This window comes from Janthinobacterium sp. BJB426, from assembly GCF_002735705.1.
GTDB lineage: Bacteria > Pseudomonadota > Gammaproteobacteria > Burkholderiales > Burkholderiaceae_D > Janthinobacterium.
This window is the reverse complement of sequence record NZ_PDZL01000014.1, coordinates 1-113,417: the sequence shown is the minus strand read 5'-3', so window position 1 is coordinate 113,417 and position 113,417 is coordinate 1. Positions and strand designations below refer to the sequence as shown.

Annotated in this window: 98 protein-coding genes, 2 tRNA genes and 1 pseudogene; 54 read left to right on the top strand and 47 right to left on the bottom strand. The window is 63.6% G+C overall.

All coding sequences use genetic code 11. The features are described 5' to 3' along the window. Positions 1-118: 118 nt before the first annotated feature. On the bottom strand, positions 119-1,771 hold the full coding sequence (locus tag CSQ93_RS20575; RefSeq protein WP_099379635.1) for a Na+/H+ antiporter: 1,653 nt from the start codon (positions 1,769-1,771) through the stop codon (positions 119-121). A 195-nt stretch (positions 1,772-1,966) separates the two neighbouring features. Here CSQ93_RS20575 and CSQ93_RS20570 point away from each other — a divergent pair, with 195 nt between their 5' ends. From CSQ93_RS20570 to CSQ93_RS20555, 4 genes are all read left to right on the top strand, one after another. Further along, on the top strand, positions 1,967-3,265 hold the full coding sequence (locus tag CSQ93_RS20570) for a cytochrome c (RefSeq protein ID WP_099379634.1): 1,299 nt from the start codon (positions 1,967-1,969) through the stop codon (positions 3,263-3,265). A gap of 29 nt (positions 3,266-3,294) precedes the next feature. Next, positions 3,295-3,762, top strand: coding sequence for a (2Fe-2S)-binding protein (locus CSQ93_RS20565; RefSeq protein ID WP_099379633.1), 468 nt, complete (start codon positions 3,295-3,297; stop codon positions 3,760-3,762). After that, entirely contained in the window at positions 3,755-6,073 is a 2,319-nt protein-coding gene (locus CSQ93_RS20560) for a xanthine dehydrogenase family protein molybdopterin-binding subunit (RefSeq protein ID WP_099379632.1), read from the top strand. Before CSQ93_RS20565 ends, CSQ93_RS20560 begins: the two co-directional genes overlap by 8 nt. A gap of 178 nt (positions 6,074-6,251) precedes the next feature. Then, complete coding sequence (locus CSQ93_RS20555; RefSeq protein WP_099379631.1) at positions 6,252-6,917, top strand: dienelactone hydrolase family protein; 666 nt, start codon at positions 6,252-6,254, stop codon at positions 6,915-6,917. Positions 6,918-6,926: 9 nt separating this feature from the next. On the opposite strand, the gene fghA is transcribed toward CSQ93_RS20555, so the two are convergent. The 6 genes from fghA to CSQ93_RS20525 form a co-directional block, all read right to left on the bottom strand. Then, positions 6,927-7,793 (bottom strand): S-formylglutathione hydrolase, encoded by an 867-nt coding sequence (gene fghA / locus CSQ93_RS20550; RefSeq protein ID WP_099379630.1) that lies wholly within the window; start codon positions 7,791-7,793, stop codon positions 6,927-6,929. A gap of 56 nt (positions 7,794-7,849) precedes the next feature. Continuing rightward, positions 7,850-8,713, bottom strand: coding sequence for an NAD-dependent protein deacetylase (locus tag CSQ93_RS20545; RefSeq protein ID WP_099379629.1), 864 nt, complete (start codon positions 8,711-8,713; stop codon positions 7,850-7,852). A 48-nt stretch (positions 8,714-8,761) separates the two neighbouring features. After that, positions 8,762-9,433: a signal peptidase I gene (gene lepB, locus CSQ93_RS20540; RefSeq protein WP_099379628.1), complete on the bottom strand. Its 672-nt coding sequence runs from the start codon at positions 9,431-9,433 to the stop codon at positions 8,762-8,764. A 159-nt stretch (positions 9,434-9,592) separates the two neighbouring features. Continuing rightward, on the bottom strand, positions 9,593-9,835 hold the full coding sequence (locus CSQ93_RS20535) for a hypothetical protein (protein WP_099379627.1): 243 nt from the start codon (positions 9,833-9,835) through the stop codon (positions 9,593-9,595). Further along, positions 9,832-10,083 carry a hypothetical protein gene (locus CSQ93_RS20530; protein ID WP_099379626.1) on the bottom strand — a complete coding sequence of 84 codons (252 nt, stop codon included), beginning with the start codon at positions 10,081-10,083 and terminating at the stop codon, positions 9,832-9,834. Before CSQ93_RS20530 ends, CSQ93_RS20535 begins: the two co-directional genes overlap by 4 nt. 131 nt (positions 10,084-10,214) lie before the next feature. Beyond that, positions 10,215-10,754, bottom strand: coding sequence for a GNAT family N-acetyltransferase (locus CSQ93_RS20525; RefSeq protein ID WP_099379625.1), 540 nt, complete (start codon positions 10,752-10,754; stop codon positions 10,215-10,217). Between the two features lie 83 nt (positions 10,755-10,837). Here CSQ93_RS20525 and CSQ93_RS20520 point away from each other — a divergent pair, with 83 nt between their 5' ends. After that, entirely contained in the window at positions 10,838-11,230 is a 393-nt protein-coding gene (locus CSQ93_RS20520; RefSeq protein ID WP_099379624.1) for a VOC family protein, read from the top strand. 1 nt (position 11,231) lies between these two features. On the opposite strand, the gene CSQ93_RS20515 is transcribed toward CSQ93_RS20520, so the two are convergent. Then, entirely contained in the window at positions 11,232-11,816 is a 585-nt protein-coding gene (locus tag CSQ93_RS20515; RefSeq protein ID WP_099379623.1) for a DinB family protein, read from the bottom strand. A 241-nt stretch (positions 11,817-12,057) separates the two neighbouring features. Between CSQ93_RS20515 and CSQ93_RS20510 the strand changes: the two genes are divergently transcribed. After that, on the top strand, positions 12,058-12,984 hold the full coding sequence (locus tag CSQ93_RS20510; protein WP_158301306.1) for an HDOD domain-containing protein: 927 nt from the start codon (positions 12,058-12,060) through the stop codon (positions 12,982-12,984). A 142-nt stretch (positions 12,985-13,126) separates the two neighbouring features. Further along, the gene (locus tag CSQ93_RS20505) at positions 13,127-14,542 is read left to right on the top strand and encodes an alpha/beta hydrolase (protein WP_158301305.1); all 1,416 of its coding nucleotides are present in this window, start codon (positions 13,127-13,129) and stop codon (positions 14,540-14,542) included. On the opposite strand, the gene CSQ93_RS20500 is transcribed toward CSQ93_RS20505, so the two are convergent. The 8 genes from CSQ93_RS20500 to CSQ93_RS20465 form a co-directional block, all read right to left on the bottom strand. Continuing rightward, positions 14,539-15,240: an ABC transporter ATP-binding protein gene (locus CSQ93_RS20500; RefSeq protein WP_099379620.1), complete on the bottom strand. Its 702-nt coding sequence runs from the start codon at positions 15,238-15,240 to the stop codon at positions 14,539-14,541. The genes CSQ93_RS20505 and CSQ93_RS20500 overlap by 4 nt on opposite strands. Further along, the gene (locus tag CSQ93_RS20495) at positions 15,233-15,946 is read right to left on the bottom strand and encodes an ABC transporter ATP-binding protein (protein ID WP_099379619.1); all 714 of its coding nucleotides are present in this window, start codon (positions 15,944-15,946) and stop codon (positions 15,233-15,235) included. The genes CSQ93_RS20500 and CSQ93_RS20495 overlap by 8 nt, the downstream gene beginning before the upstream one ends. Then, positions 15,939-16,901 carry a branched-chain amino acid ABC transporter permease gene (locus CSQ93_RS20490; RefSeq protein ID WP_099379618.1) on the bottom strand — a complete coding sequence of 321 codons (963 nt, stop codon included), beginning with the start codon at positions 16,899-16,901 and terminating at the stop codon, positions 15,939-15,941. Before CSQ93_RS20490 ends, CSQ93_RS20495 begins: the two co-directional genes overlap by 8 nt. Then, positions 16,898-17,770, bottom strand: a complete 873-nt coding sequence (locus tag CSQ93_RS20485; RefSeq protein WP_099379617.1) for a branched-chain amino acid ABC transporter permease — start codon at positions 17,768-17,770, stop codon at positions 16,898-16,900. Before CSQ93_RS20485 ends, CSQ93_RS20490 begins: the two co-directional genes overlap by 4 nt. Positions 17,771-17,876: 106 nt before the next feature. Beyond that, positions 17,877-19,043 (bottom strand): ABC transporter substrate-binding protein, encoded by a 1,167-nt coding sequence (locus CSQ93_RS20480; RefSeq protein WP_099379616.1) that lies wholly within the window; start codon positions 19,041-19,043, stop codon positions 17,877-17,879. A gap of 60 nt (positions 19,044-19,103) precedes the next feature. Continuing rightward, positions 19,104-20,642 (bottom strand): class I adenylate-forming enzyme family protein, encoded by a 1,539-nt coding sequence (locus tag CSQ93_RS20475; protein ID WP_099379615.1) that lies wholly within the window; start codon positions 20,640-20,642, stop codon positions 19,104-19,106. 11 nt (positions 20,643-20,653) lie between these two features. Then, positions 20,654-21,808, bottom strand: a complete 1,155-nt coding sequence (locus CSQ93_RS20470) for an acyl-CoA dehydrogenase family protein (RefSeq protein ID WP_099379614.1) — start codon at positions 21,806-21,808, stop codon at positions 20,654-20,656. Positions 21,809-21,859: 51 nt separating this feature from the next. Further along, positions 21,860-22,684 carry an IclR family transcriptional regulator gene (locus tag CSQ93_RS20465; RefSeq protein WP_099379613.1) on the bottom strand — a complete coding sequence of 275 codons (825 nt, stop codon included), beginning with the start codon at positions 22,682-22,684 and terminating at the stop codon, positions 21,860-21,862. Between the two features lie 288 nt (positions 22,685-22,972). Here CSQ93_RS20465 and CSQ93_RS20460 point away from each other — a divergent pair, with 288 nt between their 5' ends. Together CSQ93_RS20460 and CSQ93_RS20455 are read left to right on the top strand one after the other, a co-directional pair. Continuing rightward, on the top strand, positions 22,973-24,955 hold the full coding sequence (locus CSQ93_RS20460) for a TonB-dependent receptor plug domain-containing protein (protein WP_099379612.1): 1,983 nt from the start codon (positions 22,973-22,975) through the stop codon (positions 24,953-24,955). A gap of 30 nt (positions 24,956-24,985) precedes the next feature. Further along, positions 24,986-25,522 carry a molybdopterin-dependent oxidoreductase gene (locus CSQ93_RS20455; protein WP_099379611.1) on the top strand — a complete coding sequence of 179 codons (537 nt, stop codon included), beginning with the start codon at positions 24,986-24,988 and terminating at the stop codon, positions 25,520-25,522. A gap of 55 nt (positions 25,523-25,577) precedes the next feature. Here CSQ93_RS20455 and CSQ93_RS20450 read toward each other — a convergent pair whose 3' ends face one another. Genes CSQ93_RS20450 through CSQ93_RS20440 form a run of 3 tightly spaced genes read right to left on the bottom strand, consistent with a single transcriptional unit; the run spans position 25,578 to position 28,433 of the window. After that, on the bottom strand, positions 25,578-26,507 hold the full coding sequence (locus CSQ93_RS20450) for an alpha/beta hydrolase (RefSeq protein WP_233516275.1): 930 nt from the start codon (positions 26,505-26,507) through the stop codon (positions 25,578-25,580). Next, the gene (locus tag CSQ93_RS20445; RefSeq protein WP_099379609.1) at positions 26,504-27,358 is read right to left on the bottom strand and encodes an alpha/beta fold hydrolase; all 855 of its coding nucleotides are present in this window, start codon (positions 27,356-27,358) and stop codon (positions 26,504-26,506) included. The genes CSQ93_RS20450 and CSQ93_RS20445 overlap by 4 nt, the downstream gene beginning before the upstream one ends. Before the next feature lie 13 nt (positions 27,359-27,371). Continuing rightward, positions 27,372-28,433: a sugar phosphate isomerase/epimerase family protein gene (locus tag CSQ93_RS20440; RefSeq protein ID WP_099379608.1), complete on the bottom strand. Its 1,062-nt coding sequence runs from the start codon at positions 28,431-28,433 to the stop codon at positions 27,372-27,374. Between the two features lie 140 nt (positions 28,434-28,573). On the opposite strand from CSQ93_RS20440, the gene CSQ93_RS20435 reads away from it, so the two are divergent. Continuing rightward, complete coding sequence (locus CSQ93_RS20435; protein WP_099379607.1) at positions 28,574-29,173, top strand: TetR/AcrR family transcriptional regulator; 600 nt, start codon at positions 28,574-28,576, stop codon at positions 29,171-29,173. Between the two features lie 25 nt (positions 29,174-29,198). Here CSQ93_RS20435 and CSQ93_RS20430 read toward each other — a convergent pair whose 3' ends face one another. Next, on the bottom strand, positions 29,199-29,570 hold the full coding sequence (locus tag CSQ93_RS20430) for a flagellar basal body protein (protein WP_034757354.1): 372 nt from the start codon (positions 29,568-29,570) through the stop codon (positions 29,199-29,201). 219 nt (positions 29,571-29,789) lie between these two features. On the opposite strand from CSQ93_RS20430, the gene CSQ93_RS20425 reads away from it, so the two are divergent. The 5 genes from CSQ93_RS20425 to CSQ93_RS20405 all read left to right on the top strand — a co-directional run bounded on the left by CSQ93_RS20425 (position 29,790) and on the right by CSQ93_RS20405 (position 34,436). Next, complete coding sequence (locus CSQ93_RS20425; RefSeq protein ID WP_099379606.1) at positions 29,790-30,920, top strand: dienelactone hydrolase family protein; 1,131 nt, start codon at positions 29,790-29,792, stop codon at positions 30,918-30,920. Positions 30,921-31,031: 111 nt separating this feature from the next. Continuing rightward, positions 31,032-32,525 (top strand): NYN domain-containing protein, encoded by a 1,494-nt coding sequence (locus CSQ93_RS20420; RefSeq protein WP_099379605.1) that lies wholly within the window; start codon positions 31,032-31,034, stop codon positions 32,523-32,525. 85 nt (positions 32,526-32,610) lie between these two features. Continuing rightward, positions 32,611-33,228: a PAQR family membrane homeostasis protein TrhA gene (gene trhA, locus CSQ93_RS20415; RefSeq protein ID WP_099379604.1), complete on the top strand. Its 618-nt coding sequence runs from the start codon at positions 32,611-32,613 to the stop codon at positions 33,226-33,228. Positions 33,229-33,297: 69 nt separating this feature from the next. Next, positions 33,298-34,179, top strand: coding sequence for a LysR family transcriptional regulator (locus tag CSQ93_RS20410; RefSeq protein ID WP_099379603.1), 882 nt, complete (start codon positions 33,298-33,300; stop codon positions 34,177-34,179). Positions 34,180-34,187: 8 nt separating this feature from the next. Further along, positions 34,188-34,436, top strand: coding sequence for a hypothetical protein (locus CSQ93_RS20405; RefSeq protein ID WP_099379602.1), 249 nt, complete (start codon positions 34,188-34,190; stop codon positions 34,434-34,436). On the opposite strand, the gene CSQ93_RS20400 is transcribed toward CSQ93_RS20405, so the two are convergent. Continuing rightward, positions 34,426-37,305 (bottom strand): bifunctional diguanylate cyclase/phosphodiesterase, encoded by a 2,880-nt coding sequence (locus CSQ93_RS20400; protein WP_099379601.1) that lies wholly within the window; start codon positions 37,303-37,305, stop codon positions 34,426-34,428. The genes CSQ93_RS20405 and CSQ93_RS20400 overlap by 11 nt on opposite strands. Positions 37,306-37,459: 154 nt before the next feature. Further along, on the bottom strand, positions 37,460-38,230 hold the full coding sequence (locus CSQ93_RS20395; RefSeq protein ID WP_099379600.1) for a transferase spermidine synthase: 771 nt from the start codon (positions 38,228-38,230) through the stop codon (positions 37,460-37,462). 165 nt (positions 38,231-38,395) lie between these two features. Here CSQ93_RS20395 and CSQ93_RS20390 point away from each other — a divergent pair, with 165 nt between their 5' ends. After that, the gene (locus tag CSQ93_RS20390; RefSeq protein WP_099379688.1) at positions 38,396-38,671 is read left to right on the top strand and encodes a hypothetical protein; all 276 of its coding nucleotides are present in this window, start codon (positions 38,396-38,398) and stop codon (positions 38,669-38,671) included. A 37-nt stretch (positions 38,672-38,708) separates the two neighbouring features. Then, on the top strand, positions 38,709-39,860 hold the full coding sequence (locus CSQ93_RS20385) for a GGDEF domain-containing protein (RefSeq protein ID WP_099379599.1): 1,152 nt from the start codon (positions 38,709-38,711) through the stop codon (positions 39,858-39,860). Between the two features lie 6 nt (positions 39,861-39,866). Here the strand turns inward: CSQ93_RS20385 and CSQ93_RS20380 are convergent, their stop codons facing one another. Then, the gene (locus tag CSQ93_RS20380; protein WP_099379598.1) at positions 39,867-40,208 is read right to left on the bottom strand and encodes a hypothetical protein; all 342 of its coding nucleotides are present in this window, start codon (positions 40,206-40,208) and stop codon (positions 39,867-39,869) included. A gap of 283 nt (positions 40,209-40,491) precedes the next feature. Between CSQ93_RS20380 and CSQ93_RS20375 the strand changes: the two genes are divergently transcribed. The 4 genes from CSQ93_RS20375 to fdhD all read left to right on the top strand — a co-directional run bounded on the left by CSQ93_RS20375 (position 40,492) and on the right by fdhD (position 45,023). Continuing rightward, complete coding sequence (locus CSQ93_RS20375) at positions 40,492-41,574, top strand: calcium:proton antiporter (protein WP_099379597.1); 1,083 nt, start codon at positions 40,492-40,494, stop codon at positions 41,572-41,574. 303 nt (positions 41,575-41,877) lie between these two features. Next, a complete protein-coding gene (locus CSQ93_RS20370; RefSeq protein ID WP_099379596.1) occupies positions 41,878-43,335 on the top strand; it encodes a Ppx/GppA phosphatase family protein in 1,458 nt (485 codons plus the stop codon). A 101-nt stretch (positions 43,336-43,436) separates the two neighbouring features. Then, entirely contained in the window at positions 43,437-44,126 is a 690-nt protein-coding gene (locus CSQ93_RS20365) for a hypothetical protein (protein WP_099379595.1), read from the top strand. Between the two features lie 69 nt (positions 44,127-44,195). Continuing rightward, positions 44,196-45,023, top strand: coding sequence for a formate dehydrogenase accessory sulfurtransferase FdhD (gene fdhD, locus CSQ93_RS20360; RefSeq protein ID WP_099379594.1), 828 nt, complete (start codon positions 44,196-44,198; stop codon positions 45,021-45,023). On the opposite strand, the gene CSQ93_RS20355 is transcribed toward fdhD, so the two are convergent. After that, positions 45,013-47,322, bottom strand: a complete 2,310-nt coding sequence (locus tag CSQ93_RS20355; RefSeq protein ID WP_099379593.1) for an FdhF/YdeP family oxidoreductase — start codon at positions 47,320-47,322, stop codon at positions 45,013-45,015. The genes fdhD and CSQ93_RS20355 overlap by 11 nt on opposite strands. A 144-nt stretch (positions 47,323-47,466) precedes the next feature. Between CSQ93_RS20355 and CSQ93_RS20350 the strand changes: the two genes are divergently transcribed. After that, the gene (locus tag CSQ93_RS20350) at positions 47,467-48,228 is read left to right on the top strand and encodes a GNAT family N-acetyltransferase (protein ID WP_034786047.1); all 762 of its coding nucleotides are present in this window, start codon (positions 47,467-47,469) and stop codon (positions 48,226-48,228) included. Here CSQ93_RS20350 and CSQ93_RS20345 read toward each other — a convergent pair. From CSQ93_RS20345 to CSQ93_RS20335, 3 genes are all read right to left on the bottom strand, one after another. Further along, positions 48,161-53,623 carry a CHAT domain-containing protein gene (locus CSQ93_RS20345; protein ID WP_099379592.1) on the bottom strand — a complete coding sequence of 1,821 codons (5,463 nt, stop codon included), beginning with the start codon at positions 53,621-53,623 and terminating at the stop codon, positions 48,161-48,163. The genes CSQ93_RS20350 and CSQ93_RS20345 overlap by 68 nt on opposite strands. 269 nt (positions 53,624-53,892) lie before the next feature. After that, the gene (locus CSQ93_RS20340; protein WP_034786045.1) at positions 53,893-54,180 is read right to left on the bottom strand and encodes a hypothetical protein; all 288 of its coding nucleotides are present in this window, start codon (positions 54,178-54,180) and stop codon (positions 53,893-53,895) included. Between the two features lie 180 nt (positions 54,181-54,360). After that, a complete protein-coding gene (locus CSQ93_RS20335) occupies positions 54,361-55,053 on the bottom strand; it encodes an ABC transporter ATP-binding protein (protein WP_099379591.1) in 693 nt (230 codons plus the stop codon). A gap of 323 nt (positions 55,054-55,376) precedes the next feature. Here CSQ93_RS20335 and egtD point away from each other — a divergent pair, with 323 nt between their 5' ends. Both egtD and egtB read left to right on the top strand, forming a co-directional pair. Next, on the top strand, positions 55,377-56,369 hold the full coding sequence (gene egtD, locus CSQ93_RS20330) for an L-histidine N(alpha)-methyltransferase (RefSeq protein WP_099379590.1): 993 nt from the start codon (positions 55,377-55,379) through the stop codon (positions 56,367-56,369). Positions 56,370-56,376: 7 nt separating this feature from the next. Then, positions 56,377-57,609: an ergothioneine biosynthesis protein EgtB gene (egtB, locus tag CSQ93_RS20325; RefSeq protein ID WP_099379589.1), complete on the top strand. Its 1,233-nt coding sequence runs from the start codon at positions 56,377-56,379 to the stop codon at positions 57,607-57,609. A gap of 15 nt (positions 57,610-57,624) precedes the next feature. Here egtB and CSQ93_RS20320 read toward each other — a convergent pair whose 3' ends face one another. After that, positions 57,625-59,226, bottom strand: a complete 1,602-nt coding sequence (locus CSQ93_RS20320) for a methyl-accepting chemotaxis protein (RefSeq protein ID WP_199534465.1) — start codon at positions 59,224-59,226, stop codon at positions 57,625-57,627. Between the two features lie 167 nt (positions 59,227-59,393). Then, positions 59,394-61,100: a 2-isopropylmalate synthase gene (gene leuA, locus CSQ93_RS20315; protein WP_099379588.1), complete on the bottom strand. Its 1,707-nt coding sequence runs from the start codon at positions 61,098-61,100 to the stop codon at positions 59,394-59,396. 486 nt (positions 61,101-61,586) lie between these two features. Here leuA and tssF point away from each other — a divergent pair, with 486 nt between their 5' ends. The 6 genes from tssF (at position 61,587) to CSQ93_RS20285 (ending at position 72,274) form a co-directional block, all read left to right on the top strand. Further along, positions 61,587-63,428 carry a type VI secretion system baseplate subunit TssF gene (gene tssF / locus CSQ93_RS20310; protein WP_158301304.1) on the top strand — a complete coding sequence of 614 codons (1,842 nt, stop codon included), beginning with the start codon at positions 61,587-61,589 and terminating at the stop codon, positions 63,426-63,428. Continuing rightward, complete coding sequence (tssG, locus tag CSQ93_RS20305; protein ID WP_099379586.1) at positions 63,392-64,423, top strand: type VI secretion system baseplate subunit TssG; 1,032 nt, start codon at positions 63,392-63,394, stop codon at positions 64,421-64,423. Before tssF ends, tssG begins: the two co-directional genes overlap by 37 nt. Before the next feature lie 79 nt (positions 64,424-64,502). Then, on the top strand, positions 64,503-67,238 hold the full coding sequence (locus tag CSQ93_RS20300) for a type VI secretion system Vgr family protein (RefSeq protein WP_099379585.1): 2,736 nt from the start codon (positions 64,503-64,505) through the stop codon (positions 67,236-67,238). Positions 67,239-67,280: 42 nt separating this feature from the next. After that, complete coding sequence (locus CSQ93_RS20295) at positions 67,281-69,503, top strand: T6SS effector phospholipase Tle3 domain-containing protein (RefSeq protein WP_099379584.1); 2,223 nt, start codon at positions 67,281-67,283, stop codon at positions 69,501-69,503. A 2-nt stretch (positions 69,504-69,505) separates the two neighbouring features. Then, positions 69,506-70,873, top strand: coding sequence for a virulence factor (locus CSQ93_RS20290; protein WP_233516274.1), 1,368 nt, complete (start codon positions 69,506-69,508; stop codon positions 70,871-70,873). A 54-nt stretch (positions 70,874-70,927) separates the two neighbouring features. Continuing rightward, entirely contained in the window at positions 70,928-72,274 is a 1,347-nt protein-coding gene (locus tag CSQ93_RS20285) for a virulence factor (protein ID WP_233516273.1), read from the top strand. Positions 72,275-72,288: 14 nt separating this feature from the next. On the opposite strand, the gene CSQ93_RS20280 is transcribed toward CSQ93_RS20285, so the two are convergent. The 3 genes from CSQ93_RS20280 to CSQ93_RS20270 all read right to left on the bottom strand — a co-directional run bounded on the left by CSQ93_RS20280 (position 72,289) and on the right by CSQ93_RS20270 (position 73,775). Then, entirely contained in the window at positions 72,289-72,576 is a 288-nt protein-coding gene (locus CSQ93_RS20280) for a barstar family protein (RefSeq protein ID WP_099379583.1), read from the bottom strand. After that, positions 72,573-73,235, bottom strand: a complete 663-nt coding sequence (locus CSQ93_RS20275; RefSeq protein WP_099379582.1) for a hypothetical protein — start codon at positions 73,233-73,235, stop codon at positions 72,573-72,575. The genes CSQ93_RS20280 and CSQ93_RS20275 overlap by 4 nt, the downstream gene beginning before the upstream one ends. Positions 73,236-73,325: 90 nt before the next feature. Continuing rightward, on the bottom strand, positions 73,326-73,775 hold the full coding sequence (locus CSQ93_RS20270; protein WP_099379581.1) for a hypothetical protein: 450 nt from the start codon (positions 73,773-73,775) through the stop codon (positions 73,326-73,328). Between the two features lie 186 nt (positions 73,776-73,961). Between CSQ93_RS20270 and CSQ93_RS20265 the strand changes: the two genes are divergently transcribed. From CSQ93_RS20265 to CSQ93_RS20240, 6 genes are all read left to right on the top strand, one after another. Further along, positions 73,962-74,873, top strand: coding sequence for a patatin-like phospholipase family protein (locus tag CSQ93_RS20265; RefSeq protein ID WP_099379580.1), 912 nt, complete (start codon positions 73,962-73,964; stop codon positions 74,871-74,873). Positions 74,874-74,932: 59 nt separating this feature from the next. Then, on the top strand, positions 74,933-75,340 hold the full coding sequence (locus CSQ93_RS20260) for a GlcG/HbpS family heme-binding protein (protein WP_099379579.1): 408 nt from the start codon (positions 74,933-74,935) through the stop codon (positions 75,338-75,340). Between the two features lie 294 nt (positions 75,341-75,634). Next, entirely contained in the window at positions 75,635-76,813 is a 1,179-nt protein-coding gene (gene carA / locus CSQ93_RS20255; protein WP_099379578.1) for a glutamine-hydrolyzing carbamoyl-phosphate synthase small subunit, read from the top strand. Then, complete coding sequence (gene carB, locus CSQ93_RS20250) at positions 76,806-80,036, top strand: carbamoyl-phosphate synthase large subunit (RefSeq protein WP_099379577.1); 3,231 nt, start codon at positions 76,806-76,808, stop codon at positions 80,034-80,036. Before carA ends, carB begins: the two co-directional genes overlap by 8 nt. Before the next feature lie 163 nt (positions 80,037-80,199). Next, positions 80,200-80,676, top strand: coding sequence for a transcription elongation factor GreA (gene greA, locus CSQ93_RS20245; RefSeq protein ID WP_010397233.1), 477 nt, complete (start codon positions 80,200-80,202; stop codon positions 80,674-80,676). Continuing rightward, positions 80,676-81,119 (top strand): DUF4149 domain-containing protein, encoded by a 444-nt coding sequence (locus CSQ93_RS20240; protein ID WP_199534464.1) that lies wholly within the window; start codon positions 80,676-80,678, stop codon positions 81,117-81,119. Before greA ends, CSQ93_RS20240 begins: the two co-directional genes overlap by 1 nt. A gap of 106 nt (positions 81,120-81,225) precedes the next feature. Here the strand turns inward: CSQ93_RS20240 and CSQ93_RS20235 are convergent, their stop codons facing one another. Then, positions 81,226-81,696 (bottom strand): YhbY family RNA-binding protein, encoded by a 471-nt coding sequence (locus CSQ93_RS20235; RefSeq protein WP_010397237.1) that lies wholly within the window; start codon positions 81,694-81,696, stop codon positions 81,226-81,228. Positions 81,697-81,738: 42 nt separating this feature from the next. Between CSQ93_RS20235 and CSQ93_RS20230 the strand changes: the two genes are divergently transcribed. The 6 genes from CSQ93_RS20230 to CSQ93_RS20205 all read left to right on the top strand — a co-directional run bounded on the left by CSQ93_RS20230 (position 81,739) and on the right by CSQ93_RS20205 (position 87,151). Beyond that, positions 81,739-82,422 carry an RlmE family RNA methyltransferase gene (locus CSQ93_RS20230; protein WP_034757436.1) on the top strand — a complete coding sequence of 228 codons (684 nt, stop codon included), beginning with the start codon at positions 81,739-81,741 and terminating at the stop codon, positions 82,420-82,422. A gap of 203 nt (positions 82,423-82,625) precedes the next feature. Continuing rightward, positions 82,626-84,509, top strand: coding sequence for an ATP-dependent zinc metalloprotease FtsH (gene ftsH, locus CSQ93_RS20225; RefSeq protein WP_099379575.1), 1,884 nt, complete (start codon positions 82,626-82,628; stop codon positions 84,507-84,509). Positions 84,510-84,612: 103 nt separating this feature from the next. Further along, entirely contained in the window at positions 84,613-85,446 is an 834-nt protein-coding gene (folP, locus tag CSQ93_RS20220; RefSeq protein ID WP_099379574.1) for a dihydropteroate synthase, read from the top strand. 40 nt (positions 85,447-85,486) lie between these two features. Then, positions 85,487-86,824 carry a phosphoglucosamine mutase gene (glmM, locus tag CSQ93_RS20215; protein ID WP_099379573.1) on the top strand — a complete coding sequence of 446 codons (1,338 nt, stop codon included), beginning with the start codon at positions 85,487-85,489 and terminating at the stop codon, positions 86,822-86,824. 81 nt (positions 86,825-86,905) lie between these two features. After that, positions 86,906-86,982: transfer RNA gene (locus tag CSQ93_RS20210), tRNA-Pro, on the top strand. Between the two features lie 94 nt (positions 86,983-87,076). Next, positions 87,077-87,151 (top strand) — tRNA-Arg (locus CSQ93_RS20205). 70 nt (positions 87,152-87,221) lie between these two features. On the opposite strand, the gene CSQ93_RS20200 is transcribed toward CSQ93_RS20205, so the two are convergent. The 3 genes from CSQ93_RS20200 to CSQ93_RS20185 form a co-directional block, all read right to left on the bottom strand. Next, on the bottom strand, positions 87,222-87,401 hold the full coding sequence (locus CSQ93_RS20200) for a hypothetical protein (protein ID WP_099379572.1): 180 nt from the start codon (positions 87,399-87,401) through the stop codon (positions 87,222-87,224). A 145-nt stretch (positions 87,402-87,546) separates the two neighbouring features. After that, positions 87,547-88,047, bottom strand: coding sequence for an FxDxF family PEP-CTERM protein (locus tag CSQ93_RS29680; RefSeq protein ID WP_267891672.1), 501 nt, complete (start codon positions 88,045-88,047; stop codon positions 87,547-87,549). A 355-nt stretch (positions 88,048-88,402) separates the two neighbouring features. Then, positions 88,403-88,948 carry a GbsR/MarR family transcriptional regulator gene (locus CSQ93_RS20185; protein ID WP_199534463.1) on the bottom strand — a complete coding sequence of 182 codons (546 nt, stop codon included), beginning with the start codon at positions 88,946-88,948 and terminating at the stop codon, positions 88,403-88,405. 138 nt (positions 88,949-89,086) lie between these two features. Here CSQ93_RS20185 and cydD point away from each other — a divergent pair, with 138 nt between their 5' ends. The 5 genes from cydD (at position 89,087) to cydX (ending at position 95,473) form a co-directional block, all read left to right on the top strand. After that, the gene (gene cydD / locus CSQ93_RS20180) at positions 89,087-90,787 is read left to right on the top strand and encodes a thiol reductant ABC exporter subunit CydD (protein ID WP_099379570.1); all 1,701 of its coding nucleotides are present in this window, start codon (positions 89,087-89,089) and stop codon (positions 90,785-90,787) included. After that, entirely contained in the window at positions 90,784-92,466 is a 1,683-nt protein-coding gene (locus CSQ93_RS20175; RefSeq protein ID WP_099379569.1) for an amino acid ABC transporter ATP-binding/permease protein, read from the top strand. The genes cydD and CSQ93_RS20175 overlap by 4 nt, the downstream gene beginning before the upstream one ends. A 114-nt stretch (positions 92,467-92,580) precedes the next feature. Beyond that, positions 92,581-94,158 (top strand): cytochrome ubiquinol oxidase subunit I, encoded by a 1,578-nt coding sequence (locus CSQ93_RS20170; protein WP_099379568.1) that lies wholly within the window; start codon positions 92,581-92,583, stop codon positions 94,156-94,158. Positions 94,159-94,171: 13 nt separating this feature from the next. After that, entirely contained in the window at positions 94,172-95,326 is a 1,155-nt protein-coding gene (gene cydB, locus CSQ93_RS20165; RefSeq protein ID WP_099379567.1) for a cytochrome d ubiquinol oxidase subunit II, read from the top strand. A 21-nt stretch (positions 95,327-95,347) separates the two neighbouring features. After that, entirely contained in the window at positions 95,348-95,473 is a 126-nt protein-coding gene (gene cydX, locus CSQ93_RS20160; protein ID WP_099379566.1) for a cytochrome bd-I oxidase subunit CydX, read from the top strand. 63 nt (positions 95,474-95,536) lie between these two features. On the opposite strand, the gene CSQ93_RS20155 is transcribed toward cydX, so the two are convergent. Further along, positions 95,537-95,749, bottom strand: coding sequence for a hypothetical protein (locus CSQ93_RS20155; protein WP_035817803.1), 213 nt, complete (start codon positions 95,747-95,749; stop codon positions 95,537-95,539). Between the two features lie 125 nt (positions 95,750-95,874). Continuing rightward, entirely contained in the window at positions 95,875-96,054 is a 180-nt protein-coding gene (locus tag CSQ93_RS20150; protein WP_099379565.1) for a hypothetical protein, read from the bottom strand. A gap of 164 nt (positions 96,055-96,218) precedes the next feature. Between CSQ93_RS20150 and CSQ93_RS20145 the strand changes: the two genes are divergently transcribed. Further along, positions 96,219-96,938, top strand: coding sequence for a hypothetical protein (locus CSQ93_RS20145; protein ID WP_099379564.1), 720 nt, complete (start codon positions 96,219-96,221; stop codon positions 96,936-96,938). Positions 96,939-97,006: 68 nt separating this feature from the next. Here CSQ93_RS20145 and CSQ93_RS28970 read toward each other — a convergent pair whose 3' ends face one another. The 3 genes from CSQ93_RS28970 to CSQ93_RS20135 all read right to left on the bottom strand — a co-directional run bounded on the left by CSQ93_RS28970 (position 97,007) and on the right by CSQ93_RS20135 (position 98,521). Further along, positions 97,007-97,396, bottom strand: a complete 390-nt coding sequence (locus CSQ93_RS28970; RefSeq protein ID WP_158301303.1) for a hypothetical protein — start codon at positions 97,394-97,396, stop codon at positions 97,007-97,009. 124 nt (positions 97,397-97,520) lie between these two features. Further along, positions 97,521-97,895, bottom strand: a complete 375-nt coding sequence (locus tag CSQ93_RS20140) for a DUF1294 domain-containing protein (protein WP_099379563.1) — start codon at positions 97,893-97,895, stop codon at positions 97,521-97,523. Between the two features lie 59 nt (positions 97,896-97,954). Next, positions 97,955-98,521, bottom strand: a complete 567-nt coding sequence (locus CSQ93_RS20135) for a methylated-DNA--[protein]-cysteine S-methyltransferase (protein ID WP_099379562.1) — start codon at positions 98,519-98,521, stop codon at positions 97,955-97,957. Positions 98,522-98,621: 100 nt separating this feature from the next. Here CSQ93_RS20135 and CSQ93_RS20130 point away from each other — a divergent pair, with 100 nt between their 5' ends. Then, on the top strand, positions 98,622-99,365 hold the full coding sequence (locus CSQ93_RS20130) for a nucleotidyltransferase domain-containing protein (RefSeq protein WP_099379561.1): 744 nt from the start codon (positions 98,622-98,624) through the stop codon (positions 99,363-99,365). On the opposite strand, the gene CSQ93_RS20125 is transcribed toward CSQ93_RS20130, so the two are convergent. Continuing rightward, positions 99,362-101,596: a TonB-dependent siderophore receptor gene (locus CSQ93_RS20125; RefSeq protein ID WP_099379560.1), complete on the bottom strand. Its 2,235-nt coding sequence runs from the start codon at positions 101,594-101,596 to the stop codon at positions 99,362-99,364. The two genes, CSQ93_RS20130 and CSQ93_RS20125, sit on opposite strands and share 4 nt — an antisense overlap. A 509-nt stretch (positions 101,597-102,105) precedes the next feature. On the opposite strand from CSQ93_RS20125, the gene CSQ93_RS28610 reads away from it, so the two are divergent. Continuing rightward, positions 102,106-102,765 carry a hypothetical protein gene (locus CSQ93_RS28610; protein ID WP_158301301.1) on the top strand — a complete coding sequence of 220 codons (660 nt, stop codon included), beginning with the start codon at positions 102,106-102,108 and terminating at the stop codon, positions 102,763-102,765. Positions 102,766-102,768: 3 nt separating this feature from the next. On the opposite strand, the gene CSQ93_RS20115 is transcribed toward CSQ93_RS28610, so the two are convergent. From CSQ93_RS20115 to CSQ93_RS20100, 4 genes are all read right to left on the bottom strand, one after another. After that, complete coding sequence (locus CSQ93_RS20115) at positions 102,769-103,167, bottom strand: bacteriohemerythrin (RefSeq protein ID WP_158301300.1); 399 nt, start codon at positions 103,165-103,167, stop codon at positions 102,769-102,771. A 202-nt stretch (positions 103,168-103,369) separates the two neighbouring features. Beyond that, complete coding sequence (locus CSQ93_RS20110; RefSeq protein ID WP_158301299.1) at positions 103,370-103,525, bottom strand: hypothetical protein; 156 nt, start codon at positions 103,523-103,525, stop codon at positions 103,370-103,372. Positions 103,526-103,676: 151 nt separating this feature from the next. Continuing rightward, positions 103,677-103,862, bottom strand: coding sequence for a hypothetical protein (locus CSQ93_RS20105; RefSeq protein WP_070222074.1), 186 nt, complete (start codon positions 103,860-103,862; stop codon positions 103,677-103,679). A gap of 109 nt (positions 103,863-103,971) precedes the next feature. Beyond that, positions 103,972-106,482: a PepSY domain-containing protein gene (locus CSQ93_RS20100; RefSeq protein WP_099379683.1), complete on the bottom strand. Its 2,511-nt coding sequence runs from the start codon at positions 106,480-106,482 to the stop codon at positions 103,972-103,974. 181 nt (positions 106,483-106,663) lie between these two features. Between CSQ93_RS20100 and CSQ93_RS20095 the strand changes: the two genes are divergently transcribed. From CSQ93_RS20095 to CSQ93_RS20080, 4 genes are all read left to right on the top strand, one after another. Continuing rightward, positions 106,664-107,260 carry a sigma-70 family RNA polymerase sigma factor gene (locus tag CSQ93_RS20095; RefSeq protein WP_099379557.1) on the top strand — a complete coding sequence of 199 codons (597 nt, stop codon included), beginning with the start codon at positions 106,664-106,666 and terminating at the stop codon, positions 107,258-107,260. Beyond that, positions 107,250-108,266 carry a FecR domain-containing protein gene (locus tag CSQ93_RS20090; protein WP_099379556.1) on the top strand — a complete coding sequence of 339 codons (1,017 nt, stop codon included), beginning with the start codon at positions 107,250-107,252 and terminating at the stop codon, positions 108,264-108,266. The genes CSQ93_RS20095 and CSQ93_RS20090 overlap by 11 nt, the downstream gene beginning before the upstream one ends. Before the next feature lie 94 nt (positions 108,267-108,360). After that, a complete protein-coding gene (locus CSQ93_RS20085) occupies positions 108,361-110,757 on the top strand; it encodes a TonB-dependent siderophore receptor (protein ID WP_099379555.1) in 2,397 nt (798 codons plus the stop codon). Positions 110,758-110,862: 105 nt separating this feature from the next. Next, positions 110,863-113,193, top strand: coding sequence for a TonB-dependent receptor (locus CSQ93_RS20080; protein WP_233516272.1), 2,331 nt, complete (start codon positions 110,863-110,865; stop codon positions 113,191-113,193). Positions 113,194-113,256: 63 nt separating this feature from the next. On the opposite strand, the pseudogene CSQ93_RS20075 reads toward CSQ93_RS20080, so the two are convergent. Then, positions 113,257-113,417 (bottom strand): annotated as a pseudogene (locus tag CSQ93_RS20075) (IS1595 family transposase); the annotation flags it as partial.

Below are 113,417 nucleotides of genomic sequence, written 5' to 3'. Positions count from 1 at the left end.
TGAAAGTAAATCACGGCGCTACGCCATACAACCTTGCATTATAAACACGAATGTTAAAACTTGCATTCTTTGCCATGAGAATTACTTATCAACACTGCCGTGGCGCGCCAGAGTGTTGCTATTCTTCCAGTGTCGCTTCCAGCAAGTCGATTTCGCGCAGCAGGCGCAAATGGATGGTGTCGTCCAGTTCACCCGAAATGCGGCGGCGGAACAGTTCGTCCCGCTCCGCATTCAGCGCTTCCAGGCGCAGCGCGCGCTCGGCCTTGGCCAGTTCCTGCAGCCGCATCGCCTCGTCGTTGCTGCTTTCGCCGTACGCGAGGCGGCGCCGGTAGGCTTCGATCAGGCGGTTGGCCGCTTCCGTGACGACTTGCTGCTTGTCATTCTTGTCGATGCCCTCGCACACTTTTTCCAGCCGCGCGATGGCCGCTTCGGCCGCGGCGGCGCGGGCATTGCGCTCTTCCGTCGAGCGGCGCGCGGGCGGCGCGAACACCAGGCCCTTGGTCAGCAGGGGCAGGGTGACGCTGGCCAGCAGCAGCGACAATAAAATCACGCCCATGGCCAGGAAGATGACGAGGTCGCGCGCGGGAAAGCGCGTGCCGTCTGGCAAGAACAAGGGCAGGGTCAGGATGCCGGCCAGGGTCAGCGCGCCGCGCACGCCCGCGAACGAGGCCACCAGCAGCAAGCGCAGGCTGGGACGGGCCAGCAGCGCCGCGTCCTTCGATTCGCCAGCCACCTTCTTGTGGTGCTTGAACAGGGTCAGCTTCATGGAAATGAAGACCCAGAGGAAGCGCATGAAGGTCAGTCCCACGGTGATGGCGATGACGAACAGGGGCAGTTTCCAGGCGCTGCCGGCGCCGATTTCGGCCGAGGCGGCCGGCAAGCCGGCAACGGTGGTGGGCAGTTGCGCGCCCAGCATGACGAAGATCACGCCATTCAAGACCAGTTGCACGGTATCCCACACGGCCTTGCGCTGGGTGCGCGTGGCGGCCAGCGGGCGCCCGATCAGGTCGGCGTAATGCATGGACACGCCCGCCGTGGCGGCGGCCAGGATGCCGGAACCGTGGATTTGCTCGGCGCCTAGGTAGGCGGCGAACGGGATCAGGATGCTGATGAGGATTTGCAGGCCAGGCTCTTCGCCGACCTTGCTCACCAGCCATTTATTTGCCAGGCCCACGCCCCACGAGATGGCCAGGCCGATGATGATGCCGCCGCCCGCTTCCTGCAGGAAACTCAGCGAGGCGGCGCCGATGGAAAAGCCGCCCGTCATCATGGCGCCTACGGCAAACGTGAAACAGACGAGGCCCGACGCGTCGTTCAGCAGGGATTCGCCTTCGAGGATGTGCATCAGGCGCGGCGGAATCGGGTTGCCGGCGGCGATTGCCGAGACGGCCACGGGGTCGGTCGGCGACAGGATGGCGCCCAGCGCGAAGGCGACGGCCAGCGGCACGCTGGGAATCAGCCAGTCGATGAAAAAGCCCATGCCCAGCACGGTAAACAGCACCAGGCCGATGGCCAGCATCAGGATCGAGCGCGCGTCGGAAAAGAAGGCGCCCTTGGGAATGCGCCAGCCATCGAGAAACAGCAGCGGCGGAATGAAGAGCAGGAAGAAAATGTCGGGATCGAGCGGCACTTGCACGCCAAACACGGCCAATCCCGTGCCGCCGGCAATCTGGATCAGCGGCAGCGGCAGCTTGACCCAGCGCGAGCGGGCGAGAAAGCCGCACAGGACGACGGTCAACACGAGGATGAGGATGATGGTAACGGTATGCATGAAGGAGCGGCGGCGTGCTGAAACGCTGATTATAAGGCGCAGCCCGCCTGCGGGCACGGCCTGCGTGTCATTGCGTACATACAACAAGTCACAATCGCGGTAAGATTGTCACTGTGGCCCTGTTGCCGCTGCCATTGGCCGGCGGCCCATGCGCCTTGCTTTTACCCTGGCCTTTACTTTTCACTGGTTCCTGTTTTGCTCAAGAAAATCTTCACCGGCTTGCTGCTGTCGCTGGCATTGCTCATCGTGGCGGCCCTGGCCGCGTATCTGTATTACTGGCGCCCCGCGCTGGCGCCCATCGATCCGCCTGCCGCCACGGCCTTTTCCCCGCAAGTGGTGGAGCGGGGCCGCATCCTGGCGGGCATGGGCAATTGCGCCGCCTGCCATACGGCCAAGGGCGGCGCCGAGTACGCGGGCGGCCACGGCCTGGCCACGCCGTTCGGCACGATTTATGCGACGAATATCACGCCCGACAGGCAAACGGGCATCGGCCGCTGGTCGCTGGCCGCCTTCCAGCGGGCCATGCGCGAAGGCGTGGGCCGCGATGGCGCCCATTTGTATCCCGTCTTTCCGTACACCCATTTCAACCTCGTCTCGGATACGGACTTGACGGCCTTGTACGCGTATTTCATGACGCGCCCGCCCGTGTACGCGGCCGCGCCCGCCAACAGCGTGCCGTTCCCCCTGAACTTGCGGCCGCTACAGGCGGGCTGGAAGCTGCTGTTTTTCAAGCCAGCGACGTTCCAGCTTGATCCTGCGCAAGGACTGGACTGGAACCGGGGCCGCTATCTGGCCGAAGGCCTGGCCCATTGCGCCGCCTGCCACACGCCGCGCAATGCGCTGGGCGCCGAGCTTGCCGGTTCGTCCTATCTGGGCGCGCCCATCGACCACTGGTATGCGCCGGCCTTGACCAGCGCCAACACGGCACCCTTGCCATGGACGCAGGACGAGCTGTACGCCTTCCTGCGGACGGGCGCGACGGCCTTGCACGGCGTGGCGGCCGGGCCCATGTCGGCCGTTGTGCACGAAGGCATGGGCGCCTCGCCCGATAGCGATATCCGCGCGCTGTCCGTGTATTTTGCCGGCCTGGCCGGGGCGGAACAACGCCAGGTCGATACCGATACCGTTGTGAAAGCTGGCATCGAGCGCTCGCAGCGCGTCAGCCTGGTCGACAACGACCGCGGCGCCAGCCTGTACGTGGCCGCCTGCGCGTCGTGCCACTCGAACAGCGACGGCCGGCCCGTGTCCCTGCGCCCGGAACTGAGCCTGAACAGCGCCGTCAGCGCGCCCGATCCTGCCAACCTGATCCAGGTGATATTGCACGGCATCAGCAAGGATGACGCCATGCCCGGCGTGCTGATGCCCGGCTTTGCCGCCTCGCTGACAGACAATGACGTGGCCCAGCTGGCCGCCTATCTGCGCCGCAGCCGCAGCCACCAGCCGGCCTGGACGAATCTGGAAGCGGCCGTGACGCGCGCGCGTGCCGGCAAGTAATCTCTGAAAGTTTCTTATGTACAACACTCATGTATAACCTTATTGTCAATGGACAGCCCTTCGGCACCGAGGCCGACGCCGAGACGCCCCTGCTGTGGGTGCTGCGCGATGAAGTCCATTTAAAGGGCACGAAGTTTGGCTGCGGCATCGGCATGTGCGGCGCCTGCACCGTGCACGTGGATGGCCGCGCCATGCGCTCGTGCATCACGCCGATTGCCGCCGTGGCCGGCTGCGCCGTCACCACCATCGAAGGCCTCTCGCCCGATGGCACGCACCCTTTGCTGCGGGCGTGGCTGGCCACGCAGGCGCCCCAGTGCGGCTATTGCCAGTCGGGCCAGATCATGCAGGCGGCCACTTTGTTGCAAGACTATCCGCAGCCGACGGATGCGAATATCGATGCCGTCATGAGCGGCAACCTGTGCCGCTGCATGGCGTATGTGCGCATCCGCAAGGCAATTAAACTGGCGGCCGGCATGCAGGAGGCGCCCGGTGCTTAAGTTGCCGAAAGAAAATTCTGCTGCCCGTCCCAGCTCGCTGGGGCGGCGCGGCTTCCTGATCGCCGCTGCAGGCACCGGTTTTACTCTGGCCTTCCTGCGCGCTGACAGCTCCCTGGCCGCCGGCAAGGCGGCATCCGTGCCGCCCGCGAAGCCCTCAGCACCCGTGTTCGACCCCAGCATCTGGTTCCATATCGGCGTCGATGGCATGATCACCGTCAATATCGCCAAGGCGGAAATGGGCCAGCATATCGGCACGGCCCTGGCGCGTATCGTTGCCGAGGAGCTGGAGGCGGACTGGAGCAAGGTGCGCCTGCATTACGTGGATACGGACCCGAAATGGGGACTGATGGTGACGGGCGGCAGCTGGTCCGTGTGGCAGAATTTCGATCCGCTCAGCCGTGCCGGTGCGGCCGGCCGCCTCGCGCTGGTCGAGGAGGGCGCGCGCCTGTTGCGCGTGCCTGTGTCCGCCTGCCACGCCAGACTGGGCGTCGTGCATGGCCGGGGGCGGTCGATCAGCTATGGCGACATCGTGCGCCGTGGCAAGCTGGCGCGCCAGTACACGTCCGAGCAACTGAAAGCCATCGTGCTCAAGACGCCGCCGCAGCGCAGCCTGATCGGCCAGCAGGTGCAGGCGCTCGACATCCCCGCGAAAATCAATGGCACGGCCGTGTATGGAATCGATGCGGAAATCGAGGGCATGCTGTTTGCGCGTCCGAAGATCCCGCCCACGCGCTACGGCGCGAAAGTGGTGTCCATCGATGATACGGCCGCGAAAAAGGTCAAGGGCTACCTGCGCTCGTTCGCCTTGCAAGACCCCAGCGGCACAGTGCCCGGCTGGGTCATGGTGGTGGCCGAAACGTATGCGGCCGCCATGCGCGCGGCCGACCTGGTGCAAGTGAAATGGCGGGCCGGCCCGGCAGCGCACGTGGCGGAGCAGGATATTCTCAACTATGCCACCAAGCAGCTGGCCGATGCCAGCCTGGGCGCCCGCGTGGTCGATGATGACGGCGTGGAGCAAGCGTTCAAGGATGCCAGCCTGCAACTGGAACGCCACTATACGACCAGCACCGTGTTGCATTTCCAGCTGGAACCGGTGAATGCCCTGGCGCAGGAAATCGACGGCATTTGGCACATTCATGCGGGCAATCAGTGGCAATCACTGATCCTGCCCGTGCTGGCGCAAGCGTTGAATGTGCCGGAAAGCAAGGTGATGCTGCACACCTATCTGCTCGGCGGCGGTTTCGGGCGGCGCCTGAATGGCGATTATTGCGTGCCGGCCGCGCTGGCGGCGCAAGCCGTGGGGCGCCCCGTCAAGATGATTTGCACGCGGGCCGACGACGCCCGTTTCGATTCGCCCCGTTCGCCGTCCGTGCAGCATGTGCGCATGGCGTTCGACGCCGCCGGCAAGGTGTCGGCCATGGTGCACGAGGCCAGCGCGGGCTGGCCCACGCAAGCGATGATTCCCGCTTTCCTGGCCAAGGATAAGCAGGGTCATCCGTACGACCCGTTCGCCATCGCCGGCGCCGACCACTGGTACACGGTGGGCGCGCAGCGCGTGCGGGCCGTGTCGAACGACCTGGCCAACAGCAGTTTCCGCCCCGGCTGGCTGCGCTCCGTGGGGCCGGGCTGGACGAATTGGGCTGTGGAAAGTTTCATGGACGAGGCGGCGCAGGCGGCCAAGGTCGATCCGCTGGCGTTCCGGCTGTCCTTGCTGCAGGCCACGGGGAGAAATGCGGGCAGCGCGCCGAACGCCGTCGGCGGCGCCGCGCGCCTGGCCCACGTGCTGCAGCGGGTGGCGGACAAGGCCGGCTGGGGCACGGCCATGCCGCCCGACACGGGCCTGGGCATCGCCGCCACCTTCGGCCAGGAACGCGACATGCCCACCTGGACGGCGTGCGTGGCGCGAGTCAAGGTCGATCGCAGCACTTGCATGGTGAAAGTCGAAAAGCTGTTCATGGTGATCGACGCGGGCAGCATCGTCGACCCCGATGGCGCGCTGGCGCAGGCGGAAGGGGGCGCCCTGTGGGGCGTGAGCATGGCCTTGCATGAGGGAACGGCTTTCCTGAACGGCGAAGTGAAGGATACCAATCTGAATACCTACACGCCCTTGCGCATGGCCGACGTGCCCGAGCTCGATATCGAATTTGTGGCCAGCACGGCAACGGCGACGGGCATGGGCGAACCGCCCACGACAGCCGTGGCGCCGGCGATCGGCAATGCCATCTTCGCCGCCGTGGCTTCGCGCGTGCGGCATTTGCCGATCCGCCCGGAAGCCGTGCTGAAGGGGCTGGACCGGCACGGCGCCGTATAGTCTTGCCTTCCTGGCGGCGAGGCGTGAACGGCCGCGCAGGAATGGCCGTGGGCTGCTACACTGAGCTTAGTCGCCCGGGGCATGCAGGCTGTCCCCCGGCCCGGCAAGATCAGCGTAAAATCAGCGCACAGCTTGACTTCAGCTTTAGCTTGATCCCAGCTCGATTGCGGAGGCAACCATGCAAGAACAATTTGTCAGCATTACGGCCGATGAACTTCAAATGGATGGCGTGCTTGACATGCCCGAGCGGCCCGTGGGCATCGTCCTGTTTGCCCACGGCGCAGGCGCCGACAGCGACTACCTGGGCGCCTCCAGCCATGCCACTTCCCAGGATTTTTTGCGAGCGGGCATCGCCACCCTGCGTTTCGACCAGGGCGGTGTCGGGCCTGGCGGCGGCAGCAATGGCCACGCGTATTTCGTGCGCAGCGATATCGTGCTGCTGGCGCGCCAACTGGAAAAAGCCCTGGGCTGGCTGCAGCTCGACGCATCCACGCGGCGCTTGCCCTGCGGCCTGTACGGCTATGGCACCAGCGCTGCCGTCGTGATGCAGCTGGCGGCCTGGCGCAGCGCGGAAATCGCCGCGCTGGCCGTCTGCGATGGCCAGGTGGAAATGGCCGGCAAGGCGGCGCTGGAAAACGTGCGCGTGCCATCGTTGCTGATCGTGGGCGGGCGCGACCCCGACGTGGCCGGCCTGAACCGCATGGCGTTCGCCACCTTGCGCTGCGACAAACAACTGGAACAGATCGCCGCACCTGGCGGCCCCGACACGCGGCACCAGGCGGCCCTGCTGGCCACGGACTGGTACACGCGCCACTTCAACGGGCATACCAGCACGGCGCAGTAGCGCAGCGGATCAGGCGGCGCGCAAGTTCTTCGCATGGAAGCGCACATGCTCTTCCATGAAGCTGGCGATGAAGTAATAGCCGTGGTCGTAGCCGGCATGGCGGCGCAGCCGTAATGGCTGGCCGGCGTCGCGGCACGCCGCTTCGAATACTTCGGGGTACAGTTGCTCCGGTAAAAACTTGTCGGCCAGGCCCTGGTCGATCAAAATGCCGTTAGGAAACAGTGCCGGTTTGCCTTGCAGGCCGCGCATCAGCGCGCTGGCGTCGTACTGTTGCCAGCTGGACTCATCGCTGCCCAGGTAGCCCGTGAAAGCCTTTTTCCCCCACGGACACTCGCTCGGTGCGGCGATGGGGGCGAAGGCGGATACGGAGCGGAACAGTTCCGGGTTGCGCAAGGCCAGCACCAGCGCGCCATGGCCGCCCATCGAGTGGCCGAAAATACCCGTGCGTTGCGCATCGATCGCCAGTTCCTGTTCCAGCAGGGCGCGCAGTTCCAGCAGGTAGCTATACATCCGATAATGGTTGCTCCACGGCGCCTCGGTGGCGTCCACGTAAAAGCCGGCGCCCACGCCGAAATCCCAGGAATCGCTTTCGCCCGCAATGGTCGCGCCACGGGGGCTGGTGTCGGGGGCGATCAGGATCACGCCTTCCTCGGCCGCCACGCGCTGCGCGCCGCCCTTGATCATGAATGTTTCTTCCGTGCAGGTCAGGCCCGCCAGGTAAAACAGGGCGGGGCGTTTGGTGGTGGCAGTGGCGCCTGGCGCCGTGTCGGGAATGAAGGCCGAGAAACGCATGGGCAAGCCGATGGCTTGCGTGTCGTGGCGATAAAAGCGTTGTACGCCGCCAAAACAGGCGTGTTCACTCAACAGTTCCAGCATGAATTCTCCTCGTTAATCGCACAGTATAGCGAGAGCGGCGCAGCGCCGGCACGGGATCAGCCCAGCATGGCCGCTAATGCAGGCAAGATGTCTTGTACCGGGGCTTCGGTCTTGAAGGTCAGTAAATGGTCGGCGCGCGTCTTGCCCAGGTTGATGGCGGCCACAGGCTTGCCCGTTTCGGCCGCCATGCGGCACAGGCGAAAGCTCGAATACACCATGACCGATGAACCCACTACCAGCAGGGCGCTGGCCGTGCGCATCTTGCTTTCGGCTTCGGCCGCGCAGGCGGCGGGCACGCCATCGCCGAAAAACACCACGTCGGGCTGCAGGGTGCCGCCGCAACGGGGACAGACGGGCAGGTGGAAGGTGGCCAGCTGCGATGGTTCCAGCAAGGCGTCGCCATCGGGCGCTGGCGTGGCCGTGGCGCCCAGCAGTTGCGGATTGTCATGTTCGAGCTGATCCTGGATCAGGCGGCGCGTGTGGCGGGTCCGGCAATCGAGGCACACCACGCCATGTATGCTGCCGTGCAACTCCGTGACGGCTGGGCTGCCAGCCTGCTGATGCAGGCCATCCACGTTCTGCGTGACCAGGCCGCCTATTCTCCGGCGCTGGGCCAGTTGCGCGATGGCCAGGTGACCGGGATTCGGCGTGGCGCGCGCCAGGGTTGGCCAGCCGACCATGCTGCGCGCCCAGTAGCGGCGGCGCACGGTTTCCAGGCGGCGAAAATCGGGGCCTTGCACGGGCGCGTTGCCGCGCCGCACGCCTTGCGTGTCGCGGTAGTCCGGTATGCCGGACGCCGTGCTGATGCCGGCGCCCGTCAGCAGCAGCACGTCGGGATGGCGCTGCAGGAACTGCGCCAGCTGCTCAAGGGCAAGAGCGTCGCTGGCGGGCTGCTGGCTGGCGAAGGAAAAATTTTGCATGATGCGCCATGCTAACCGAAAAGCACGACGCCGTTGCAAGGGTGATGTTTATTCCAGCTTCATGCCGAAACGCTGCAGCCGCGGCTGCCAATGGTCCTGGATATTGGCCGAGACGAGGATGCGCTCGGCCTTGCCGATCAGTAATTCACGTGGCACGAAGCCGAAATAGCGCGAGTCGGCGCTGTTGTCGCGGTTGTCTCCCAGCATGAGGAAATGGTCGGCCGGCACTGTCACGGGGGCGAAGCTGCGCGCCGCGCCCGTCATTTGCGGCAAGACCTGGATGCGGTGCTGTTCGGTCTGGTTGCGTTCGCTGATGCGCTGGGCCGTCAGCCGGCCCACGTGGGCGATGGTTTCCGGCGCCGTGTCGAGCGCAGTGTACTGGGCGGGCTGGCCATTGATGACCAGCTGCTCGTTGCGCATTTCCACCGTGTCGCCGGGCAGGGCGATGATGCGCTTGATCAATCGCGTGCCGTCTTTCGGCGAAGAAAAGGTGACGATGTCGCCCCGCTGCGGTTCGCCCAGGCGCTGCAGCACGATATCGGTGAGCGGCACTTTCAGGTTGAAGGCCAGGCGGTTGACGAAGACCACGTCGCCTTCGAGCAGGTTGGGGCGCATCGACGCCGACGGTATGGGATTCCAGTCCGCCACGGCCGTGCGGAACACGCCGAACAGCAGGAGGAACATCAAAAAACCTTTGTTGGCGCGCATCCATGTGCTCATGTCGGCTCTTTCGCTGGGCTGTGCCCGTGATGGTGAAGGGGGCGCCATTGCTGCTGGCGCCATATCACGATGCACGGCGAGGCTGAAGCCAGTCTTAAATCACGCCAATGCGCGCGCCATGGCGTACCGCTGTTGCGTGCATGCATCACTACGCCGGTATCAAGGGTGCTGGCACGGTGTCTGCGTGTCGTCGCCGTTCCGCAGGCGCTTGCCGTGCAGGTCATCCCACAGTTCGCCGAGCGCCACCAGCAAGCCGCCGCCCACGAAGGGGATCGCCACCAGCCATGGCATGCTGTCGAGCCATGGCCCCAGCACGATGGCCGAGACCACGGCGATGACGATGGCACTGCACCAGAAGCGGCGCGGATGCCGCAGGATCAGCAGGTAGTGAAAGTCGTTCATACATCCTCCTTGGTGAGCATGCGGAACAGCCGGGTGGCCAGGATACTGCTGACGGCAATGACGATGCAGCCGTCCAGGAAAAACAGCACCTTGCCAACCAGGTGCATGCCTTGCACGAGATAGGCGGGCAGTTCCCGCGCTTCCGCCCACTGCGTCATGCGTGCCAGCACGATGGCGGCGGCAAAGATGACGACGGCCAATGCCAGCACCACCAGCACGTGTTCGAACAGGCGTAGCCGCAATTTCATGTTGGACTTGGCAAGGTAGGGAAGATTCCCGAACCTTGAAGTTATCAGTCCAATATCGCACTGCTTTGCGTTTGCACAAAGTCGCCGGTGATAGGATAAAAGTCGTGTTGCTGGCAGAAAAATGCGCCGTCTCAGGCCATGGTTTGCGTGTTGCGCCGTTCAAAATACAGCAAGTCCGACCAGGTATCCTGGAAGCGCATGGCCTTTTCCGAGCGGCCATACTGGTGAAAGCCGTTGCGCTGCATGACGGCGACCGAGCCCAGGTTTTGCGGCCGCGCCGTCGCTTCCAGGCGCCACAGTTCCAGTGGGCCGAAAGCCTCTTCCAGCAACAGGGCGACCACGCGGGTGGCGTAGCCGCGTCCGCCGAACCGTTCGCCGATGCGGTAACCGAGCGTTGCTTTATTGAAATAGGGGCGGGTAACGGCCGTCAGGTTGACCCGGCCGATGATTTGTCCGTCCAGTTTTGCCAGGTACTGGTAGACGAGGTCTTGCTGGCGCTCGCGCTGCGCCTGCTCGATGGCGGCGGCGATGGCTTCCCGGTGATAGTAGGATGACGCGCGCGCCGTGACCCAGTTTTCAAAATACGCGCGGTTTTCGAGTTCGAAGGCCAGCAAGGCGGGAAGGTCGCTGCTGGCCGGCGGGTGTAGCTGAAGGCGGTCGTGGTCTGGCATGGGAGCGTGTCAAAAAGCGATGCGCCATTATAATCAGCTGGCGCATTTCGCCGCACACCCGCCTGAATTCATCAAGGAGCAGCATGCTGTCCCATATTTGCCTCGGCACCAATGACTTTCCCCGCGCCTACGCCTTCTACACGGCCTTGCTGGGTGAACTCGATCTGATCGAGAAATTTCATGATCCCGCCCAACCCTGGGCCGGCTGGATGGCGCAGCAGGCGCCGCGCCCCCTGTTCGTGCTGACGGCGCCGCATGACGGCTTGCCGGCCGCGCCCGGCAATGGGCAGATGACGGCCCTCCTGGCGGCCAGCCGCGCCCAGGTGGACCGCAGCTACCAGGCTGCGCTGGCGCTGGGCGCCACCTGCGAAGGGCCGCCCGGCTTGCGCCTCCATTACCACGCGAATTACTATGGCGCCTACTTCCGCGACCTCGATGGCAACAAGCTGTGCGTCTGCTGCCACGCCGGGGAGTGATTCAGCGGGGAGCCCAGACGGCGTCTTCCGTCCAGCCCAGTTCCAGGAAATCCTGCGCCCGCTCGTCCGCTTCGCCGGCGCAATAGAATTCGTCGAGCTGGGGCGGTGCGATGCGCGTGCCGGCCAGCATGGCGTGCACTTGCCCCCGGTGGTGGATCTGGTGCTGGAACAGATGCGCCAGCATGCGCAGTCGCGTGTCGACTTGCGGCGTGTCGCGCAGGATCGTCACGGGCCGCGCCAGGTCAAGGTCGCACAGGCTGCGGCAATGGGCGATCAGGCGCGCGTCGGATGCCTGCTGTGCCGCCTGCAGCGTGGCGCAGTCGGTAAATGGCTCGTCCTTTTCAAAGAAGGCATAGCAGTCGGCATGCGGCGCTTCGCCGCGCAGCTCGCGCTCGAGCGCATCGAGGTAAAACCAGTCGCATGTGAGGATGTGGTTCAGGGTGGACTGGATGGTGGGAAAAAAGCTGACGCGCGCGGCCTGGAACTCGGCCTCGGTCAGTTCGCCGCAAGCCTTCAGCAGGCGGTGGTTGGCCCAGGCGTTGTTGCAGGCCTGAGCGGTGACGTACTGGGCCAGCATATTGCTCATGATTTACCTTGCAAAGAAGGGTAGCTGCGAGGGCGCCACTGTAGCACTTTGCGGCAGATGGGCAACGCTGGTCACGCCCGCCGTACCGGCACGGCTGTCATCAAGTAAAATCGCGGGGCGGATGTCGCGATAGTGATGCAGATAGGGCTAGAAGAATAAAATGGGTTGGATAGGAAAATTACTGAACGGCGGCGACCAAAAAAACAAGCTTGCGCCCCTCACGGCAGCGGCGGCGCCCGAGATGGCACGGCAGCCAGCCAGCATCACCGAGATCGATGCCATCTACTACCGCTGGCTGGCGGCCGCCGGTTCGGCGCAGGCGACAAAGCAGGCGGAACAGCAGATTCTGGACGAATTGACGCGCCTGGCCCGTGAGCCGATCGCCGGTGCCGCGCTGGTGCCGCGCATTCCGGCCATCATTCCGCAGTTGATGCGGACCTTGCAAAATGAAAACATGAGCGCGGCCGAGCTGTCGCGCCAGCTGGCCCAGGACGTGCTGCTGGTGGCCGAGGTCTACCGCGAAGCGAACCGGCCCCGCTACCATTCGCGCTACAACGCCAGCCCGTCGATCAACAACATGGAAGGCGCCATCATGCTGCTTGGGCAAAACGGCATGCGCATGCTGCTGGCCCGCGTCGCCTTCCGTCCCATCGTCAGCATGCAAAGCGGCGGCTTGACCATACGTACGGCGCCGCTGATCTGGCGCCAGTCCGAGAAATGCGCGCTGGCGGCCAACCTGGTTGCACCGGCCATGCAGGCCAACGCCTTTGACGCCTATCTGGCGGGACTGATGGCCAATGTCGGCCTGGTGGTGGCGTTCCGCCTGATCGACCAGATGCATGCGCCCGATGCCTTCCCGCAATCGGACGCCTTCATTGCCCAGGTGTTTGCCCAAGCGCGCATCCTGTCGGTACGGATCGCCGAATTATGGGAGTTTCCCGAGTCCGTGACCCGCGCGATCGGGCAGGCGGGCGTCGATGCCCACGACGATGCGGATCCGCAGGCCCGAGCGCTGGCGCTGGGCGACCGCTTAAGCAAGCTGCGCATGCTGGTCGATACGGGCCGCTTTCCTGCCGACGATCCCTTCGTGATGACCGGACTGGGCAAGAGTGAGCTGCTGGTGTTCGACAAGCTGGCCGACGAGGATGACGAGGATGACGAGGAGTGATGGCCGCAGGCCGGTCAACGCCGCGCCACCCCGGTAGCAGACTCTTGCGGCCAGGGCCGCGATTGTGTAGTAATCTGGCAAGTAATTGAGTGGCCAGCCTGCCACTCGATCCTGTCGTCTGCCCATGCTGCCAGGAGGTTCCTTGCTCCCATTTCGCCAAGCCATCCTTGCCGCCGCGTGTTTTTCAAGCGCGGCCGCTGCCGCGCCCGATACGCTGCCGGTCAAACCGGCCTTTACGCCTTCCGCCTGTGCGGTGCCGGTACTGCCGGGTGAAAAGATAGAGTGCGGCATGCTGACGGTACCCGAACATCGGGGCAAGGCCGATAGCCGCGCCATCGCCTTGCCGGTCATGATTTTCCGCAGCAGTGCAGCAGCTCCCGCAGCCAATCCCGTCGTGTATCTTCCCGGCGGTCCGGGCCTGAGCAGCATCGACGGGCGCACGAGCGGCAAAGGCAATCCGTTTTTGCTGGAACGCGACCAAATATTGCTGGAAGGACGCGGCAACATGTTTGCGCAGCCTTCGCTGGCCTGTCCCGAGCTGAACGCGTTGCGGGCGGCTGACGCCTCGCTGGCCGCGCAAACCGTCGCCGTTGCGCGCTGCCGCGCCGACTTGGTGGCGTCCGGTATCGACCTCGATGGCTACACGTCGGCGGAATCGGCGGACGACCTCGACGACCTGCGCCGCCTGCTCGGCATCGCGCAGTGGAACCTGATCGGCTACTCGTACGGCACGCGCCTGGCCCAGACGGTGCTGGCGCGCCATCCCGAGGGCGTGCGCAGCGTGGTGCTCGACTCCGTGCTGCCGGTCGATATCAACTATGACGAAATGGCCGCCGCTCCGCTGCGGCGCGCCATCGACCTGGTGCTCGACGGCTGCGCGACGGAACCGGCGTGCGAATTGCGCTACCCGGACCTGCGCGGACGTTTCAGCGCCTTGCTTGCGCGCGCCGACCGCGACGGCATTGCGGCGCCCGGACGCGTGCTGCGCCGGCGCGACATCGTCAACGCCCTGGCCGAGGGCTTGCAGCAGCCAGCGCTGATTCCCGCCTTGCCCCGCCTGATCAGCGAAGCGGCGCAGGGCCGCCCGCAAGGCTTGCTGCCATTGCTGCGCAGCGCACCCTCCAGCTTCAATTGGGGATTGCGCCTGTCGATCTGGTGCGGCGAGGAAATGCCGTTCGAGCAGCCCGGGCGCATGGCTGCGCAAGTGTCGCCGGCCCTGGGGCTGGGCGGCGTGGATAACCGCACGGCGACGCCAGAGATGTGCGGCGCGTGGCGCGTGGCCGCAGCTGCGGCGCAGGCAAACGATGCCGTGAAAAGCGACGTGCCGGTGCTGATACTGGCCGGCGAATTCGATCCCGTGACGCCGCCAGCCTGGGGCCGGCGCCTGCTGCGCAGCATGCCCAATGCGCGTTTCGTGCAGATACCGGGCCAGGCGCATGGCGCCATGTTCAACCGCTGCGGCGGGCAGCTGACGCTGGCCTTCCTGCGCGACCCGCGTGCACCCTTGAATCTCGATTGCGTGGCCAGGATGCCGGGACTGGTGTTTGCTGCCGATTAGCGCGCAAAATACAGTTCGTGCAGGTGCTCGAGGTCGACCTCATCGGCTTTTTGCGACAGCGCCACCTTGCCGCTTTGCATCAGGTAGACGTGGTCGGCCACGCCCACGGCCCGCGCCGTATTCTGCTCGACGAGGATGATGGTGCGCTTGCCGTCGTTCAGGCGCGCGAGGATCTCGAACAGCTCGTTGACCACCAGCGGGGCCAGGCCCAGCGAAGGTTCGTCGATGATGAGCAGCGACGGATCCGACATCAATCCCCGCGCCATGGCCAGCATCTGCGCCTCGCCGCCGGACAGTGATCCGGCCAGCTGCTTGCGCCGTTCGTGCAGGCGCGGGAACATGGCGTAGGCTTCGGCCAGGCGCGCCGGCATGTGGCTGCGGTGCTCCTTCGGAAACGCGCCCATGATCAGGTTTTCTTCCACGCTCATGTCGCGAAACGTCATGCGTCCTTCCGGGATCATCGTCACCCTGGCGTCGCTCATCTTCCACGTCGGCGTGCCGTTGATGGACTGGCCATCGAGCGCGATGCTTCCCGCGCCCACGGGCAGCAGGCCCATGATGGCGCGCAGCAGGGTGGTCTTGCCGGCCCCGTTCGGGCCGATGATGGTGGTCAGCTTGCCCTTCTGGATCGACAGCGAGACATCCCACAGCACATTGATGGCGCCATAGCCGGCGCGCAGGTTTTCTATCTCAAGCATGGGCTGCCCCTGTATAACTTTCGATCACGGCCGGATCGCGGAAGACGGCGTCCGGCGTGCCGTCGGCGATCAGCTGGCCAAAATTGAGCACGGCCACGCGCTGGCACAGATTGCTGATGGTCTCGATATCGTGCTCGATCATGACGATGCCCACGCCAAAGGCGGCATGCAAGTCCTTCAGCATGCCCATGAAGCGGCGCTTGCCGTTCGTTTCCAGGCCCGCCAGCACTTCGTCCAGCAGCAGCAGTTTCGGATTGGTGGCCAGCGCCTTGGCCACTTCCAGCGCTTTCAATTCCGTCAGCGCCAGTTCGCCGGCCGCGTCGCGCTGCGCCTTGTCCGCCAGGCTCGTGAAATCGAGGATTTCATCGATCTTGCGCTGGTCTACCTTGCCGGTGCCGAAGCGCTGCGCCACGACGAGGTTTTCCCGCACCGTCAGTTCATGCATCGGTTGCGGAATCTGGAAGGTGCGGCCCAGCCCCAGGCGCGCGCGCTGGTACATGGGCGTGGCCATGATGTCGCGTCCCTCGAAGCGGATGCTGCCGCTGGTGGGGCGCACCAGGCCGGAAATCGCATTGAACAGGGTGGTCTTGCCGGCGCCATTCGCACCCACGAGGCCGATCACGTCGTGGCTGCCCACCTTTAACGTGACGCTGTCGACGGCCGTCAGGCCGCCGAAGCGCACGGACACATTATCGAGTTCAAGCATGTGCTTTCTCCTTCGCGTTGAACAGTTTGCGCAGTAGCGGCAGCAAGCCGTTCGGACTGAAGACGATCATCGCCACCAGCAGCACGCCCAGCACCAGCTGGTGGCCCGTGGGGATCAGCGACTTGAAGATCAGCTGGTCGACCAGATAGACCACCACGGCGCCCAGCACGGGGCCGAGTATCGTGCGGTAGCCGCCGAAGATGGCCGCCACGATCGGCAAGGTCACCCACAGGCTGTTGAAGGCGTAGTCGGGTTCCAGGAAATTGATGTAGTGGGCGTTGAAGGCACCGAACAGGCCCGCCATGAAGGCCGATACGAGCAGCATCGCGCCTTTCAGCAAGGTGCTGTTGACGCCGACGACGCGCGTGGCGTCTTCGCTGTCGTGCATGGCGCGCAGGGCGATGCCGTAGTGGCTGGCGCGGATGCGGCTGTAGGCGAAGGCGCATGCCACCACCAGCGTCAGCACTACCAGGTAGGCACCCGTCTTGCTGGCCAGATCGAAGCCGAGGACGGTGGGCAAGGCCGGGATATTGTTGATGCCGCCGGCGCCGCCCGTCACCGAGCTCCATTCCGTGGCCAGGATGCGGAAGATGTGCGCGTAGGCGAGGATGGCCAGCGCAAAATACGGCCCGCGCAGGCGCAGCACGGGCAGCATGATGATGGCGGCGATGGCCGCGCCCGCGCCGCCCAGCAGCATGGCGGCAAACACGGGCAAGCCCAGTTTCACGGTGGCCAGCGCGGAGACATACGCGCCCACGCCGAAGAAGGCGGCATGGCCGAAGCTGACCATGCCGCCCAGGTTGCCCAGCAGGGCCCAGGACATGGCCACGCCGCCGATGATCAGGGCGGCAACCACCATGCTCATCACATACTGGTTGCCGCTCAAGGCCAGCGGCACGGCGATATAGGCGGCCAGCAGCAGGCCCGCCGTGGAGATCAGTGTCGAGCGCTTCATCCGCGCCTCCGTTGTGCGCCGAACAAGCCGTTCGGCATGATGAACAGCACCAGCAGGAACAGCACCATGCCGGACAATTCCTGCAGCGCGGAGCTGGCCAGGGTGACGGTCAGGGCTTCGGCCACGCCCAGCAGCACGGCGGCCAGCAGCACGCCGGGAATCGAACCGATGCCGGCCAATACCGTGATGATGAAGGCTTTCACCGTCAGCGCGCCGCCGTAGGCCGGCTGGATCACGCCATAGCTGAACAGGGCGACGCCGGCGAAGGCGGCCAGGATGCCGGCGACCAGAAACGACACCAGTTCCGTGCGGCCCGGATCGATGCCCATCAGCTTGGCCGCGTCGCGGTTGCTGGACACGGCGCGCACGGCGCGGCCATACCAGCTGGTGGCCAGCCAGCGCCACAGGGCCGCCATCAGCACCAGGCTGACGCCAAAGAAAATCACTTCGCTGCGCATGCTGAAGAACGGACCGATCTCGATGCCTTCCTGCAGCCAGCTCGACGAGGTCGAACGGATGTCGGCCTTCCAGACCAGCAGGATGAAATTGGTGAGGATGACGCCGATGCCGTAGGTGAGGATCAGCGAATTGATTTCGCGGTCCTTCTTGATGCGGCTGACGATCAGGTAGACGCCCACGGACGTGAGGCTGACGATCACCAGTGCGATGGGAATGGCGAACATGGGACCAAGTCCCAGGCCCGATTCCACGCTGTAGGCGATGTAGGCGGCCAGCAGCACCAGTTCGCCGTGCGCCAGGTTGATCACTTTCATGGTGCCGAAGACCAGCGCCAGTCCCAGTGCGATCAGGGCGTAGGAGCCGCCCTGCAGCAAGCCCGAATACAGGGCTTGCAAGATTAATTCTGTCATGTCGTCATCCCGTCAGGCAGCCCAAGGACATCGCGAAGATGCGCCAGGGCTGCCGTTCATCGGTGCACGCCCGGCAGGCGTGCGCGTGTGCAGCGGGAGGCTGCTGTTACCAGGGCAGGGCGGGATAGGCCAGCTTGCCCGTCGCGTGTTCCTTCGGCCAGACGATCACCACTTTCTTGTCCTGGTGCTGGGCCATGCGGTGCACGAAATTCTGGTTGTCGCCGTTGGCAGCAAACTGCACCCGGCCGATCAGGGTTTCGCGGTCCGTCTTGCGCATTTCCTCGGCCACGCCGCCTTTCTTGATGGTGCCCTTGTCGGCCGCGCGCGCGATGGCTTCGAACAGCAGCATCGACTGCACATAGCCGAACTGGCCCAGGTAGTCCGGCTCCTTCTTGTACAGCTGCTTGTAGGCGTCGCTGAAGGCCTTGCCGTCGGCTGTCTTGAATTCCGTGGGGAAGGGCAGCAGGGCCGTGCCGAATACGTTCGGCATCAGGTCGGGGAAGTCGGCCGCCATTTTCGGCGTTGCCAGCGACCACACGCCCACCATGGCCTTGATCTTCGGCTTCAGGACGCGGGCGGCGCGGATGATGCCCACGTAGTCGTTTTCGTAGCCGACCATGGCCACGACTTCCGATTTATCCTGCAGCTTGATCTTGTTGATGATGGGCTTGAAGTCCGTGATCGCCGGGTCGAACGAGTGCGTCGTCACTTTCACGCCCTTGGCCGCCAGGGCCTTTTCCACATCCTTGGCCAGGCCCGTGGTGGCGTCCTTGGTCGAATACACGATGGAGACGGATTTCGCGCCCACGTCCTGCAGCAATCCCAGCATGGCTTTTTCGTAGCCGGCCGTGTTATTGATGCGGAAAAAATTCTTGCGCCCGCTGGCCACCAGGCTGTCGTCCACGCCGCCCGAAGTGATATAGACGAGGCCCAGTTTGTTCGCCGTGTCCGAGGCGGGCGAGATATTGTTCGAACCATAGCCGCCCGTGATGGCCACCACGCCCTGGCTGGCCAGCTTTTCCACGGCGGCGATGGCCTTGGCGGGCGCCGATTCGTCGTCGACGGTGATGATCTTGATGGTGTGCTTGCCGTTGGTCTTGTTGAAGACTTCGGCCGCGACCATGATCCCCTCCTGCATGCCGGCGCCGACCCGCGCCAGGTTGCCCGTCAGCGGGATTTCTGCGCCGACCAGGAATTCGTCGGCGCTGGCCTGCGTCATCCAGGCGCTGGCAACCAGCGCTGCCATGGCGATGCGTGTGTAGGTGCGTTTCATCGTGTCTCCTCCGGTGATGTGGCTTGGTTTTATTGTCGGTTCTGGTACTGCATGGTCAACTCATCGTGCATTCTGCGCCATTTGCCGCAGCTGCCCCTTTAAAATCTTGCCCGTGGCGGCGGCCGGCAGCGCTTCCATGACGATGATGGCGGACGGGCATTTGTATGGCGACAGGGTCTGCGCCAGCCAGGCCTGCAATTGTGCCACGCTGGCGGGCTGGCGCGGGTCCAGTTCCACATAGGCGATGACGTCCTCGTTGCCATCGGCCGTGGTGCGTCCCACCACGGCCGACTGCACCACGGACGGGTGGGCGTTCAGGGCCGTTTCCACTTCCAGCGGATACACATTGAAGCCGGAGCGGATGATCAGTTCCTTGGTGCGGCCGACGATGAAGAGGGCGCCGTCCGGGTCCTGGCGCGCCATGTCGCCCGTATTGAGCCAGCCGCCGTCGCGCATGGTGGCCGCCGTCATGGCCGGTTCGCGGTAGTAGCCAGCCATGATGTTTGGCCCGCGTATCCACAATTCGCCCGGCTCGCCCGGCGCCACGTCAAGGCCGTCGACGCTCACCACGCGCACTTCCACGCCCGGTATCGGCATGCCGACGGAATCGTCGCGGCGCGGCGTTTCCAGGCGCGTCTGGCTGATGGTGGGCGCGCTTTCCGTCATGCCATAGCCATTGTGCAGCGCGGTGCCCAGCAGCTTTTCCACCTCGTGCTTGAGCGACGGCGCCAGCGGCGAGCCGCCCGCATACGCAAAGCGCAGCCGCGTCGGCAGCGGGGTATCGGCGCCGCCCAGGGTTTGCAGCAGCTTGGCGTACATGGCCGGCACGCCCTGCACGATGGTCAGGCCGTCATCCTTCAGGGCGGAGAGCAGGCCATCGACGGAAAAGCGCGGCACCAGGTACAGGGCGGCGCCCGCATACAGGGTGCCCAGGGCCACCGAGGCCAGGCCGTACACGTGCGAAATCGGCAGCACGCCATAGGCGCGGTCGGTGCGCGTCAGGCCGCGCAAGGTGCTGGATACGGCGGCGATGAACAGCAGGTTGCGGTGCGTGAGCATCACGCCTTTCGACTGGCCCGTGGTGCCCGTCGTGTAGATCAGCGCGGCCACCTGTTCGTTGCCGGGCACGCAGGCTTCCGGAATGGACGCTTCGTTCAACTCTCCCGCCAGAAGCTCGCCCATGCCATCGACGGTGACAGGGCTGGCGCTGCGCCGCGCCGCGTGCGCGGCCGCTTCCGGCGAGGCGCCGGCCAGGAACAGCACGCGCCGCGCGGAACTGTGCGTGGCGATGGTGTCGATCTCGCGCGCTGACAGCCGCGCATTGACGTTGACGATCCACGCGTCGATGCTCGCGGCAGCAAAAATCAGCGCCACCTGCAGCGCGCCGTTTTCGCCCACCACCATCAGGCGGTCGCCTGCGCGCACGTCCAGCTGGCGCAGCAGCTGCGCTGCACTTTCCACGCCATGCTGCAGCTGCGCGTAGGTCCAGCTGCAGCCACCTTCATGCAGCGCCGGCGCGTCCGGCGCACGCGCGGCCCAGTAGGCGGGAATGGCCGACAGGCGCGCCGGCAAGCCGGCCAGCAGGGAAGGGATGTCCATCGCGGCCTCCTTCACTTTTGCGCTGCCTTGATCATGTTGCGGGCGATGACGATCTGCTGGATCTGCGTCGTGCCTTCATAGATGCGGAACAGGCGCACGTCGCGGTAGAAGCGTTCGGCCGCGTATTCGCTGATGTAGCCGGCGCCGCCGTGGATCTGCACGGAGCGGTCAGCGACCCTGCCGCACATTTCGGAGGCGAACAGCTTGCAGCACGACGCTTCCGTCGAAATGTCTTCCTTGTTGTCGCGCCGGCGCGCCGCGTCGAGCACCATGCTGCGCGCCGCGTAGATTTCCGCCTTGCTGTCGGCCAGCATGGCCTGGATCAGCTGGAATTCCGCGATGGGCTGGCCGAACTGCTGGCGCTCCATGGCGTAGGCCAGCGCGTCGGCCAGCATGCGTTCGGCCGCGCCCACGCAGACGGCGGCGATGTGCAGCCGGCCCTTATCGAGCACCTTCATGGCCGTCTTGAAACCCACGCCTTCCTTGCCGCCGATGATGTTCGCGGCCGGTACGCGGCAATTCTCGAAGATGACGTCGCAGGTGTGCGCGCCTTGCTGCCCCATCTTCTTGTCGATTTTTCCCAGCGAGAGGCCCGGCGTGTCCTTTTCCACGATGAAGGCGGAAATGGCCGAGGCGCCCCGCTTCACGGGATCCGTGCGGGCCATGACGGTAAAAATGCTCGCTTCGGGCGCGTTGGTGATATAGCGCTTGCTGCCGTTGAGGATATAAAAGTCGCCATCGCGCACGGCCGTCGTGCGCAGCGAGGCCGCATCGGAACCCGATCCCGCTTCCGTCAGCGCGAACGAGCCGATGATGTCGCCGGCAGCCAGTTTTGGCAAATAATGCAGCTTCTGCGCTTCCGTGCCATCGATCACGATGCCTTGTGAGCCGATGCCATTGTTCGTGCCGATCAGCGAACGGAAGGCGGGCGAGGTGCGGGCGATTTCGAACGCGACCCGCACTTCCTCTTCCATGCTCAGTTCCAGGCCGCCGTAGGCTTCCGGAATGGACAGGCCGAACAGGCCCAGTTCACGCATCTGCGCCACGATGGCGGGCGGGATCGTGTCCGTTTCGGCCACCAGCGCCTCGTTCGGCACCAGCACTTCACGCACGAAACGGGCGATGCTGTCGAGCAGTATGTTCAGGGTTTCTTCGTCGCGTATCATCGGTTTCCTCGGCGCTTTGATTTGAGCTATCGTTGAGAAAGGGCGCGCAGTCTAACCGCGGCCCAGGTTTTTTTCCACTGTCTTGACGAGGGTGACCAGGCGCGGTCCCAGGTCGGACTCGAGTTTTTCGCGCGACAGCAGGAAGGCGGGGCCGCCGCAATTGAAAGCCATCACCTGTTCGCCATCCGCGCCCAGCATGGGTACGCCCACGGCATGCACGTCGTTCTGCCACTCGCCGGCCGAGATGCAAAAGCCCCGGTCCTGGTAATCCTTGAAGCCTTGTTCGATGCCGGCCTTGATGCGCGGCCAGCGCTCGGTCTCGTGGACGCGCGCATGGTCCATCAGGTAGTCGCGTTCGGCCTGCGGCAGGATGCACAGCAGGGCCTTGCCCATGGCCGTCGTCATCAGGGGAATGCGCGAGCCGACGTCAAGGCGCAGGGTGACGTTGGCGCTGCTGCGGCACGTCTCCACGTACACCATGCTGAGGCGGTCGCGCGTGCCCAGCGAGACGGAGGCTTGCGCATGTTCGGCCAGTTCTTCCATCAGGGGGCGCGCCATCTTGCGCACATCGAGGTTCGACAGCATGCGGTAACCGAGCGCCAGCACGCCGGCGCCCAGCTGGTACTTGCCCAGACTGTCCGAGTAATTCAGGTAGCCGAGTTTGGTGAGGGTGTAGGTGAGGCGTGAAATCGTCGGTTTCGGGATGCCCGTGCGCTTGGCCATGTCCGCGTTCGACAGATAGACTTCGCCGGGACGGAAGCAACGCAGCACTTCCAGCCCGCGCGCCAGCGCGTTGACGAACTGGCGGTCCTTGCCCTCCTCGTCATCGCTGAAGACGATGAGTTCCGGATCTGCTGCGGCTTGAATATTTGTCATATTGGCATTCATTTTCAGGCTCCCTGGAAATCAGTTTGCCTAGCCAAATGGGACGTGTCAATCGTTTTGTGAAACATTCGTTCGCACAGCGAAATGGTGCGGTGCAGGAGAAATGTTGCGAAAATTGACCTGCGCAAGCGTTTCGGCGCTTGTCGCTTGAGCATCGCTATATACGTCTGTATATTGCGCTGTTGGATGAAGGCCGCCGCATGCGTGGCTGCTTTTTTTGTACTTTTTTGTATATCGCTATATAAGAAGATATACAACGATAATGGAAAGATATAGACGATGTTGAAACAGGTAATGGCAGGCGCCGTGATGCTGGCGCTGGTCCAGCAGGCCGCTGGCAAGGAAGACGCGGATGCGGCGGCGCCGTTCGTGCTGGGCACGGTGACGGTGGTCGGCCAGCGCGAGCAGGCAGGCCAGATGGAACAGCAGGTGGGCGCGCAAGTGAGTCGCGCCGAGATGCGCCGCTTTAACCGCGACAATGTGGGCGATGCCTTGAATCTGCTGTCGGGCGTGTCGCTGTCGACCAATTCGCGCAACGAAAAAACCGTCGCCGTCCGCGGCTTCGATGCGCGCCAGGTGCCCCTGTACATCGACGGCATTCCCGTCTACGTGCCGTATGACGGCTATGTCGATTTCAACCGCTTCACGACTGGCGACCTGGCCGCCATCCAGGTAGCGAAAGGCTACAGTTCCGTGGCCTACGGCGCCAATACCCTGGGCGGCGCCATCAACCTGGTGTCGCGCAAACCGACGGCGTTGATGGAAGGTGATGCGTCAGTGGGATTCGGTTCGGGCAGCGAGCGCCAGGTGTCGGCCAACGTGGGCACGAACCAGGGCTTGTGGTATCTGCAGGCGGGCGTGTCGTACATCGACAGCGACGGCTTTCCCCTGTCGTCCGATTTCCGCCCGACGGCCACGGAAGATGGTGGCACGCGCAACAACGCGTATCGCAAGGACCATAAACTGTCGTTCAAGGTCGGCTACACGCCCGATGGCGCGCATGCGGGCGACGAATACGCGCTCAGCTACTACAAGCAGCATGGCGAAAAAGGCCAGCCGCCATCGACGAATCCCGTCGGCACGCGCTACTGGCAATGGCCGTACTGGAACAAGGAAAGCGTGTATTTCGTCTCGCAGACGCGCCTGGGCGACGCCGAGCGCCTGAAACTGCGCCTGTACCACGACAGCTACGACAATGAAATCACGTCTTATACGAACGGCAGCTACACGACCCTGAAAACCAGCGGTCAGGGCAGCGTCAGCGGCGGGCGCAGCATCTATAACGACCGCACGAATGGCGGCGCGGTGGAACTCGAATCGTTCCGCCTGGCCGCGCACAGCCTGCGTTTTGTGGCCAGCTACAAGGCCGACGAACACCAGGAGCTCGACGCCAAGGGCGTGCGCACCACCTGGTACAAGGATGCCCTGTGGACCCTGGGCGCGGAAGACAGCATCGCCCTCAATGCGGCGACGGAACTGTCGCTGGGCGTGTCGCGCAATGCACTGCGCCCGGACACCGTCTACAGCGCCGGCAATGCGTATACCTTGCCAGAGAATCAATCTGCCACCGACCTGCAGGCGGGCGTGTTCCACAAGACCGGTCTTGAATCGCGCGTGTACGCCACGGTGGCGCGCAAGTCGCGCCTGCCGACCCTGAAGGACCGTTATTCGCAGCGCCTGGGCACGTACATCGAAAATCCGGCCTTGCGCGCGGAACAGGCGATGAATTATGAGCTGGGCTATCAGGGCAATGCGCAAGGCCTGGCGCTGGAGGCGGCGTTGTTCTACAGCGACGTGAAGGACAAGATCCAGAGCGTGGCGAATGTCGTGGGCGTGCGCGCGCAGATGCGCAACGCGGGCAGGGCGCATATCAGCGGCGTGGAACTGGGCTTGCGCGGGCGCGCCGGCGCCTGGCTGGACTGGGGTGGCAACTACACCTACACGGACATGAAGAACGTCAGCGACCGCGCCATGCGCCTGACGGATGTGCCGCGCCACAAGCTGACGGCGCATGCCGTGCTGCACGCGGCGCGCCAGGTCGACGTGGTGGCCATTGCGGAATCGAATAGCGGGCGCTGGGTGTCGAACACCCTGGAACTCGGTGGTTTTGCGACGCTGAACCTGAAGGCCGTGTACCGTCCCTTGCCAGCCTTGACCCTGGAAGCGGGTGTGGCAAATATGGGCGACCGCAATTACGCGCTGGCTGACGGTTTCCCCAGTGCGGGCCGCACCTGGCTGGCCAATGCGCAGTACCAGTTCTGATTTTTTGATTGTTCCATGAAAGGACACAGCATGTTGAAGACAATACTGACAGGCCTCGTTTCGGCCTCACTGCTGGCAATGGCGCCCGCGAGGGCCGACCCGGCGCCGGCGCGCGACAACATGAGCCACGCGCTGACTGTCACGGGCATGGTGGAAACGCCCTTGACCCTGAAGGTGGCCGACCTGCGCCAGCTGCCGCCGGCCAACGGCGGGGAAATCGCCGTCACGCGCCATAACGGCGACAAGGCCGAGACCATGACCAGTTACAAGGGCGTGCGCCTGCGTGACATCCTCGACAAGGCGGTGCTCGACGCGCCCGGCCACAACGACGTCAAGAAGCTTGCCATCATCGCCACCGCCACCGATGGCTACGCGGTGGTGTTTTCCTGGGGCGAGCTGTATAACGCGCCAGCCGGCGAGGGCGTGGTCGTCTACTACGAAAAAAATGGCAAGGCGCTCGACGACAACGATGGCGAAATCGCGCTGATCTCGGCCAAGGATATTCGCACGGGGCCGCGCCACGTGAAGTGGCTCAATGCCATCGAGGTGCGCAAACTGGTGGAGTAACGTAACGAAGTGACAAAATCGGCCGCCGTGGAGCCATCCCCGGCGGCCGATTTTCTTACATTGCCAGTGCTTTTTTCATCGCCTGGCCCGCCACGTCGAACAATCCCCGCGCCGCTGGCGCCAGGCCCAGCATGTGCATAGCCGCGTGGATCATGCCGTCAAGCTGCACGCACTCGGCCGCCACGCCATCGTCGCGCAGCCGCTGTGCATACGTAATCCCCTCGTCGTGCAGCGGGTCATATTCGCATACCAGCACGGTCGCCGGCGGGAGGTCCTTGAGCGAAGTTGCCCGCAGGGGCGCCGCGTAAGGCTGCGTGCCGTCGGCCGGTTCATTCAGATACGCCGACCAGCAAAAACGCATGGCCTCGCGGGTCAGCGAATGGCCCTCCGCATAGCGCTGGTAGGAGGGCGTATCGAAGGCAAAATCAAGCGCCGGGTACAGCAGCAACTGGTGCGCCAGCGCGGGACCGGCCTGGTCGCGTGCCATCAGGGCCGCTGCCGCCGCCAGGTTGCCGCCCGCGCTGTCGCCGCCCACCGCCAGCCGTTTTACGTCGATGCCCAGCGCCGCCGCATGCTCGGCGACCCAGCACAACGCCCTGTAAAAGTCGTCCAGCGGCACGGGGAACTTGTGCTCGGGCGCCAGCCGGTAGTCGACGGAAAAGATCACGCAGCCGGTGGCGTTGGCCAGTGCGCGGCACGGGTTGTCGTACAGGTCCAGCGAGCACAGACACCATCCGCCCCCATGCGCAAAGACGATGGCGGGCAAGGGCTGGCCCGTCTCCGCGCCGGCCGGCACATAGGCGCGCACGGCCAGTGCATGCTCGCCGGGCAGCACGTAATCCTTGACCGACGCGACGTCTTCCAATGGCCCGTGCAACTGGCGCAAGCCCGTTTCCGTGGCTGCGCGCAAGTCTGCCAGCGAGGCGGGCGGCGGCGCATCTTTTGTCTGCTCCAGCCAGGCGGCGATCAGTGGATCGAGACTCACGCTGGCTCTCCCGCCAGGAAGGGCAGCAGGTGGGCGATGAATGCTTCCGGCTGTTCTTCCATGATGAAGTGGCCGCATTCGGCGACGATGGCGCCTTTCAAATTGTCCGCCTTGCCCTGCATGGTCAGCAGGGGCGCGTCATTCGTCGCGTGGTCGGCACCGATGGCCAGCACGGGCATGGCCAGGCTCTTGTTCGCCCGCTCAAGGTTTTGCTTGATTGTCTCGGGTATGGCACGGTAGTAGGCGAAACCGGCGCGCAAGGCTCCCGGCGTGGTGTAGGCGTCCGCATACACGTCGACGGCCACCTTGTCGCGGCGGTACGACCAGCGGTCGAAGATGAAGCGGATGTACTCGCGCTCCTTGCCCGCCGTGAGCATTTCCGGCAAGTCCAGCACCTGGTTGAACATGAAGTGCCACAGGAAGATATTGTCGGACGGCGCGACAAAAATCGGCGGCGCGGGCGCCAGGCCTGGAATCACGGCTTCCGTCAGCGCCAGTTTCGTCACGGCCTGCGGGAAATCGCTGGCCAGCGCATAGCCGACCCACATGCCGATGTCGTGGCCGACCACGTCGTACTGCGCGTTCCCCAGTGCCAACATGGCACGGTGCAGGGTGCTTGCCACGGCGCCCGTGTCGTAGCCGCCGGCCGGGCGGTCCGAGTGACCGCTGCCCGGCGGGTCGATGGCGATGGCCTGGTAGCCATTCGCGGCCAGCGCCGCCATCACGTGGCGCCACGCATACCAGGTTTGCGGCCAGCCGGGGATCAGCAGCACGGGTTTGCCTTCGCCGGCGATGACGCAATGCAGGCGCTGGCCGTCGATGCGGACGTAGTCGTGAATGAAGTCGTTCATATGGTTTCCTTGATTAGTTGTGCTGGATGCCCAGCAATTGTTGGATCTGTTGCGCGCTGACGGGGGCGCCGGCGAAGTCGTCGAAGATCTTGTCCGTGACGGGAATGATGTGGGCGTTGATGAAGGCCACGCCTTCGCGCGCGCCCACTTCCTGGTCCTTCAGGCAGCACTCCCACTCCAGCGTCGCCCAGCCCGCGTAATCGTTCTGCGCCATCTTGGAAAAAATCGCCTTGAAGTCGACCTGGCCATCGCCGAGCGAGCGGAAACGCCCGGCGCGGTTTTCCCACGACTGGTAACCGCCGTAGATGCCTTGCCGCCCCGTCGGATTGAACTCCGCATCCTTCACATGGAACATGCGGATATGGTCCTTGTAGATGTCGATGAATTCCAGGTAGTTCAGCTGCTGCAGCACGAAGTGGCTGGGGTCGAACAGCATCTTGCAGCGCGGGTGGCGTCCCACGCGCTCGTAAAACATTTCGAAGCTGATGCCGTCATGCAGGTCTTCGCTCGGGTGGATTTCGTAGCACAGGTTGATGCCCTGTTCCTCGCACACGTCGAGGATGGGCAGCCAGCGGCGCGCCAGTTCGTCGAAGGCGGTCTCGATCAGGCCGGGCGGGCGCTGGGGGAACGGGAACAGGTAGGGCCAGGCGAACGAGCCGGAAAACGTGCCCATGTCGGTCAGGCCCAGGCGCTTCGAGGCCATGGCCGCCAGTTTTACCTGCTCGATGGCCCACGCCGTACGGGCTTCGGGCTGGCCGTGCAGGTGTTCGGGCGCGAAGCTGTCGCACAGCGCGTCGTAGGCAGGGTGCACGGCGACCAGCTGGCCGAGGATGTGCGTCGTCAGTTCGCTGATGACGAGACCATGGCCGGCCAGCATGGCGACCAGTTCGTCGCAATATGCCTGGCTGTGCGCGGCCTGCGCCACGTCGAACAGGCGTGCATCCCAGGCGGGAATCTGCAGGGCCTTGAAGCCCATGCCGGCCGCCCACTCGGCGATGGCAGGCAGGGTGTTGAAGGGCGCCGTGTCGGCGGCGAATTGTGCCAGGTGCAGGCTCGGTCCTTGGATGGTTTTCATATCGGCTCCTATTATTTGTCGATCGACAAAGAATAGGCGAAATTGTTGGCGCGGTCAAGACACCAATGCAAAATAAAGTGCGAACGTGCCGTGGGCGCCAGGCGTTATACTGGCCGCCAGTTCGCAAGCAGAGGATCAAAATGGCAGGAAGACCGAGGGAATTTGACCGCGCGCTGGCGCTGGCAAAGGCGCGCGACGCATTCTGGACGCGCGGCTACGAGGGTGTATCGATGGCCGACCTGGTGGCGGCGCTGGGCATCGCCTCGGCGCGCATCTATGCGGCGTTCGGCTCGAAGGAGCAGTTGTTCCGCGAAGCCGTGGAGCTATATGAAACGGGCGAGGGGGCGTTTGCCGTGCACGCGCTGGCGGCCAGCCTGAATGTGCGCGACGCGGTGGCGCGCATGCTGGAAGAAGCCGTGCTGCTGTATACGCGCAGCGGCCAGCCGCAAGGCTGCATGGTGGTTACTGCGGCCACGAACACGAGCGCTGAAAATGCGGGCATCGCCGACTGGCTGGCGCAGCACCGCCGCGCACGCACGCAAGCCGTCATCGAGCGCCTGCGCGCGGCGCAGCTGGCAGGGGAATTGAAAGAGGAGGCGGACGTGCAGGCGTTGGGCGACTATTATGCGGCCTTGCTGCACGGTCTGTCGGTGCAGGCGCGCGACGGCATTCCGGCCGAACGGCTGCTGGCGCTGATTCAACCGGCGCTGGCGCCGTTGGCGCTGGAAATGAAAAATTAAACTATCTTGTCGATAGTCGCTGTGCTTAAGTCTTGACGTCGATCAGGCTGCCCAGGGCCTGGTCGGCCGCCTTGACAACATTCGCCGACAGGTTGAAACCGGCCTTGTAGACGAGATTATCCGTCAGCTCGGACGCGAGGCCCACGCCGTTCGGCCGGCTTTCGGCCGCCTTGGCTGCATTCGCATTGGCGCCGCTGACGCTTTCGCTGGCGGCCAGCTTGCGCCCTTCGACGGAGAGGGTCACGCCCGTGCCGGCCGGGCTGGCTTCCTGGAACTGGGCTTGCTGCGGCTGGAAGCCCGGTGTATTCGCATTGGCGATATTGTTGGCGGCCACATCCAGCGCGCGCTGGTTGGCGGTCAGCCCCGAGGTGCCGGTGGTAAGGGCGGATATGGACATGGCAACTCCTTCAGTAGGCTTCCAGTTTACTCCCGCCATTGGAAAAAGTGGTTGGTGCAAGGCAACAATTTTTCCCACAGGTGGTTGCCGCAAAAAATATATACATCACGTAATTTTTTTATATTGTTCTGTGGTATTTCACTGTCTAGACTGGCAGGGAAGTCATCCACGGAGTCTGCCATTTCCCGCATTGCCCGCCTCTTTTTGCCGAGTTTGCTGATGGGCTCGCTCTGCCTTTCTTCGCAAGCCCAGCGTGTGCCATTGCCGCTCGATGCGCGCCTGAACGAGCAGGTCATCATGGTGCCGGCAGGCGACGGCTTGCGCGAGGTGCTGGAAACGACGGTATTCCGTCCCGCCGGCCCCGGTCCGTTTCCCCTGCTGTTGATGAATCACGGCAAGCAAGCCGGCCCTGCGCGGCTGCAGCAGCGCGAGCGTTTTATCTACATGGCCACGGAATTCGTGCGCCGCGGCTATGCCGTGATGCTGCCCATGCGCGCCGGCTTTGCGCGCTCCACGGGCGCCTACCGCGATTTCGGCTGCGACATGCTGGGCAACGCCCAGGGCCAGGCGCGTGACCTGCTGGCCGCGCTGGCGTATGCGCGCCGCCAGAGCTGGGTCGACCCGCAGCGCATGGTCGTCGCGGGGCAGTCGTACGGCGGCATGGCGGCGCTGGCGCTCGCCACCCGGGTGGTGCCCGGCGTACGGGGCGTGCTCAATTTTTCCGGCGGCTTGCGCGTCGACATGCCCGGCTGCGACTGGCAAGGGGCGCTGACCAAGTCCTTCGCCACCCTGGGCGCCTACAACCACATCCCCAGCCTGTGGCTGTATGGCGCCAACGACTCGTATTTCGGGCCGGCCCTGGCGCAGCGCCTGTTCCGCTCGTTCACGGGGTCTGGCGGGCAGGCGCAACTGCTCGCCTATGGCCCGTTCAAGCGCGACGCGCACCTGACCCTGGGCAGCCGCGATGGGGTGGCCGTGTGGCTGCCTGCCACCGAGCGCTTCCTGCGACAGATCGGCATGCCGGTGCGCCAGGTCTACCGCGTGGCCGATGCGCCGTCGCCGCCCGCCACGCATTTCGCGCCGCAGGACGACATCGCCGCGGTGCCCTACCTGGAAGAGCAGGGGCGCGCCGCCTACCGGGACTTCCTGGAGAAAACCGCGCCGCGCGCCTTTGCCCTGTCGGCCAGCGGCGCCTGGGGCTGGGCCGAGGAGGGCGAAAGTCCCGATGTCCGCGCACTGGCCTCGTGCCAGCGGCGCAGCAGCCTGCCGTGCCAGCTGTATTCGGTCGATGAAAGCGTCGTTTGGCCCGTTGCCGGCGCCAGCGCGAGCGCCGCCGGCGGTGCGCAATAGGCTGCCGCGCACGATAGTTGTCGCCGAAACGGGGGATGGGCGAATATACTAGGCGAAAAGGGAGGCGTTGCGCTTCCCGTCCGCCCTTATCATCAGCGAGAATTCACCCTTATGGCGTCATCCCCAGAAAACCTCAGCATGGCCGTGTTTTGCGACTTCGAGAACGTCGCGCTCGGCGTGCGAGATGCAAATTACGAAAAATTCGATATCAAGCCCATCCTCGAACGCTTGCTGCTCAAGGGCAGCATCGTTGTCAAGAAGGCATATTGCGACTGGGACCGTTATAAAAGTTTCAAGGGCACCATGCATGAGGCGAACTTCGAACTGATCGAAATTCCCCACGTGCGCCAGTCCGGCAAGAATTCGGCCGATATCCGCCTCGTGGTCGATGCGCTGGACCTGTGCTACACCAAGGCCCACGTCAACACCTTCGTCATCATCAGCGGCGATTCCGACTTTTCGCCGCTCGTGTCGAAACTGCGCGAAAACGCCAAGCAGGTGATCGGCGTCGGCGTCAAGCAGTCGACTTCCGACCTGCTGGTGGCGAACTGCGACGAATTCATTTTCTACGATGACCTGGTGCGCGAAAGCCGCCGTACGGCCGCCAAGCGCGATGCGCGCGAAACCCCGGCCGCCAAGCGTTCGCCGGACGAAGAAGTACGCCGCAAGGAAAAATACGAGTCGCGCAAGACGGAAGCGATCGAGATGGCCGTCGAAACGTTCGACGCGCTGGTCTCGGAGCGCGGCGACAGCGGCAAGATCTGGGCTTCGATGCTGAAGGAAGCGATCAAGCGCCGCAAGCCCGACTTCAGCGAGTCCTATTACGGTTTCCGCACCTTCGGCAACCTGCTGGAAGAAGCGCAGACGCGCGGCTTGCTGGAATTTGGCCGCGATGAAAAATCGGGCGCCTATGTCTACCGCAGCAGCGGCCTGGTGGCCGTGCCGGCCGCCGTGAACGGCGAAGTGGCCAGCGAGGCAAGCGCCAGCGGCGAGACCAGCGTGACGGTGGAAGAGGGCAATCATCGCGAAGGCGGCAGCCGCCGCGATTCACGCCGCAATGGCCGTGGCGGCCGCAAGCAGAATGAGCCACGCCGCGGTGAGTCCGCGCCACAGGCCTTCGTGCCGGTGGCCGAGGCCGAAACAGTCGTCGTCGAGCAGTATGCCCCGGCGCCGCAGCCGGAAGCGCAGCACGAAGTAGCCGAAGCCGTCGCCGAGGTGGTGGCAGAAGAAGGCAACGCCAAGCGCGGTTCGCGCCGCAATGGCCGCGGTGGCCGCAAGAATGGCGATGGCGCCCGTGAAGCGCGCGCCGAAGTTGTCGACGTCGAGGTGGTGCCGGTGGTGGAAGCCATGCCTGAGCCGGTAGCCGAAGCGATCGTGGAAGCCGTCGCCGAAGCGAAGCCGAAGGCCAAGCCACGTACGCCGGCCCGCAAGGCGGCAGCGGCGAAGAAGCCCGTCAAGAAGGCGGCCGACGTCGTGGTTGAAGCGGCACCTGTCGTTGAAGCGGCGCCGGTGGAAATCGCGCCTGTAGCGGAAGACAAGCCGGCCAAGGCGCCACGCAAGACGCCGGCGCGCCGTCCCGCGCGCAAGAAGGCGGAAGCCGCTTGATTGAAGCCCCACAGCAAGGACCGGGGTCAGGCCTTGAAGGTCTGACTTCGGGTGTTTGCTGCGTCTCCGTGCGTCGGGCTTAAGCATGTACCACGGTGAACGCTTCAACAGCATTTCCCATACGGTGGGCGCCGCGCTGGCGGCCATCGGCGGCGTCATCCTGATCGTTGTCGCGGCCCGCACGGGCGACGCCTGGAAAATCGTCAGCTGCAGCGTGTATGCGGCCATGCTGCTCACGCTCTACCTCACTTCCACCCTGTACCACAGCGTGCGCGGCAAGGCCAAGGCCGTGCTGCAGCGGCTCGATCACTGCGCCATCTACCTGCTCATCGCGGGGACCTACACGCCCTTCATGCTGGTGACACTGCGCGGGCCGTGGGGCTGGTCGCTGTTCGGCGTTGTCTGGGGCCTGGCGCTGCTTGGCATCGTGCAGGAATATGTGTACGCGAAAGGCGCGCGCATCCTGTCGCTGGTGATTTACGTGGCCATGGGCTGGCTGATTGTCATCGGCATCAAGCCGCTGCTGGCGGCGCTCGAGTGGAACGGCTTCCTGTGGCTGGTGGCAGGCGGCCTGTGCTACACGGGCGGCATCGCTTTCTATGCCACCGACCACAAGCTGCGTCATGGCCACGGCATCTGGCACCTGTTCGTGCTGGCCGGCAGTAGCTGCCATTTTATCGCCATTTTGTTCTACGTTGCCTGACGTTGCCTGCTGCCTTCACTGTTGCCATGATTCCATTATAATGGCGCGATATGTGAAAATTGGGCAACAATGGATATCAACTCGGACGACCTGAAAATTTTCGTCACCGTCATCGACAGCGGCACCCTGAGCGCGGCCGCCGTGCACCTGGGACAAACCACCTCGGGCGTCAGCCGCGCCCTGTCGCGCCTGGAAGACAAGCTGTCCACCTCGCTCTTGACGCGCACCACGCGTCGCATGGAGCTGACGGAAGAAGGGCAGCTATTTTTGGACAAGGCGCGCGCCATCCTCGCGTCGATGGAAGACGTGGAAGAGTCGATCCGCATCCGCCGCCAGAAGCCGGCCGGGCGCCTGTCCGTCGATGCCGCCTCGCCCTTCATGCTCCATTGCGTGGTGCCCCACGTGGCGGAATTTCGCGCCATGTACCCGGACATCCGCCTGGAGTTGACCAGCAACGACCAGATCGCCGACCTGCTCGAGCACCGCACCGATATCGCCATCCGCATCGGCGCCCTGGTCGACTCGACCCTGCATGCGCGCCCCCTCAGTGCCAGTCCGCTGCACGTGCTGGCCACGCCCGCCTATCTGGCGCGCCACGGCGAACCCGCCACGCCGGAAGCGCTGTCCGGCCATGCGCTGCTGGGCTTTGCGCAATATGAACTGGGGAATAACTGGCCGCTGCGCCACGAAGCGGGCAACAGCCTGCAGATCGTGCCCGCGCTGGCCGCGTCCAGCGGCGAAACCCTGCGCCAGCTGGCCCTGCACGACCAGGGCATCGTCTGCCTGTCCGACTTCATGACGAAGGACGACATCGCGGCCGGCCGGCTGGTGCAGGTGCTGCAGCCGTTCTATACGGGCTACCGGCAGCAGATCCACGCCGTGTATTACCGCAACACGCAGCTGGCGCAGCGGATCAGCTGCTTCCTCGAATTCCTGCAGCAGAAGCTGTAAGGCCGGGCATGACGGAGAAGAGCATGGAGTGCCCCACCTGCGGCGAATATGGCGACCTGCTGCATGCGACCATCCCCAAAACGGGGCAACAGGTGATCGTTTGCTCGGAGTGCGATCTGTTGTGGGCGCATCCGCAACAGGATATCGATCCGGCCCGCGCATCGGATGTGGCGTCGTTTTTGGCGCAGGCGGGCATCGAGCCCGATTGGCAGGAGCTGCAATTGGGCGCCAGGGTGCCGCCGCCGGCTACAGCATGACGGGTGTTTCTTCCGCCCGCAGGAGGGCTTCCACCTCGTGCGCGGGCAGCGGCCGGCTGAAGTAATAGCCTTGCGCTTCGTCGCAGCCATGGCGGCGCAGGTAATCGAGCTGCTCCGCCGTTTCCACGCCTTCGGCCACCACGCGCAGCTTCAGATTGTGCGCCAGGGCGATGATGGAGACGACGATGGCCGCATCGTCCGCGTCGCGCGCCACGTCGCCGACGAAGCTGCGGTCGATCTTCAGCACGTCGATGGGAAAGGTGCGCAGGTAGGCAAAGCTGGAATAGCCGGTGCCGAAGTCGTCGATCGACAGCTGCACCCCCAGCGCCTTCATGTCGTGCAGCTGGCTGACGGCCAGCGCCACGTCGTGCATGAACAGGCTTTCCGTCAGTTCCAGTTCCAGGCAGGCGGGCGGCAGGCCCGTTTCCAGCAGCACGTCGGCAATCGACGCGACCAGGTTCGGCTCGTTGAACTGGCGCGCCGACAGGTTCACGGCAAGGCGCAAGGTGTCGAGTCCCGCCGCATGCCAGCGCTTCACCTGCGCGCACGCTTCGCGCATGACCCAGGCGCCGATCGGCACGATCAGGCCCGTGTCTTCCGCCAGCGCGATGAAGCGCTGCGGCGCCACCATGCCCAGATCCGGATGCTGCCAGCGCAGCAGCGCTTCCACGCCGACGATGCGTCCGCTGGCCAGGTCCACCTGCGGCTGGTAATGCAGCACGAACTGCTCGCGTTCCAGCGCGTTGCGCAGCGCCGTCTCGATGCGCAGGCGCTCCAGGGTGGCCTGGTTCATGGCCGTCGTGTAGAACTTGATGTTGTTGCGGCCCTGTTTCTTGGCGCAGTACATGGCGATGTCGGCCTGTTCGATCAGGTTCTGCGTCTCGCCATTCAGGGTCACGTCGCCAGGGGCGTCGTAGCGCGACATGTCATACACGGCCACGCCGATGCTGCAGGTGACGAAAAATTCCTTGCCGTCCAATAGCACGGGCTGGGCCACGGCATCCATCACGCGCTGCACGATGGCGCCGCTGAGCACTTCGTCCGCCTGCTCGCACAGGATGGCGACGAATTCATCGCCGGACAGGCGCGCCACCGTGTCGCTTTCGCGCAGGCTGGCCTGCAGGCGCGTGGCGATGGTTTTCAGCAGCAGGTCGCCGGCCTTGTGCCCGAGGCTGTCGTTGACGAACTTGAAACGGTCGAGGTCGATCAACAGCACCCACAATGCGCGGTTCTTGCGGCGCGACAGGGCCATCGCCTGCGCCAGGCGGTCGCGCAGCAGGGCGCGGTTGGGCAAGCCTGTCAGCACGTCGTGGTGGGCGATGTGCTGGATTTGCTGCTCGGCCAGCTTGCGCTCCGTGATTTCGGAACCCGTGCCCCGGTAGCCGCGAAATTCACCGAGCTCGTTGAACAGCGGTTCGCCATTGATGCTGAACCAGCGCAGCTGGCCATCGCGGTCCTGCATCGCATATTCGAGGTTGGAAAAGGGCAGGTGTGCTTCCAGGTTGGCGATATGCTGCTTGCCCCAGCGCGAATTGCGCATCTCCGCGTTGTTGTCCCAGCGCGTCATGCCGATGAAGCGTTCCAGCGGCATGTTCGACTTGTCCGTGAAACCGCTGGTGATGTGCGTGAAGCAGAAGTGGGCGTCCTGTTCCCAGTACCAGTCCGAGGACAGGGCCAGCAGGCGGCGGAAGCGCTTTTCGCTTTCCTGCAAGGCGCGCTCCGTGCGCTGGCGCGCCCGCACGTCGGCGCTGAGCAGCTCATTGCTGCGCTTGAGGTCGGCCGTGCGCTGCTCCACCAGCAGCTGCACGCGGCGCGAGCGCTGCGTCAGCGACTGCACGAAGGCGGCCGTCAGTGCGCTGAACAGCAAGCCCGTGATCAGTGTAAACAATGAGCCCAGGTGGTCGGCCAGGAAGGGACGCGGATGGGCCACCACGCGCACGTGCCAGGGCCGGCCGGCGGAAGTGAAGGCCCGGTCATAATGGTTATGGTAGGCAAAGTGCAGCCAGCGGGGCAGCGACTCCCAGGCGCCGCTCGGTTCGTCGGCAGGCGCCTGTCCATGGCGGAAGATCAATTGGCGCGGATCGGCGCCGGCGTCGGCGTAGACACTGAGTTCAAGCTGGGAGTCGCCCAGCAGGTCGGCGCCGGCGAGGATTTTCTGCACCAGTTCCCCCGCGCGCACGATGACGGCCGTATCGCCGATCAGCGCCGCGCGCCGCTGCGGTATCGTTTGCAGGGGCACGCCGTGGCGGTAGACGGGACGCACGATGACGAAGCCCCGTTGCGGCCCTTGCGCCAGGGCCAGCAGGCCGGTGGCGGTGGTCTGGCCGCTGATGATCGCCTGTTCCAGCGCGCGCGCCAGCACGCCGCTCGGGCTGACGTTCAGGCCAAAGGCGGGGCGGTTGCCCTGCAGGGGTTCGAGGTAATCGACCACCAGGTAGCTGGTGCGCGTCGTGGCGGGCACGACGACGCCATCGCGCATTTCCGTCATGGTGTAGCCGGGCACGATGCGCCGCAGTTCGGTCTCGAAGGCGGCGCGCTGCGCATGCGGCACGATGCGGTGGAAATTGAAGGCCTGGATGAACGGGTGGCGCTGCAGCAGCGGCGTGGTGAAATCGTGGAATTGTTCGCGCGTGACGGGCACGACGGCGGCAAACAGCTGGTTGGTTGTCGTCAGCACCTCGACCGCATCGTCGAGCCCCTGCTCGATGGCGGCCACCCTGGCGCCGGCGCGTTGCTGCAGGCTCAGGCTCATCTTGTCGTATTCGAGCTGGCTGATGGCGGCAAACAGCACGGCCGTCACGCTGACGCCGCAGGCAAAGGTCAGCGCGGCCGCGGCGGAAATCGACAATGGCAGGCGGCCACGCAGCATGGTTTTTCCTATCTCACTTCATGGACACATGGGTTCGGCGGCGCCTGCCGGCCCCACGCAGGCCGTAGTTTGTCATAAACCACATCCATCATGCTGATTTTGCACCAAAACACTGCTAATAAGCAACAATATCTATGACCGGGGAAGACGACTTTCAGTCGTTGTCGCTGCCTGACCGGCGGCGCACACGCCACAACTGCCATGCCGGCAGCCAGCGGTTCAGGAACGCCAGGCCGCATATCCGGCGCCAGCGCACCAGGCGCACCACGCGCACGGCGCGGCCGTCGGCGCCTTGTTCGGGCTTGGCGGCGAAGACGATGCGGTTATTGCCGGCGATGCCGTCGAAGTGGCAGACGGCGCCACGAAAGGTCAGCATCAGGCGCGCCAGCATGGCGGGATAGTGCTCGTCATAACTGAACAGGTTGGCCACCAGCACGCCGCCGGGCAGCAGGGCGCGCAGGCAGTCCGCATAGAAGCGCGCGCTGCCCAGTGCCGGCGGCAAACCCGTTTCGTCGTAGCCGTCGAGCAGCAGCACGTCGGCGCAGCCCGGATGCTGGCGGATATAGCTGACGGCGTCCGTCTCGATGATGCGCAGGCGCGCATCGTCGGGGGGCAGCATGAATTGCTCGCGCAGGGCGATCACGTCGGCGCGCAGTTCCAGCACCGTGATGCGCGTCCCGGGCAGGTGGCGATGGCAGAATTTCAGCAACGAACCGCCGCCCAGGCCGACCATCAGGATGTGCCGCGGGCGCGGCACGAACAGGGTAAAGCACATCATGGCACGCGCATAGCGCAGCAGCAGATGGTCGGGGCGCGACAGCAGCATTTCGCTCTGGATCATGCCGGGTTGGAATTCCAGGCGGCGCCGGTCGCCACAGGTATGCACCTGCGGGGCAAGTGGGGTGGTGCTTCTGTTTTCCGGCATGGGACGACTTCGCTGAGTGGACTGGGGGAGATGCTTTGTTGCATTCAGAGAAATCTGATAAGCTCCCGTGAGCATACCCGATTAATCCGCGCCGAGCATGCGTATATGTATATGCATACGGCGCGTGGCGGCACGGCTGCGCAGTCGGGCACCATGGAGACAAGCATGTTTTTGGATCACCCCATCATTACGGCGACGAACAGTTTTACGGAGCCCGACCGCATCGAGCGGCTGACGCGCGTGTACGGTTACGCGGCGGCGCTGGCCGACGTAGCCGCTAACTTCGGCTTCATTGAAAAAGTGGCGCAAATCCACGACCACAAGGGCACCCTCATCGTGTTCTGGCACGAGGCGCCCAACGAGGTGGAAAAGCAGTATTTCGTGCAGGCCTGGGCCAGCAAGATCGGCGACGGCAGCACCAATGTCGAACACGAAATCTGACCTGGCCTGCCGCGCTTGCGCGGCGATGGCGTAGCCCATGGATATCAAGACCCTGGTACTGGCCCTGGCACTCGGCAACCTGAGCCTGTGCGCGGCCCTGTTCTTCTTCGAGTATGAGCGCAAGAAGTCGCTCAGCATGTCCACCTGGGCGGTGGCCAAGCAATGCCAGGCCGTGGCCTGGTGCCTGCTGTATTTCCGCGGCGTGCTGCCCGATTTTCTCTCCATCTTGCTGGGCAACAGCCTGCTGTTTGCCGGCATGGCGCTCGATGCGGGCGCCCTGTGGCAGGCGGCCGGACGCAGCGGCTGGCGCCGTTATGTCTTGCCGGCGCTGGGGGTGTCCGTGGCGCTGTTTGCCGCCTGTTATCTGTTCGACGTGGCGCCGCTGCTGCGCAGCGCCGGCGGTTCGCTGATCGTGGCCGGCTTCTTCCTCGCCGGCGTGGCGGCATTGTGCCTGAAATGGCGCGAGGCGAGCATGCTGCGCCGTTTCCTCGTCGTCAGCATGGGCCTGCTGTCCTTGCTGATCGCCGCGCGCGGCGTGCTGGCCGCCGCCATCCCCGATTTTGACGCGGAACTGCTGCAGCTGGCCGGCTTTGGCGCCCTGTACCTGATGATGCTGACGAACGCCTTCGGCTATTTGCTGCTGTCGCGCGAAAAGCTGGGCGGCGAGCTGGCGCGCCTGGAAGTGCTCGACGCGGCCACGGGCGTGCCGAACCGGCGCGGATTTTATCAGGCGCTGGCGCCGTGGATGGCGTTGGCGCGCCGGCCCGGCTTGCCGACGGCGCTGGTGGTGCTCAATATCGACCACTTCAAAAGAGTCAACGACAGCTATGGCCATCCGGTGGGTGATGCGGTGCTGAAAACCATCGTCGACACGTGCCGCCAGCAACTGCGCGACAGCGATCTGATGGGGCGCCTCGGTGGCGCCGAATTCGCCATTCAACTGCCGCGCACGACCCTGGACGATGCGCTGATGGTGGCCGAGCGCATCCGCGCCGCCGTGGAGGTGCTGCCAGTCAAGACGGAGCGCGCCGTGTTGCAACTGACGGCCAGCTTGGGCGTGACCACCATCCGAGCCGAAGACAGCACCGTCAGCCTGTTCAAGCGGGCCGACGAGGCGCTGCAGGCGGCCAAGCATGCTGGCCGCAACAGGGTCGTGGAAGCGCAGGGTGTCAGCACCCTCGATATTTAAATCGGCTTATTTCTTGCGCGAGCCCAACCAGCTGGGCTCCTTGCCGCACTCCTTGGGCAGGAACAAGGCATCGAGGCCGGGATCGCAGCGCCGGTCAGGCGCCTTCATCGGTTCGACAGTGAGCCATTCGCTTTTGGGCAGGATCTTTTCTTCGCGTGCTTCCACGGGTGGCGCGGGCGGCAGGCTGTCTTGCCAGCGCGGCTCCGCGGCAGGCGCGGGCGCGGTGGCCCAGTTCGCGTCCACCTGCGCTGCGCGCACCGGCGGTGCGTCCGCGTGTGCGACGGCGCAAAATACGCTGCCCGCGAAGAAGAAGAACGTGCGCATGGCGGCGCTGTTTTTGGAAATCATGGTCTGTCCTTGGTCGGTGCCGCGAGGGCTGGCTCTGCATTATGACGCCAGCCGGAAGCAAAAACACAAGAAAATTGCAACGGCATGTTACCAAAGGGACTATAGTTACTGGTAGCAAGCAGGTGCACTGCAGCAAGGCGCTGGAACGCGGGGCACCAGTTCCCGAACGTGTGCATTCCCTAACTTTCATTTAAGCTAAGCAAGTTATGCTATCGAGCGCACGCCAGGCTGCCCTGAGCCGTCCGCACCGCAGTTCCCCTTTTTTACTCTTGCCAGGCCCATAATGAAAATGCTCAAATCCCTGCCTGTATGGCCGCTTGCCGCGCCGATTGCCGGCTGGCTGTTCCTGTTCGGTTCCACCTTCAATCTCGGCGGTGCCTACCAGATCCTGCTGGTGGTGGGCCTGATCGGCAGCGTGCTGGCCGCCGTGTACCACGCGGAAGTGGTGGCGCACCGTATCGGTGAACCGTATGGCACGCTGGTGCTGGCGCTGGCCGTGACCCTGATCGAGGTGGCGCTCATCGTCTCGCTGATGCTGGCCGGCGGGCCGGAAACGACGGGCCTGGCGCGCGACACCGTGTTTGCCGCCATCATGATCATCCTGAATGGCATCGTCGGCATCTGCCTGCTGCTGGGCGCCGGGCGCCACAAGGAGCAGACCTTCGGCCTGCTGGGCGTGAGCGCGTCGCTGGCCACCCTGGCGGCCATCGCCGTTCTGACCCTGGTGCTGCCGAACTACACCTCGAGCGCAGCCGGTCCCTTCTACAATTCCAGCCAGCTGATCTTCATCGCCGTCATTTCCCTCGTCCTGTACGGCACCTTCGTGCTGGTGCAGACGGTGCGCCACCGCGATTACTTCCTGCCCAAGGAAGCCGTCGGTGATGAAGAGGTGCATGCGGCGCCGCCCACGCCCACCGTCGCCTGGGTCAGCGCCGGCGCGCTGCTGGTGTGCCTGGGCGCCGTGGTTCTGCTGGCCAAGTCGCTGGCGCCCGCGCTGGAGACGGCGATTGCCGCCATGGGTGCGCCGAAAACCCTGGTCGGCATCGTCATCGCCGCCATCGTGCTGCTGCCCGAGGGCCTGGCCGCCGTGCGCGCCGCGCGCGCAAACCGTTTGCAAACGAGCCTGAACCTGGCGCTCGGCTCCGCGCTGGCCAGCATCGGGCTGACGATACCCGCCGTGGTGGTGGTGTCGCTGGCCACGGGCCTGACGATCACGCTGGGTCTCGATATCAAGTCGACGGTGCTGTTGCTGCTGTCGCTGATGGTGGCCACCCTGTCGCTGGGCACGGGCCGCACCACGGTCATGCAGGGCACGGTGCACCTGGTGATTTTCGCTGTCTATCTGTTCACCACCATCGTGCCGTAGAACACCTGTCAAAACCTACTGCGCGTCGGAATTTATGGTTTGCGATGCTCACTGACTCGGCGTCCCCGTACCTTCGTACAGTTGCGCGTCTCAACCACAACTTCCTTCCGCTCGCTACGGTTTTGTCAGGTGTTCTTGAGCGTTACCGTTGCTCGCCGTTTTGTCACAATCCTGTCACGCCGCTGTCATACGATGGGGGTAGTGTGGTAGGATTTTTAAATCGTTTAAATGATTTATATAGTTTAGCAACTGAGTTTGCCAACTTTTTCAGTTGGCACAGTAATGACAAGACAAGAGGCCAGTATGTATGCAGCGGTGGACCTGGGGTCCAACAGTTTTCGTTTACACGTCGGCAAGCATGATGGCGACACGATCCGCGTGGTCAAGAGCGTGCGCGACCCGATACGCCTGGCCGCAGGCCTGGACGCCAATGGCGACCTGACCGAAGCGGCCATGCAGGGCGCGCTGGCCTGCCTGCAGCGCTTTCGCGCCATCCTCGCCGGCTTTGAACTCGATGCCGTGCGCGTGGTGGCCACGTCGGCCATGCGCGTGGCGCGTAACGGCGCCGTCTTCCTGCCGCTGGCCGAGCAAGCCATCGGCCATCCTATCGAGATCATCTCGGGCGAGGAAGAGGGGCGCTTGATCTACATGGGCGTGGCCAACGCGCTGGCCATTCCCGGCGAACGCCGGCTGGTGATGGATATCGGCGGCGGCTCGACCGAACTGATACTGGGGCGCGGCAACGATATCGAGCGCGTCGAGTCGTTCAGCCTGGGCACGGTCAAGCAAAGCCTGTCGTTCTTCATCGGCGGGCGCATCGATGCGCCATCGTTCGAGGCGGCCATCCTGTCGGCGCGCAGCCATTTCGAGGATGCCGCGCCGCCGTACCGCCCGCAGCACTGGAAGACGGCTTACGGCTCTTCCGGCACCATCCGCACCATCGCCGACATCATCGCCCGCAACAAGCTCGGTGACGGCTTGCTCACGAGCGTCAGCCTCGACGCGCTGGCGCGCCGCTTCATTGAACTCGGTCACACCAGCCGCATCGACATGCCCGGCTTGCGCCCCGACCGCGCCAGCACCATCGTTGGCGGCCTGGCCATTTTGATCGGCCTGTTTCGCGAACTGGCCATTCCCGCCATGACGCCGATCGAGGCGGGCTTGCGCATGGGCGTGATGTGGGATTTGTACCTGCGTTCGACCAAGCGTGACCGCCGCGAACAATCGGTGCAGGGCTGCATGGAGAAATTCCATATCGACCAGCAGCGCGCCGGCCGGGTGGCCGAGCAGGCGCTGGCCATGTACGCGCAGCTCAAGCCCACCTCCGACGCCCTGGTGAAATCCCTGCGCTGGAGCAGCCTGCTGCACGAAGTGGGTCTGGCCGTGTCGCAGACGGGCTACCACAAGCATGCCTCCTACATCGTGGAAAACGCCGACTTGCCCGGTTTTACCACGCGCGAACAGAAGACCATGAGCCGGCTGATCCTGGCGCAGAAGGGCAACTTGCGCAAGATCGGCGAAGTGCTGTCCGATCCCGATTTTGCCAAGGCCGTGCTGGCCTTGCGCCTGTCGATCCTGCTCATGCATGCGCGCATCGAAGCCGATTTCAGCGAACTGCGCCTGCGCATGAAGAACCGCATTGAACTCGACATCAAGCGCGGCTGGGTGGCGCACCATCCCACCGTGTCGTTCTGGATCGAGAAGGAGCAGGAATTCTGGGATGAGGTCGGGGTCGATTTCACCATCCGCGCCAGCGCATAGTGGGTCATTGCGCCATGCCGTGCGCATGGCTTGATGTGCAGCAAGCAATATTTTTAAAAACAGTATATATTGTTTATATTATTTACTAGATTGGAAAATCCATGACCAAAACCGTCCCAGCGAAAAAAGCCGACAGCGCACCCGTATCGATGTTTCCCACCAGCGCTTCGATCAATGCGGCAGCGGCCAAGGCCGCGCCAGCCGCCAAGCCTGCAGCCAAGCCAGCCGTGAAGCCTGCGGCCAAGCCGGTGGCCGCCAAACCGGCCGCAGTCAAGCCTGTCGCCGCCAAGCCTGTGGCGGCGAAACCAGTAGCAGCGAAACCAATAGCAGCGAAAGCTGCCGCAGCCAAGGCGCCCGCCGCCAAGCCGGCGGCCAAGGCCGTCGTCGCCAAAGCCGTTGCCAAGCCAGCGGCCAAGGTTGCCGCGAAGCCCGCCGCCAAGCCTGCAGCGAAAGCCGCCGTCAAACCGGTAGCGAAACCGCCAGCGAAACCGGTGGCCAAAGCGGCTGCCAAGCCTGTGCCGGCGAAAAAAGCGCCGGTCGCCAAGGTCGCCGCCGTCAAGGAAAAAGCCCGCAAGCCGAAACTCGTGCGCGACAGCTTCACCATGCCGGAAGCGGAATACGAAGTCCTGGGCCAGGTGAAAAAAGCCTGCCTGAAGGCCGGTTTCGAAATCAAGAAAAGCGAATTGCTGCGCATCGGCGTGGCGCTGATCAGCCAGATCGACCTGGCCACCCTGCAAAACGTGCTGGCCGGCTTGCCGCAGCTGAAAACGGGCCGTCCGAAGAAGGATTGATGGCGCGGGCAGGGGCCGCACCCCTGCCTGGCCGTTCTGGTTTACCATGGGGCCTGTGATAGTTCCCCCATGGTTGCCATGTCAGAAGATACAGATATCGAACGCGCCGGCTTCGTCGAGCGCGCCATCGTCCGCCACCAGGCGGGCGTCTCTACCCCAGCCATCGACCACGTCGCCGAGGAAATCCCCGTCGCGCTGGTCTTCAATGGCATTTCCCACGTCGTCATGATGGCCACCCCGCGCGACCTGGAGGCATTTGCCTATGGCTTCGCGTTGACGGAGGGCGTGGTCGCTTCCGCAGATGCCATCTTTGACTGCGAAGTGTTCCTGCGCGCAGATTCCGCCGAAGTGGCGTTGAGCATCGCCCAGGAAGACTTCGTGCGCCTGAAGGACCGGCGCCGCCAGCTGACGGGCCGCACGGGCTGCGGCGTGTGCGGCATCGACAGCATCGACATGCTCGACTTGCAGCCCACAGCGCTGCCGCCGTCCCTGATCCACGTCGACCTGCCGGCCGCATTGGCGCGCGCCTCCGCAGGCCTGCGCGAACACCAGGCGTTGATGCGGGAAACGGGCGGCGTGCATGCCGCCGCGTGGTGCACGCCCGATGGCGATATCGTGCACGTGTTCGAGGATGTCGGCCGCCATAACGGTCTCGATAAACTGATTGGCCACCTTGCGCTGCACGATATCGACATGCGGCGCGGCTTCGTCTTCCTGTCCAGCCGCGGTAGCTACGAGCTGGCGCGCAAGGCGGCGCGCATGCAGATTCCGTTGTTGGCGACGATTTCCGCCCCCAGTTCGTTGGCCATTTCCATCGCCACGCAGGCGGGCATGAAGCTGGTGGGCTTTTGCCGCCAGGATGCCTACGTCGATTACACGCCAGGCATCACGCTTTAACTTCACTGCGTTGCAGCAGCACGGGCACGGATTTCGACGTCGGCGTGCCGGCGCCGTCGGCCGTGCTGGCCAGCGGTACCAGCGCGTTCGTCTCGGGGTAGTACGCGCCCAGGCAGCCGCGCGGGATATCGTATGCCACCAGCCGGAAGCCATCGGCGCGGCGCGTCACGCCATCGTCCCAGGCGCCGATCAGGTCCACCAGCTCGCCATCGGCAAAGCCCAGCATGGCGATATCTTCCGCGTTGGCGAAGACCACCTTGCGCGTGCCGTACACGCCGCGGTAGCGGTCATCCATGCCGTAGATGGTGGTGTTGTACTGGTCGTGCGAGCGCGTGCTCATTAACACCATCAGGCGTTCGCCGTGGCGCGCTCTAGCGCGGTGCAGCGGCGTGTCCAGCGGCAGCGGGGCGACCAGGAAGCTGGCCTTGCCGCTGGCCGTCTTCCACACGCGTTCGCGCGAAGCCACCGTCAGATGAAAGCCGCCCGGCTGCGCCACCCTGGCGTTGTAGTCGTAAAAATCGTCGAATACCTTTTCGATATCGTCGCGGATACGCGCATAGTCTGCCGCATACGCGCGCCAGTCCACCAGGCTGCTGCCCACCGTCGCTTCGGCCATGCCGGCCACGATGGCCACTTCCGAGCGCAGCTGCGGCGAAGCGGGCGCATTGCGGCCGTACGAGATATGCACCATGCTCATCGAGTCTTCCACCGTCACGCCCTGCGCCACGCCGTGCTGCAGGTCGATTTCCGTGCGCCCCAGGGTGGGTAGCAGCAGGGCTTCCTTGCCGATGACCAGGTGGCTGCGATTGAGCTTGGTGGCCACCTGCACCGTCAGCGCGCACTGGCGCAGGGCGGCAAAGGTCAGCGGCGTATCGGGCGTGGCGGCGGCGAAATTACCGCCCAGCGCGATGAATACCTTGACGTCGCCGCGCTGCATGGCTTCGATGCTGGCCACCACATCGTGGCCGTGTGCGCGCGGCGGCGCGAAACCATACACCTGGCCCAGGCGGTCGAGGAAGGCCGCCGTCGGCTTTTCCTCGATGCCCACCGTGCGGTCGCCCTGCACGTTGGAGTGGCCGCGCACGGGGCATAAGCCGGCGCCGGGCTTGCCGATTTGCCCGCGCAGCATCATCAGGTTCGACAGCATGCGGATGGCCGCCACGCTGTGCTTGTGCTGCGTCAGGCCCATGCCCCAGGTGGCGATGATGCGCTGGCCCCTGACGACAATGTCCGTCAATGCCTCGATCTGCGCGCGCGCCACGCCCGATTCTGCCACGAGCAGTTGCCAATTCTCTGTGCGCAGGTCGTCGCGGAAGGCGTCGAAGCCGCTGCAGTGTTCCGAGATGAAGGCGTGGTCGATGACGGCGGGTTCGCCGGCCGCTTGCGCCGCATCGTCATGCTCGACGACCCTCTTGGCGACGGCCTTGATCAGGGCGAAGTCGCCGCCCAGGGTGGGCTGCACGAAAAGGCCGGCCAGGCGCGTGCTGCCCAGGGTGGCCATTTCCAGCGCGCTTTGCGGATCCATGAAGCGCTGCAAGCCCCGTTCGCGCAGGGGATTGATGGAGACGATGCTGCCGCCGCGGCGCGCGCAGTCGCGCAGTTCGCCCAGCATGCGCGGGTGGTTGGTGGCGGGATTCTGGCCGAAGATGAGGATGGTGTCGGCCAGTTCGAAATCGGCCAGGGTCACCGTGCCCTTGCCGATGCCGACGGTGGCCGGCAAGCCGCGGCTGGTCGCCTCGTGGCACATGTTGGAGCAGTCGGGGAAGTTATTGGTGCCGTACAGGCGCGCCATCAGCTGGTACAAGAAGGCCGCTTCGTTGCTGGCGCGGCCCGACGTATAGAACGCGGCCTGGTTCGGGTCGGGCAGGGCGCGCAGGTGGCGCCCCACGAGGGCGTAGGCGTCGTCCCAGGCGATCGGCACATAGCGGTCGCTGGCAGGATGGTACACCATCGGTTCGGTCAGGCGGCCGTGCTGCTCGAGCGCGTAGTCCGATTGTTCCAGCAGCTGCGTGACGGTATGGCTGGCAAACAGCTCCGGGCCGGCGCGGCGGCTGGTCGCTTCGGCGGCGACGGCCTTGGCGCCGTTTTCGCAAAAGGCAAACGTGGAAGCGTGGTTGCGGTCGGGCCAGGCGCAGCCGGGACAGTCAAAACCGTCGGGCTGGTTTTGCGCCAGCAGCGCCTTCAGGTTCTCGGGCGCGACGCGCTCCTGGCGCAGGCTGATGGCCACGTGTTTCAAGGCATCCCAGCCGGCGGCAGGCTTGGTATAGGGCGTGATGTGCGGTGCGTCCTGGTCTTTCATTGGCTCTTTCGGCTGGGCGAGTGTGGTAATTATGCACGATCCCCGAATGACATTGACTTGCGTCATGGAAATGACATTCGGCTGTCATTTTCCTGACATATTAGACAAGTACGCTGGAGTCGTCTTGATCACAGGGATGAAACCATGCAGAACATAATCGCATCAAACGAAGCCAAGGCCCGTCCGGTCCAACTGGTGCTGAGCCAGGCCACTACCGCGGCGGAAGTGCGCGAAGTCCAGCGTTTGCGTTACAAGGTGTTTATCGAAACCATGGGCTTGACGTCGCTGGCCAACGCCGATGGCCTCGACAGCGATGAATTCGACGCTCACTGCGATCACCTGATCGTGCGCGATGCCGATACCCTGAAAGTGGTGGGCACCTACCGCGTGCTGAGCGCGGCCAAGGCGGCCAAGATCGGCCGGCTGTATTCGGAAAACGAGTTCGACCTGAGCCGCCTGAAGAACCTGCGCGGACGCATGGTCGAAGCGGGCCGCGCCTGCATCCACCCGAAATACCGGGGTGGCAGCGTGATCATGCTGCTGTGGTCTGGCCTGGCCGAGTACATGCGCCGCGAGCGCTGCGACTACCTGGTCGGCTGCGCCAGCATCAGCCTGGCCGATGGCGGGCATAACGCCGTCGCCGTGTACCAGGCGCTGGCCGAAAAGCACATGGCCCCAAGCGAATACCGCGTCACGCCGCACCTGCCTTTCCCCATCCATCAGGTGGAAGCGGCGCACAAGCCGCAAGTGCCGCCGCTGATCAAGGGCTATCTGCGTTCGGGCGCCTGGATTTGCGGCGAACCGGCCTGGGACCCTGATTTCGAAAGCGCCGACATGTTCATGATGATGCCGCTGGCGAATCTGGATGAGCGCTATGCGCGCCATTACGGCGTGGTGCCTGGCTAAGAGCGGGCAGTGAGGCCTGCAGCTGGCTGGCCAGCGCCTGCACGGCGCTGCGCAAGCCGGTGTCCGCGCTGTCGGGCGGCAGCAGTTCGAGCAGGAAGCGCAGCGGCGCCGTGATCGCTTCGGGTTCGCCGATGCTGCCGTGGCGCCGCACGGCGTCGTGGTACAGGGCCAGGAAGGCGGCGCGCGCGGGCGCGTCGAAGGGCTGGCCTTCCGGTACTTGCCACAGGGCCGCCAGCAGGGCGGCGCGCACGGGGGCGCCGGCGTCGATGGCGCGGTGTTCGTCCGCGTGGCGCTGGCGCGCATAGGCGATGGCGTCGTGCAGCAAATCGCCCAGTTGCGGATCGAGCGCGCGCCAGGCGCCGCTGTCGCCATGGGCTTTCAGCAGCAGGGCGCCCGCCAGCACCTGGAAAATCAGGTCGCAGTCGGCCACGCCGCTGCGCCGCCGCGCTTCGTCCAGCGCGGCCAGGCAGGCGTCCGTCATGGCGCGCAGTGCCGGCGCGCCCGAACTTCCTTCGGTGCAGGCCAGGCGCGCCTGCAAGGCCCAGTAGCGTCCCAGCAGGGCCAGGCGCTGCGCCGTGGGCGCCAGCGCCACCAGCAGATCGATATGCTGTTTTCCATCCTGCAGCAACTGGCGTCCCTGCGCCGGGTCGGGCACGGCCGGCACCTCGATGCCGGCGCCCGCATCGAGGCCGCACAGGGCCGCGCCCTGGCGTATTTCCAGTTCCGCCCAGTGCGCCAGCGCGCGCAAGCCCACCTTGCCGTCGGCCGCGCTGTGCGCCGCCCGATAGTGTTCGATGGCGCGCAGGGTGTTTTCCAGGCCACCGAGGCCGGCGCGCGCGGCGGCCATGTTTTCGCGGATGTCGGCGCAGCCGAAGAAGCGGGCGCGCACGGCTTCCTCGATGCTGCCCAGCTTTTCCTCGATGGCCGCGCGGCGCGCAGGATCGGCGCCCGCCAGGCGCGCGTGCAGGGTTTCCAGGTCGGCCAGCAAGTGGCCGTGGTAGTGATAGTCGGGCGCTTGCCAGGGCCGGCTCTGGGTATTCGGAAAGCGGTAGCGGTCGTCGCCATACGCCTGGTAGGCGCCCCAGGTGTTCGAGGCGGGGAACTGCAGGTAGGCCGCTTCGCGCGCCAGGCGCACGGCGTCGCCGAAGTATTCGCCGCTCAGCATGGCGTGATAAAAGCTGTGCGCGAAGATGCTGGCCGCCTGGTCGTCGATGCGCCAGCCGGCCGCGATCACCGCCTGCGAGCCCATTTCAATGAAGGCCGTGGCCAGGCTGGCGGCGAGTTTCGACCACGGTGCGATGGCGTCCGGGCGCATGTCGCCCAGGTGGCAGCAATTGATGAAGACGAATTGCGGCACGCGCTTCAATTTACCCACCTGCGCCGCCGTCAGCCGCGTCTTCGGTCCCAGCACCAGGCCCGTATGGGCGATGCCGGGGCCGGCCACTTCGCCATGGCCGGCCAGGTGGATGGCGAAATAGCGTTCGTCGAACAGGTGTACCAGCACGCGCTGCGCCTGAGGGCGCAGCAGCTCGCGTACCTGGTAGCCGTACGCGCCGAACATGCGCGCCACGTCCTGCGCCTCGGCCTGCGCGGCGGGCAGCTCTGGCAGGCCGGAATCGGTGTCGCCGATCACCAGCACGCTGTTGCTGGGCGGGCTGACGGCGGGCGGCTGTTCGCGCAGGCTGGCCAGCTGGCGCACCATGCCGATGCGCGTCGACAGCGGACTTTCCTCGCTGCCCGCCTCGTCGCGCATCAGCTCCCACGGATAGATGGCGGCGCTCTGGTCGACGGCCAGGATCAGGCCGCGCATCTCGGGGATGGCCGCCTTCAGGCCATTGGGCAGCATCAGTTCGTACAGGGCGCGCGACAGGCCCGGCTGGTCGGTGGTGTTGTCGGTGGCATCCATGATCAGGCCATCGACGGCTTGCCGCTGGTTCGGCTCCTCGTCGACGCTGTTGTGCGCGCGGTCCGTCAGCACGGTGAAGCGCAAGGCGCCGGAAAGGTCCGCGGCGACGATCTGCACGCGGCGCCAGCCGTTGTCGCCGCTCAGGCTGGGCAGGATGCGCCGGTAGCCGCCGGGGCTGTGGCGGATGCGCCGCTCGAACGTGAAGCTGCCCTGGTAGCGCGCCTCGGCCATGATCTGTTCGATGGCCACGGCGGCGGCGATGGCGCGCGCCTCGGACTGTTCGTAGATGGCGATGTGGCCGATGCGGCACGCCATGCCCGCGTCTTCCAGGCGCCGGTTGGCGCTGCGCGCGCCGTCGATCAGGGCGCGCGCGCACAGGGCGATGCTCAGGCCGCCATAGCCGGAACCGGACAGCAGGCTGGCCACGCGCAAGCCGTGCTCTCCCATCGGCGGCGCGGCCACATGGCCGGCGGCGCGCACCTGCAGGCAGACGCACGCGTATTCGAGCAGGCCGCCGGCAAAGGCGCGCGCCAGTTCGCCCGGCGTCAGCTCGCCCAGCGCGCCCAGGCCGATGACGATGGCGCCGCCGGGCCGGCGCGCCGCATCGGGCTGCAGCACCACGAGGGCGGAGTCGGGGCGCTGCGGAAAGCGTCCCAGCGCGTGGATTTCCTGCAGCTTGCCCGCCAGCAGGCGGTCGAGAAAACTCATGCTGCCGCGCAGCGATTCATACGCATAGCAGCCGCTCATGACGGGCGCGTCGGCCGAGGCCATGCTGCCGTGGATGAGGGATAGGCTCAGCTGCGGCGCGCGGGGCTCGGGCGCGCTGGCGGGGCCGGCGGCGCCGAGGGCCGCGTCGAGCAATTCCTGCGCTTGCGGGTACAGCGGGGTGGCGTCGGCGGCATACGGATGGAAGCGGGGCGGTACGCCGCCCGGCGCGTGCGGCGGGTGGCGCGGCAGGGCTGCGGTCTGGCCGCTGTCGAGCAGCTGTGCGATGGCCGGGTAGTAGTCCCTTTGCAGCAGTAGGTCGCCATGCGCCACCGGCAGGTAGCAGGCCGCCACGCCGTCCGGCATCGCGCCTTGCCAGGCCGTGCGGCCATCGCCGTCCGGCGACCAGGCTGTCTCGATGCCGCCGTCGCGCAGGCGCAGCGCCACCGGCGTGTCGGCGCAGCCGGCCAGATAGCTGCAATGGCGCGCGTCGAGCGGGGCCGCTTCCAGCAGGGCCATGGTGGCGCGCGCCGCGGCCAGCGCCTGGGCTTCGGGCGCCTGCCAGCCGCCGGGCAGGCCCGCTTGAACATCGCCGTCTGCCAGCCGGGCCCAGGCGGCGGCGTCGAAATAATCGATGCCGCCCGCCTGCGGCCATGGCAGCATGTCCAGCACGCCGGGAAAGGCGCGCACGAAGCCGAGAAACTGGCGCCGCGTGTGTTTCCAGCCTATCCAGCTTGCCAGCATCTGCACCAACCGGTCGCGTCCCAGCAGCACTTGCACCATCGCCTGCGTGCCGCGGTTGGCCGTGCCTACTTGCAGCAAGCGGCTGCCGGGCAGGGTGCCGAAGCGCTGCCAGCGGTCCTTCAGGGCCAGGCGCGCCACCAGCCCGCCCATGCCGTGGGCCACGATGCGCAGCGGCTGTCCACGCTGTTCCGCGTCGCGCATGGCGTCGTCGAGCACGGGCAGGAAGGCGCTGCTGGAGTGCTGCAGCGACAAACGCCAGTCATAGGTAAAAGGCCGCACTTCCTGGCTTTGCGCGAGGAAGCGGGCAAACGGTTCATAGCAGGATTCGACCCAGCCGGCGCTGACGATGTGCGGCTGGCCCACGGCCAGGCGTTCGATGCGCCCTTCGACCAGGTTGACGGGGTCGAACCAGATGCGGTTGCTGCCCACTTGCAGGTGGCTGCCCATGATGTCGGGCAGAAGCAGCACGATGGGCGCGTGCGCGCGCCGTTTCGGCACTTCGCCGCCGCGCGCCAGCGGGCCGTGCTCGATGCCGGGCAGCGGCTGGTAGGCCGTCTCGTTGCCGCTGAGTGCCTGCACGGCGGCCTGGCTCGATGGCGCGCGCTCGAAGTAGTTCAGGTGGTGCGCGTGCGGCCCGCGCAGCAGCAGTTGCCGCACCGGCGTGCTGCGCGTGGCGCCGCCGGCCATCGAGGCACAATTGACCACCAGGTCATTCTGGCCGCCGTACAGCTGGTCGTCGAGGCAGTCGCCCAGCCAGCCCAGCAAGCCATCGCCGCTGCACGCGCCGGCCAGTACATGCAGCGGGCTGGCCACGCGCACGTCGGGCGCATTGAGCAGCGCCACCAGGGGCGAGTCGGGCATCATCGCTTCGAGGCCCGGCAGGATGCGCGCATCGCAGCGCTGCCGCACCACGGCCAGCAGGAAGGCCATGGCGCCGTCGGGTACGCCGCCGTGCAGCAGCAGCTTGAACATCACGCTGGCCCAGCGGTCGAGCCGGCCCGACATCAGGGTGGTGCCGCGCGCCGGGCAGGCCACGCGCACGAAGCGGGCGATGCGGATGGCGCGCGTTTTCAGCTCTACGCTGAGCGCGCGCAGGCGCGCCGCATCCGCGTCGTGGCCGCTGCGCCCGCCCAGCCGCGCCTGCGCCGTGAAGTGCTCGATATCGTGGCTGTTGAACGCTTCGCCGCCCACCGTGTTTTCGCTCAGCCGCTCCAGGCCGTCGCCGGCCAGGTCGACGGCGCCGCGGCTGTCGATGCGCTGCGCCCGCGCCAGCAACTCACCCACCAGGCCGCCGCGCGAATGGCTCAGCAGGTGCAGCACGGCGCCGTGCGGCAACTGGCGCACGAGCGCCAGCGCATTCTCGATGGGGCTGTCGCTGAGGCTGCGGTGCTCATAGCCGTAGATGCGGTTGCCGTACTGCGCCGCCAGTTGCGGCGCCAGGCCGTTGCGCCACAGGCCGGCAAAGCTGCGCTGGGTCGACGAGGCCGTGCCGTGCAACAGCAGCAGCACCGGTTCCGGCCCGGCGGGCAGGCTGGCGACGGCCGTCATGCTGCCCGCCTCGATGCCGCAGCGGTACAGGCCCAGGCGCTGTTCCAGCTGGCGGTCCTGGAAGGCGCCCGCCGCCGCCAGCGCCGTCATGGCGGCGGCACCGCAGCGGTACACGCGCACGGCCCGCAGCATCCAGGCACCCAGGCCGTCGCGGCTGGCGCCGGGCGGCTGCCGCGCCGCCTGCGGGCGCAAGGCCAGCCCCACTTCGATGCTGGCGGGCACGCCATCACGCGCCACCGTGGCCGGTCCCAGGTAGCGTGGCAGGTCCAGGCTGCCTGCCAGCAAGGAATTGCCATCGCACAGCAGCAATTGCACCACGTCGGCCGGGCCGATATCGAGGGCGATGCGGCAACTGCCGATGCCGCGCGCGCCGGACAGCACGTGGGTTTCGGCATGCCAGCCGGGCGCGGCAGGGCAGTCGCCGGCCTTGGCGAGGGGATCGCGCGTGAGCGTCAGGCGCAGCACGGGCGGCGCAAGAGGATCGCTGGACATGCGGTTGAGAAAACTGGTTAAAAGCTGACCTTGATGCCTGCGCGGACTATGCGTGTTGTGTCAGATCAAGTTTGAGTGGAAATGCAGGGGCAGAAGCTGGGAGGGGGGCGGGAGCGGGAAGGCAGAGAAACGGTCAGCATGGTTTGGGCTGGGTCTCTTCGCTATCGTGTCCGGATGCGGTGCGGTGAGCGAACTGCGCGAATTGTATGGCAAAAGTTCATGGCGCCGGGGACCTGGGTGCCTGGCATGGCATTACAACAGCGGGTATATCAATGGACTGGCGTGGCGGACAGTTCCTTCAGTTCGCGGATGGTGATGTCCGATTTTTCATGCATGCGCAATAAAATCGTTGCACCGACCGACAGTTTGCCGTGACGAATCTTGCTGATGATGGGAGGCTGCACTTCCAGTACACGGCACAGCTCCGCATCATTTTTCAGGTTCATCTTCTCGATCAGGGTGTCGAGCAGCTTGTTGGGCACAAAACTCGATGGTTCGAGCGCACGCGCCCGGTTCATCGCCTCAATCATTTCCAGCTTCTTTTGCCGAACGTTCATTTACTCCTCCTTCAGGTTATGCAAGGGACGAGACCACTTTATGTGGTCCCGGCTATAGTTCGTCATCGCAGTACGGCTGTCCGGGTGACGTAGTACACCATTTGCGTTACAACATTGATAACCAGGCAAGTGTTTAAATAATACTACGATAACAAAACTTGTGACAGATGGTCAGTTAAATTAACTGATTGTTTGATCAATTTGGTTGACGATTGTTGTATTTTGTAATCCGCTTTTCGTCAGAATCATGGTCCGGTCCGCCATTTCGGCGGCGGCCAGCGAATGCGTGACCATGATCGCGCAACTGCCGTTGGCCTTGATTTCGGCGCGCAGCAATTGCAGGATGCTGTGCGCCGTGTCCGGGTCGAGGTTGCCGGTAGGCTCGTCGGCCAGCACCAGCGCGGGCTTGTGCACAAGTGCGCGGGCGATGGCCACGCGCTGCATTTCGCCGCCGGACAATTGCTGCGGAAAGTCGCCGCCGCGTCCGCCCAGGCCGACCGCCTCGAGCATGCTGGTGGCACGCTCCTGGGGCAGTCCGTTGAGCAGCAGCGGCAGGGCCACGTTTTGCAGCAGGGTCAGGTGCGGCAAGACGTGGAAGGCCTGGAAAATAAAGCCCATGCGGGCGCGACGCAGCCGGGTGGCGGCGGCGTCATCGAGGCTGGACATGGCAATGCCGTCCACCAGGATAGGGTGCGCTTCGGCACCCGCGTCGGGCGTATCGAGGCCGGCGATCAGATTCAGCAGTGTCGACTTGCCCACGCCCGAGTCGCCCATGATGGCGATGAATTCCCCGGCCTTGAAGCGGCAGGAAATATTGGCCAGCACGGGACGCGCATGGGCATAGGACTTCGACAGATGGCGCAATTCGAGCATGGTGATCTTGATTAATAACGGCTATCGTAAAGGGAGGCACGCGGGGGAGAGGGGGGCCTGGGAATTGCAAAAGGGGCGCGGATTGTTTGGCCGGCAATGTGTAGTATACGACAGGCTTATGCTTTTTGCTTGGCAATACCAATTTTGTGTGCACACTGCCAGTTTGACCTTAAGTTACCTGCCGCACGGCTGGCTTGCGCGGATTCCGCTATGATGAGAAAAAGTCATCGGCAAGGCGCCCGCAAACCGCTATGGCAGGGGCGCCGCGCCCGGTGGCTGACCGTGCAAGCCCTTCGTGAACCTAACATTGACGACGCCAGCCCATGACCATGCCACTTGCGCAACAGCAGTCCGATTTCCGTCCCGCCAGCCACGCCAGCGCGGCCAGCGCCACTCCTGCCACGATAGCCGAGATCAGCAGCGGCCTGCTGGCGCGCGATGCCTGGACCTCGCCCAAGTACCTGTACGACGCGCTCGGTTCGAAACTGTTCGAAGCCATCTGCGCCTTGCCCGAGTACTATCCGACGCGCACGGAAGCGGCCATCTTCGCCCGCCACGGCGCCGAGATCGCCCATGCCGTGGGGCCGGGCAGCACCCTGATCGACCTGGGCGCGGGCAATTGCGCCAAGGCCGCCAGCCTGTTCCCCCTGCTGCACCCGGCGCAATATGTGGCCGTGGATATTTCCTATGATTTCCTCAGCGAATCGCTGAGCCGGCTGCAGCAACGCTTTCCGCACATCGAAATGACGGGCCTGGGCCTGGATTTCTCCAGCCGCCTGGACTTGCCTGACAGCGTGCGCGACGCGCGGCGATTGTTCTTCTATCCAGGCTCGTCGATCGGCAATTTTGCGCCTGAGCAAGCGACCAGCTTCCTGCGCCGTCTGCGTGCGAATGCGGACGGCGATGGTGGCCTGCTGATCGGCGTCGACCTGATCAAGGATGATGCCATCCTCGACGCGGCCTACGACGACGCCTTGGGCGTGACGGCTGCCTTCAACCTGAACATGCTGCGCCACGTGAACGGCCTGATCGGCGCCGACTTCGACGTGCGCGCCTGGCAGCACCACGGCTTTTTCAACGCCGAGGAGCGCCGCGTCGAAATGCACCTGGAAGCGCGCAGTGAACAAATTGTCCACTGGAAAGGTGGCCAGCGGCGCTTCGCGAAAGGCGAGCGCATCCATACGGAAGACAGCTACAAATACACACGCGCCACCTTCGTCGGCTTGCTGGAGCAGGCGGGTTTTTCCACCGTGCAAGTCTGGACAGACCCGCAGCAGTGGTTTGCCGTCATTTACGCGCGGGTTATCAGGGATTAAGAAACAGATGCTGATCGATCATTACCATCAAGTGCGCCAGCATTCGCTGCGGCTGGCCGAACCCCTCTCCGACGAGGATTGCGGCGCCCAATCGATGCCGGATGCCAGTCCCGTGAAATGGCATCTCGCGCATACCACCTGGTTTTTCGAAACGTTTATTCTGGAAAGCATGGAAGCGGCGTTCGCGCCGTTCCATCCCGCCTTCCGCGTGCTGTTCAATTCCTATTACAACGGCGTGGGGGAAAAGCACCCGCGTGCGCAGCGGGGTTTGCTGACGCGACCCGGCATGGACGTCGTGCGCGCCTACCGGGCCAACGTCGATGCGCGCATCGCGCGCCTGCTGGCGGGCGAACTGGCGCGCGACGAGCGCGAACGGCTGACCATGCTACTGGCGCTGGGCCTCGAACACGAGCAGCAGCACCAGGAGTTGCTGTTGACGGATGTCAAGCACCTGCTGGCGCAGAGCGCCCTGTTTCCCGCTTATCTTGACAACGCCGCTCCGCCAGCACCGCAAGCCGCGCAGCCCACGGCCTGGCTCGCCTTTGACGGTGGCCTGGCGCAGATCGGCCATGCGGGCGATGGTTTTTGTTTTGATAATGAACTGCCGCGCCATCCGCAATACGTGGCGCCGTTCGAACTGGCCAGCGCGCTGGTGACGAATGGCGAATATCTCGCCTTCATCGAGGCGGGCGGCTACCGCACGGCGCATTTGTGGCTGGCCGAAGGCTGGGACTGGGTGCGTACGCAGCAACTGGCATGTCCGCTGTACTGGCAGCGCGATGACGCCGGCCACTGGCAGGAATTCACCTTATTTGGCTTGCGTCCGCTCGACCCGCATGCGCCGGCCACGCATTTGTCCCTGTTCGAGGCGGATGCCTATGCGCACTGGGCTGGCGCGCGCCTGCCGACGGAAGCGGAGTGGGAAGTGGCGGCGCAAGGCGTCGCGGTGGAAACGGGCCAGCTGCATCCGGCCGCCGGCGCGCCGGGTGCAGGCTTGCTGCAAATGTTCGGCCACTGCTGGCAATGGACCAGCAGCAGCTACGCGCCGTATCCCGGTTACCGTACGGCGCCCGGGGCGCTCGGCGAATACAACGGCAAGTTCATGCTGAATCAGTATGTGCTGCGCGGCTCGTCGTGCGCCACGCCGGCCGGCCATGCGCGCGCCAGCTACCGCAATTTCTTCCCGGCCGGTGCGCGCTGGCAATTTTCCGGCATCCGCCTGGCGCGCCAGGTGGAATAAGCAAGAATAAGCAACTTAGTGCAAGCGCGGGACGGAGGGAGCAGGACGGCTTGGCGTCTTGCCGCCGGCGCTCTGTTCCAGCTTGAACTGGCTGACGAGGGTTTCCAGGTCGCCCGCCTGTTCATGCATGGCTGCCGCCGCCGCGGCCGCTTCCTCGACCAGGGCCGCGTTTTGCTGCGTCGTCTGGTCCATCTGCATGATGGCGGCGTTGATCTGCTCGATGCCTTCGCTTTGCTCGTGGTTGGCAACGCTGATTTCACCGACGATGGCGCTGACCCGGCCCACGCTGGCCACCACTTCATCCATCGTGGCACCCGCCTGGCTGACCAGTTGCGCGCCCTGGTCGACCCTGCTGACGGAGTCGGCGATCAGTTCCTTGATTTCCTTTGCCGCCGCTGCCGAGCGTTGCGCCAGATTGCGCACTTCGGAGGCCACGACGGCAAAGCCACGGCCTTGCTCGCCGGCACGCGCCGCCTCGACAGCCGCGTTCAGGGCCAGGATATTCGTCTGGAAGGCGATGCCATCGATGACGGCGATGATGTCGACGATCTTGCGCGACGATGCATTGATGGCATCCATGGTGCCGATCACTTCCGCCATGGCCGAGCCGCCGCGCTGCGCGATGGCCGATGCCGAGCGGGCCAGGCTGTCGGCCTGGCGCGCATTGTCGCTATTGCTGCGCACGGTGCCCGTCAGTTCGATCATCGACGAGGCCGTTTCTTCCAGCGCGCTGGCTTGCGCTTCCGTGCGGGCCGACAGGTCGGCATTGCCGCTGGCAATCTGGCTCGACGCCACGGCAATCGTGCCTGTGCCGCCGCGCACTTGCCCCACCAGCGTGGCCAGGTTGGTATTCATGTCGCGCAGCGCCTGCAGCAGCTGGCCCGCTTCATCCTTGCCGTCAGCCACGATTTTACTGCTCAGGTCGCCTCCGGCCACGGCTTGCGCCACGCGCAAGGCATACGCGATCGGCGTGGTGATCGAGCGTGTGACCCGCCAGGCAAAGAGCACGCCCAGCAGCAGCGCGGCCGTGCCCAGGCTGGCCATCAGCACATTCGCTGCGGAAATATTCTGCTTGATTTGCTGGCCGCCATGCACGACCACGCCGCGCTGGATTTCATTCAGGTGGTTCACCGTCTTTTGCAACTGATTCAGGGCGGGCAGGGTGTCGTCGCGCACGTGCACGGCCGCTTCCGCGCGCTGTCCCGCCACCAGCAGCTTGTCGGCCTCGCTGAACGACACGACATAGGCCTTGCGCTGCTGCTTCAGGGTGGCCAGCAGTTCCTTGCCTTCGGGCAGCACGATCAGGCGGTCGAGCACGACCAGCGCATCGGTGATGGTGGCTTTGTTGGCGTCGATTTCGCCGTGGATGGCGTTGGCGCGGGCCGGATCTTCATGGATGAACAGCTCCAGCACCAGTGCCGCGTTCGAACGCGTGGTGCTACGGATGGTGGCGATGGCGTCGGCCTTGGCCCAGTCTTTCTCGATGATGGCTTCGCTGAGCGCGCCGATCTTGTCCAGGCGCAGCAGGCCCGTGCCCACCAGCACTGCCATCAGCAGCAGCACCACGCCAAAACCGGCGCCCAGGCGCACGCCTATCTTCATGTCCGTCAATTTCATACTGATTCCCTCGGTAGCTAATGATCTGTCTCCGGTGGTCTTGTTATGAAACAATTATACGGCTGGTGATACATGATTTGCACTACTAATTGCCTCATAGAAATGAAAAAGCGGCACGGCGATCAAGCCGTACCGCTTTTTCTCTCTATGGAGCGCGCTGAAAAGACTCAGGCGGCGCTGGCAGCCACGTCGGCCGCTGTTGTTTTTTCGGCGTCCGTCTGCCCGATGCGGCGGTTCACGGCCGACAGCACTGCCTTGAACGAGGCGGTGACGATATTGCTGTCGATGGCGGCGCCGAACAGGGTTGGGCCGTTGTCGAGGCGCAATTCCACGTAGCAAGCCGCTTGCGCGTTGGCGCCGGAGCCGATCGAGTGTTCATGGTAATCCATCAGCTTGATGTCGAGACCGAGCGCATTGACGAAGGCGTCGATGGGGCCGTTGCCGCCGCCTTGCAGGGCCAGTGGCGTCTGGCGGTGCGACAGGCTGATGTCGATCTGCACGGATTCATCGCTGCTCGTGTCTTCCACCATGCGGTGCGAGGCGTAGGCGTATGGCGCCGTCTGCTCCAGGTATTCCTTCTGGAAGATTTCATGGATATCCTGCGCGGCGATTTCGCGGCCCGTGGCGTCGGCCACGGCTTGCACGGCGCGCGAGAATTCGATCTGCAGACGGCGCGGCAAGACCAGGCCGTATTCCTGTTCCAGCAAGTACGCCATGCCGCCCTTGCCGGACTGGCTGTTGACGCGGATCACGGCGTCGTAGCTGCGGCCCAGGTCGGCCGGATCGATCGGCAGGTACGGCACTTCCCAGATGGCGCCAGCTTCTTGCTTGGCGAAACCTTTCTTGATCGCATCCTGGTGCGAACCGGAGAAGGCCGTGAAGACCAGGTCGCCCGCATACGGATGGCGCGGGTGGACGGGCAACTGGTTGCACTCTTCCACGCACTTGCGCACGGTATCGATGTCGGAGAAATCCAGGCCCGGATGCACGCCTTGCGTGTACAGATTCATCGCCAGCGTGACCAGGTCGACGTTGCCGGTGCGCTCGCCATTGCCGAACAAACAGCCTTCCACGCGGTCGGCACCCGCCATCACGGCCAGCTCGGCCGACGCGACGGCCGTGCCGCGGTCGTTATGCGGGTGCACGCTGATGATGATGGAATCGCGGCGCGCCAGTTTGCGCGACATCCATTCGATCTGGTCCGCATACACGTTGGGCGTGCTGCATTCCACGGTCGATGGCAGGTTGATGATCATCTTGTTGGCGGGAGTCGGCTTCCAGATGGCGCTGACGGCGTCGCAGATATGCTTGGAGAAATCGAGTTCCGTGGTGGAAAACGATTCCGGCGTGTATTCGAAGCCCCATTCCGTTTGCGGATGCTGGGCCACCAGCTGTTTGACGAGGGTGGTGCCGGTGGTGGCGATGTTCGTGATTTCCTCGCGCGACATGCCGAACACGACCTTGCGGAACACGGGCGCCACGGAGTTGTACAGGTGGACGATGGCGCGCTTGGCGCCGACGACCGATTCCACCGTGCGGCGGATCAGCTCTTCGCGCGACTGGGTCAGCACGATGATGGTGACGTCGTCCGGGATGCGGCCTTCATCGACGAGTTTGCGGACGAAATCGAAATCCGTCTGCGATGCCGATGGGAAACCCACTTCGATTTCCTTCAGGCCGATGGCGATCAGCATCTCGAAGAACCGCAGCTTCTTTTCCGCGCTCATCGGCTCGATCAGCGACTGGTTGCCATCGCGCAAGTCGGTGCTCATCCAGATCGGCGGTTTGCTGATGATCTGGTTCGGCCATTGACGGTCGGTCAATTTGACGGGAGGAAAGGCGCGGTATTTGGAAGCTGGGTTTTGCAACATCATGATCGGGTACTCCTGAAGATAGGGGGAAATCAATGGTTGTGGCGCAAGCTTGCCGGGCGGCCACGCAACACTAGGCCAGGCAAGCGATCGGTAGTTTTAGCAGGCAAAGGACGGCAACGGCGCCAGCGGCGGTCGCGTCAGAAAATACGGGTGTAGCGGGGGATGGTGCAAACATCATCAAACCTTCCAGGGTTTTTGAAACACGCCGGCGTGTGGCCAGGCGAAGCAATGCGGCAAACTTATGCGCGTGCTAGTAGTAGTCGCGATAGCGACAGCAGGGAAGGGGAGGAATGTTTGAAGGAGGACATGCACTCAATGTAAGGGAAGTCGGGCCGGACTGTCAAGCATATTTCAGCAGGGAACGCCGCTGCTGCCACGCCGCAGGTCGACTTATTGTTCCCGCGCAACTTACTTTTCTATCATTGTTGAATAATGCAGTTTCCGTCTGGCGACGTGTGTCGCCCGTCCTGCTTGGGAGTCGCCGGCATGGAATCTTTGCTGAAATACTATGAACTCGAACTGGGCATGTTGCGTACGCATCAGCAGGAATTTGCCGCTCGCTATCCTGGTGTCGCTGCCGCACTGGGTATCGTGGGCAGCAACTGCCAGGATCCGCACATTGAACGCCTGATTGAAGCGTATGCGCTGTGCAATGCCCGCACGGCCAAGAAAATCGATGATGCACGCCGTGTTTTCACCGAGTCCATGCTGGAAGTAAATTTTCCGCACTACCTGCGGCCGTTTCCAGCGTGTTCGATTGCCCATGTGGACGCCGGTGGCGCACCGGGCCAGGCGCGCGACGGCATCGATACCCTGCCGCGTGGAACCTTGATGCATGCACCGCAGTATCAGGGCGTTGTCTGCAAGTTTCGCACCGCCTATGACGTGGTGCTGGCGCCACTCAGCCTTGCTGGCGCGCGTTTCCTTCCCATGATTGATGCGACGGCGGCGATACATCTGCCCCCCGGCATATCGACCGCGCTCGCCATCGATATCGTGTCCACGTCAGCCACCGGCACGCTGGAGCAATTGACCTTGCCTGCCTTGCGCGTTTTCATCGACGGCACGCCATCGCTCACCTCCACCTTGCGCGATGCCCTGTTTCTGCATGCGGCGCATGCCTGGATCGAGGCCGGCGGCGTGCGGTTGCCGCTGGCGCAAGTGCCGCTGCGCGCCGTCGGTTTTTTGCCGGAGGAAGCGCTGTTGCCGCGCAAGCCAGGCACGCATCGTGCATATTGTTTGCTGACCGAATACTTTGCCTTCCCTGAAAAGTTCCAGTTTTTTGATATCGACCTCGGCCAGATCACACCACTGTTGCCGCCTGGATGCGAGCGCTGGAGCTTGCACCTGGGCCTGCGGGACATCGCTGCCAGCAGCGCTGCCGCACGTCTGCTGCGCTCTGTATCGGCAACAAATTTGCTGCTTGCCTGCACGCCGGTGATGAATCTTTTCCAGCAGGCGGCAGCGCCGATCAGGCTGACGCAAACGCACAGCGAGTATCCGCTGCTCGCCGAACATAAATATGCGCAAGCGTATGACATCCATAGTGTCGACGCCGTGCGCCTGGTGCGGCAGGGCGAGCATGCCAGTACGGTCACGCAATGCCAGCCGTTTTATGCCATGCACCACGGGCAGCCTGGCGGAGCGAAGCGCCGCTACTGGGTGTTGCGGCGCGATGAGGCGCGGGCGCTCAGCCATCCCGGTTACGAAAGCAGCCTGGCGTTTGTCGACAGCGACGAGGACGATACGCATGCCGGCATGGCGACGGTATCGGTCGACCTGACCTGCAGCAATCGCGATTTGCCGAGCGCATTGCCATTCGGCGCGCCCGGTGGCGACTTGCGGCACGAGGGGGCGGCTGGCGCGTTACCGGTGCGCCTGTTGCGTCAGCCGAGTCCGGCGTATCGCTTCAAGGCCGACTTGGCCGCGCAGGCCCGCTTGCTGGCATTGCTGTCCTTGAATCATCAATCTTTGCTGGACGATGGTGTGGCCTTGTTTCAGGAAATGCTGGCGCTGCATGATTTGCCCGCTTCCTTGATGTCGCAACGGCAAATTCAAGGTATCAAGGCCATGACGCACCGCGCCAGCAGTACCTGGATGCCCGACGCCAGTGGCGGTGTGCTGGTATTTGGCATCGACGTCTTGCTGACCGTGGAGGAAGAAGCGTATGTCGGCAGCGGCCTGCATGTCTTTGCGCAAGTGATCGACCATGTGCTGGGCATGTATGTGCATGTGAACAGCTATTGCCGCTTGCTTCTGATGTCGCACAAAAGTGGGAAGGAGTTGCTGCGATGCCTGCCCCGCAATGGCCAGCAGACGCTGGCGTAGTCGCGCTGTTGTCCCAGGCGCCGTACCGTTTCGGCTTCTTCCAGACGGTGCGCTTGCTCGAACGCTGGCTATGCCGGCAGGGGGCGCGCGCAGATTCAGCATTGCACGATGGCGTGCGTTTCCATCATAGCGTTGCCCTGGTGTTTCCCGCCTGCGAGATCGAGGCGGTGTGGCATGACAGCGAGCATGGCCGCCTGCACCTGCGGCCCAGTTTCATGGGTTTGCTGGGTGTGAACGGCACCTTGCCCCTGCACTATACGGAGCGGCTGGTGCGCCAGGAGCGGGCGACGGGCAATGCCGGCGCGCGCGCGTTTCTCGACGCCCTGTCGCAACGCGCTCCCGTGCTGCTGTATCAGGCCTGGGCCGGCAGCCGGATCGAGTGCCAGGTCGACGCAAGCGGCTGCCCCGGATTTTTGTCACTGCAACTGGCGCTGGCTGGCGGCTGGCCGTCGCACTTGGCTGGCACCGGCGCATTGCCGCCGGAAGCGCTCGCTTACTATGCAGCGGCACTGCGGCAGCGGCCAGTCAGCGCCGAATTGATGGCCGGGGTGCTGGGCGACTATTTCGGCGTGTCCTTGCGCATCGAGTCCTTCATCAGCGCCTGGCACTTGCGTCCAAGCGATGAGTATTCCCTGCTCAACCTTAGCAATGTGAGCCTGGGGCAGGGTGCCATGCTCGGTGCGCGCTGCCGGCGCCGGGATTTGCGCGTGCGCCTGTACCTGGGCCCTTTGACGCGGGCACGGTTCGACGATTTTCTGCCTGGAAACTCAGGCGCCATGGCGTTGAAAAGCATGTTCAGCTTGTTTGGCCTGCCTTGCGTGCAATACGAGATCCGCCTGATCCTGCGCGCTGCCGATGTGCACGGCAGCAGCCTGACGGCCAGGATGGAGCAGGGCGCAGCCCGCCTGGGGCAGGCAGCACGTTTGCTGGCGGGAGCGGCAGGCAGCGACTGCGACGCCATGCGCTATGAAATCCGGTTTCCCGGTGCCGCTTGATGCGCCGCAACTGGCCGCTGGTAAATGTATGAATACTGATGAGCTTGGGACGATGTGTATCGGCATTCAGGGAGAGTGAATGGATAGCGCGGATGACTTCATGCAGTTCATGCTGGCGGCGAAGGAGTTGAACGCCAGTAACCGTCCGTTGCGCCTGCGGCTGGCGTATGCGGACGGCGTCAACGACGATGTCCTGTTGCCGCAGCAGGTAGACGGCCGCGAAGCCATTTGCGCCAGCCTCGAGTACACCATACGTTGCGTCTCGCTCGATGCGCATTTGCCGCTCAAGCAGTTCATCGGCGTCCCGGCGGAGTTGCAGATTGTCACCGATATGGGGCAATTGCGCAGCGTGTGCGGCATCGTCGCGCAGGCTTCCGCCGGGCTGAGCGATGGCGGCCTCGCCACCTACCAGCTGGTGCTGCACGATACGCTGACGTTGATGGAGAAACGCCGCAACACGCGGGTTTTTCGTGGCAAGACGGAGCTGGAGATCGTCGAATTGCTGATTGCCGAATGGCGGCTAGGCAACACCATCATCGGCGCCACGTTTGCTTGCAAAATCGATCAGGCCCTGGCCGGCCGTCCTTTTCCGGCCCGTGAATTGACCATGCAGCACAATGAATCCGATGCCGCATTCATCCGGCGCCTGCTGCGGCGGCGCGGCATTTCCTGGGTCATCCAGCCTGGCGCCGCGCAAAGCGGGGCGTCCGACGCCATGCCGTCGCACGTCCTGTTGCTGTTCGATGATGGCGGCCGCCTGCCGGAGAATGTGGCGCCCGTGATCCGCTACCACCGCGCCGACGCCACCGAAGAGAGCGATACCATCACGGCCTGGGGCGCCGTGCGCACCTTGCAAGCCGGCAGTGCCGGCTACCACAGCTGGGATTATGCGGCGCCGCGCAACCGCCAGTTCATGCAGGTGGACGCTGGCGGGATGGCGGATCAGGGGGCCAGCGGCAATAGTTTTGCCGCCAGCCTCGACGATTATTCTGTGGCGACGCCGCACCTGGGCAATGATGCTGAGGATTTTCGACAGCTGGGTTTGCTGGCGATGGCGCGCCACGATGTGGAAACCAAGTGTTTTCATGGCGAGGGCGTGGTGCGTTCGATGTGCGCGGGCCAGCAGTTCAGCCTGGAAGGTCATCCCGAGATCGACCAGCATCGGCCGGATGGCCGGCGTTTCCTGGTCACGGCATTGGAAGTGCATGCCAGCAACAATCTGCCGCAAGCCCTGGATGCGCGCATCGCGCGCCTGTTCGCCGCCAGCGCTTGGCCGGGGCAAGAAACATTCGGGCCGCAAACGCCGCGTTATCGCATGCGCTTCAGTTGCGTGCGCGCCAGCGTGGTCCTGGTTCCCGCATTCGATCCGCAGCGCGACGTGCCCCAGCCGCAACTGCAAAGCGCCATCGTCGTCGGGCCCAGCGGCGAAGAAGTGCATTGCGACGAGCAAGGGCGCATCAAGGTGCGCTTTCCCGCCACCCGCGCCGCCGACCATGCGCATGCGCAAGGTTCCGGCGCCTCGGACACGGAGCGCGACACGGCCTGGCTGCGCGTCGTCAGCAACTGGGCTGGCGATGGACAGGGCAGCGCGCACCAGTGCGGCACCTTGGCCTTGCCGAGAGTCGGGTCGGAAGTGCTGATCGGGTTTTTGGCGGGCGACCCCGACCGGCCCATTGTGCTGGGACAATTGTTCAACGCCGTGGCGCCGCCACCGGCGCTCAGCAAGCGCGGCGCGCTGCCGGGCAACCGCTACCTGGCGGGCATGCGCAGCCGCGAAGTGCGCGGCCAGGGCGGCAATCAGCTGCGTTTCGACGATACGCCCGGACAGATCAGTGCCCAGCTGGCCAGCGATCACGCCGCCACCGAGCTTAACCTGGGCTTCCTCGTCGAGCCGCGCGCAGGCGGCGCGGGCCGGCAGCGCGGCGATGGTTTCGAGTTGCGCAGCGATCATGGCGGCGCCGTGCGCAGCGGCAAGGCACTGCTGCTGTCGGCCTGGCGGCGGCTCGACGCCACAGGCGGCCAGTTATCGGCCGAGGAGCATGTGGCCCTGATGCAGGAGTGTTTGAACCTGTTCAAATCGTTGAGCGAATACGCTGGCGCGCACCAGGCGCTGCCGGTCGACGTGGCGCCCGCCGCTGCTTTGAAAGAGGCGGTGGCTGCTGCCGTGGCGCCCACGGCCAGCTTGACGGCGCCCGCGGGGCTGGCGCTGAGCAGCCCGAAGACCATCGTCAGCTACGCCGGCGTGAATGTCGACACGGTGGCGCAGCAGCATGTGCACGTGATCGCGGGCCAGCGCTGCAGCGTACAGGCCGGCGATGGCGTATCCGTGTTTGCCCACAAGGGCGGTATCGCCCAGATCGCGCACCATGGCAAATTTCTCATGCAGAGCCAGTTTGACGAGATGCAGCTGAACGCCGCCAAGGCCCTGAAATTGACGGCCAATACCCGCCTGATCGGCATGGCGCAGGATGAAATCACGTTCATGACGGCCGGCGGCGCCTATCTGAAACTGGCGGGCGGCAGCGTGGAACTCGGTGGTCCGGGTGCGCTGACCATCAAGACCGACGGCCATCACTGGAATGGTCCGGCCAGCAGCAAGGCTGAATTGCCGAGCTTTGACGAGGGCGACCTTGGCCGCATGCCACAGGTGCTTTCCGGCCTCGATGGCAGTCCCGTCAGTGGCGTCAAGATCGTCGTCGAGCGCGAGGATGGCGCGCAGCAAGTGGTCGATGCCGACAGCGAAGGCAAGGGCGCGGCCATCGTGGGCGACAGTCTGGAAAAACTCAAGGTGCGTATTTTCAGGCCGCGCGACTGAGCATCGATATTGCACGTTCTGCGTCATGAATGGGAGTCAAGCATGAGTGTACACAAGCCCAAGGCGGGTTCCTTGCCCTTCGATGAAAGCAAATACCTGCAGATAGGCGAAAAAGACGGCCTGCTGCGCTTCGACCATGACACGCTGCCGATTACCACGCGCCTGCCTTTGCCGGGCATCATGATCTTCGTGCATGGCGTCAACTCCGATGGCGAGTGGTATGACGAGGCTGAAACCGGTCTGTGCGCGGGATTGAATGCACGCCTGCACCGGCGCGTACACGATGCCGGGCGCGGCGCCCAGGAGGGCATCGCCATGACGCCGGCCCGCTATTTGCAGCAGCTGACGCGCGACGGCTTCATCAATCCCCTGATGAAACCGAGAAGCTTCATGGAGGGCGATGGCTATTCGCCCGTGATCCGCTTTCGCTGGGGTTACGCAGCCAATGATATCGAGTTGCAGACGTATGGCGACGGCATTTTCCTGAACGAGCAGAATTACTGGGGTGGCGGACCGTTCGCCAATGGCTGCAGTTCCCTGCCGGACTTGTGGGGTGAAGGCTTGTCGGACCAGCTGTTTCTGTGGATGCAGATCCAGCACATGAATCCGACCAATGACAGGCAGGTGTACGCCTGCCCGCCAAGGCCGTATTTCGTGCTGGCCGCCTACCGCCTGGCGCGGCTGATCGAGGCCATCCGGAAAAAGCAGGCCGATGTGCCGATCACCATCGTATGCCATAGCCAGGGCAATATGGTCAGCATGGCGGCGGCCTTTCTGGGTGAACGCCTGCCCAAGGTGGCGGACTCTCAAGGTAGGATGTGGCCTTGCATTGCCGACAATTATGTCCTGTGCAATTCGCCGTACAGCGTGGTGGAAGACAACATGGCGGAGAACTGGACGTCGTCGAATCTGACGGCGGCCGACGGCAGCACTGGCCGCCAGACGGCCGCGGCGCGCTTTGACACGCTGGCGGCCTTCTTTGCCCTCATCGGCGAGCGGCGCGCCGCACAATGGCCAGCCGGGAAAATCGACCAGGCCATGAGCAGTGCGCACCACCCGTTCAAGGCGCAGCACGATATTGACAGTTATGGCGTGCGGGGCGCGACCGTGGGACGCGTGACCCTGTATTGCAATCCGCACGACCAGGTGATTTCATCATTGACGGTGCAAGGCATCGGCTGGCGCGGCCTGGCCGGCCCTGTGCTGGACAAGAATGGCCTGCCGAAGAAAGACCGCCAGGGCAAGCTCGATCCGGGTGAAATCGCCAGAGCGGGCGGGGAGGGAATATTGACCCAGCGCGTGTTTGCCGAGGGTTTTCCCGTCGGCGTAAAAGGCGCGTACGACTACTGGGGCGACCATCGTCCTGCCATCGATTTTGGCAGCGACCATTTCTGGAATCCGCCTTCCATGATTTCCACCTATAGCGTGGAAAAGGGGGTGGAAGCGCAAGAGAACTGGCTGTTCCGGATACTCACCGTGGCGTTTGCGCCCATCGCCATCATGGCCACCGCATTGATGCGCAAGCGTATCAATGCCTCGCCCGACAAGTACTGGAAAATCCCGCTGGAAGCGCCCGACCTGCCGGAGACCTTCTTTCCGCAGGCGAAGTTATTTGGCGAGATCTGCCCCAGCTTTGACATGGGCCTGCATCCGCATGGCTGGAATCGCAACAAGGATGCCGCCCATCCGGCGGGCGACCCGTTCCATGGCGAGCGCGAGCTGGAGATACCGCGCGGTGGCCTGCATGGCGAACAACAGCGCACCGATGCGGCGCGCGGCAACGAGGCGAGCGAAGCGGCCCTGCAATACGAATACCACGCTTCCCTGCGCATGATGGCCAAGCGCGAAGGCAAGGTCGAGAAAGGCAAACAAGTCACGGAAGAAGACCATCCCGAGACGGCAAGCGCGCAATACACGGCATGGCGCCAGCGGAAAATCCAGGCGGGACTCGCTGGCAACGTCGGCACGTATGCCACCGATCACTCCACCATCCTGACCAACAGCGAACACTCCAGAAAGGCGCTGGCGTATGACGTGGCCGTGGGCTGTTGTCATTTGCTGGAAACGGATTTGCGGGAGTTGCGGACGATGGCGGATTGGCGGTTTCTTTATGAAATTGAAGGTGATGAGGAGATAAAGAAGTTTGATGAGTACTTTATAAAAGGAAGGTTGAAAAAGAGGACTGCCCTGGAATGGGTAGGTGAGTCCGCAGAAGGTGCAATGCCAGAAAAAATAAAAAACTCACGTGAAAATGGTGGTTTTTAAAAATGGAGAAGCTCATCGTGCCTAAGAATTATATATTTACTTCTATTACTGCAGTTCTTGCGACGATAGGTCTATCGTCTTGCGCGCTGCACCCAACTTCCATTGCCGATGAAGATAAACGCAACGTACTTGATGTAGAAGCGCCATTTATAGCGCAAGTGGTGGGAGTGCAGTGGCTCAATCCCCTTCAACGCCAGGATTATCCAACTGAATGGCAACTGCTATGGACTCTTGGGAAAGTGCGTCCAAATAAAAAAGACGATATGGTAGAGCAATATCCTGCCATTTTTTCTGAGGTCAGATCTGTTTCGGGCATAGCATCGTCAAATGGTGGAAAGGGTACTTTTTTTAACTTTCACGGAAAATATTTGCGGCAGATGATTGCCAAGTTTCATGGCGTGTATTTTTCCAATCCGACCTATTTTTATAACGCCCACGACTTCAAACGCAAAAAAGGCTGGAACGAACTGGCGGGTATTCATGTTGAATATGCCTTGCCTGCAACGCGCTTTGATCCTCTCCTGGCTGGCGCCGCCCTGCGCGAGGAAATCATCGATACGTTTTCAATCGGCAATCCAAGTTTCCCCAACTCCTGGACCAAATCCACCCCGCCCGATGTGCGCGTGACGGCGGGTGGCGGGAATGCCGGATTCATTTCCCTGGCGGCCGCCCTCGATTATCTGCAGGCGCATCCGAAGGAAACGGTGTGGGTGATGAGCTGGGATGCGCCCAGTTTTCCGAAAGATGAGCAGATCAATGAAAACATGGTCTTGCTGGTGCTGGCCGGTCCCCATTACAAAACGGAGCGCGATGCGCTGGCGTGGATAGGCTATCCGGCCACGCAGCAGGTCAGCGCTTTTACGGCGGAGAAGGGCTTGCCGCCGCCCACCGTGCAGGCGTGGCAGGCGACCCTGGCGCAGGCGGCCAGCAATGGGCGCAAGCTGGACACGCAGATTGGCTATGTGATCCACGACGCGCACAATACGCATCCGGCGTCATCGGATCGCATCGCTCACCTGGCGCAAACCTTGACGATGGAATTGCCGGCCTTCGATTTTCACCGGCAGACCTTCAATACGCCGGCCTTGCTGGGCGAAATGGGCGCCGCCACGGCCCTGACGAACGTGGCGCTGGGCATCGCGCAGGCGAATCACTTTGGTCAGAACGTGCTGGTGGCGGGCACCGGCGATGCTGGCCAGACGAGCGGCGTGTTGATCTTGGCGCCGGCCAAGGTGCGGCCCATCGACCCCGTGAAACCGTGGTTCCGCGCGCGCGGCGGCGGCAATGCCTATCTGATGTGGTGGGGCATACAGCATGCCTGGGCCACGCTGGACGCGGGACAGTTCAATGAGCAGGGATATTCGAAGTAGACGATGGGAATGGCGCGCCAGATGGCGTTTTCGATGAACTGACCAGGGTGAAAAATGAACCTTCTCTTTTCCTTTCGCAACTTGGCGGTACTGCTGGCGGGCCTGGCTTTATCGGCATGCGTGACGCATCCGGCGAGCAAAGATGACCGTAAGAATGAAAAAGTAATTGCTCAGCCCTTCATGGCGCAAGTGGTGGGAGTGCAGTGGCTCAATCCCCTTCAACGGCAGGATTATCCAACTGAATGGCAACTGCTATGGACTCTTGGGAAAGTGCGTCCAAATAAAAAAGACGATATGGTAGAACAATATCCTGCCATTTTTTCTGAGGTCAGATCTGTTTCGGGCATAGCGTCGTCAAATGATGGAAAGGGTACTTTTTTTAATTTCCATGGAAAATATTTGTTTGAAATGATAGGCAATTTTCACGGTGTATATTTCTCCAATCCCACCTATTTTTATAACGCCCACGACTTCAAACACAAAAAAGGCTGGAATGAACTGGCCGGTATCCATGTTGAGTACGCTTTGCCTGCAGAGCGGTTTGATCCCCTTCTCGCCGGGGAAGACTTGCGCAAGCAAATTACAAGTACTTTTTCAATCGGCAACCCGAATTTCCCCAACTCCTGGACCAAATCCACCCCGCCCGACGTGCGCGTGACGGCCGGTGGCGGGAATGCCGGATTCATTTCCCTGGCCGCCGCCCTCGATTATCTGCAGGCGCATCCGAAGGAAACGGTGTGGGTGATGAGCTGGGATGCGCCGAGTTTTCCGAAAGATGAGCAGATCAATGAAAACATGGTCTTGCTGGTGCTGGCCGGTCCCCATTACAAGACGGAGCGCGATGCGCTGGCGTGGATAGGCTATCCGGCCACGCGGCAGGTCAGCGCTTTTGCGGCGGAAAAGGGCTTGCCGCCGCCCACCGTGCAGGCGTGGCAGGCGACGCTGGTGCAGGCGGCAGGAAATGGACGCAAGAGCGAGGTAGATATTGGTTATGTAATCCACGACGCGAACAACACTCGGCCAGCGTCGCCCGACCGCATCGCCCACCTGGCGCAAACCTTGACGATGGAATTGCCGGCCTTCGATTTCCTCCAGCAAAGCTTTAATACACCGGCCTTGCTGGGCGAAATGGGCGCCGCCACGGCCCTGACGAACGTGGCGCTGGGCATCGCGCAGGCGAATCACTTTGGCCAGAACGTGCTGGTGGCGGACACCAGCGACGCCGGCCAGACGACTGGTGTATTGATACTGCCGCCGGCCAAGGTGCGGCCCATCGACCCCGTGAAACCGTGGTTCCGCGCGCGCGGCGGCGGCAATGCCTATCTGATGTGGTGGGGCATCCGGCATGCCTGGGCCACGCTGGATGCGGGACAGTTCAATGAGCAGGGTTATTCGAAGTAATAGATGGTAAAAGTTTAGGCATAGCGCACTTCCGCCGCCTGCGCCGGCATGTCCTGCGCCATGCGCGCGAGGATGCGCTGCAGCATGGCCGCATCGGTGGGCAGTCGCGTGGCGAAGGCTGGCCAGCCGCGCAGCTCCAGCTGTTGCGGAATGTCCACCAGGCCCGTGATGGTATCCCAGAACGCATCCCAGTTCATGCCGTAGAAGGACGGGAAACCCAGCGTGGCCGCCAGCGCCGCGTGCAGCTGGCGCGGCGTATTGATCTCGCTCAAGTCGATCGTCACCAGGGCCGGTCGATTCATAATATGCCTTTGAGCAGGTTCTGCAGGTTTTGCCGCATGCCGCCCACCACCGCCTCGTGCTGCTCCAGGATGGCGGGCGCATCCTTGAATGGTGCCGGGTCGAGGTACAGGCGCGGCAAGTCGGCCACGGCCACGCCGCGCGGGCCGCCGCGCAGGATCTCGTCCACGTGCTTGTTGATCGAGCTGATGGCAGCCTGGATGCGCGGCGTGGAAGATGCCGCCAGGCAGGCGGCCAGCGCGGCGTCGAGTTCGGCGCGCGCGGGCGCCTGCGGCAGCACGGGGGCGGCGATCTGTTCCAGCGGCGACATGTTGACGGCTGGCTTGCGGTAGGCCAGCAGGGTATCGAGCGCCATCAGCCGGTGTGCGCCGCCCCGTTGCAGCCAGTCAACGATTTGCGGCCAGGGTGTGTCCAGCAGGGCCGCCGCCACGCCCCATTGTCCCGCCACGGGCGAGCCGATATTGGCGTCGATCCAGGTCAGGGCGGCCGGATTGCCCGTGTAGGCCAGCAAGATGGCGTTCGACGAGCGCAGCATGGGTGCCTGCGTGGCGAGGATGGCGCTCAGCCAGGCGAGGGCGCCATCGGGCGGCTGCCTCGATAACTGTTGCGTAAATGGGGCGTTCAGGGCGCGGCTGTCGGAAAATTGATATTCGTCGGACATGTTGAGCGATTCGGCGAGTGAGAAGAGGTGGGGCGCTTCGGTATGCGAACAAGCTATCCCAGGGGCAGGGGGGCAATAGACCGGACGCTGCTATTGCTCCGATTTTTGGCAGCGTGCGGAAAATTGCATGGTGGCGCTATTTTCAAAAGGGGAATTGAACTCGCCCTTTACCTGCGTCAAGTTGCTGCTAAAACGCATGGTCAGCGGGCCGCTGGCCGGCCCTGCGTCGTATGTGCAAGACAGGCTGTCGCCGCTTTGCCGGCAGCCGTAAAAGTTGCCCGCTTTGCCGCGCCCGTCAACCAGGTGGGTGCCTTGCGCCCCGTGCTGGTCGGGGGCGTCGAAGCTGAGCTCAATCGTGTGTTTCTCCGTATCATTGGGAATTTGTATGTTCCCCGTACAAGTAAAGCCCTCCATTCTTGCCGCGATGCTATCCTGGCGCTCCGTCGCCGCGACGGGGGCGGCGTTGGCGCAGGCCGCACCCAGCAGGGCTGCAACGAGCAAGCATGGGTGCGCGATGAGGTGGAACAGGTCTGTTTTCATAAGCCGCTCAATGGAAGTGGGGGAGGTGGGAAGCCAGGCGCCAGTCTAGCAGCCGGCGTGGCGCGCACGGTTCGAAATATTGTCATTTTTAAACATTTAAGATGGCCTTCAGTGCGGGGGGCTCCGCTTGCGCTACAATCGGCTCTCCTTTATTGCCACTGCCGCGCGCGGTTCTCCCTCTCCACCATGTTCCCTAAACGCCTGACCCTGCTTGCCCTGGCCGCCTTTGCGCTGGCCGGCTGCGATACCACCGCCCCGAAACCGATACAAGTATTGACGCCGCCGGAACCCACCGTCGTCACGCCGCGCAAGATCAAGATCGGCCTGGCGCTGGGCGGCGGCGCGGCGCGCGGTTTCGCGCATATCGGCGTGATCAAGGCGCTCGAATCGCAGGGCATCCAGGCTGACATCGTCACGGGCACCAGCGCCGGCAGCGTGGTGGGCGCCATGTATGCGGCGGGCAACTCCGGCTTCGCCCTGCAAAAGATGGCGTTCGACATGGACGAGGCGGCCATTTCCGACTGGGCCTTGCCCCTGTTCGGCAAGTCGTCCGGCGTGCTGAAAGGCGAAGCGCTGCAAAGCTATGTCAACAAGGCTGTCGGCGGCGTGCCGCTGGAAAAACTCAAGATACCGTTTGGCGTGGTGGCGACCGATTTGAAAAATGGCCAGCCGATCCTGTTCCAGCGCGGTAACACCGGCATGGCCGTGCGCGCCTCGTCGGCCGTGCCCGGCGTGTTCCAGCCCGTGACGATCGCGGGGCACACTTATGTCGATGGCGGCCTCGTCGCTCCCGTGCCCGTGCGCTTTGCGCGCGACATGGGCGCCGATTTCATCATCGCCGTGAATATTTCGTCGCAAACGGATACCCAGAAAGCCATCAGCTCGATGGAAGTGCTGATGCAGACGTTCGCCATCATGGGCCAGCGCATCAACCAGTTTGAATTGAAAGATGCGGACGTGGTGATCCAGCCCAGCCTGGGCACCATGAAGGGCAACGATTTCAACAGCCGCAACCAGGCCATCCTGGCGGGCGAGCAGGCGACCTTTGCCGTGATGGCGCAGCTCAAGCAAAAACTGAAAGCCAAACGCGAGCAGTGATGGATAGCGCCGCGGCGCATTTCGTATACAATTTTGTTTCAACATAACAAGGATGCACCATGCAATCGAAACCGATTTTGACCCTGGACGACGTAAAGAAGATCGCTGCCGCCGCCGAAGCGGAAGCGGTCAAGAATAACTGGGCGGTCACGATCGCCATCGTCGACGACGGCGGCCACCTGCTGTGGCTGCAGCGCATGGATGGCGTGGCGCCGATCTCGTCGCATATCGCCCCATCGAAAGCCAAGACGGCCGCGCTGGGCCGCCGCGAATCGCGCATCTATGAAGAGATGATCAATGGCGGCCGCGTGTCGTTCCTGAGCGCACCGGAAATCGACGGCTTGCTCGAAGGCGGCGTGCCCGTCGTGTTTGATGGTCACTATGTGGGCGCCGTCGGCGTCTCGGGCGTCAAGTCTGCGGAAGATGCACAAATCGCGAAAGCGGGCATTGCCGCTCTGACGGCCTAAGTAGTAGCCGCAGTTGCAGAACCAGCCGCCCCGCGCAAGCCGGGCGGCTTTTTCATGGGGCGCAGGATTTATGCTGCTGCGCAAAAAAATGCCGGGGCTTCTGTATTTTCTTCCTTGTGGAAAAGCTTCCTTTTGGTTATAATTCAAAGGTTTAGCCAATCACACATATACCGTAGCGACTACCCATCCCCTCATTCAAAATGACCGTTGAAACACCCTGAGTGCATCTGGCTCGGGTAACTAGGCGGTCGGTCTGACGTGGCGCAGCTACGGTAACTTTATCAGGAGTTGCCCTTGCCGCCATTTTTTTCTGGCCCTGCCGTTCCAGCCATATTAGCGCTTGCTGATGGAACGATCTTTAAAGGTTTTTCGATCGGTGCCGCCGGTCATGCCACGGGCGAGGTTGTTTTCAACACCTCGATGACCGGGTATCAGGAAATCCTTACCGACCCAAGCTATTGCCGCCAGATGGTCACCCTGACCTATCCGCATATCGGCAATACGGGCGTCAATCCGGAAGACGTCGAATCTTCCAAGGTTCACGCCGCTGGCCTCATCATCCGCGATCTGCCATTGCTGGCATCCAATTTCCGTTCCACCCTCTCCCTGTCCGACTACCTCAAAGCTGAAAATATCGTCGCCATCGCCGGCATCGATACACGCAAGCTCACGCGCATCCTGCGTGAAAAAGGTGCGCAGGGCGGCGCCATCCTCGTCGGCACGCAAGGCAACGAGCCATCCGCCGCGCAAGCGCTGGAACTGGCCCGCTCCTTCCCCGGCCTGGCCGGCATGGACCTGGCTAAAGTAGTCTCAAGCAAGGACGCCTACGAATACCGCGAAACGGAATGGACCTTGGGCCAAGGCTACGGCCAGCTGGCCGACGCGGACGCGAAGTACCACGTGGTCGCCTTCGACTACGGCGTCAAGCGCAATATCCTGCGCATGCTGACGGCACGCGGCTGCAAAGTCACCGTGCTGCCGGCGCAAGCTTCCGCCGCCGACGCCCTGGCGTTGAACCCGGACGGCATCTTCCTGTCGAACGGCCCCGGCGACCCGGAGCCGTGCGACTACGCCATCGCGGCGACCAAGGAATTGATCGAGAAGGGCATCCCGACCTTCGGCATCTGCCTCGGTCACCAGATCATGGCTTTGGCTTCCGGCGCGAAAACCTTGAAGATGAAGTTCGGCCACCACGGCGCCAACCACCCGGTGCAAGACCTGGAAACCAAGCAAGTCTTGATTACCTCGCAAAACCACGGTTTCGCAGTCGACGCGGCAACTCTGCCCGCGAACTGCCGCGTGACCCATGAATCGCTGTTCGACGGTTCCCTGCAGGGCTTTGCCCGCACGGACAAGCCGGCCTTCTGCTTCCAGGGCCACCCTGAAGCGTCGCCGGGCCCGATGGATGTTGCTTACCTGTTTGACCGCTTCATCAACTTGATGGCTGCGGAGGAGAAAAAGAAAAATGCCTAAACGTTTAGATATCAAAAGTATTCTGATTATTGGCGCTGGCCCGATCGTGATCGGCCAGGCCTGCGAATTCGATTATTCCGGCGCGCAAGCGTGCAAGGCCCTGCGCGAAGAGGGCTACAAAGTCATCCTGGTCAACAGCAATCCGGCGACCATCATGACGGACCCGGAAATGGCCGACGTGACCTATATCGAACCGATCACCTGGTCGGTCGTTGAACGCATCATCGCCAAGGAGCGTCCTGACGCGATCCTGCCGACGATGGGCGGCCAGACGGCGCTGAACTGCGCGCTGGACCTGTTCAACAATGGCGTGCTGGCAAAATACAACGTCGAACTGATCGGCGCATCGCCGGAAGCCATCGACAAGGCCGAAGACCGTTCCAAGTTCAAGGACGCGATGACCAAGATCGGCCTCGGTTCGGCCCGTTCCGGCGTGGCGCACTCGATGGAAGAATCGTGGGCCGTGCAGCGCACCTTGGGCTTCCCGACCATCATCCGTCCATCGTTCACCATGGGCGGTTCCGGCGGCGGCATCGCCTACAACGAAGAAGAATTCGAAACCATCTGCAAGCGCGGCCTGGAAGCGTCGCCGACGAAAGAGTTGCTGATCGAAGAATCGTTGCTGGGCTGGAAAGAGTACGAGATGGAAGTGGTGCGCGACAAGGCGGACAACTGCATTATCATCTGCTCGATCGAAAACCTCGATCCGATGGGCGTGCACACGGGCGACTCCATCACGGTGGCGCCAGCGCAAACCCTGACGGACAAGGAATACCAGATCATGCGCAATGCCTCGCTGGCAGTGCTGCGCGAGATCGGCGTCGACACCGGTGGCTCGAACGTGCAATTCTCGATCAACCCCGTCGATGGCCGCATGATCGTCATCGAGATGAACCCGCGCGTGTCGCGTTCGTCGGCCCTGGCCTCGAAAGCGACGGGCTTCCCGATCGCCAAGATCGCCGCCAAGCTGGCCGTCGGTTTCACCCTGGACGAACTGCGCAATGAAATCACGGGCGGCGCCACGCCGGCCTCGTTCGAGCCGTCGATCGATTACGTCGTCACGAAGATCCCCCGTTTCACGTTCGAGAAGTTCCCGACCGCCGACCACCACCTGACGACGCAGATGAAATCCGTCGGCGAAGTGATGGCCATCGGCCGTACCTTCCAGGAATCGTTCCAGAAAGCCTTGCGCGGCCTGGAAGTGGGCGTGGACGGCATGAACGAAAAGACCAAGGACCGCGAAAAGATCGAAGAAGAACTGGGCGAGCCTGGTCCTGAGCGCATCTGGTACGTGGGCGACGCGTTTGCCCAGGGCTTCACCCTGGAAGAAGTGCACAACCTGACCAAGATCGACCCATGGTTCCTGATCCAGATCAAGGAAATCGTCGACCTGGAACTGTGGCTGGACACGCAGAAGCTGGATAACCTGGACAAGAACACCCTGTACAAGTTGAAACAGAAGGGCTTCTCGGACCGCCGCCTGGGCTTTTTGCTGCAGACGACCGACACGGCCGTGCGCCAGCAGCGCCATGCGCTGAACATCCGTCCCGTCTACAAGCGCGTCGACACCTGCGCAGCGGAATTTTCGACCGATACGGCGTACATGTATTCCACGTACGACGAAGAGTGCGAATCGAATCCGACCGACAAGAAAAAGATCATGGTGCTGGGCGGTGGCCCGAACCGTATCGGCCAGGGTATCGAGTTTGACTATTGCTGCGTCCACGCTGCCCTCGCGATGCGCGAAGACGGCTACGAAACCATCATGGTCAATTGCAACCCAGAAACGGTTTCGACCGACTACGATACCTCGGACCGCCTGTATTTCGAGTCGCTGACCCTGGAAGACGTGCTGGAAATCGTCGCCATCGAAAAACCGGTGGGCGTGATCGTGCAGTACGGCGGCCAGACGCCATTGAAACTGGCGCTGGACCTGGAAGCGAATGGCGTGCCGATCATCGGCACCTCGCCCGACATGATCGATGCGGCCGAAGACCGCGAGCGTTTCCAGCAAATGCTGCACAAGCTGGAACTGCGCCAGCCGCCTAACCGCACCGCGCGCACGGAAGCCGACGCCCTGGCGCTGGCGCAGGAAATCGGCTACCCGCTGGTCGTGCGTCCATCGTACGTGCTGGGCGGCCGCGCCATGGAAATCGTCCACGAGCAACGCGACCTCGAGCGCTACATGCGCGAAGCCGTCAAGGTCTCGCACGATTCGCCAGTGCTGCTGGACCGCTTCCTGAACGACGCCATCGAGTGCGACGTCGATTGCATCTCCGACGGCGAAACGACGTTCATCGGCGGCGTGATGGAACACATCGAACAGGCTGGCGTCCACTCGGGCGACTCGGCTTGCTCGCTGCCACCATACTCGCTGTCGCAAGAAACCATTGATGAACTGAAACGCCAGACGGCGCTGATGGCCAAGGGTTTGAATGTGGTCGGCCTGATGAACGTGCAGTTCGCGATCCAGAAGCAAGAGATCGACGGCGAAATGAAAGATGTCGTCTTCGTGCTGGAAGTCAATCCACGCGCGTCGCGCACCGTGCCATTCGTCTCGAAAGCCACCGGTCTGCAACTGGCGAAGATTGCCGCACGCTGCATGGTTGGCCAGTCGCTGGCGTCGCAAGGCATCACGCAGGAAGTCGTGCCGCCTTACTTCAGCGTCAAGGAAGCCGTGTTCCCGTTCGTCAAGTTCCCTGGCGTGGACACCATCCTCGGCCCTGAAATGAAATCGACGGGCGAAGTCATGGGCGTGGGTCTGACCTTCGGCGAAGCGTTTGTGAAATCGCAACTGGGCGCCGGCGTGAACCTGCCAAAATCGGGCAAGGTCTTCATCAGCGTGAAAGCGTCGGACAAGCCGCGCGCCGTGCAAGTGGCGCGTGACCTGGTCGAGTCCGGTTTCACCGTGGTCGCTACCAAGGGCACCGCCGCCGTGATCGCTGCTGCCGGCATCGCCGTCACGCCAGTGAACAAGGTGATCGAAGGCCGTCCGCACGTGGTCGACATGATCAAGAACCATGAAATCGTGCTGGTGATCAACACCGTGGAAGAAAAGCGCAGTGCCATCGTCGATTCGCGGGCCATCCGCACTTCGGCCCTGGCGTCGCGCGTGACGACCTACACCACCATCGCCGGCGCGGAAGCGGCCGTCGAAGGCATCCGCCACCTGGATGAGCTGCGTGTGTACGATTTGCAAGGTCTGCACAAGACCTTGAACTAAGTGCGTTTGCAGTGGCCGCCGTTAGGCGGTACACTGCATGCTTATCAACCACAGAGTTCCGTGCAGAGCAGCGCGCGGCCTCTGTGGTTTTCACTTGGTAAGTCCGTTAACCGTGGCAAAACGCGGACAACGGCGCCGATAACTAGCAGATAGTAGAGATAACATGACCTCAGTCCCATTGACCAAATACGGCGCAGAACTCCTGAAGGAAGAGCTGCATCATTTGAAGACCAAGGAACGCCGCATCGTCATTGATGCGATCGCCGAAGCGCGTTCGCACGGAGATTTGTCGGAAAACGCCGAGTACGATGCCGCCAAGGAACGCCAGGCCTTCGTCGAAGGCCGCATTGCCGAGCTCGAAGGCAAGCTGGGTGCAGCGCAAATCATCGACCCGACCGCGCTCGACGCGGAAGGCCGCGTGGTGTTTGCCTCGACCGTGAACCTGGAAGACCTGGAATCGGGCCAGAAAGTCACGTACCAGATCGTCGGCCTCGATGAAGCCGACTTGAAAAAGAACAAGGTTTCCGTGACGTCGCCGATCGCCCGCGCGCTGATCGGCAAGTACGCCGGCGACGTGGTGGAAGTGCAGGCGCCGTCCGGCCCGCGCGAATACGAAATCCTGGAAGTACTGTACATCTGATGCTGGCCCGCGTGCGCCTTCTCGTTGCCACCCTGTGGGCCGGCAGCCTGTGGACCATCGGCTTCATCGTGGCGCCCACCCTGTTCGGCACTCTGAGCGACCGCGTGCTGGCGGGCAATATCGCCGGCAGCATGTTCCGCGCCGAGGCCTGGCTGTCGATCGCCTGTGCGCTGATTCTGCTGGCCTTGCTGCAATGGGCGCCCGGCGCGCTGGAACTCAAGCGCCGCCGCCTGCTGGGCGCGCTGGTGCTGTCGATGCTGGTGTGTGCGCTGCTCAGCCATTTCGGCATTTCGCCGCTGATGGCCGAGCTCAAGGCGCAGGCGCCTTCGGGCATCATGGATGATGCCATGCGCAGCCGCTTTGGCATGCTGCATGGCGTGTCGACCCTGATCTTTGCCGTGCAGAGCCTGCTGGCGGGCGTATTGATCTGGAAACAACAGTAGTTTGATGTCAGTAAAGTAATCGCATGAAAAAAGCGGAGCAGGGGATATCCCGTGCTCCGCTTCTTGTTTCAAGCCCGGCCGCCTTGCGGTTGCCGGGTGAACAGGCTTACTTGCTGCCCAGTGCGCTTTTCTTTGCGCTTTTCTGACGTGGCTTGGCACGCTTGATGGAACCGCCTTCGGTAACGCGCTCATTGCCCTTGATCATGACTTTCGTCACGCTCGGGCGCTTGGTGCCGCTGGCGCTGGCCTTGACGATGGTCACTTCGCGCATGCCTTTGCCGGCGCTGACCTTCTCCTTAACCACTTCTTTTTTCGGACGGTAGATTACCAGCAGTTTGCCAATATGTTGTACCGGGGCGGCGCCGAGATTGCCGCAAATCGTATCGTACATTCCGACGCGGGCTTCGCGGTCGTCGCCGAACACGCGGACTTTAATCAGACCGTGCGAATCCAGGCCAAGGTCGATCTCTTTGAGGACAGCAGGTGTCAAGCCCGCTTCGCCAATAATGACGATAGGCTTCAGCGCGTGTGCTTCGGCGCGCAGTGCGCTGCGCTCTACGGGTGTAAGTTTTAGCATAATAATATTTAGTAATTCCCTTAAAAGCAGTATTCTACGCGAATGGCAAAGAAGAAATTAAACAAAAACTGGTTGCACGACCACATAAATGATCCTTATGTGAAGTTGGCGCAAAAAGAGGGCTACCGCGCCCGGGCAGCATACAAGCTCAAAGAAATCGATGAAGACGAAAAACTGATCAAACCTGGCCAGGTGATTGTCGACCTTGGTTGCACTCCCGGCAGCTGGGCCCAGTACACGCGGCGCAAGCTGGCCGGCAAGGACGGCGGCGGGGTCAATGGTACCCTGATTGGCCTGGACATGCTGGAAATGGAGCCCATCGCCGATTTCCACTTCATCCAGGGCGACTTCCGCGAAGCGCGCGTGCTGCGCCAGCTGGAAGTGGTGTTGCAGGGTCGCAAGGTTGACCTGGTCCTGTCGGACATGGCGCCCAACCTGTCGGGCATCGCCACGGCGGATGCCGCGCGCATGGAACATTTGATCGACCTGGCCATCGAATTTTCGCAATTGCACCTGAAGCCGTCTGGCGTGCTGCTGGTGAAATGCTTTAAAGACATGGGTTTCAGCCAGATCGTGGAGAAGTTCCGCGCTGAATTCAAGGTCGTGGTGCAGAAAAAGCCCAAGGCCAGCCGCGATAAATCGTCGGAAATCTTCCTGATGGGTCGTGGAATCAAGAATCCGCTGAAAAATGCCGTGGAAGAAGATGATTCCGCCCTTGATATTTAAGCGGGAATCCGCACATGGGAACGAGAAGTGCAGTAGCGTCTGATGGCATAAAAGCCTAAATTGTTTATACTGCATTTTTTTTACGTGAACGCGATTTTTTCGCGCGCACGGATCGGCGGGCTTTGGCACGGCCCGCTTATTGCGAGTAAAATCGTGTTTCTAGCTATAGGTAAAGAGATGCGCACTGCATCCAAGGAGTCTTCGTGAATAACATGTTTTCCAAATCTGCCATCTGGGTAGTCGTATTGCTGCTGTTGTTCATGCTGTTCAAGCAATTCGACAGTCATGGCGCCACAGGCGGCAGCAAGGCCATCGCTTATTCCGATTTGCTGGATGAAGTCAAAGCCAAGCGCGTCAAGGATGTCGTGATCGAAGGTTCGTCGATCACCGCCAAGCTGATGGACGACACCAAGGTGCGTACCACCGCCACCAGCCTCGACAAGGGCCTGATCGGCGACTTGCGCGACAATGGCGTGCATTTCGATGTGCGTCCGCCTGAGGAAGCGTCCTTCCTGCAAACTATTTTTGTTTCCTGGTTCCCCATGCTGCTGTTGATCGGCGTCTGGGTCTTCTTCATGCGTCAGATGCAAGGCGGCGGCAAGGGCGGGGCATTCTCGTTCGGCAAGTCGAAGGCACGCATGATGGATGAAGCCAGCAACACCGTCACCTTCGCCGATGTCGCCGGTTGCGACGAAGCGAAAGAAGAAGTCAACGAAGTAGTCGACTTCCTCAAGGATCCGAGCAAGTTCCAGAAACTGGGCGGCCGCATTCCCCGCGGCGTGCTGATGGTCGGTCCTCCGGGCACGGGTAAAACCCTGCTGGCGCGCGCCATTGCCGGTGAGGCCAAGGTGCCGTTCTTCTCGATTTCCGGTTCCGATTTCGTGGAAATGTTCGTCGGCGTGGGTGCCAGCCGCGTGCGCGACATGTTTGAAAACGCGAAAAAGCATTCGCCATGCATCATCTTCATCGATGAGATCGACGCTGTCGGCCGTCACCGCGGTGCCGGCATGGGCGGCGGCAATGACGAGCGCGAACAGACCTTGAACCAGTTGCTGGTCGAGATGGACGGTTTTGAAGCGAACTCCGGCGTGATCGTCGTGGCCGCCACCAACCGCGCCGATGTGCTCGACAAAGCCTTGCTGCGTCCGGGCCGTTTCGACCGCCAGGTGTCCGTCGGCTTGCCCGATATCCGCGGCCGCGAGCAGATCTTGAACGTGCATATGCGCAAAGTGCCTATCGGTACCGACGTGAAAGCCGATATCCTGGCCCGCGGCACCCCTGGTTTCTCGGGCGCGGACCTGGCCAACCTGGTCAACGAGGCGGCCCTGTTTGCCGCACGCCGCAGCAAGCGCCTGGTGGAAATGGCCGACTTCGAAGATGCGAAAGACAAGATCTACATGGGTCCTGAGCGTAAATCGATGATCATCCGCGAGGAAGAGCGCCGCAATACGGCTTACCATGAGTCCGGTCACGCCGTCGTCGCCAAGTTGCTGCCGAAGGCCGATCCCGTGCATAAAGTGACGATCATGCCGCGTGGCTGGGCTCTGGGCCTGACGTGGCAGCTGCCGGAACACGACAATCTGTCCGCCTACAAGGACAAGATGCTGGAAGAAATTTCCATCCTGTTCGGTGGCCGTATCGCTGAAGAGATTTTCGTGGGCCAAATGTCCACCGGCGCGTCGAACGACTTCTCGCGTGCCACCAAGCTGGCCCGTTCCATGGTGACCCGCTTCGGCATGTCCGACAGCATGGGCGTGATGGTCTACGAAGACAGCGAAAACGAAGGTTTCTTCGGTGGCGCCACCAAGACGATCTCGGAAGCGACCCAGCAAAAGGTCGATGCTGAAATCCGCAACATTCTCGACAAGCAATATGCTTTGGCGCGCACTTTGCTGGAAGGCAACCGCGACAAGGTTGAAATGATGACCAAAGCCTTGCTGGAATGGGAAACCATTGATGCAGAGCAAATCAATGACATCATGGCCGGCCTGGAGCCGCGTCCACCGAAAGTCATTCCGCCACGCCGCAATGCGGGCGGTGATAGCGGCACGGGCGGCATTTCGCCTAACGTGACGGCGCCAGCCTGATAACGGCCGCCCTGACCGGCGGCGCGTAATCAAAAGGGTAAGGAGCAATCCTTGCCCTTTTTCGTTGGCGTGCCAGATTTTCCTGATGACTACAAAGATTCACATGCGACACTATTTGCAATTCGGCCGTTTCGGCTTCAACCTGTCCGGCACGCAGGCGCTGGTGATGGGCATCCTGAACATCACGCCCGACTCGTTTTCCGATGCGGGCCAGTATCAACACCTGGAATTTGCCCTTTCGCGGGCCGAGCAGATGATGGTTGACGGCGTCGACATCATCGACATCGGCGGCGAATCGAGCCGTCCCGGCGCGCCGCCGCTGCCGCTGCAGGACGAGTTGCAGCGCGTCATGCCGGTGCTGTACGCCTTGCGCGATTGCGGCAAGCCGCTGTCCGTCGACACCTATAAACCCGAAGTGATGCGCGAAGCCATCCTGGCGGGCGCAGACATGATCAACGATATCAACGGTTTCCGCGCGCCAGGCGCCATCGACGCCGTGCGGGACAGCGATTGCGCGCTGTGTATCATGCACATGCAGAACGTGCCGGAAACCATGCAAGCCCAGCCGCAGTATGAGGACGTGGTGCGCGAAGTCATCGACTTCCTGCGCGAACGCATCGACACGATGACGGCGGCCGGCATCGCCCGCGAACGCCTGTGCGTCGATCCCGGCTTTGGTTTTGGCAAGACGGTGGAACAGAACTATGCCTTGCTGCGCGCCACGCGCCAGTTGCGCAGCGAGTTGGAGCTGCCCGTGCTGGCCGGCTTGTCGCGTAAGTCGATGATCGGCGCCGTCACGGGACGTCCCGTCGAGCAGCGCCTGGCCGGCAGTGTTGCCGGTGCGCTTGCTGCGGTAGCGCAAGGTGCGGAAATTATCCGTGTGCATGATGTAGCTGAAACCGTCGATGCACTGAAGGTCTGGCGCATGGCACACTGAGCCTGTAAGATTTATCATAAACAACAAAAAGAGAAATACTATGACGCGTAAATATTTTGGCACCGACGGCATCCGCGGCCTGGTGGGCACGGCTCCGATCACCCCCGATTTCGTCATGCGCCTCGGCTATGCGGCCGGCAAGGTGCTGGCCAAGTCGCAAGGCGGCAAGACGCGCCCGACGGTGCTGATCGGCAAGGACACGCGCATTTCCGGCTACATGCTGGAAGCGGCGCTGGAAGCGGGCCTGTCGGCCGCTGGCGTGGACGTGATGCTGGCCGGCCCCATGCCGACCCCGGCAATTGCTTACCTGACGCGGGCGCTGCGCCTGTCGGCCGGTGTCGTCATTTCCGCCTCGCACAATCCCTACCATGACAATGGCATCAAGTTCTTTTCCGGCCAGGGCACCAAGCTGCCCGACAGCGTGGAACTGGAAATCGAAGCGGCGCTCGACGAACCGATGGCCTGCGTGCCATCTGAAAAGCTGGGCCGCGCCAAGCGCCTGGACGATGCCCAGGGCCGCTACATCGAATTTTGCAAGGGCACCTTCCCGAACGAGCTGGATCTGCGCGGCCTGAAGATCGTCGTCGATTGCGCACACGGCGCCGCCTACCATATCGCGCCGCACGTGTTCCATGAGCTGGGCGCGGAAGTCATCGCCATCGGCAACAAGCCCGACGGTTTCAACATCAATGCGGGCTTCGGCGCCACGGCAACCAAGGCCATGGCCGAAGCCGTCGTCGAGCACGGCGCGGACCTGGGCATCGCCCTCGATGGCGACGCCGACCGCCTGATCATGTGCGACGCCACGGGCCGCCTGTATAACGGCGACGAGTTGTTGTACGTCATGGTCAAGGACCGCCTGGCGACAGGCCCCGTGGCCGGTGCCGTCGGCACCTTGATGACCAACATGGCGCTGGAAGTGCTGTTCAAGCAGCAGGGCATCGGCTTTGCGCGCGCCAAGGTGGGCGACCGCTACGTGCTGGAAGTCATGAAGGAAAAGGGCTGGATACTGGGCGGCGAAGGCTCCGGCCATTTGCTGTGCCTGGACAAGCACACGACGGGTGACGGCATCGTCTCCGCGCTGCAAGTATTGTCCGCGCTCAAGCGCAGCGGGCAGAGCCTGCAGCAATGTCTGGCCGAGCTGGTGCTGTTCCCGCAAACCCTGATCAACCTGCGCGTGGCGCCCGGTTTCGACTGGCAGAAAAATGCCGCCATGGTGGCCGAGAAAGAACTGGTCGAGGCCGAGCTGGGTGACACGGGCCGCGTGCTGATCCGCGCTTCGGGCACGGAACCGCTGATCCGCGTGATGGTGGAAGCGAAGGACAAGGACAAGGCCGAGAGCATGGCGCGCCGCATCGCCGATAAGGTGGCTGTGTAAAGGCAGGCGCCGATAGTTATTTCCATCTAATTCGTCTATGGCAATTGACGAAATTGGGTGGGGGCGTTATTATCTTGTCTTCGGAGTGTGGCGCAGCCCGGTAGCGCACCTGGTTTGGGACCAGGGGGTCCAAGGTTCGAATCCTTGTACTCCGACCAAAGTCATAAGCGGGCTGTCAGAAATGACAGCCCGTTTTCTATTCCGCGCCAGCATTTCATTGCTGGCGCGCATGGACTAAAATACTGCACCTCTCCGCCCATCGTTCAACGGATAGGACAACGGTCTTCTAAACCGTGAATGGGGGTTCGATTCCCTCTGGGCGGACCAGTTTCATACTGGCCACGGCTTGCGCCATGCGGCCGCATCTTCTCTCTTTCCTGTCTATCAGCACGCGGCCCTAAGGCTGCGCAAACAGCACCACGCTCAGCAAATACAGCAGCGGCACGGCGCACAGCAGCGCAGACAACACCGACAGCATTTTCTTGCTCGCCAGGCGTGCCAGGCGCAGCCGTTCGCGCGCAGGCAAATGCCGGCGGACCAGGTCGCGCGCGCGCGGCTGGAATGGTGATTCATGCATGTGAACTCCCTCGCAACGATGGCTGATGATGTCGGCCAGCATAGCGGGAGCGGCATAAAGGCGGTGTAAAGAGTGGGCGGCGCGGCGCAAGCGCGCTGTAAACATGGATGCGCCGGCGCCGTGTTGCGGGCCTTGCCCGATGCTCTTATTTTGCCTGGCGGCGGCGCGCCAGGACGCCGAGCAGGCCCAGGCCGGCGAGCAGCATGGCATAGGTTTCCGGTTCAGGTATGGCGGAAACATAGGCGCGGTAATTGCTCAGGTCCTTGGGCAAGCCCTCTACCGTGAAGGTCGTGCCGGCTGCGACGGGAGCGGCCCAGTGGAAGACCAGTTCGCCCTGGCCGAAATGGATGGCCAGATAGTCATAGGCCGCCGCGCTCGTGAAGGAATTCCCCCCGCCGCTGGCGCTTGCCGTGGTGCCGGCGGTACAGCCTGAAGTGGCATTGTCGCAAAATGAGACGGCCTCACCCAGGCTGGTGCCGAAAACGCTGTTGATTTGGCTCTGGATGTTGGCTGGACTCTGCGGCACGAGATTGTCGTCATAGTATTTCACCATGGTGGCTGGCGACGGCGAGTAAGTGACTGTGCTGCCTTCGATGCTGAAACCGCTGGCCGGTCCCACGTCGATCCATGTAGCTGCCTGTGCCATGCCCATCAAGGCCGCAAGGGCGGCCAGTATGGATGTCCGTATGGCAATGCTTGTTATGCTTTTCATGAAAATCCCCTTTGGTTTTATTGCAGGCATTTCACTGCTTCAGGGTGCGCGCCGTCCTGTCAGGGAGGTCAACTTGTCGCCCATTCGCCTTTGCGTGAGTACGCATATGCAAGCTTAGTCTCGATGCAAACTAATGTAATTTAAATAATTCTATTGGCTTAGTTGGCAATGTCGCATACGGCTATGTATGGCTGTGCCAGCGAGCGGTCGCGCGGCGATCAGGAGCGGCGTGACAAGACACGCCGCTTTGTGCTGGAGGGAGGAGGAAGACGCAGGAGGGGGGGGGGCTTCAGTCGTTGCTGACGCCAAACAGGCGATCCTTGGCGTTGAGCAATTTTTGCACCTTGGCACCCATTTTCATCAGCTGCGCCATCGATTCGGGCGACAGGCGCTGCAAGTCGTCGAACCAGGTGTTGGCCAAGTCGACCAATTCATACATTTCCCGCATGCGCTCCTGCGCATACTGGTCGACGGGTTCCGTGGCCGGCGCCAGCAGCGATTCGCGCAGCACCGTCAGGGTGGGCGCCACTTCGCGGCGGCGGCGCTCGGCGGCCACCACGCGGAAGATTTGCCACACATCGCCCAGCGAGGAAAAATACTCGCGCCGGTCGCCGGGGATGCGCGACTGGCGGATCAAGCCCCAGCCCTGCAATTCCTTCAGGCCGATGCTCACGTTCGAGCGCGAAAAACTCAGGTGTTCCGCGATTTCATCCGCGTGTAAAGGATGCTCCGCGACAAACAACAAGGCGTACACTTGCCCCACTGTGCGGTTAAAGCCCCAGCGGCTGCCCATCTCGCCGAAATGGCTGACGAAGGTCAGGATCAGCGGCGTCATTTGGATATGTTGAGTTTTCATAATTATCTGAATTTTTTCACGCCACACCCGCAGGGTCAATTGATATATGTCATGTTTCGCAGTATTATACAAAATATCGAATTTACAGAAAATTCTGAAAACTCAAAAAGTATAGAGATGCCGACCACGCCACTGTCCTTGCCCCGCTTTATCCTTCCCCGCGCTGCCAGCCTGGCGCAAGGCGGCGCCGCCTTGCTGTGGCTGCCACAAGCGGCCTTGCTGGCCTGGGCCGTGCAAGCCATGCTCGACGGCACTCCATGGCGCGCGGCCCTGCTGCCGGCCGCTGGCGTGCTGCTGCTGGGCGTGCTGCGCGCCGGCTGCGAAGCGTGGGGCGCGCGGCGCATGTATGCGGCGGCGCGCGCGCACCTGTCCACCTTGCGCGCGCAAGTGGCGCAAGCGCTGGCGCAGCGTTCGCCGCTGGACCGCCAGCGCGCCCAGTCGGGCCAGGCGGCCTCCGTCATCGCCGAACAGGCCGAAGCCATCGTGCCGTATCTGGTGCGCTACAAGCCGGCGCGCTGGAAAGTCATGCTCGTGCCGCTCGTGATCCTCGCCGTGGTGACGCCGCTGTCGTGGATCGCCGCCTTGATCCTGCTCATCGCCGCGCCCCTGATTCCCGTCTTCATGGCCCTGGTCGGCATGGGCGCACAGGCGGCCAGCCGCGCGCAGATGGTGGAAATGGGCAGCATGAACGCGTTTCTATTGGACCGCCTGCGCGGCCTGGCCACCCTGCGCGCGCTCGACGCCGTCGACGCTACGGCCGCACGGCTGGACGCTTCGTCGCAATCCGTGCGCCGGCGCACGATGGTGGTGCTGCGCATCGCCTTTTTGTCGTCCGCCGTGCTGGAACTGTTTTCCGCGCTGGGCGTGGCCATGGTGGCCGCGTTTATCGGTTTTTCCTTGCTGGGGAGCATCAATTTTGGCACCTGGGGCCGGGAACTGACGCTGGGGCAGGGCTTGTTCATCCTGCTGCTGGCGCCCGCTTTCTTCGAACCGCTGCGCGAACTGGCCGCCGTCTGGCACGACAAGGCGGCCGGCGAAGCGGGCCTGGCCGGCCTGCACGACCTGGCGGGGGAGGGCGTAGCCCTGCCCGGCGCCGGTGTGGAAGTGGCTGCCGTTTCCGCCGCCGCCATGGCGGTGGCGCCACCGCCTGCCGTGGAACTCCATCAACTGCGCTTCGCCCACCCCGGCGAGGCGCCCGTATTCGACCACTTTGACTTGAGCGTGCGCGCCGGCGAACACGTCGCCCTGCTGGGCGCCAGCGGCGCCGGCAAGACCACTTTGCTGTCGCTGCTGGCCGGCTTGCTGCCCGCCAGCGGCGGCGAGATCCGCATCGGCGGCGTGCGCCTGACCGACAGCACGGTCAATACTTTGCGCCAGCGCATGGCCTGGATGGGCCAGCGCCCCCACGTGTTTGCTGCGTCCGTCAGCCAGAATGTGACCCTGGGCCGCGCGGGCGCCAGCGCTACGCAGGTGACGCAGGCGCTGCACCTGGCCGACCTGGCTGCCGTGGCGCAGGCGCAGCCGGCCGTCATGCTCAGCGATGGCGGCCAGGGCTTGTCCGGCGGCGAAGCCGTGCGTCTGGCCCTGGCCCGCGTGGCCCTGCATCCGCATGCCGATTTGCTGCTGGTCGATGAACCGACGGCCCACCTGGACAGCGAAACGGCGGCGCGCGTCACGGACGCCTTGCTGGCACTGGCGAAAGGCAAGACGATGATCGTCGCCACGCACGATCCCGTGCTGGCCGGCCGCCTGCAGCGCACGGTGCAGGTCGATGTCCGGGCGCAGGTACAGGAGCAGGAACAGGAACAGCAGGCATGAAAACTTCCCTCATATCGAACCCCGTCCTGCGGCAATTGCTGCTGGCCCAGCCCGGCAAGCTGATCGGCGGCGCCTTGCTGGCGGCCCTGACGGCGGTGTCCGGCATGGCCTTATTGGGCTTGTCGGGCTGGTTTATCACGGCCACCTCGATTGCCGGCCTGCACGCTTCGACGGCGATCCTGTTCGACGTCTTCGGTCCGTCGGCCGGCATCCGCCTGCTGGCCATCGGCCGCACGGGTTCGCGCTATGCGGAACGCCTCGTCACGCACGACGCCACGTTCGCTGCGCTGGCCAGCATCCGCGTGCAGCTGTTCCGTGGCTGGTCGCGCCCGGAAGCGGCCAGCCGGCTGCTGCGCCAGCCAGCCAAGCTGCTGTTCCGCCTGACGGCCGATATCGACGCGCTCGAATCACTGTATTTGCGCCTGCTCGTGCCTGCCTTCACGGCCTTGTGCGTAGCCTTGCTGGCCGGCGTGGCGCTGGGCGTGATGCAGTGGCAACTGGGGCTGGGCCTGGCCGCGTGGCTGCTGGCCGCCGGCGGCGGCATCAGCTGGGTCGTGGCGCAACGCGCGCGCCGCCCCGCCATCGTGCGTTCGCGCGCCATCGAAAAATTGCGTTCCGGCACCATCGACCTGGTGGCCGGTCAGACGGACTTGGTGATGGCGGGCCGCATCGACGCCCAGTGCGCGGCGTTGGCGCAGATCGACCGTTCGCTGGCGCAAGCCGATTTCGCCCTGCTGCGCCTGGAGACTGCCGCCGGCGCCGCGTATGGCGTGGCCGGCAGCGCGACCCTGGCGGGGGTGCTGCTCGCCGTCGCCGCGCTGGTGGAACAGCAAACGATGAGTTTGCCGCTGGCAGCCCTGGCTTTGCTGATCGCCCTGACGGCAGTGGAACCGTTCGCGGGACTGCGCCGTGGCGCGCTGGAAGCGGGCCGCATGCTGCTGGCCATGCGCCGTCTGGCGCCGCGCCTCGATGGAGACGATGTAGTTGCGCCGCCCGTCGACGCCGCGCCGGGCTTGCGCCTGGAACACGTCAGCGCCGCGCATGCGGGCAGCCACGTTGCCATCTTGCACGACGTATCGCTGCACATCGCCGATGGCGAGCGCGTGGCCTTGATCGGCCCCAGCGGCGCGGGCAAGTCCACCTTGCTGGCCCTGGCCGCGCGCGAGCTGGCGCCCCTGTCGGGCAGTGTCCACGCCGGACGCGCCTGCCTGTTCACGCAGAAGACGGAATTGTTCCAGGACAGCTTGCGCGACAACCTGCGCCTGGCCGATCCGTCCGCCAGCGATGCGCAGCTGTGGGCGGCGCTGCAATCGGCCGGCCTGGACGGGGAGGTGCGGGCCTTCGCGGACGGCTTGGGCACCATGCTGGGCGAGGGCGGCCTGGGCTTGTCGGGCGGCCAGGCGCGGCGCCTGGCGCTGGCGCGGCTGTTCCTGCACGAATCGACCTTGTGGCTGCTGGACGAAGCGACGGAAGCACTGAATGCGCAGACGGCGAACGATGTCTTGCAGCGCCTGCGGGCGCGCAGCGAAGGGCGCAGCTTGCTGATCGCAACCCACTTGCGGCGCGAAGCGGCGCAGGCGGACCGGCTGGTCAGCCTGCGCGATGGCCGCATCGTGGGCGACGCGCGCCGTGGCACGCCAGCCTTCGAGACAGCCTTGGCGGGCTTGCGCGGAGATTAACTAAGAACGGAGACAGGCGGTCCGTACGCCAGCTTGTGGGCGGCGGAACCAATCGAATCGCATCAGATAGATACCAAGTTTACAATTACAGTAGGGAAACACCAAGGAAATCATATGGACTTCGATATTGTCGCTTTATCCAGACTGCAGTTCGCGCTGACAGCTCTGTACCACTTTATATTCGTTCCGCTGACGATCGGCCTGTCAGTGATCCTCGCCATCATGGAGACGGTTTACGTGATGACGAACCGCCCCATCTGGCGCGACATGACCAAGTTCTGGGGTGTCTTGTTCGGCATCAACTTCGCCATGGGCGTGGCGACGGGCATCGTCATGGAATTCCAGTTCGGCATGAACTGGAGCTATTACAGCCATTATGTGGGCGACATTTTCGGCGCGCCGCTGGCCATCGAGGGCTTGATGGCCTTCTTCCTGGAAGCGACCTTCGTCGGCCTGTTCTTCTTCGGCTGGGACAAGCTGTCGAAGCGGGGCCACCTGGTCACAACCTGGCTGGTGGCCATCGGTTCGAACTTCTCGGCCCTGTGGATTTTGATCGCCAACGGCTGGATGCAAAATCCCGTCGGCGCGGCCTTCAATCCGCAAACCATGCGCATGGAAGTGACGGACTTCGGTGCCGTGCTGACGAATCCCGTGGCACAGGCGAAATTCGTGCACACGGTGTCGGCCGGCTATACGGCCGCTGCCATCTTCGTGCTGGGTATTTCCGCCTGGTATCTGCTGAAGGGGCGCCATGTGCAACTGGCCAAGCGCTCGATGACGGTGGCCGCCTCGTTCGGCCTGGCCGCCTCGCTGTCGGTGGTGGTGCTTGGCGATGAAAGCGGTTACCTGTCGTCGGAACACCAAAAGATGAAGCTGGCCGCCATCGAAGCCATGTGGACCACGGAGCCGGCCCCGGCCGCCTTCACGGCCTTCGGCTTCCCTGACGCGAAAGCGCGCGAGACGCATTACGCCGTGCACATCCCGATGGTGATGGGCTTGATCGGCACGCGTTCGCTGACGACGGAAATCCCCGGCATCGAGCAGCTGGTCGACCGCGGCGAACTGCTGATCAAGGATGGCATCAAGGCATATGACGCGCTGCAAACCATCCGCAGCGTGGCGCCCGGCGCGCCCGTGCCGCAGGACGCGAAGGACATGTTCGAGTCGAAAGGTCAGTCCATGGGCTATGCCTTGCTGCTGAAACGCTACGTCGATGACCCGCGCCAGGCCACGCCCGAGCAGATCCGCAAGGCCGCGCTCGATACTGTGCCGCCCGTGGCGCCCCTGTTCTGGTCCTTCCGCGTGATGGTGGGTCTGGGCATGTTCTTTATCTTGCTCACCGGCACTTTCTTCCTGCTGTCGACGCGCCGCACCCTGGACAAGCACCGCTGGCTGCTGAAGCTGGCCGTGTTCGCCATTCCGCTGCCGTGGGTGGCGATTGAGGCGGGCTGGATCGTGGCCGAAGTGGGCCGCCAGCCGTGGGTCATCGAAGGCGTGCTGCCGACGGCCGTGGCCGTCTCGAACCTGGGTGCTTCGACCCTCTTGATCACGATTGCCGGCTTTGCCGCCATCTACACCGTGCTGTTGATTATTGAAATGAAGCTCATGCTCAAGGCCATCCGCAAGGGGCCGGAAGAGAAGGCGCCGGTCCCCGTGCCAGCGGCCGCAGCCATTCATACTCAACGCGCCTAAGGAGGGCCAGACCATGATTTTGCATGAAATGATTTCTTACGAAACACTGCGCCTGATCTGGTGGCTGCTGATCGGCATCCTGCTGGTGGGCTTTGCCATCACGGACGGCTTCGACCTGGGCACGGGCATTTTGCTGCCCTTCGTCGGCAAGACGGACCTGGAACGCCGGGTCGTCATCAACAGTATCGGTCCCGTGTGGGAAGGCAACCAGGTGTGGCTGATCCTTGGCGGTGGCGCCATCTTCGCCGCCTGGCCGCAACTGTACGCCGTCTCGTTCTCGGGCTTTTATCTGGCCATGTTCGTTATCCTCGTGGCGCTGATCGTGCGTCCCGTGGCGTTCAAGTTCCGCAGCAAGCGCGAAGACCCGCGCTGGCGCGCCCGCTGGGACGCGGCCCTGTTCGTGGGCGGCTTCGTGCCGGCCCTGATCTGCGGCGTGGCGATCGGCAACGTGCTGCAGGGCGTGCCGTTCCGTTTCTCGCCAGATATGCACATCTTTTATGACGGCACCTTCTTTGCGCTGCTCAACCCGTTCGCCCTGCTGTGCGGCCTCGTCTCGGTCGCCATGCTGGTGATGCACGGCGCCACCTGGCTGCAGCTGAAGACGGACGGTGCCGTGGCCGAACGGGCGCGCCGCTACGGCAGCGTGGCGGCAATCGCCACGGTCGTGCTGTATGCGCTGGCCGGCGTGGCCCTGTGGCTGTGGGTCGATGGCTACCGCATCAGCAGCACGGTGGTGGTCGACGGTCCGTCGAACCCGATGCTGAAAACGGCGGAAGTGCACGTGGGCGCCTGGTTCCTCAACTTTGCCGCCCATCCGTGGACCTGGATCGCTCCAGCGCTGGGCCTGCTTTGCCCGCTGCTGGCCTTTGCCTTCCAGCGCGCGCGCCGCGAAGTGCCCGCCTTGCTGGCCAGCGCGGCCGGCATCGCCGGCATCATCCTCGGTGTGGGCGCGGCCATGTTTCCGTTCATCCTGCCTTCGTCGATCGACCCGCGCGCCAGCCTGACGGTGTGGGATTCCTCGTCCAGCCACATGACCCTGTTCATCATGCTGGTCGTCACGGCCGTCTTCATTCCCCTCATCGTGGCCTACACGACGTGGGTCTATAAAGTGCTGTGGGGCAAGGTCGATGCAAAAGCAATCAAGGACGACAGCGGTCACGCCTACTAAGAATTTACGAAAGGAATAACTATGTGGTATTTCGCCTGGATACTGGGTCTTCCGCTGGCGGCGACCTTCGCCGTGCTCAATGCGATGTGGTATGAGGTCGCCGACGGCGACACGACGCCCGAGCAGTACCGCGACACGTCCAACTAGGACGGCGTCGGCTTGACTGGCCCCGCCCCGTGCATATGCATCGGGCGGGGCTTTTGCTTTTTATCAAAGCAAGATGAATTCACCGCGGATGCGCAGCTTCATGCCGCGCGGCGCGTCGGCGCCCGCCGCCACGGCCCAGGCCGTGATCCATTGCGCGCAGCGTTCGCGCTCGGCCGCATCGTGCAGGCGCTGCAAACGCGCATCGGCCCTGTCGATGCGCTGGGCCAGATACAGGCGCTGATCCATGGGATCCGTCTTTTTGCTGTAATGCTGCATGGCGATTCCTTTCCGCGTGGTAACGTCGTTCGGTCATGGCATAGCCATGTACGCGGGGGCGGGGCGTCCGGATTCAGTTTCAGCAAAAAAAGAAGCCACCGCAAGGGTGGCTGTTGGGGCGTGTATCAGGAAGGTGTCTTGCCGGCTGGTTTTGGGGTGGCAATGGCGATCGGGTCGCTGGCCGGAAAGCTTTCCTTCAGCGCTTCATCGAGTGCTTCCTCGGCATGGCCTTCATTGGCCGGCGTGGGCGAATCGCGCTCCGGCGGCGGGGCGGGTGCGGTGGCGGCGTTGGTGCTCGAATGCATGGTGATCCCCTTGTGGTGGTGCGCCAGTCGGCCGGGGGGCCATGGCGCGTGCTGATGCTACCAGCCTAGCACATCGCGCAAAAAAAGCGCGCCCGCTGCGCCCGCCGAAGGGGATGATGACGGCGTCTGCTACACTGCGCTCCACTTTTATCGACGGAACCGCCATGACCTCCATTTCCTTGCCATACCGCGCCTCCGCCTTTGACGCCTGTGCCTGGCTGGCGCAACAGACGGGCACGCCGTGGACCCTGGCGCGTTTGCTGGAGCAGGGCGGCTTGCCGTATGTATGGCTTGATTACAGCGAAGCATGGGTCGAGCTGTTCCATGACGGCGTGACGCGCTATGCGGCGCCCATCGTGTTTATCGAGGACAAGCAGCACCTGGCCTCGGGCGCGGACGACGTGTGGCTGCGTTTTACGCGCGATTCGGGCAACATCGCCATCGAGCTGAAGGCGCCGGGACTGCGCGTGCCCTTGGACGGCTTGCACTTCCAGGAGCGCGATCTGTTGCGTTTGCTCAAGCAGTTGCAGCATCCGCAGCCCGATGAAGCACAGGCGGACAAGGCGCCCGTGGTCTTGCCCAGCGCCCTGAAGGGTCTGGGGCGCGAGCAGATTTTGCTGGCCTTTGCCGGCGTGGGCAAGGTCGACCTGGAGCAGGGACTGGCCAGTGGCGTGGGCATCTTTGGCGACGATGGCGCGCGCGTGCGCAAGAATTCGCGCGGCGGCAAGAACAGCCACCTGTGGCATCCGGTGACGTTGGCGTTCGGCTTGCACGACGTGCACCGTGTGCCCATGGCGCACCTGAAGAAGGCGTTCGCCACGCAACCGTTGTTGCGCGAATGGAAGGCGGACTGGCTGGAATCGCTGCGCTTGCTGGGCGAGTAGCAAGATCAATCAATCAATCAAGCCTGCCGCGCCGGCATCTTGTTCGCCGGCATCAGCCTTGCGATCGATTATTCGCTTTCTTCGATTCGGCCGCCGCATTGCGTATAGCAGGCTCTGTAGTCTGACTCGCATTGCCACGTTCCAGAAGGGCTGGAGGAACAATATTGGCGTTTCTTCGAGCACAGTTCCCGGTCCGCATCGGTTTTCGCCACTGCGAGGCAGATGGAAACCGTACTGACGTTGCGCATCTCACAAGCTTGTGCCTGGGCCGCAGCAAGCTGCTCCTTGCCGGCAATGCATATTTGTTGATTGGTCCCGCAGCTCGTCACGCACTGACGCCCCGCATCGGAGTCCGGGGGAATAAAGCGATAGCTTGTGCAGCCCGCCAAGGTGATGGCGAAACAAATCGCTGCGGCAAGGCGGAACAAGAAGGAATGGTGGATTTGCAAGGTACGCATGGTCGAAAAGGGCTTTCCCGTGTAGATGAATTGGCTTGAATATCGTGAATATTGATATTCTGACAGGCGATCATTTCAAGAACAACGCGCTGCAATAATTGTTACATCTTGGCGGGAGGCAGTTTTACAGTTCGATGGGCGCCACTTCGGTGCCGATATCGGGCGCAGCGTAATGCATGCTGAAATATACGAAGGCGCCGATATTGATGGCGACCGTGATCCAGAACGCGATGCGGAACGAGCGTTTGCTGGACTTGTGGCGCAGCCATTGCTGGGCCAGCACGGCGCCAGGCCAGCCGCACAGCAGCCCCAATAGCAGCAGGGTGCGTTCCGAGGTGCGCCAGCGGCCCTCTTTTGCGGCCGATTTGTCGATCGCATAGGCCACGAAACAGCTCAGGCTCAGCACGCCATACACGAGGGCGACCAGGGCGGGGATGTGGAAAAAGAAGGTGGCCAGCAAATACAGAACGACAAAGAACAGGATGACAAGATAGGGCATAGTAGGTGTTTGCTTGAGCGGAAGGCGTGAGTATCCCACAAGGGGAGCGCTGCCGCCGCCTAAAACAAGCAGCCTTGCGCCGTATCGATGGGCACGGCGCGGCGGCGGGCGTGGCCCGTTTTCAGCGCTTCGCGGTCGCTGGACAGCGCGATGCCTTCCAGCGCCAACAAGGTTTCCTTGGCATGCAGGCCGCCCGCGAAGCCCGTCAACTCGCCCGTGGCGCCGATGACCCTGTGGCAGGGGGCGATGATGGAAATGGGATTCTTGCCGTTGGCGGCGCCCACGGCGCGCACGGCGGCGGGGCGGCCAATCTGCCGCGCGATCTTGCCATAGCTGCGCGTCTGGCCATACGGTATCGTCAGCAGCGCGCGCCACACTTCCTGCTGGAACGGGGTGCCGGCAAAATCGAGCGGCACCTCAAAACGTTGGCGCGTGCCGGCAAAATATTCCCCTAGCTGGCGCGCCGTTTCCTGCAGCACGGCGCAACTGTCACCGACGCGCATTGCGCCCAGGCGCACGCGGTTGGGCTTGTCGTTTTCCCACAGGATGGCGGCCAGGGCCGCGCCGCGCGCCACCAGGGTCAGCTCGCCCACGGGCGAGGGCACCACGATGCAGTCGTATTCCATGTCTGTTCCTTGATCGGAGAGCGCCAGTGTAGCAGGATGGCGGCAGCGTGCATATTGCGTGTAGGATAGGTTTTTTCAGCACGGAGAACTGGCTTTGACGATGATCCCCAGCTATGACGATATCCGCGCAATTGCCGCGCGGCTGGTGCAGCAGCGCTACCCCACGGCCGTGGCGGCCATCATCGGCGGCTCGTTCGCCACGGGCCGGCAGACGTCCAGTTCCGATATCGACTTGCTGCTGCTGTTCGACCACGTCGATTGCGCCTGGCGCGATACTCTCGTGGCCGAAGGGCGTACGGTGGAACTGTTCGCGCACGACGTGGCCACGTTCACGTATTTTTGCAAGGAAATCGACGCGCCAGGTGGCAGGGTGCCGCTGGCGATGATGGTGCTCGAAGGCGAGAACATCGCCGCGCCCGGACCGCAGCACGCGCAACTGCTGGCGCTGGCGCAAGCATTCACCGCCGCCGGGCCGCCCGTGCTCGATGTGGAAAACCTGCAGCGACGCCGCTACGCCATCACCACCGCGCTGGAAGACCTGGTCGACAGCACGCACCCGGGCGAGGCGCTGGCCGTGGCTTGCCAGCTGTATGAGGCACTGGCCGACCTGCACTTGCGCGCGGCGGGCCAGTGGAGCGGCGGCGGCAAGCACCTGTTCCGCCGCCTGCAGGCGTTCGACGCCGCCATCGCCGACCAGCTCGATGGCGCGCTGCGCCTGGTGGCCAGCGACTTGCCGGCCGGCCAGCATGCGTTCGAGCAAGTCGCCGCCGCCGTGCTGGCGCCCGTGGGCGGCCCCTTGCTGGAAGGGTTCACCCTGCCGGCACCCGCGCACTGGCGCGCTTAAAACGCCGTGCGCACGGCCAGGCTGATGTTGCGCGGTTCGCCCCAGAACACGCTGTCGTAGAAACCTATGGTGCGGTAGTATTTCTTATCGAGCAAGTTATTCACGTTCATCTGCACGCTGGCGTGGCGGTTGATGGCATAGCTGGCCATGGCGTTGACCAGTGCATAGCCCGCTTGCGGGATATTCGTCATCTCGCCCGATGGCGGGTGGCCGTACCACGATTCGCTGTAGATGGCGCTTTGCGCTGTCATGCTGGCGCCCGCTTTCAGCCCTGCCAGGCGGCCGTCGAAACGGTAGCTGGTAGCCAGGCGCAGCAAATGGCGCGGCTGCGTGGTGGCGGCGCGGCGGCCATCAGCCTCGGCCGCGTGCAGATAGGTATAGCCGCCGCTCGCTTCCCAGCCGGGTGACAACTGGCCGGAAACGTCGAATTCCACGCCCTTTGCCGTCACGCCGGCGCCATTGGCCACCATGGCCTGGCCGCCGTCGGGCAGCAGGAAGCCGGGCGGCACCGTGCGGTCGAGTTCCGCCAGGTTCTTTTTCTTCGTGTGGAACAGGGCGGCCGATGCATTCAGCTTGCCTTCATAGAATTCGCCCTTGATGCCCAGTTCCGCATTGTCGCCCGTTTCCGGCGCCAGGAACTGGTTGTTGCGGTCCTTGCTCGATTGGGGATTGAACAGCTGCGTGAAGCTGGCGTAGGCCGAATACTGCTTGTTGATGTCGAACACGGCGCCCACATAGGGCGTGACCTCGTTGCGCGTTTCCACAAAGTTACTGCTGTTCGTATGCACGCCTTGCGTGTTGTAGTTGCGCTTTTCCGTGCGGTAGGTGCTGCTGCGCGCGCCGATGATCACGTGCAGCGGGTCGGCCAGGCTCAAACGCGTGGCCACGTAACCGCCCGCCAGACGCGTCACGGTTTCCGTGTGCGAGCCATCCGGGGTGAACACGGGGCGGGGGATGTTGCCCGTCCAGCTGCGATAATCAGGGACCAAAGGTTCATAGTCGATTTTCGCCTTGCCGCCTATCGAATTGTCCTGGGCGTTATTGCCATTCCAGCCGACGATGGCTGTATGCTTGCGTCCCAGCAAGGTGAACGGCCCGCTGGCGTAAATGTCGAAATTGTCGCTGTTCTTTTCGCCTGCGCCCCAGGCGCCCGTCCACAGTTCCATGCCTTTGCCCGTGGCGGGATCGGGATAACCCTTGCCCGCATAGAGAACGGTGGTGCGGTTCGTGCTTTCCGTGCGCGCATAGCCGAGGTGCATATTCCAGTTGCCGGGCAGGTGCTGGTCCAGCGACGTAAATACCGTGTGCTGCTTGTTGGCCCAGGTGCTCCATGGCGCCGTCCAGCTGGTGTTGCGCGGCAAGTTGGCCAGGCTGCCGTCCGCGTTCCAGTAGGGCACGGCGCCCCAGGTGGCGCCTGTGGGCTTGTTGTCCTGGAAGTCGACACCGGCCGTCAGCAGGGTGCCGGGACGCAAGTCCGCCTCGACGATGACCATGCCGACCGTCTTGCGTTCGTGATACATGTCCAGGTAGGAATCGCGTTTTTGCCACGCCAGGGCCGTGCGCGCACGCACGCTGCCATCCGCGTTCAGCGGCGTGGAAAGGTCGGCCTCGAAGCGCTGGTCATCCCAGCGGCCCATGATGAGGCCGGCGCTGGCCTGGAATTCCTTCGTCGGCCGCTTGCGTATCATGTTGATGGTGGCCGACGGGTCGCCCTTGCCGCCCATCAGGCCGGTGGCGCCGCGCACGACCTCGATGCGGTCGTACAGGATGGTGTCTTGCAATGGCGCATTGCCGCCGCGCGCCATGCCATCGATCTGGATATTGTTGATGCCGAAGCCGCGCGCACTAAACGTCGTGCGTTCCGTGTCGTTCTGGTTCACCTGGATGCCCGTCGTCTGCGCCAGCGCCTGGTCCAGCCGCACGGCGCCCAGGTCGTCGAGCAACTGGCGCGTGATGACGCTGACCGATTGCGGCGTCTCGCGCAGGGACAGGTCCATGCGCGTGGCGCTGCGCGTTTCGCCTGCCGTGTACGACTGCGTGCCTTCCGTGGTGGCCATCGAATGGCCCAGCACAGTGACGGCCGGCATGGTGACGTCGGCCTCAGCAGCATCGGCAGCCTGTGCAGGCAAGACCACGCCGGCGGCAAGACTGAGCAGGCTGATGTGTAATAAGCGGGGGAGGGGGCGCAAGGCGGGCTGGCGCGAAGAAGAGAAGACGGTGGTCGATTGCATTATTTTCCTGGAGTATTTTTAGTCGTGTGTGTTCCTATCTCGTCTGGCGAGTGGCGCAGTAGCTGGGGGATGGCGTGACGCTGGCCCGGGATCTGGCTCGGATAGCAGTCCACCCGCGCATGGCAGTGGAAAGGTCGTGCATGATTCAGTTCACATTATGTGAATAAGAATCATTATCAATATAGGTGGTATTTGCCAAATAATCAAGCGTGCGCACCAAAAGAGTGCGGACAGGCGTGCAGGCAGGCCGAGGGCGTATCGTCCGACCTTCTGCGATAATGCAGGCGCTGATAAAATATTTTCCTCATTGAAAGAAATGCATGCGTACATGGATCGCTTGTGCCGGATGGTTGTGTGTCGTGTCGCTGGGCCAGGCCCAGGAGCAGGCGCCGCCGCCGGCTGTTCCCGCGCCGCTGCAGAGCGCTAGCGTTCCGCCCGCCGCCGCGGTCGTATCGCCCCCCCTTGCGCCTGCCACAGCCGCGGCGCCAGCGGCGAGTGCGGAGGACGCCTTGCCGTCGCAAACGGTGACGATCACGGCCAGCAGCGACGCCAAGGCGCCGCGCGTGCGCTTCACGGCTTACCGTGAAAGTTATCTGACGGCCAGGAAAGTGTGGCAAGTGTCGAGCGGCAGCGTGGTCATGGCCCTGCGCCTGATTCCGGCCAAGCTGAGCGCCACCATCGACGACGTGCGCGTGGCTTTGCAAGGCAATGGCGCACCCGTGCCGATCAAGGTTTCCAGCGGCGGCGTGTTTGTCGTGCCGCTCAACGATGACATCGCCGCGCAGGACGGTACTTTCCTGGTGAACAAGAGCAGGGGCGAGCTGACGGCGAATATCGTGCTTCAGCCGTCCGTGGCGCGCGATGCCTGGAACGTCACGCGCGTGGGGCAGGTTTTGCACGACGCCCGGCGCGCCGTGCGGGCCATTACGCCGTGGTACAAGCGGCCGTTCGCCAGCGATGTGCAATCGCTGGCGTTCTGCGCTACCGAGCGGGGCAGCGCGCTGCAACTGGTCGAAGGCGAGCAGCTGATCGCCACCCTGCCCATGAACGAGGCGGCCGTCAATGACATCAACCAGCCCGTGTTTTGCAAGATTTTCGATGGCGAAGACAAGTACCCGGGACACTACCGCGTCGTCTTGCCCGAGCAAGCGACGGTGCTGCTGCTGTAGCGTCTAGTTCGGCTGGCGCTGCACCAGTTCCAGCGCCGCCGCCAGGGCCAGGTCCATGGTGGCCTGATGGAAGATCAGCCATTGCGGCAACAGCGACAGCGCATGGCGCCCCTGTTCCAGGTCACCTTCATCGACGGCGGCCCAGGCATGGTGCAAGCCGCTGAGCACGCGCGCATGCTGTTCGCGGTGGTTGGCCAGCGAGGGAAAGCCGATTTGTTCCATCAAATCTTCTTCCTCGCGGAAATCGCGTTCGACGGCGGCAATCAGCTCGCGAAACGCCACGCTGAAATGTTGGTCGCCCAGTTGCTGCAGCCGCGCCAGTTCCTGAAACAGCGCTTCATGCGCCTCGTCGATGACGGGAACCCCCAGCGCCATCTCATCCTTCCAATGCGATTTACCCATGTTGATGCTCCAGGTTAAGTCCGTCCCGGTGCGAAGCGGACTGTTCCAGTGTGGACGCGGCGAAGGGGGAAATCCATGATCTGGATCAAAAGTATGGTGAAGAGGAGGAGGATTGAGGCACTGAGAAATGAAGGAAAACGGGGAACAAATCCCCATCCGCAATAAAGCGTTTTTAAATGAGGTAAGCTGCTACCTAGCGCGTTTAATGCTTCGGCCAGCGAGCCCAGAGGGCTTGTGCGTCTACATTCGGCACCTGCATCTGCTGCCCGGCGGACGTCTGCATCGCATCCCTCAGCACGAGGGGCACGAGCAGCAAGGCCGACAAGGCCAGGCAGGCCAGCACTTTGAGCGTCAACATGGTCGTCTCCCGGTGTCCCGGCGGCGGCGCGGGGATGCGGCGCCTGCCGGTCACTTCCTTATGCACTACCATGCTTGCAGTTTAGTTCATCTGGTCGTAACTTCAACTTATTGCTGTGATGCACCGCACCAGTTCGCCTGGTGCCACGGGCTTATTTCGCCTTGCGGCTGCGCCGTGGCTTGCCTGCGGCGGGCAGGAAAGAGTCGAACCACACTTGCGTCAGTTGCCGCGTATTTTTCGCCGCTTCGCGCTTGACGGCGGCCGTCGCATGGCCGCGCGCCGTGTTGGCGATGCGGTTGGCGGCGCTCAGGTACATGCTCATCCAGGGGTTTTTCATGGCTAGCCTCGCAGACGGTGGGGGAATGTCCCCACTCTAGTCCGATGGCTGGCGCTGACTGTGCGCCTGCCCACATAGCCGGGCGGTGCCGGGGGCGGATTGATGTAGATCAATACACGTCGCGGCGGTAGCGCCCGGCCGCCAGCAGCGCGTCGAGGCCCTCCTGGCCCAGCACTTCTTGCAGCACAGCATCGATTCCTGCCGCCATGCCGTGCAAGCTGCCGCACACGTAGACGATGGCGCCTTGCGCCAGCCAGTCGCGCAGCTCGCCAGCGCTGGCGCGCAGGCGGTCTTGCACGTACTGCCGTGTCTCACCATCGCGCGAAAAGACGCGGTCCAGGCGTGCCAGGTGGCCAGCGTCCAGCCAGCCTTGCAACTCTGCGCCGCAGACGCTGTCAAAAGCTTGCTGGCGCTCGCCGAACAGCAGCCAGTTGCGGGCCAGTCCCGCCCGCTTGCGCGCGCGCAAATGCGCACGCAGGCCCGCCAGGCCGGAACCGTTGCCGATATAAATGCAGGGCACGTCCACCAGGGCGGGCGCGAAGGCGGGATTGGCTTGCAGGCGCAGGCGGATAGTGGCGTCCAGCGGGGCGAAGCGCGTGAGCCAGCCGGAGGCCAGGCCATGGCCTTGATTCTGCGCGCCCGCATGGCGTTCCTGGCGCACCAGCAATTGCAGCTCGCCATCGGACGGCAGCGAAGCGAGTGAATAGCTGCGCGGCGCGTGATGGGCACTGCCTGCTTCGCCATCGCTGCCGTCCGCGTTGCAGGGAATGATTTCCGCCAGCGCGCCCGCTTCCCAGGTGGCGCCGGCCGGGCCCGTCAAGGTGATTTCATGCAGTTCGCCACCCAGGCTGCCCGGGTTGAGCAGCACGCGGCGCACGAGGTGCCACTCGGCATACGACGCTTCTTCCTGCACGCCGATGGCGTCGATGGCGCTGCCGCTGCAGCGGGCCAGCGCCTTGGACCAGTCGGCCAGCGCGGCGGGGTCGTGCTTGTCCACTTCGATCAAGGGGAACAGGGAAGTGGCGCCCAGCGCGTGTAATTGTTGCGCCAGCGCATGGCCAAAGCCGCAGAAGGCGCTGTAATGGCGGTCGCCCAGGGCCAGCATGCCGACTTCCAGGCCCGCCAGCGGCGTGCCCGAGGTTTGTTGCAACAGGCGCGCAAAGCGGCGCGTGCCGTCCGGCGCCTCGCCTTCGCCAAAGGTGCTGGCGACGATCAGTGCCCGTTCGTACTGGCGCAGTTGCGCGGGGTCAAAGCGGTCCAGCGATTGCACGTCGACGGCCACGCCCGCTTGCTGCAGGGCGCGCGCGCTTTCCAGGGCCAGGCGCTCGGCCTGTCCCGACTGGCTGGCGTAGGCCACCAGGGTCGGCAAACCTGTATCCGTCTTGCCCGGGGCACCGGCGCCCAGCATGGCGCGCTGCGCCTGCACAGCCCGCTTGGCCTTGCGGCGGCCCAGGTACAGCATCCAGCCCGTGATGGCGAACAGGGGCAGGCCCAGGCTGGCCAGGGTGACGATGATACGGCCCGGCAAACCAAAATACGTGCCCATGTGCAGCGGATAAATGATGTTGACGAGGCGCGCACCGAGGCCCTGCTGGCTGTACGGTTCGTTTTCCGTGAGCGTGCCGTCGGACGGTGCAATGCTCATGCGGCTGCGCGCCCGTTCGTGCGGCGCATCGCTGGCCAGCCACGTGAATTGCACGGCTTCGCCGGCGCGTGTCGGCAGGCGTACGCTGGCCATGGTCCAGCCGGCGGCGTGTTGCTGGAAGCTGCTCCAGGCGGGGCCGATGTCGACGGCGGGCGCTTTCTCTTTCGGCTGGCCTTTCTTGCCCGGCGCCTGTGCCATCCTTGGCGGCTTGCCAGCCCAGGCGTCGATATTGTCGCGCACCACGTCATAGCTCCAGTAAATGCCCGTCAGGGTCAGCGCCACATACACGACCAGGCACCAGGTGCCGGCCACGGCGTGCAGATTCCACAAAAACGAGCGGCCCTTCAGGGCAGGATCGAAGGTCAGCCAGGTGCGCCAGTCCAGAGGACGGCGGGGCCAGCGCAGATACAGGCCGGAGAGTGCCAGCCCCAGCAGGCACAGGGCCAGCGCACCCGCCACCTGGCGGCCCGGATCGCGCGGCAGCAGCAGCCAGCGGTGCAGCGATTCCGTCCACTCGAAAAATTCCGCCCCCGTCAGCGCCGGCTGGGTGGCGCCCGTGTAGGGGTGGACATAAATGGACTCGCCGCGCCGCTGGCCGTTCTTGGGTGCAAAGAACAGGCGTGGCGCCGCGCCCGCTTCTGCATACATGGTGATGGAGGCCACGCGCTGGCCGTGTTCCGTTGCGGCGATGTTGCTCAGCTGGGCTGGCGTCAACGGCGCGCGCGTTTCCACGGGTACATGGCGCACGCCGGGGTTCATGACATCGAGCAATTCATCCTTGAAGGCCAGGGTGGCGCCGCTCAGGCCGATGATCACCAGCACCGTGCCGGCCGTGATGCCGATGAACCAGTGCAATTGAAACCACACCTGCTTCCAGCTCCAGTGCCAGCGCCGTTGTTGCGGGGCTGCAAGCTGGCGAGTCTGCGGCGCATCGTCGGCGCTGGCGCGCAACTGGGGAAGGGAGGAGGTGGTCATGGCGGCTTTCGATAGCGCCGCCATGCAGGTATCAGGCATGGCGGGAAGAAGGAAGGCTGATATTTTAACGCAAACGAGAATCATTCGCAAATGATGGTGCGGTGGCACTGTTGCGCAAAAGGTCCACGCCGGGCAAGGATGATGGTTTTGATAATTTACATCGTCGTGAAATTGTGTGAAAATGAAAATCATTCTCATTCGTGATCATGATGCAGTGCTGACCCACTTGACCGGCAAGTTTGGCAGCCCCTTTGTTCGTTTGCCCGTGTCCACCATTTCTCCTTCCCTCGATCTCTTTAGCGACCTGTACAGCAGCCACCATGGCTGGCTGTACAACTGGCTGTGGCGCAAGCTGGGCTGCCGCGATGGCGCAGCCGACCTGGCACAAGACACCTTCGTGCGCATGCTGGCCACGCAGTCGGCGGACAGCCTGCGCGAACCGCGCGCCTATCTGAGCACGGTTGCCAATGGCTTGCTGGTGAATCACTGGCGCCGGCTGACCCTGGAACGCACTTTTCTTGCCGCCCTGGCCAACCGTCCCGAATTGACGGCGCCGTCGCCCGAGGAGCGGGCACTGGTGGTGGAGTCGCTGTACCGCATTGACGCCATGCTCGACACCCTGTCGTCGCGCGCGCGCCAGGCTTTTCTGCTGGCGCAGCTCGATGGCCTGACGTATGCGCAGATCGCCGTCCAGTTGGACGTGTCCGAACGGATGGTCAAGAAATACATGGCGCAAGCCATGCTGCAATGCATGCTGTGCATGGACGATGCCGCCTAAGCCTGCTCCTGCCATGCCGCCGGCCGACTACGCCATCTTGCAGGAAGCGGCCGAATGGTACGCCGTGCTGCGCGGCGAAGACGCCGATCCTGCCGAGCAGCAAGCATGGGAACGCTGGCATGCCGCCTCGCCCGCCCACCGTGCCGCCTGGCGCCGGGTGGAAGCCGTCAGCGCGGAATTTCGCCTGCTGCCTGGCGAGCCGGCACGCCAGGCGCTCGACGCTGCGGGGCCGCGCCAGAGCGATGCCCAGCGGCGCAGCCTCGTCAAGGGGCTGCTGGCGCTGTGCCTGACAAGCGGCCTGGGCGGCGCCATGCTGCTGCGGCGCGATACGCGCAGCTGGATCGCCAGTCTGCGCGCGACTGAAAAAACGGCTATCGGCAGCGTGCGCCAGCTGGCGCTGGCCGACGGCTCGCAATTGTGGCTCAATACGGCAACCTCCCTCGACATCGATTACAGCGCCAAGCTGCGCCGCGTCGATTTGCACGGCGGCGAAATTTATATCAGTAGCGCGCGCGACAGCCGGCAGCCGGCGCGTCCGCTCGTCGTCGACACCGTGCACGGCCGCCTGCGCGCGCTGGGCACGCGTTTCAGCGTGCAGCCACAGGGTGATGCGACCTTGCTGGCCGTCTACGAGGGCAGTGTCGAAGTGGCGCCCCGCGATGGCGGTGCGCCGCGCATCGTGCCGGCCGGCCAGCAAGTGCGTTTTGGCGACGGTTTGATTGGCGAGCCGTTTGCCGCCGATCCGAATGCGGCCGCCTGGATCGAGTACCGCTTGCAACCGGAGCAGATGCGGCTCGATGATTTCCTCGCGCAACTGTCGCGCTACCGCCGCGGCCACCTGGGCTGCGCGCCCGACGTGGCGCACTTGCGCCTGGTGGGCAGTTATCCGCTGGCCGACACGGACCGCATCCTGGCGGCGCTGGAAGCGACCTTGCCCGTCAGGATCAACCGGCTGCACGACTGGTGGGTCACGGTGGAAGCCCAGCAGCCCCAGTCAAAACAGTAAATAAGAATATTTCTCAAAAAGTGGTTCCCTTTTTGAAAAGTTGTTTGGCAAGGTAGAAGTAGCCTGCTCAACAATGCAATAACAAAGGAAATCCGTGCCGCTGTTCCCACCTTGCCTGCCGTTCGCCCGCCGCCTGCTGCCGCTGTCCCTGGCTGCCGCGCTGCTGGCCGTGCCTGTCATGGCGCCGGCGGCGGAAGAGACGGTACGCAGCTTCCGCATCGCCGCCGCGCCGCTGGGTCAGGCCTTGCGCCAATTTGCGGGCCAGGCGGGGATCTTGCTGTCGGCCGAAGGCGGCTTGACGCAGGGCAAACGCAGCGGCGGCGTACATGCCAGCTTGTCCATACCACAGGGCTTGCAGCAATTGCTGGCGGGCACGGGCCTGGTGGCCGTGCAGTTGCCGGATGGCAGTTATATCGTCCGCCTGGCGCCTGTGCCCTTGCGCGCCGACCTGGACGGGGAGGGCGCGGGCCTGCAAGTGCTGGCGCCTGTCACTGTGCTGGGAGACAACGATGATGGCTACCGCCGTGCCAGCTCTGCCGCCGCCAGCCGCAATGACACGGCCTTGCGCGACACGCCGCAGGCTGTCAGCGTCGTCAGCGCCGCACTGATACGCGATCAGGACATGCGCAGCCTGGCCGACGCCATGCGCTACATGCCGGGCGTGGGCACGGCCGCAGGCGAGGGCAATCGCGATACGGCCGTGATGCGCGGCAACAGTTCCACGTCGGACTTTTACCTGGACGGCATGCGCGACGACGTGCAGTATTACCGCGATTTCTACAATATCGAACGAGTCGAAGCCATCAAGGGGCCGAACGCCATGGTCTTTGGCCGTGGCGGCGGTGGCGGCGTCATCAACCGCGCCACCAAGCAGCCGCAATGGACCAACGACGGCGAAGCGAGCGTGAGCCTGGGCGCCTGGCGCAACCGGCGCGCCGCGCTCGACGTGCAACAGGTGTTCGGCACCGAGGTGGCCATGCGCGTCAATGCCATGGCGGAAAACAGCGACTCGTTTCGCCAGGGCGTCAACGTGCGCCGCAGCGCCATCAATCCCGTGCTGGCCTGGCGCTTGTCGCCGCGCACCAGCGTAGTGGCCAGCTATGAACATTTTCGCGATGACCGGGTGACGGACCGGGGCCTGCCTTCTTACCGGGGGCGGCCGTTTGAGACGGACCCGTCCACGTTTTTCGGCATCGCCGGCAGCAGCCCGTCGTGGGCCTACATCGATGCGCTGGGCGTGACGCTGGAACACGACCTGGGCGGCGGCGCAAGCGTGCGCAACCGCATGCGCCTGGCCGATTACGACAAGCTGTACCAGAACGCCTTTCCCGGCCCCGTCAGCGCCGATGGCGAGAACGTGACCGTGCTGGCATACAACAGCGCCACCCAGCGGCGCAACTTGTTCAACCAGACGGACGTCGAGTGGACAGTCGATAGTGGCAGCGTGCGGCACCGGCTGACGGCGGGCCTGGAACTGGGCCGCCAGACGACGGACAATCTGCGCAACACCGGCTATTTCACTACCCTGGGCGACAACGTCACCCACATCAGCCTGCCTATATCGCACCCGGTGACGGACTTGCCCGTGACTTTCCGGCCCAGCGCCACGGATGCGGACAACCATGGCGTGGCCGACACGGCCGCCATTTATCTGCAGGACCAGTTGCGTTTCAGTTCCCGCTGGCAGGCGGTTGCCGGCGTGCGCTACGAGCGCTTTGCCGTCGATTTCGTCAACAACCGTACTGATGCGCGCATCGCCCGCACGGATACGCCGTGGTCGCCGCGCGTGGCCCTCATCTATCAGCCCGTGCCAGCGCTGTCGCTGTATGCCAGCGTCAGCCAGTCTTTCCTGCCACGCGCGGGTGAACAGCTGGCCTCGTTGACGCCCAGCAATGCCGTCTTCGAGCCGGAGCGTTTTCGCAACGCGGAGCTGGGCGCCAAGTGGGAGGTCACGCCGCTACTCTCCGCCAGCGCGGCCGTGTACCGGCTGGAACGCAGCAATGTGGCCGTCACCGACCCCATCGATACGACGCGGGCGATGCTGGTCGACGGCCAGCGCAGCGAGGGCCTGGAACTGGACGTCAATGGCAAGGTCCAAGCTGGCTGGAGTATCGCCGGCGGCTATGCGTGGCAGCGCGCCGTGCTGACGGCCACGCAAGCGGCCACGGCCGTGGAGGGCGCCACGGTGGCGCATGTGCCCAGGCACAGCCTGTCGCTGTGGAACCGCTACGATTTTTCGCCCGCCTGGGGCGCCGGCCTGGGCCTGATCGCCCGCAGCGCCGTGTACGCCTCGGTGTCGAATACGGTGGTATTGCCCGGTTTTACGCGTGTCGACGGCGCCGTCTACTTCAAGCCGCACGGGCATTTTCAGCTGCAGCTGAATGTGGAAAACTTATTCAACAAGAAATATTACGCCTCTGCCCACAGCAACGACAACATCGCGCCCGGTTCGCCCCGGGCCTTGCGCATGACGGCACTGTGGCGGTTCTAGTTTTGTATTAGCAAGTTTGCAGTACCCAAGCAATCAACGAGCCAGCCAACTGCCGGGGGGCAGTAGCCAGCCAATTTATTCCATCCGATACATTGAAAGATAGCGATGACATCGAAAGACAAAGCGGGCGTTACCATCCGCAGCCGCAAGCACCACACCACTTCCACGCCGCGCATGCATGGCACGGCCCTGGCCGCATTTGCCACCCTGGCCATGCCGCTGGCACTGCACGCGCAAACGACGGACAAGCCGCAGCAGTTGCAGGAAGTTAAAGTGATCGGCACGGCTGACCGCCTGATCCAGGCGCCGGTCAAATCGGCCAGCGACAAGCTGACGGCGCCGCTGCTGGACACGCCGAAATCCGTGACGGTGATTCCTGCTGAAATCATTTCGCAAACGGGCGCTGTCTCGCTGACGGATGCGCTGCGTACCGTGCCGGGCATCACCATCGGCGCCGGCGAAGGCGGCAATCCCGTGGGCGATAATCTGTTTATCCGCGGCTACAACGCGCAAACGGATACGTATATCGATGGCATCCGCGACACGGGTTCGCAATCGCGTGAAATCTTTGCGCTGGAACAAATCGAAGTCGTCAAAGGCCCGAATTCGGCTTACGGTGGACGCTCGTCCGCAGGCGGCGGCGTCAACCTGATCAGCAAGACGCCGAAAGTCGACAATTTCACCAACGCCACCGTCGGCCTGGGCAGCGCCAAGTACCGCCGCGCCACCCTGGATGCGAACCGCGTCATCAGCGACGACGTGGCCGTGCGCGTCAACGTGATGGCGCACGACGCCCACGTTGCCGGCCGCGACTACATCAATGGCGACCGCTGGGGCATCGCGCCATCGATCACCTTCGGCCTGAAGTCGGCCACGCAAGCGACCCTCAGCTACTACCACATGCAGTCGAGCGAATTGCCCGATACCGGCTTGCCGTTCAACAACCCGTTCTCGTCGGGCGCCAATGTGTCGAAAAACGGCAACGGCACGCCCGTCAATGTGCCGCGCGACACCTTCTATGGCCTGGTGAACCGCGACTTCCGCGACACCCAGAGCGATATCGGCACCATCGACGTGCGCCACGACTTCGGCAACAAATTGATCTTGCGCAACGTGACCCGTTACGGCAAGACCAGCAACGACTACGTGTGGACCCAGCCCGACGATTCGAAGGGCAACACCATGCTGTACGGCACCGTCTGGCGCCGCACCAACACCCGCGTCACCGACACGGATGCACTGGCCAATGCCACCAGCCTGGGCGGTGAATTCATGACGGGTTCGGTCAAGCATACCTACACGCTGGGCCTGGAAATCAGCCGTGAAGAAACGGACCGCAGCTCTTACCTGTTTAATCCGGGAACGAATAACTTCCTCAACAAGTCGACCACCTGCCCGACATCGGGCGCCGCCACCGGCTACAACTGCGCGCCGCTGCTCAATCCGAACGCCAACGACCCGTGGGTCTACACGCGCACGGTGTCGCCGGCCCGTACCAACATCGTTACCAACACGCGCTCCGTGTACGGCTTCGATACCATCGAGTTCACGCCGCAATGGCTGCTGAACGTGGGCATCCGCTGGGATGACTACAAGAGCTCGCTGAACACGCCGCAATACACGCTCGACGGCAAGACCACCGCCGCCAGCAGCGCCAATGTGCACGCCACGTTTGCCAGCTATCAGGCGGGTCTGGTGTACAAGCCATCGACCAACAGCAGCGTGTATGTTTCCTACGGCACCTCGTCCACGCCACCGGGCAATGACGGCGGCGACGGCCTGGACGGCCTGTCGGTAGCCATCCAGAACCTGAAGCCGCAAGAGAGCAAGAGCTTCGAACTGGGCACGAAATGGGAAGTACTGCCAGGCGGCCGTTTGTCACTGAGCGGCGCCTATTTCCAGAGCGACATGAGCAATGCGCGCGTGACGGCACCGGATGGCAGCTCGCAAAACGTGGGTGACAAGCAAGTCAAGGGTATCGAGCTGGGCTTGAGCGGCAATATCACCAGGGAGTGGTCGGTTTTCGGCGGCTACACGCACCTGAACGCCGTCCTGGAAAACAATGGCTACGTCAATACGGGCACGACGGCTGCGCCCGTGTATGCGCCATCGCCTTACAACGGCAACCAGTTTGCGACCACGCCGAAGAACAGCGCGTCGCTGTGGACCTCGTACCTGGTCACGCCAGCCATCACGGTCGGTGGCGGCGTGAACTACGTCGATAAAGTCTATGCGAACGTGGCCAACAACAAATATGCTCCGGCTTACACGCGCTTCGACGCCATGGCCAGCTACGTGGTCAACCGCAACGTGACCCTGCAGCTGAATATCCAGAACCTGACGAACAAGCTGTACTTTGACAAGGTCTCGTCGCCGCACTACGCTGGCGTGGCACCAGGCCGCTCGGCGACCGTGACGGCCAACATCAAGTTCTGATGTCGTTCGTTTGAGGTAGCGCAAGGCGCCGTTCCAGCGATTGGAATGGCGCCTTTTTCATGGCTATGTCACCATCAAGTGTGGGAATGCTCCCAGCGTTGCTTTCAATAACGTTTCTGGTGAACGGATGCGTCTGGCGTCGAGTATCCAGCGCCAGCCCAGGTAATTTGGCAGGTAGCGCGTGGCCACGCCATGAAACGGACCGAGCCATTGTCTCAGGCGGC

What these genes read in the sequence shown, in the direction of transcription:
- CSQ93_RS20575 (WP_099379635.1), bottom strand. Translation starts at nt 1,771, where the DNA reads ATGCATACCGTTACCATCATCCTCATCCTCGTGTTGACCGTCGTCCTG.
- CSQ93_RS20565 (WP_099379633.1), top strand. Translation starts at nt 3,295, where the DNA reads ATGTATAACCTTATTGTCAATGGACAGCCCTTCGGCACCGAGGCCGAC.
- CSQ93_RS20555 (WP_099379631.1), top strand. Translation starts at nt 6,252, where the DNA reads ATGCAAGAACAATTTGTCAGCATTACGGCCGATGAACTTCAAATGGAT.
- fghA (WP_099379630.1), bottom strand. Translation starts at nt 7,793, where the DNA reads ATGCTGGAACTGTTGAGTGAACACGCCTGTTTTGGCGGCGTACAACGC.
- CSQ93_RS20545 (WP_099379629.1), bottom strand. Translation starts at nt 8,713, where the DNA reads ATGCAAAATTTTTCCTTCGCCAGCCAGCAGCCCGCCAGCGACGCTCTT.
- lepB (WP_099379628.1), bottom strand. Translation starts at nt 9,433, where the DNA reads ATGAGCACATGGATGCGCGCCAACAAAGGTTTTTTGATGTTCCTCCTG.
- CSQ93_RS20535 (WP_099379627.1), bottom strand. Translation starts at nt 9,835, where the DNA reads ATGAACGACTTTCACTACCTGCTGATCCTGCGGCATCCGCGCCGCTTC.
- CSQ93_RS20530 (WP_099379626.1), bottom strand. Translation starts at nt 10,083, where the DNA reads ATGAAATTGCGGCTACGCCTGTTCGAACACGTGCTGGTGGTGCTGGCA.
- CSQ93_RS20525 (WP_099379625.1), bottom strand. Translation starts at nt 10,754, where the DNA reads ATGCCAGACCACGACCGCCTTCAGCTACACCCGCCGGCCAGCAGCGAC.
- CSQ93_RS20520 (WP_099379624.1), top strand. Translation starts at nt 10,838, where the DNA reads ATGCTGTCCCATATTTGCCTCGGCACCAATGACTTTCCCCGCGCCTAC.
- CSQ93_RS20515 (WP_099379623.1), bottom strand. Translation starts at nt 11,816, where the DNA reads ATGAGCAATATGCTGGCCCAGTACGTCACCGCTCAGGCCTGCAACAAC.
- CSQ93_RS20510 (WP_158301306.1), top strand. Translation starts at nt 12,058, where the DNA reads ATGGCACGGCAGCCAGCCAGCATCACCGAGATCGATGCCATCTACTAC.
- CSQ93_RS20500 (WP_099379620.1), bottom strand. Translation starts at nt 15,240, where the DNA reads ATGCTTGAGATAGAAAACCTGCGCGCCGGCTATGGCGCCATCAATGTG.
- CSQ93_RS20495 (WP_099379619.1), bottom strand. Translation starts at nt 15,946, where the DNA reads ATGCTTGAACTCGATAATGTGTCCGTGCGCTTCGGCGGCCTGACGGCC.
- CSQ93_RS20490 (WP_099379618.1), bottom strand. Translation starts at nt 16,901, where the DNA reads ATGAAGCGCTCGACACTGATCTCCACGGCGGGCCTGCTGCTGGCCGCC.
- CSQ93_RS20485 (WP_099379617.1), bottom strand. Translation starts at nt 17,770, where the DNA reads ATGACAGAATTAATCTTGCAAGCCCTGTATTCGGGCTTGCTGCAGGGC.
- CSQ93_RS20480 (WP_099379616.1), bottom strand. Translation starts at nt 19,043, where the DNA reads ATGAAACGCACCTACACACGCATCGCCATGGCAGCGCTGGTTGCCAGC.
- CSQ93_RS20475 (WP_099379615.1), bottom strand. Translation starts at nt 20,642, where the DNA reads ATGGACATCCCTTCCCTGCTGGCCGGCTTGCCGGCGCGCCTGTCGGCC.
- CSQ93_RS20470 (WP_099379614.1), bottom strand. Translation starts at nt 21,808, where the DNA reads ATGATACGCGACGAAGAAACCCTGAACATACTGCTCGACAGCATCGCC.
- CSQ93_RS20465 (WP_099379613.1), bottom strand. Translation starts at nt 22,684, where the DNA reads ATGACAAATATTCAAGCCGCAGCAGATCCGGAACTCATCGTCTTCAGC.
- CSQ93_RS20460 (WP_099379612.1), top strand. Translation starts at nt 22,973, where the DNA reads ATGTTGAAACAGGTAATGGCAGGCGCCGTGATGCTGGCGCTGGTCCAG.
- CSQ93_RS20455 (WP_099379611.1), top strand. Translation starts at nt 24,986, where the DNA reads ATGTTGAAGACAATACTGACAGGCCTCGTTTCGGCCTCACTGCTGGCA.
- CSQ93_RS20445 (WP_099379609.1), bottom strand. Translation starts at nt 27,358, where the DNA reads ATGAACGACTTCATTCACGACTACGTCCGCATCGACGGCCAGCGCCTG.
- CSQ93_RS20440 (WP_099379608.1), bottom strand. Translation starts at nt 28,433, where the DNA reads ATGAAAACCATCCAAGGACCGAGCCTGCACCTGGCACAATTCGCCGCC.
- CSQ93_RS20435 (WP_099379607.1), top strand. Translation starts at nt 28,574, where the DNA reads ATGGCAGGAAGACCGAGGGAATTTGACCGCGCGCTGGCGCTGGCAAAG.
- CSQ93_RS20430 (WP_034757354.1), bottom strand. Translation starts at nt 29,570, where the DNA reads ATGTCCATATCCGCCCTTACCACCGGCACCTCGGGGCTGACCGCCAAC.
- CSQ93_RS20425 (WP_099379606.1), top strand. Translation starts at nt 29,790, where the DNA reads ATGGGCTCGCTCTGCCTTTCTTCGCAAGCCCAGCGTGTGCCATTGCCG.
- CSQ93_RS20420 (WP_099379605.1), top strand. Translation starts at nt 31,032, where the DNA reads ATGGCGTCATCCCCAGAAAACCTCAGCATGGCCGTGTTTTGCGACTTC.
- trhA (WP_099379604.1), top strand. Translation starts at nt 32,611, where the DNA reads ATGTACCACGGTGAACGCTTCAACAGCATTTCCCATACGGTGGGCGCC.
- CSQ93_RS20410 (WP_099379603.1), top strand. Translation starts at nt 33,298, where the DNA reads ATGGATATCAACTCGGACGACCTGAAAATTTTCGTCACCGTCATCGAC.
- CSQ93_RS20405 (WP_099379602.1), top strand. Translation starts at nt 34,188, where the DNA reads ATGACGGAGAAGAGCATGGAGTGCCCCACCTGCGGCGAATATGGCGAC.
- CSQ93_RS20400 (WP_099379601.1), bottom strand. Translation starts at nt 37,305, where the DNA reads ATGCTGCGTGGCCGCCTGCCATTGTCGATTTCCGCCGCGGCCGCGCTG.
- CSQ93_RS20395 (WP_099379600.1), bottom strand. Translation starts at nt 38,230, where the DNA reads ATGCCGGAAAACAGAAGCACCACCCCACTTGCCCCGCAGGTGCATACC.
- CSQ93_RS20390 (WP_099379688.1), top strand. Translation starts at nt 38,396, where the DNA reads ATGTTTTTGGATCACCCCATCATTACGGCGACGAACAGTTTTACGGAG.
- CSQ93_RS20385 (WP_099379599.1), top strand. Translation starts at nt 38,709, where the DNA reads ATGGATATCAAGACCCTGGTACTGGCCCTGGCACTCGGCAACCTGAGC.
- CSQ93_RS20380 (WP_099379598.1), bottom strand. Translation starts at nt 40,208, where the DNA reads ATGATTTCCAAAAACAGCGCCGCCATGCGCACGTTCTTCTTCTTCGCG.
- CSQ93_RS20375 (WP_099379597.1), top strand. Translation starts at nt 40,492, where the DNA reads ATGAAAATGCTCAAATCCCTGCCTGTATGGCCGCTTGCCGCGCCGATT.
- CSQ93_RS20370 (WP_099379596.1), top strand. Translation starts at nt 41,878, where the DNA reads ATGTATGCAGCGGTGGACCTGGGGTCCAACAGTTTTCGTTTACACGTC.
- CSQ93_RS20365 (WP_099379595.1), top strand. Translation starts at nt 43,437, where the DNA reads ATGACCAAAACCGTCCCAGCGAAAAAAGCCGACAGCGCACCCGTATCG.
- fdhD (WP_099379594.1), top strand. Translation starts at nt 44,196, where the DNA reads ATGGTTGCCATGTCAGAAGATACAGATATCGAACGCGCCGGCTTCGTC.
- CSQ93_RS20355 (WP_099379593.1), bottom strand. Translation starts at nt 47,322, where the DNA reads ATGAAAGACCAGGACGCACCGCACATCACGCCCTATACCAAGCCTGCC.
- CSQ93_RS20350 (WP_034786047.1), top strand. Translation starts at nt 47,467, where the DNA reads ATGCAGAACATAATCGCATCAAACGAAGCCAAGGCCCGTCCGGTCCAA.
- CSQ93_RS20345 (WP_099379592.1), bottom strand. Translation starts at nt 53,623, where the DNA reads ATGTCCAGCGATCCTCTTGCGCCGCCCGTGCTGCGCCTGACGCTCACG.
- CSQ93_RS20340 (WP_034786045.1), bottom strand. Translation starts at nt 54,180, where the DNA reads ATGAACGTTCGGCAAAAGAAGCTGGAAATGATTGAGGCGATGAACCGG.
- CSQ93_RS20335 (WP_099379591.1), bottom strand. Translation starts at nt 55,053, where the DNA reads ATGCTCGAATTGCGCCATCTGTCGAAGTCCTATGCCCATGCGCGTCCC.
- egtD (WP_099379590.1), top strand. Translation starts at nt 55,377, where the DNA reads ATGACCATGCCACTTGCGCAACAGCAGTCCGATTTCCGTCCCGCCAGC.
- egtB (WP_099379589.1), top strand. Translation starts at nt 56,377, where the DNA reads ATGCTGATCGATCATTACCATCAAGTGCGCCAGCATTCGCTGCGGCTG.
- CSQ93_RS20320 (WP_199534465.1), bottom strand. Translation starts at nt 59,226, where the DNA reads ATGAAATTGACGGACATGAAGATAGGCGTGCGCCTGGGCGCCGGTTTT.
- leuA (WP_099379588.1), bottom strand. Translation starts at nt 61,100, where the DNA reads ATGATGTTGCAAAACCCAGCTTCCAAATACCGCGCCTTTCCTCCCGTC.
- tssF (WP_158301304.1), top strand. Translation starts at nt 61,587, where the DNA reads ATGGAATCTTTGCTGAAATACTATGAACTCGAACTGGGCATGTTGCGT.
- tssG (WP_099379586.1), top strand. Translation starts at nt 63,392, where the DNA reads ATGCCTGCCCCGCAATGGCCAGCAGACGCTGGCGTAGTCGCGCTGTTG.
- CSQ93_RS20300 (WP_099379585.1), top strand. Translation starts at nt 64,503, where the DNA reads ATGGATAGCGCGGATGACTTCATGCAGTTCATGCTGGCGGCGAAGGAG.
- CSQ93_RS20295 (WP_099379584.1), top strand. Translation starts at nt 67,281, where the DNA reads ATGAGTGTACACAAGCCCAAGGCGGGTTCCTTGCCCTTCGATGAAAGC.
- CSQ93_RS20290 (WP_233516274.1), top strand. Translation starts at nt 69,506, where the DNA reads ATGGAGAAGCTCATCGTGCCTAAGAATTATATATTTACTTCTATTACT.
- CSQ93_RS20285 (WP_233516273.1), top strand. Translation starts at nt 70,928, where the DNA reads ATGAACCTTCTCTTTTCCTTTCGCAACTTGGCGGTACTGCTGGCGGGC.
- CSQ93_RS20280 (WP_099379583.1), bottom strand. Translation starts at nt 72,576, where the DNA reads ATGAATCGACCGGCCCTGGTGACGATCGACTTGAGCGAGATCAATACG.
- CSQ93_RS20275 (WP_099379582.1), bottom strand. Translation starts at nt 73,235, where the DNA reads ATGTCCGACGAATATCAATTTTCCGACAGCCGCGCCCTGAACGCCCCA.
- CSQ93_RS20270 (WP_099379581.1), bottom strand. Translation starts at nt 73,775, where the DNA reads ATGAAAACAGACCTGTTCCACCTCATCGCGCACCCATGCTTGCTCGTT.
- CSQ93_RS20265 (WP_099379580.1), top strand. Translation starts at nt 73,962, where the DNA reads ATGTTCCCTAAACGCCTGACCCTGCTTGCCCTGGCCGCCTTTGCGCTG.
- CSQ93_RS20260 (WP_099379579.1), top strand. Translation starts at nt 74,933, where the DNA reads ATGCAATCGAAACCGATTTTGACCCTGGACGACGTAAAGAAGATCGCT.
- carB (WP_099379577.1), top strand. Translation starts at nt 76,806, where the DNA reads ATGCCTAAACGTTTAGATATCAAAAGTATTCTGATTATTGGCGCTGGC.
- greA (WP_010397233.1), top strand. Translation starts at nt 80,200, where the DNA reads ATGACCTCAGTCCCATTGACCAAATACGGCGCAGAACTCCTGAAGGAA.
- CSQ93_RS20240 (WP_199534464.1), top strand. Translation starts at nt 80,676, where the DNA reads ATGCTGGCCCGCGTGCGCCTTCTCGTTGCCACCCTGTGGGCCGGCAGC.
- CSQ93_RS20235 (WP_010397237.1), bottom strand. Translation starts at nt 81,696, where the DNA reads ATGCTAAAACTTACACCCGTAGAGCGCAGCGCACTGCGCGCCGAAGCA.
- CSQ93_RS20230 (WP_034757436.1), top strand. Translation starts at nt 81,739, where the DNA reads ATGGCAAAGAAGAAATTAAACAAAAACTGGTTGCACGACCACATAAAT.
- folP (WP_099379574.1), top strand. Translation starts at nt 84,613, where the DNA reads ATGCGACACTATTTGCAATTCGGCCGTTTCGGCTTCAACCTGTCCGGC.
- glmM (WP_099379573.1), top strand. Translation starts at nt 85,487, where the DNA reads ATGACGCGTAAATATTTTGGCACCGACGGCATCCGCGGCCTGGTGGGC.
- CSQ93_RS20200 (WP_099379572.1), bottom strand. Translation starts at nt 87,401, where the DNA reads ATGCATGAATCACCATTCCAGCCGCGCGCGCGCGACCTGGTCCGCCGG.
- CSQ93_RS29680 (WP_267891672.1), bottom strand. Translation starts at nt 88,047, where the DNA reads ATGGCACAGGCAGCTACATGGATCGACGTGGGACCGGCCAGCGGTTTC.
- CSQ93_RS20185 (WP_199534463.1), bottom strand. Translation starts at nt 88,948, where the DNA reads ATGACGCCGCTGATCCTGACCTTCGTCAGCCATTTCGGCGAGATGGGC.
- cydD (WP_099379570.1), top strand. Translation starts at nt 89,087, where the DNA reads ATGCCGACCACGCCACTGTCCTTGCCCCGCTTTATCCTTCCCCGCGCT.
- CSQ93_RS20175 (WP_099379569.1), top strand. Translation starts at nt 90,784, where the DNA reads ATGAAAACTTCCCTCATATCGAACCCCGTCCTGCGGCAATTGCTGCTG.
- CSQ93_RS20170 (WP_099379568.1), top strand. Translation starts at nt 92,581, where the DNA reads ATGGACTTCGATATTGTCGCTTTATCCAGACTGCAGTTCGCGCTGACA.
- cydB (WP_099379567.1), top strand. Translation starts at nt 94,172, where the DNA reads ATGATTTTGCATGAAATGATTTCTTACGAAACACTGCGCCTGATCTGG.
- cydX (WP_099379566.1), top strand. Translation starts at nt 95,348, where the DNA reads ATGTGGTATTTCGCCTGGATACTGGGTCTTCCGCTGGCGGCGACCTTC.
- CSQ93_RS20155 (WP_035817803.1), bottom strand. Translation starts at nt 95,749, where the DNA reads ATGCAGCATTACAGCAAAAAGACGGATCCCATGGATCAGCGCCTGTAT.
- CSQ93_RS20150 (WP_099379565.1), bottom strand. Translation starts at nt 96,054, where the DNA reads ATGCATTCGAGCACCAACGCCGCCACCGCACCCGCCCCGCCGCCGGAG.
- CSQ93_RS20145 (WP_099379564.1), top strand. Translation starts at nt 96,219, where the DNA reads ATGACCTCCATTTCCTTGCCATACCGCGCCTCCGCCTTTGACGCCTGT.
- CSQ93_RS28970 (WP_158301303.1), bottom strand. Translation starts at nt 97,396, where the DNA reads ATGCGTACCTTGCAAATCCACCATTCCTTCTTGTTCCGCCTTGCCGCA.
- CSQ93_RS20140 (WP_099379563.1), bottom strand. Translation starts at nt 97,895, where the DNA reads ATGCCCTATCTTGTCATCCTGTTCTTTGTCGTTCTGTATTTGCTGGCC.
- CSQ93_RS20135 (WP_099379562.1), bottom strand. Translation starts at nt 98,521, where the DNA reads ATGGAATACGACTGCATCGTGGTGCCCTCGCCCGTGGGCGAGCTGACC.
- CSQ93_RS20130 (WP_099379561.1), top strand. Translation starts at nt 98,622, where the DNA reads ATGATCCCCAGCTATGACGATATCCGCGCAATTGCCGCGCGGCTGGTG.
- CSQ93_RS20125 (WP_099379560.1), bottom strand. Translation starts at nt 101,596, where the DNA reads ATGCAATCGACCACCGTCTTCTCTTCTTCGCGCCAGCCCGCCTTGCGC.
- CSQ93_RS20115 (WP_158301300.1), bottom strand. Translation starts at nt 103,167, where the DNA reads ATGGGTAAATCGCATTGGAAGGATGAGATGGCGCTGGGGGTTCCCGTC.
- CSQ93_RS20110 (WP_158301299.1), bottom strand. Translation starts at nt 103,525, where the DNA reads ATGTTGACGCTCAAAGTGCTGGCCTGCCTGGCCTTGTCGGCCTTGCTG.
- CSQ93_RS20105 (WP_070222074.1), bottom strand. Translation starts at nt 103,862, where the DNA reads ATGAAAAACCCCTGGATGAGCATGTACCTGAGCGCCGCCAACCGCATC.
- CSQ93_RS20100 (WP_099379683.1), bottom strand. Translation starts at nt 106,482, where the DNA reads ATGACCACCTCCTCCCTTCCCCAGTTGCGCGCCAGCGCCGACGATGCG.
- CSQ93_RS20095 (WP_099379557.1), top strand. Translation starts at nt 106,664, where the DNA reads ATGAAAATCATTCTCATTCGTGATCATGATGCAGTGCTGACCCACTTG.
- CSQ93_RS20090 (WP_099379556.1), top strand. Translation starts at nt 107,250, where the DNA reads ATGCCGCCTAAGCCTGCTCCTGCCATGCCGCCGGCCGACTACGCCATC.
- CSQ93_RS20080 (WP_233516272.1), top strand. Translation starts at nt 110,863, where the DNA reads ATGACATCGAAAGACAAAGCGGGCGTTACCATCCGCAGCCGCAAGCAC.